At 40.7% G+C, this 115,343-nt stretch carries 109 protein-coding genes and 4 tRNA genes (2 of these 113 cut by a window edge); 63 read left to right on the top strand and 50 right to left on the bottom strand.

The window, feature by feature from the left end; genetic code table 11:
• Positions 1–336, top strand: the 3' end of a protein-coding gene (locus tag B9T30_RS04070; RefSeq protein ID WP_086183885.1) for a 2-hydroxyacid dehydrogenase. It extends 618 nt beyond the left edge of the window; the window shows 336 of its 954 coding nt (coding positions 619–954); its start codon lies beyond the left edge, outside the window; its stop codon occupies positions 334–336.
• 47 nt (positions 337–383) lie between these two features.
• On the opposite strand, the gene B9T30_RS04065 is transcribed toward B9T30_RS04070, so the two are convergent.
• The 5 genes from B9T30_RS04065 to glyQ all read right to left on the bottom strand — a co-directional run bounded on the left by B9T30_RS04065 (position 384) and on the right by glyQ (position 5,847).
• Positions 384–881 (bottom strand): hypothetical protein, encoded by a 498-nt coding sequence (locus B9T30_RS04065; RefSeq protein WP_086183884.1) that lies wholly within the window; start codon positions 879–881, stop codon positions 384–386.
• A gap of 207 nt (positions 882–1,088) precedes the next feature.
• Positions 1,089–1,478, bottom strand: coding sequence for a hypothetical protein (locus B9T30_RS04060; RefSeq protein WP_004649957.1), 390 nt, complete (start codon positions 1,476–1,478; stop codon positions 1,089–1,091).
• A 73-nt stretch (positions 1,479–1,551) separates the two neighbouring features.
• Positions 1,552–2,670, bottom strand: a complete 1,119-nt coding sequence (locus B9T30_RS04055; RefSeq protein ID WP_086183883.1) for an SEC-C metal-binding domain-containing protein — start codon at positions 2,668–2,670, stop codon at positions 1,552–1,554.
• Between the two features lie 67 nt (positions 2,671–2,737).
• Entirely contained in the window at positions 2,738–4,807 is a 2,070-nt protein-coding gene (gene glyS / locus B9T30_RS04050; protein ID WP_086183998.1) for a glycine--tRNA ligase subunit beta, read from the bottom strand.
• Between the two features lie 65 nt (positions 4,808–4,872).
• Complete coding sequence (gene glyQ / locus B9T30_RS04045) at positions 4,873–5,847, bottom strand: glycine--tRNA ligase subunit alpha (protein WP_086183882.1); 975 nt, start codon at positions 5,845–5,847, stop codon at positions 4,873–4,875.
• 315 nt (positions 5,848–6,162) lie between these two features.
• Here glyQ and B9T30_RS04040 point away from each other — a divergent pair, with 315 nt between their 5' ends.
• Together B9T30_RS04040 and B9T30_RS04035 are read left to right on the top strand one after the other, a co-directional pair.
• Positions 6,163–6,969, top strand: coding sequence for a transglutaminase-like domain-containing protein (locus B9T30_RS04040; protein WP_086183881.1), 807 nt, complete (start codon positions 6,163–6,165; stop codon positions 6,967–6,969).
• A gap of 266 nt (positions 6,970–7,235) precedes the next feature.
• The gene (locus B9T30_RS04035) at positions 7,236–8,339 is read left to right on the top strand and encodes an HPP family protein (protein ID WP_086183880.1); all 1,104 of its coding nucleotides are present in this window, start codon (positions 7,236–7,238) and stop codon (positions 8,337–8,339) included.
• Positions 8,340–8,403: 64 nt separating this feature from the next.
• Here the strand turns inward: B9T30_RS04035 and B9T30_RS04030 are convergent, their stop codons facing one another.
• A complete protein-coding gene (locus B9T30_RS04030; RefSeq protein WP_086183879.1) occupies positions 8,404–8,673 on the bottom strand; it encodes a PspC domain-containing protein in 270 nt (89 codons plus the stop codon).
• Positions 8,674–8,987: 314 nt separating this feature from the next.
• On the opposite strand from B9T30_RS04030, the gene B9T30_RS04025 reads away from it, so the two are divergent.
• Positions 8,988–9,617 (top strand): hypothetical protein, encoded by a 630-nt coding sequence (locus B9T30_RS04025; RefSeq protein WP_205666507.1) that lies wholly within the window; start codon positions 8,988–8,990, stop codon positions 9,615–9,617.
• Positions 9,618–10,014: 397 nt separating this feature from the next.
• Here B9T30_RS04025 and B9T30_RS04020 read toward each other — a convergent pair.
• The 7 genes from B9T30_RS04020 to B9T30_RS16465 form a co-directional block, all read right to left on the bottom strand.
• Positions 10,015–10,090, bottom strand: a tRNA-Lys gene (locus B9T30_RS04020).
• A 154-nt stretch (positions 10,091–10,244) separates the two neighbouring features.
• Positions 10,245–10,320 (bottom strand) — tRNA-Lys (locus B9T30_RS04015).
• A gap of 56 nt (positions 10,321–10,376) precedes the next feature.
• Positions 10,377–10,452 (bottom strand) — tRNA-Lys (locus B9T30_RS04010).
• 22 nt (positions 10,453–10,474) lie between these two features.
• A tRNA-Lys gene (locus tag B9T30_RS04005) sits at positions 10,475–10,550 on the bottom strand.
• Between the two features lie 186 nt (positions 10,551–10,736).
• Positions 10,737–12,578, bottom strand: coding sequence for a long-chain-acyl-CoA synthetase (locus tag B9T30_RS04000; protein WP_086183878.1), 1,842 nt, complete (start codon positions 12,576–12,578; stop codon positions 10,737–10,739).
• Positions 12,579–12,749: 171 nt separating this feature from the next.
• On the bottom strand, positions 12,750–16,199 hold the full coding sequence (locus tag B9T30_RS03995; RefSeq protein WP_086183877.1) for an Rne/Rng family ribonuclease: 3,450 nt from the start codon (positions 16,197–16,199) through the stop codon (positions 12,750–12,752).
• 112 nt (positions 16,200–16,311) lie between these two features.
• Positions 16,312–16,473 (bottom strand): hypothetical protein, encoded by a 162-nt coding sequence (locus B9T30_RS16465; RefSeq protein ID WP_171264118.1) that lies wholly within the window; start codon positions 16,471–16,473, stop codon positions 16,312–16,314.
• A gap of 484 nt (positions 16,474–16,957) precedes the next feature.
• Here B9T30_RS16465 and B9T30_RS03985 point away from each other — a divergent pair, with 484 nt between their 5' ends.
• From B9T30_RS03985 to B9T30_RS03945, 9 genes are all read left to right on the top strand, one after another.
• Entirely contained in the window at positions 16,958–17,893 is a 936-nt protein-coding gene (locus B9T30_RS03985; protein ID WP_004649946.1) for an RluA family pseudouridine synthase, read from the top strand.
• 152 nt (positions 17,894–18,045) lie between these two features.
• The gene (locus B9T30_RS03980; RefSeq protein WP_086183876.1) at positions 18,046–18,714 is read left to right on the top strand and encodes an HAD-IA family hydrolase; all 669 of its coding nucleotides are present in this window, start codon (positions 18,046–18,048) and stop codon (positions 18,712–18,714) included.
• Between the two features lie 74 nt (positions 18,715–18,788).
• Positions 18,789–19,502, top strand: coding sequence for a helix-turn-helix transcriptional regulator (locus B9T30_RS03975; RefSeq protein ID WP_086183875.1), 714 nt, complete (start codon positions 18,789–18,791; stop codon positions 19,500–19,502).
• A 49-nt stretch (positions 19,503–19,551) separates the two neighbouring features.
• Positions 19,552–20,157: a glutathione S-transferase family protein gene (locus B9T30_RS03970; protein ID WP_086183874.1), complete on the top strand. Its 606-nt coding sequence runs from the start codon at positions 19,552–19,554 to the stop codon at positions 20,155–20,157.
• A gap of 420 nt (positions 20,158–20,577) precedes the next feature.
• Positions 20,578–21,387, top strand: a complete 810-nt coding sequence (locus tag B9T30_RS03965) for a fumarylacetoacetate hydrolase family protein (RefSeq protein WP_086183873.1) — start codon at positions 20,578–20,580, stop codon at positions 21,385–21,387.
• A gap of 37 nt (positions 21,388–21,424) precedes the next feature.
• A complete protein-coding gene (locus B9T30_RS03960; RefSeq protein ID WP_086183872.1) occupies positions 21,425–22,333 on the top strand; it encodes an acetaldehyde dehydrogenase (acetylating) in 909 nt (302 codons plus the stop codon).
• 11 nt (positions 22,334–22,344) lie between these two features.
• Positions 22,345–23,364 carry a 4-hydroxy-2-oxovalerate aldolase gene (gene dmpG / locus B9T30_RS03955; protein ID WP_086183871.1) on the top strand — a complete coding sequence of 340 codons (1,020 nt, stop codon included), beginning with the start codon at positions 22,345–22,347 and terminating at the stop codon, positions 23,362–23,364.
• Between the two features lie 796 nt (positions 23,365–24,160).
• On the top strand, positions 24,161–25,399 hold the full coding sequence (locus tag B9T30_RS03950; protein ID WP_086183870.1) for an OprD family outer membrane porin: 1,239 nt from the start codon (positions 24,161–24,163) through the stop codon (positions 25,397–25,399).
• 283 nt (positions 25,400–25,682) lie between these two features.
• On the top strand, positions 25,683–26,540 hold the full coding sequence (locus B9T30_RS03945) for an alpha/beta fold hydrolase (protein ID WP_086183869.1): 858 nt from the start codon (positions 25,683–25,685) through the stop codon (positions 26,538–26,540).
• Positions 26,541–26,693: 153 nt separating this feature from the next.
• On the opposite strand, the gene B9T30_RS03940 is transcribed toward B9T30_RS03945, so the two are convergent.
• Complete coding sequence (locus tag B9T30_RS03940; RefSeq protein WP_086183868.1) at positions 26,694–27,371, bottom strand: DUF1345 domain-containing protein; 678 nt, start codon at positions 27,369–27,371, stop codon at positions 26,694–26,696.
• A 276-nt stretch (positions 27,372–27,647) separates the two neighbouring features.
• Positions 27,648–28,547 carry a DNA-binding transcriptional regulator HcaR gene (gene hcaR / locus B9T30_RS03935; protein ID WP_086183867.1) on the bottom strand — a complete coding sequence of 300 codons (900 nt, stop codon included), beginning with the start codon at positions 28,545–28,547 and terminating at the stop codon, positions 27,648–27,650.
• Positions 28,548–28,829: 282 nt separating this feature from the next.
• On the opposite strand from hcaR, the gene hcaE reads away from it, so the two are divergent.
• The 8 genes from hcaE to B9T30_RS03895 all read left to right on the top strand — a co-directional run bounded on the left by hcaE (position 28,830) and on the right by B9T30_RS03895 (position 36,551).
• Positions 28,830–30,197 (top strand): 3-phenylpropionate/cinnamic acid dioxygenase subunit alpha, encoded by a 1,368-nt coding sequence (gene hcaE, locus B9T30_RS03930; protein WP_086183866.1) that lies wholly within the window; start codon positions 28,830–28,832, stop codon positions 30,195–30,197.
• Positions 30,194–30,712, top strand: a complete 519-nt coding sequence (hcaF, locus tag B9T30_RS03925) for a 3-phenylpropionate/cinnamic acid dioxygenase subunit beta (RefSeq protein WP_086183865.1) — start codon at positions 30,194–30,196, stop codon at positions 30,710–30,712. The genes hcaE and hcaF overlap by 4 nt, the downstream gene beginning before the upstream one ends.
• On the top strand, positions 30,712–31,038 hold the full coding sequence (gene hcaC, locus B9T30_RS03920) for a 3-phenylpropionate/cinnamic acid dioxygenase ferredoxin subunit (RefSeq protein WP_067722172.1): 327 nt from the start codon (positions 30,712–30,714) through the stop codon (positions 31,036–31,038). Before hcaF ends, hcaC begins: the two co-directional genes overlap by 1 nt.
• 2 nt (positions 31,039–31,040) lie before the next feature.
• The gene (hcaB, locus tag B9T30_RS03915) at positions 31,041–31,856 is read left to right on the top strand and encodes a 3-phenylpropionate-dihydrodiol/cinnamic acid-dihydrodiol dehydrogenase (RefSeq protein WP_086183864.1); all 816 of its coding nucleotides are present in this window, start codon (positions 31,041–31,043) and stop codon (positions 31,854–31,856) included.
• Between the two features lie 86 nt (positions 31,857–31,942).
• Positions 31,943–32,908, top strand: a complete 966-nt coding sequence (locus B9T30_RS03910; RefSeq protein ID WP_086183863.1) for a 3-carboxyethylcatechol 2,3-dioxygenase — start codon at positions 31,943–31,945, stop codon at positions 32,906–32,908.
• Between the two features lie 12 nt (positions 32,909–32,920).
• Positions 32,921–34,165 (top strand): 3-phenylpropionate/cinnamic acid dioxygenase ferredoxin--NAD(+) reductase subunit, encoded by a 1,245-nt coding sequence (hcaD, locus tag B9T30_RS03905; RefSeq protein ID WP_086183862.1) that lies wholly within the window; start codon positions 32,921–32,923, stop codon positions 34,163–34,165.
• A gap of 314 nt (positions 34,166–34,479) precedes the next feature.
• A complete protein-coding gene (locus tag B9T30_RS03900) occupies positions 34,480–35,418 on the top strand; it encodes a cation diffusion facilitator family transporter (RefSeq protein WP_086183861.1) in 939 nt (312 codons plus the stop codon).
• Positions 35,419–35,495: 77 nt separating this feature from the next.
• Positions 35,496–36,551 (top strand): MBL fold metallo-hydrolase, encoded by a 1,056-nt coding sequence (locus B9T30_RS03895; protein WP_086183860.1) that lies wholly within the window; start codon positions 35,496–35,498, stop codon positions 36,549–36,551.
• A gap of 5 nt (positions 36,552–36,556) precedes the next feature.
• Here the strand turns inward: B9T30_RS03895 and B9T30_RS03890 are convergent, their stop codons facing one another.
• Positions 36,557–36,955: a DoxX-like family protein gene (locus tag B9T30_RS03890; RefSeq protein ID WP_086183859.1), complete on the bottom strand. Its 399-nt coding sequence runs from the start codon at positions 36,953–36,955 to the stop codon at positions 36,557–36,559.
• Positions 36,948–37,391, bottom strand: coding sequence for a thiol-disulfide oxidoreductase DCC family protein (locus B9T30_RS03885; RefSeq protein WP_086183858.1), 444 nt, complete (start codon positions 37,389–37,391; stop codon positions 36,948–36,950). The genes B9T30_RS03890 and B9T30_RS03885 overlap by 8 nt, the downstream gene beginning before the upstream one ends.
• A 308-nt stretch (positions 37,392–37,699) precedes the next feature.
• On the opposite strand from B9T30_RS03885, the gene katG reads away from it, so the two are divergent.
• The gene (katG, locus tag B9T30_RS03880; protein WP_086183857.1) at positions 37,700–39,889 is read left to right on the top strand and encodes a catalase/peroxidase HPI; all 2,190 of its coding nucleotides are present in this window, start codon (positions 37,700–37,702) and stop codon (positions 39,887–39,889) included.
• Between the two features lie 61 nt (positions 39,890–39,950).
• On the opposite strand, the gene B9T30_RS16640 is transcribed toward katG, so the two are convergent.
• From B9T30_RS16640 to B9T30_RS03870, 3 genes are all read right to left on the bottom strand, one after another.
• A complete protein-coding gene (locus B9T30_RS16640; protein ID WP_227518940.1) occupies positions 39,951–40,478 on the bottom strand; it encodes a hypothetical protein in 528 nt (175 codons plus the stop codon).
• A gap of 162 nt (positions 40,479–40,640) precedes the next feature.
• Entirely contained in the window at positions 40,641–40,871 is a 231-nt protein-coding gene (locus tag B9T30_RS16635) for a hypothetical protein (RefSeq protein WP_227518939.1), read from the bottom strand.
• Positions 40,872–40,925: 54 nt separating this feature from the next.
• A complete protein-coding gene (locus B9T30_RS03870; protein WP_086183997.1) occupies positions 40,926–41,558 on the bottom strand; it encodes a TetR/AcrR family transcriptional regulator in 633 nt (210 codons plus the stop codon).
• 78 nt (positions 41,559–41,636) lie between these two features.
• Between B9T30_RS03870 and B9T30_RS03865 the strand changes: the two genes are divergently transcribed.
• Positions 41,637–43,289, top strand: a complete 1,653-nt coding sequence (locus B9T30_RS03865; protein WP_086183856.1) for an acyl-CoA dehydrogenase family protein — start codon at positions 41,637–41,639, stop codon at positions 43,287–43,289.
• Positions 43,290–43,539: 250 nt separating this feature from the next.
• Positions 43,540–43,740 (top strand): hypothetical protein, encoded by a 201-nt coding sequence (locus B9T30_RS03860; protein ID WP_086183855.1) that lies wholly within the window; start codon positions 43,540–43,542, stop codon positions 43,738–43,740.
• Here the strand turns inward: B9T30_RS03860 and ptsP are convergent.
• On the bottom strand, positions 43,737–46,034 hold the full coding sequence (ptsP, locus tag B9T30_RS03855) for a phosphoenolpyruvate--protein phosphotransferase (RefSeq protein WP_086183854.1): 2,298 nt from the start codon (positions 46,032–46,034) through the stop codon (positions 43,737–43,739). The two genes, B9T30_RS03860 and ptsP, sit on opposite strands and share 4 nt — an antisense overlap.
• 88 nt (positions 46,035–46,122) lie before the next feature.
• On the bottom strand, positions 46,123–46,599 hold the full coding sequence (locus B9T30_RS03850; RefSeq protein ID WP_086183853.1) for an RNA pyrophosphohydrolase: 477 nt from the start codon (positions 46,597–46,599) through the stop codon (positions 46,123–46,125).
• Positions 46,600–46,782: 183 nt separating this feature from the next.
• Here B9T30_RS03850 and B9T30_RS03845 point away from each other — a divergent pair, with 183 nt between their 5' ends.
• Together B9T30_RS03845 and B9T30_RS03840 are read left to right on the top strand one after the other, a co-directional pair.
• Positions 46,783–47,433 carry an HAD family hydrolase gene (locus B9T30_RS03845; protein ID WP_086183852.1) on the top strand — a complete coding sequence of 217 codons (651 nt, stop codon included), beginning with the start codon at positions 46,783–46,785 and terminating at the stop codon, positions 47,431–47,433.
• A gap of 153 nt (positions 47,434–47,586) precedes the next feature.
• Complete coding sequence (locus B9T30_RS03840) at positions 47,587–47,832, top strand: DUF2789 family protein (protein WP_086183851.1); 246 nt, start codon at positions 47,587–47,589, stop codon at positions 47,830–47,832.
• Positions 47,833–47,895: 63 nt separating this feature from the next.
• Here B9T30_RS03840 and B9T30_RS03835 read toward each other — a convergent pair whose 3' ends face one another.
• Both B9T30_RS03835 and B9T30_RS03830 read right to left on the bottom strand, forming a co-directional pair.
• On the bottom strand, positions 47,896–48,762 hold the full coding sequence (locus tag B9T30_RS03835) for a LysR family transcriptional regulator (RefSeq protein WP_086183850.1): 867 nt from the start codon (positions 48,760–48,762) through the stop codon (positions 47,896–47,898).
• Between the two features lie 193 nt (positions 48,763–48,955).
• A complete protein-coding gene (locus tag B9T30_RS03830) occupies positions 48,956–49,198 on the bottom strand; it encodes a DUF2061 domain-containing protein (protein WP_086183849.1) in 243 nt (80 codons plus the stop codon).
• Positions 49,199–49,380: 182 nt separating this feature from the next.
• On the opposite strand from B9T30_RS03830, the gene B9T30_RS03825 reads away from it, so the two are divergent.
• The 5 genes from B9T30_RS03825 (at position 49,381) to leuB (ending at position 53,811) form a co-directional block, all read left to right on the top strand.
• The gene (locus tag B9T30_RS03825; protein ID WP_086183848.1) at positions 49,381–49,572 is read left to right on the top strand and encodes a hypothetical protein; all 192 of its coding nucleotides are present in this window, start codon (positions 49,381–49,383) and stop codon (positions 49,570–49,572) included.
• Between the two features lie 344 nt (positions 49,573–49,916).
• Complete coding sequence (leuC, locus tag B9T30_RS03820; RefSeq protein ID WP_086183847.1) at positions 49,917–51,350, top strand: 3-isopropylmalate dehydratase large subunit; 1,434 nt, start codon at positions 49,917–49,919, stop codon at positions 51,348–51,350.
• Positions 51,351–51,369: 19 nt separating this feature from the next.
• Entirely contained in the window at positions 51,370–52,020 is a 651-nt protein-coding gene (gene leuD, locus B9T30_RS03815) for a 3-isopropylmalate dehydratase small subunit (RefSeq protein WP_086183846.1), read from the top strand.
• Between the two features lie 104 nt (positions 52,021–52,124).
• Positions 52,125–52,688, top strand: a complete 564-nt coding sequence (locus B9T30_RS03810) for a hypothetical protein (protein WP_086183845.1) — start codon at positions 52,125–52,127, stop codon at positions 52,686–52,688.
• Between the two features lie 43 nt (positions 52,689–52,731).
• Positions 52,732–53,811 carry a 3-isopropylmalate dehydrogenase gene (gene leuB / locus B9T30_RS03805; RefSeq protein WP_086183844.1) on the top strand — a complete coding sequence of 360 codons (1,080 nt, stop codon included), beginning with the start codon at positions 52,732–52,734 and terminating at the stop codon, positions 53,809–53,811.
• Between the two features lie 91 nt (positions 53,812–53,902).
• Here leuB and B9T30_RS03800 read toward each other — a convergent pair whose 3' ends face one another.
• On the bottom strand, positions 53,903–54,307 hold the full coding sequence (locus tag B9T30_RS03800) for a hypothetical protein (protein ID WP_086183843.1): 405 nt from the start codon (positions 54,305–54,307) through the stop codon (positions 53,903–53,905).
• A 228-nt stretch (positions 54,308–54,535) separates the two neighbouring features.
• On the opposite strand from B9T30_RS03800, the gene B9T30_RS03795 reads away from it, so the two are divergent.
• Complete coding sequence (locus B9T30_RS03795) at positions 54,536–54,898, top strand: lysozyme inhibitor LprI family protein (RefSeq protein WP_086183842.1); 363 nt, start codon at positions 54,536–54,538, stop codon at positions 54,896–54,898.
• Positions 54,899–54,959: 61 nt separating this feature from the next.
• Here B9T30_RS03795 and infA read toward each other — a convergent pair whose 3' ends face one another.
• Positions 54,960–55,181 (bottom strand): translation initiation factor IF-1, encoded by a 222-nt coding sequence (infA, locus tag B9T30_RS03790; RefSeq protein ID WP_001284370.1) that lies wholly within the window; start codon positions 55,179–55,181, stop codon positions 54,960–54,962.
• Between the two features lie 230 nt (positions 55,182–55,411).
• Between infA and B9T30_RS03785 the strand changes: the two genes are divergently transcribed.
• Positions 55,412–56,422, top strand: coding sequence for an AraC family transcriptional regulator (locus tag B9T30_RS03785; RefSeq protein ID WP_086183841.1), 1,011 nt, complete (start codon positions 55,412–55,414; stop codon positions 56,420–56,422).
• 93 nt (positions 56,423–56,515) lie between these two features.
• Here the strand turns inward: B9T30_RS03785 and truA are convergent, their stop codons facing one another.
• From truA to asd, 5 genes are all read right to left on the bottom strand, one after another.
• Positions 56,516–57,313 carry a tRNA pseudouridine(38-40) synthase TruA gene (truA, locus tag B9T30_RS03780; RefSeq protein ID WP_086183840.1) on the bottom strand — a complete coding sequence of 266 codons (798 nt, stop codon included), beginning with the start codon at positions 57,311–57,313 and terminating at the stop codon, positions 56,516–56,518.
• 12 nt (positions 57,314–57,325) lie between these two features.
• Entirely contained in the window at positions 57,326–58,294 is a 969-nt protein-coding gene (locus B9T30_RS03775; RefSeq protein WP_086183839.1) for an asparaginase, read from the bottom strand.
• Between the two features lie 48 nt (positions 58,295–58,342).
• Positions 58,343–59,689: a hypothetical protein gene (locus B9T30_RS03770; protein ID WP_086183838.1), complete on the bottom strand. Its 1,347-nt coding sequence runs from the start codon at positions 59,687–59,689 to the stop codon at positions 58,343–58,345.
• Between the two features lie 70 nt (positions 59,690–59,759).
• Complete coding sequence (locus tag B9T30_RS03765) at positions 59,760–61,199, bottom strand: hypothetical protein (protein WP_086183837.1); 1,440 nt, start codon at positions 61,197–61,199, stop codon at positions 59,760–59,762.
• A 142-nt stretch (positions 61,200–61,341) separates the two neighbouring features.
• On the bottom strand, positions 61,342–62,463 hold the full coding sequence (gene asd, locus B9T30_RS03760; protein ID WP_086183836.1) for an aspartate-semialdehyde dehydrogenase: 1,122 nt from the start codon (positions 62,461–62,463) through the stop codon (positions 61,342–61,344).
• A gap of 184 nt (positions 62,464–62,647) precedes the next feature.
• Between asd and B9T30_RS03755 the strand changes: the two genes are divergently transcribed.
• The gene (locus B9T30_RS03755) at positions 62,648–63,775 is read left to right on the top strand and encodes an endonuclease/exonuclease/phosphatase family protein (RefSeq protein ID WP_086183835.1); all 1,128 of its coding nucleotides are present in this window, start codon (positions 62,648–62,650) and stop codon (positions 63,773–63,775) included.
• Between the two features lie 686 nt (positions 63,776–64,461).
• On the opposite strand, the gene B9T30_RS03750 is transcribed toward B9T30_RS03755, so the two are convergent.
• The 3 genes from B9T30_RS03750 to B9T30_RS03740 all read right to left on the bottom strand — a co-directional run bounded on the left by B9T30_RS03750 (position 64,462) and on the right by B9T30_RS03740 (position 68,544).
• Positions 64,462–65,568, bottom strand: a complete 1,107-nt coding sequence (locus tag B9T30_RS03750) for a glycosyltransferase family 4 protein (RefSeq protein WP_086183834.1) — start codon at positions 65,566–65,568, stop codon at positions 64,462–64,464.
• Between the two features lie 32 nt (positions 65,569–65,600).
• A complete protein-coding gene (locus B9T30_RS03745; RefSeq protein WP_086183833.1) occupies positions 65,601–66,536 on the bottom strand; it encodes a lauroyl acyltransferase in 936 nt (311 codons plus the stop codon).
• Between the two features lie 112 nt (positions 66,537–66,648).
• Positions 66,649–68,544, bottom strand: a complete 1,896-nt coding sequence (locus tag B9T30_RS03740) for an ATP-binding cassette domain-containing protein (protein ID WP_086183832.1) — start codon at positions 68,542–68,544, stop codon at positions 66,649–66,651.
• A 33-nt stretch (positions 68,545–68,577) separates the two neighbouring features.
• Here B9T30_RS03740 and B9T30_RS03735 point away from each other — a divergent pair, with 33 nt between their 5' ends.
• The 13 genes from B9T30_RS03735 to B9T30_RS03675 all read left to right on the top strand — a co-directional run bounded on the left by B9T30_RS03735 (position 68,578) and on the right by B9T30_RS03675 (position 81,667).
• Complete coding sequence (locus tag B9T30_RS03735; protein ID WP_086183831.1) at positions 68,578–68,823, top strand: SlyX family protein; 246 nt, start codon at positions 68,578–68,580, stop codon at positions 68,821–68,823.
• A 98-nt stretch (positions 68,824–68,921) separates the two neighbouring features.
• Positions 68,922–69,920 (top strand): hypothetical protein, encoded by a 999-nt coding sequence (locus tag B9T30_RS03730; RefSeq protein ID WP_086183830.1) that lies wholly within the window; start codon positions 68,922–68,924, stop codon positions 69,918–69,920.
• Between the two features lie 21 nt (positions 69,921–69,941).
• On the top strand, positions 69,942–70,946 hold the full coding sequence (locus B9T30_RS03725; RefSeq protein WP_086183829.1) for a PIN domain-containing protein: 1,005 nt from the start codon (positions 69,942–69,944) through the stop codon (positions 70,944–70,946).
• A gap of 122 nt (positions 70,947–71,068) precedes the next feature.
• On the top strand, positions 71,069–71,518 hold the full coding sequence (locus B9T30_RS03720) for an ammonium transporter (protein WP_086183828.1): 450 nt from the start codon (positions 71,069–71,071) through the stop codon (positions 71,516–71,518).
• Between the two features lie 40 nt (positions 71,519–71,558).
• Positions 71,559–74,198 carry a type I DNA topoisomerase gene (topA, locus tag B9T30_RS03715; protein ID WP_086183827.1) on the top strand — a complete coding sequence of 880 codons (2,640 nt, stop codon included), beginning with the start codon at positions 71,559–71,561 and terminating at the stop codon, positions 74,196–74,198.
• 636 nt (positions 74,199–74,834) lie between these two features.
• Complete coding sequence (locus B9T30_RS03710; RefSeq protein ID WP_086183826.1) at positions 74,835–75,593, top strand: hypothetical protein; 759 nt, start codon at positions 74,835–74,837, stop codon at positions 75,591–75,593.
• A gap of 131 nt (positions 75,594–75,724) precedes the next feature.
• Positions 75,725–76,297, top strand: coding sequence for an HdeD family acid-resistance protein (locus tag B9T30_RS03705; protein ID WP_086183825.1), 573 nt, complete (start codon positions 75,725–75,727; stop codon positions 76,295–76,297).
• Positions 76,298–76,378: 81 nt separating this feature from the next.
• Positions 76,379–77,521 (top strand): glycerate kinase, encoded by a 1,143-nt coding sequence (locus B9T30_RS03700; RefSeq protein WP_086183824.1) that lies wholly within the window; start codon positions 76,379–76,381, stop codon positions 77,519–77,521.
• A 413-nt stretch (positions 77,522–77,934) separates the two neighbouring features.
• Positions 77,935–79,923, top strand: coding sequence for an ATP-dependent helicase (locus B9T30_RS03695; RefSeq protein WP_086183823.1), 1,989 nt, complete (start codon positions 77,935–77,937; stop codon positions 79,921–79,923).
• Between the two features lie 97 nt (positions 79,924–80,020).
• Positions 80,021–80,299, top strand: a complete 279-nt coding sequence (locus tag B9T30_RS03690) for an RNA recognition motif domain-containing protein (protein WP_086183822.1) — start codon at positions 80,021–80,023, stop codon at positions 80,297–80,299.
• A 44-nt stretch (positions 80,300–80,343) separates the two neighbouring features.
• On the top strand, positions 80,344–80,706 hold the full coding sequence (locus tag B9T30_RS03685) for an ASCH domain-containing protein (protein WP_086183996.1): 363 nt from the start codon (positions 80,344–80,346) through the stop codon (positions 80,704–80,706).
• A 74-nt stretch (positions 80,707–80,780) separates the two neighbouring features.
• On the top strand, positions 80,781–81,284 hold the full coding sequence (locus tag B9T30_RS03680) for a DUF6586 family protein (RefSeq protein ID WP_086183821.1): 504 nt from the start codon (positions 80,781–80,783) through the stop codon (positions 81,282–81,284).
• A 104-nt stretch (positions 81,285–81,388) separates the two neighbouring features.
• Positions 81,389–81,667, top strand: a complete 279-nt coding sequence (locus B9T30_RS03675) for a hypothetical protein (protein ID WP_086183820.1) — start codon at positions 81,389–81,391, stop codon at positions 81,665–81,667.
• Positions 81,668–82,032: 365 nt separating this feature from the next.
• On the opposite strand, the gene B9T30_RS03670 is transcribed toward B9T30_RS03675, so the two are convergent.
• From B9T30_RS03670 to B9T30_RS03655, 4 genes are all read right to left on the bottom strand, one after another.
• Complete coding sequence (locus tag B9T30_RS03670) at positions 82,033–83,751, bottom strand: cation:proton antiporter (RefSeq protein ID WP_086183819.1); 1,719 nt, start codon at positions 83,749–83,751, stop codon at positions 82,033–82,035.
• A gap of 140 nt (positions 83,752–83,891) precedes the next feature.
• Positions 83,892–84,047 (bottom strand): 50S ribosomal protein L33, encoded by a 156-nt coding sequence (gene rpmG, locus B9T30_RS03665; protein WP_001205031.1) that lies wholly within the window; start codon positions 84,045–84,047, stop codon positions 83,892–83,894.
• A gap of 12 nt (positions 84,048–84,059) precedes the next feature.
• Positions 84,060–84,296: a 50S ribosomal protein L28 gene (gene rpmB / locus B9T30_RS03660; protein WP_086165042.1), complete on the bottom strand. Its 237-nt coding sequence runs from the start codon at positions 84,294–84,296 to the stop codon at positions 84,060–84,062.
• A 161-nt stretch (positions 84,297–84,457) separates the two neighbouring features.
• Positions 84,458–85,906, bottom strand: coding sequence for a coniferyl aldehyde dehydrogenase (locus tag B9T30_RS03655; RefSeq protein ID WP_086183818.1), 1,449 nt, complete (start codon positions 85,904–85,906; stop codon positions 84,458–84,460).
• Between the two features lie 116 nt (positions 85,907–86,022).
• Here B9T30_RS03655 and B9T30_RS03650 point away from each other — a divergent pair, with 116 nt between their 5' ends.
• The 5 genes from B9T30_RS03650 to B9T30_RS03630 all read left to right on the top strand — a co-directional run bounded on the left by B9T30_RS03650 (position 86,023) and on the right by B9T30_RS03630 (position 89,702).
• A complete protein-coding gene (locus B9T30_RS03650; RefSeq protein ID WP_086165040.1) occupies positions 86,023–86,724 on the top strand; it encodes a TetR/AcrR family transcriptional regulator in 702 nt (233 codons plus the stop codon).
• 78 nt (positions 86,725–86,802) lie between these two features.
• Positions 86,803–87,669, top strand: coding sequence for a formyltetrahydrofolate deformylase (purU, locus tag B9T30_RS03645; protein WP_086183817.1), 867 nt, complete (start codon positions 86,803–86,805; stop codon positions 87,667–87,669).
• A 208-nt stretch (positions 87,670–87,877) separates the two neighbouring features.
• Entirely contained in the window at positions 87,878–88,654 is a 777-nt protein-coding gene (locus B9T30_RS03640) for a TonB family protein (protein WP_086183816.1), read from the top strand.
• A gap of 20 nt (positions 88,655–88,674) precedes the next feature.
• A complete protein-coding gene (locus B9T30_RS03635; protein ID WP_086165038.1) occupies positions 88,675–89,298 on the top strand; it encodes a MotA/TolQ/ExbB proton channel family protein in 624 nt (207 codons plus the stop codon).
• Complete coding sequence (locus B9T30_RS03630; RefSeq protein ID WP_086183815.1) at positions 89,298–89,702, top strand: ExbD/TolR family protein; 405 nt, start codon at positions 89,298–89,300, stop codon at positions 89,700–89,702. The genes B9T30_RS03635 and B9T30_RS03630 overlap by 1 nt, the downstream gene beginning before the upstream one ends.
• 66 nt (positions 89,703–89,768) lie before the next feature.
• Here the strand turns inward: B9T30_RS03630 and msrA are convergent, their stop codons facing one another.
• From msrA to thyA, 5 genes are all read right to left on the bottom strand, one after another.
• The gene (gene msrA / locus B9T30_RS03625; protein WP_086183814.1) at positions 89,769–90,293 is read right to left on the bottom strand and encodes a peptide-methionine (S)-S-oxide reductase MsrA; all 525 of its coding nucleotides are present in this window, start codon (positions 90,291–90,293) and stop codon (positions 89,769–89,771) included.
• A 118-nt stretch (positions 90,294–90,411) separates the two neighbouring features.
• Positions 90,412–90,873: an META domain-containing protein gene (locus B9T30_RS03620; protein WP_086183813.1), complete on the bottom strand. Its 462-nt coding sequence runs from the start codon at positions 90,871–90,873 to the stop codon at positions 90,412–90,414.
• Positions 90,874–90,974: 101 nt separating this feature from the next.
• The gene (locus tag B9T30_RS03615; RefSeq protein ID WP_086183812.1) at positions 90,975–92,036 is read right to left on the bottom strand and encodes a DUF4105 domain-containing protein; all 1,062 of its coding nucleotides are present in this window, start codon (positions 92,034–92,036) and stop codon (positions 90,975–90,977) included.
• Positions 92,037–92,064: 28 nt separating this feature from the next.
• Entirely contained in the window at positions 92,065–92,577 is a 513-nt protein-coding gene (locus B9T30_RS03610) for a dihydrofolate reductase (RefSeq protein ID WP_086183811.1), read from the bottom strand.
• A 110-nt stretch (positions 92,578–92,687) separates the two neighbouring features.
• Positions 92,688–93,530 carry a thymidylate synthase gene (thyA, locus tag B9T30_RS03605; RefSeq protein WP_086183810.1) on the bottom strand — a complete coding sequence of 281 codons (843 nt, stop codon included), beginning with the start codon at positions 93,528–93,530 and terminating at the stop codon, positions 92,688–92,690.
• Between the two features lie 459 nt (positions 93,531–93,989).
• On the opposite strand from thyA, the gene B9T30_RS03600 reads away from it, so the two are divergent.
• Positions 93,990–94,520 (top strand): CHAP domain-containing protein, encoded by a 531-nt coding sequence (locus B9T30_RS03600; protein WP_086183809.1) that lies wholly within the window; start codon positions 93,990–93,992, stop codon positions 94,518–94,520.
• 429 nt (positions 94,521–94,949) lie between these two features.
• Here B9T30_RS03600 and B9T30_RS03595 read toward each other — a convergent pair whose 3' ends face one another.
• Genes B9T30_RS03595 through B9T30_RS03585 form a run of 3 tightly spaced genes read right to left on the bottom strand, consistent with a single transcriptional unit; the run spans position 94,950 to position 99,670 of the window.
• Complete coding sequence (locus tag B9T30_RS03595) at positions 94,950–96,353, bottom strand: efflux transporter outer membrane subunit (protein WP_086183808.1); 1,404 nt, start codon at positions 96,351–96,353, stop codon at positions 94,950–94,952.
• A 12-nt stretch (positions 96,354–96,365) separates the two neighbouring features.
• Positions 96,366–98,345: a MacB family efflux pump subunit gene (locus B9T30_RS03590; protein ID WP_086183807.1), complete on the bottom strand. Its 1,980-nt coding sequence runs from the start codon at positions 98,343–98,345 to the stop codon at positions 96,366–96,368.
• 2 nt (positions 98,346–98,347) lie between these two features.
• Positions 98,348–99,670, bottom strand: a complete 1,323-nt coding sequence (locus B9T30_RS03585; protein WP_086183806.1) for a MacA family efflux pump subunit — start codon at positions 99,668–99,670, stop codon at positions 98,348–98,350.
• Between the two features lie 622 nt (positions 99,671–100,292).
• Here B9T30_RS03585 and B9T30_RS03580 point away from each other — a divergent pair.
• Complete coding sequence (locus tag B9T30_RS03580) at positions 100,293–100,742, top strand: bacteriohemerythrin (RefSeq protein WP_086183805.1); 450 nt, start codon at positions 100,293–100,295, stop codon at positions 100,740–100,742.
• Positions 100,743–100,753: 11 nt separating this feature from the next.
• On the opposite strand, the gene holA is transcribed toward B9T30_RS03580, so the two are convergent.
• From holA to B9T30_RS03560, 4 genes are all read right to left on the bottom strand, one after another.
• On the bottom strand, positions 100,754–101,737 hold the full coding sequence (gene holA, locus B9T30_RS03575; RefSeq protein WP_086183804.1) for a DNA polymerase III subunit delta: 984 nt from the start codon (positions 101,735–101,737) through the stop codon (positions 100,754–100,756).
• Positions 101,738–101,753: 16 nt separating this feature from the next.
• Positions 101,754–102,290: an LPS assembly lipoprotein LptE gene (gene lptE, locus B9T30_RS03570; protein ID WP_086165025.1), complete on the bottom strand. Its 537-nt coding sequence runs from the start codon at positions 102,288–102,290 to the stop codon at positions 101,754–101,756.
• A 215-nt stretch (positions 102,291–102,505) separates the two neighbouring features.
• Positions 102,506–105,130: a leucine--tRNA ligase gene (gene leuS / locus B9T30_RS03565; protein ID WP_086183803.1), complete on the bottom strand. Its 2,625-nt coding sequence runs from the start codon at positions 105,128–105,130 to the stop codon at positions 102,506–102,508.
• 149 nt (positions 105,131–105,279) lie between these two features.
• Positions 105,280–105,642, bottom strand: a complete 363-nt coding sequence (locus B9T30_RS03560) for a DUF4124 domain-containing protein (protein ID WP_086183802.1) — start codon at positions 105,640–105,642, stop codon at positions 105,280–105,282.
• 800 nt (positions 105,643–106,442) lie between these two features.
• Between B9T30_RS03560 and B9T30_RS03555 the strand changes: the two genes are divergently transcribed.
• From B9T30_RS03555 to rlmN, 9 genes are all read left to right on the top strand, one after another.
• A complete protein-coding gene (locus B9T30_RS03555; protein WP_086183801.1) occupies positions 106,443–108,170 on the top strand; it encodes an acetolactate synthase 3 large subunit in 1,728 nt (575 codons plus the stop codon).
• Positions 108,167–108,658: an acetolactate synthase small subunit gene (gene ilvN / locus B9T30_RS03550; RefSeq protein WP_004649846.1), complete on the top strand. Its 492-nt coding sequence runs from the start codon at positions 108,167–108,169 to the stop codon at positions 108,656–108,658. Before B9T30_RS03555 ends, ilvN begins: the two co-directional genes overlap by 4 nt.
• A gap of 120 nt (positions 108,659–108,778) precedes the next feature.
• Entirely contained in the window at positions 108,779–109,795 is a 1,017-nt protein-coding gene (gene ilvC, locus B9T30_RS03545) for a ketol-acid reductoisomerase (RefSeq protein WP_086183800.1), read from the top strand.
• A gap of 257 nt (positions 109,796–110,052) precedes the next feature.
• Positions 110,053–110,859, top strand: a complete 807-nt coding sequence (locus tag B9T30_RS03535; protein WP_086183798.1) for an XAC2610-related protein — start codon at positions 110,053–110,055, stop codon at positions 110,857–110,859.
• Between the two features lie 466 nt (positions 110,860–111,325).
• Positions 111,326–112,609, top strand: a complete 1,284-nt coding sequence (locus tag B9T30_RS03530) for a glycosyltransferase family 4 protein (protein ID WP_086183797.1) — start codon at positions 111,326–111,328, stop codon at positions 112,607–112,609.
• Between the two features lie 31 nt (positions 112,610–112,640).
• Positions 112,641–113,192, top strand: a complete 552-nt coding sequence (locus B9T30_RS03525) for a phosphatase PAP2 family protein (RefSeq protein ID WP_086183796.1) — start codon at positions 112,641–112,643, stop codon at positions 113,190–113,192.
• 87 nt (positions 113,193–113,279) lie between these two features.
• A complete protein-coding gene (gene iscX, locus B9T30_RS03520; RefSeq protein WP_004649840.1) occupies positions 113,280–113,480 on the top strand; it encodes a Fe-S cluster assembly protein IscX in 201 nt (66 codons plus the stop codon).
• 118 nt (positions 113,481–113,598) lie between these two features.
• Positions 113,599–114,030, top strand: a complete 432-nt coding sequence (ndk, locus tag B9T30_RS03515) for a nucleoside-diphosphate kinase (RefSeq protein WP_004649839.1) — start codon at positions 113,599–113,601, stop codon at positions 114,028–114,030.
• Between the two features lie 122 nt (positions 114,031–114,152).
• Positions 114,153–115,343 carry the 5' portion of a 23S rRNA (adenine(2503)-C(2))-methyltransferase RlmN gene (rlmN, locus tag B9T30_RS03510; protein WP_086183795.1) on the top strand. Its footprint extends 45 nt past the window's final position, so 1,191 of the gene's 1,236 nt are visible here — the first part of the coding sequence; it begins with the start codon at positions 114,153–114,155; the stop codon falls past the right edge of the window.

The following is a 115,343-nucleotide window of genomic DNA, read 5'->3' as shown; positions in this document are numbered from 1 at the left end:
TTAACAGAAGATACGCGTGATTTGATTGATGCCAAGGCCTTTGATGCAATGAAACCAAGTGCATTTCTCATTAACTGTGCACGCGGCGGAATTGTCAATGAAGCAGACCTTGCTGATGCCTTAACTCAAGGCAAAATTGCAGGTGCAGCGACTGATGTATTGACGGTTGAACCCCCGAAAGAGAGCAATGTCTTGTTAGATTCTCATCTTCCAAACTTAATTGTTACTCCGCATAGTGCATGGGGCAGTGTAGATGCACGTCAGCGTATAGTGCAGCAGATGGTGGACAATGTTGCGGCTTTTAAAGCAGGTCAGCCGATTCGACAAGTGAATTAACCGACACTCTGCGTATTGCTCTCTCAAAATAAGAGAGGGTATATGTATTATAAATTTATGCTGCCTTTGTTTGGTGTCTGCGGTGCTTCTGTTTTGGCTGTGGGAGCAGGTACAGACTCCACACTGCTAGATGACTGGCTTAAAGGGTGTGAAATAATGGGTGCAGGCTGTGTATTTGGGCTGCCGATGACAGCATCCTTGGTCTCATTTATTTTTTTGTTAACGGTTGCTGCTGCTTGTTGAGATTTTTCTTTTGCAAGCACGGATGTTTCAGTTGCCCGTACTTTGCTTTCTTCCCACGCATTATCCACTTTAGGTTTTACTTTGGCGATGCCTTTTTGCGCTGCATGATCGACTTTATCTGCCGTATTTTGTGCAGCTTGTTGTGCCTTATATCCCAGCACTTTAAAGATATTCGGGTTGTCGCCATAAGCAGGTGCTGTTTTAGTTGCTGGCGCTGTTTCTGCTGCCGATGTGCTTTGGATAAAAAGGCAAGTGGAGGTTAAAATTACGCTGCTCAATAGCGCTGTTTTCATCAGTTTCATATCGGTATTTATTCCTTTTCATTGTCGCAATCATCTACGTTCTGAATTTATTGTAATCGTGAATGAAGCGGTTAAACAAAAATATGCTGAAATTGATACAGCCTTACAACATGCTTATACATTTACTCTTACAGTGTGAATGGCGTAATAAAAAAAGCCCCCATTTTCTATAAAAAAGAGGGCTTTTAGTGCTGCATCAGAAACCGATTATTCACATTGTGCGAGTGCTTCTTTGGCAAAGTAGTTACGTAGTGCAAGGAAGTTCTTTTGTACCGTTGCATCGTGTAGGTCAAAATTGGTTGCGGTACTTGTACCATCTTTTGCAAAGCTGGCAGAACCGCCTGAAATAAGGGTTAAACTTTTAAATGACCATTGTTCTACGGCTTTGCCTGCTTTAAGGTTGCCAGTAAATTCAATCACGCATTTGTCACTGAATTTAGTCAATTTGGCTTTGTTATTGGTGGTGTCTGGGTAAACGTCTAAGTTTTTTACTTCTTGTAGGACGCCAGTTTCAAGTTGTGGGATTTTGGGTGCAGATGTACATGCAGTAAGGGCAACGCTAGCAAGACCAGTCAAAATAAGAGTTTTAAGTTTCATAATATTCTTTCTTGTTGAGTATTGTTAGTTTGAGTATATGAAATTGGTGGAAAAATACCTATAGTTTTTCTAGCTAAAAATAAGTATGTGAATCATATATCATAATTTCTTTTTCTATATTGTTTTTTGGCGGTAATTTATTGTAATCATTATGGTAATTACTTAATTCTTTAAAAGAATCCTGATCTTTAGAATCTAATAATTGAAAGAAATCAGGAGGAAGGAAGAAGTTTTCGCTATAAGCTATAATTAGAGTCAGTAAATTTTTATTAATATAATCTCCTGAAAATAAAGAGTCTAAAATTTTCTTAGCATATAGATGATCCTTTTCTATCCAACTTATTAAAATGTAGCCTCTTTCATTTATGATAAGACTATTTAAAAATATATTATTTAAATCACTAGTAATATTTAAGTCTTGAATTTTATTTATATTAAAATCGTATTCAGGACTAATAAGTGTACTAGCAAGTATAGGCTGTTTCTCTTTTAAAGAAATTAAACAGTGAGATAAGCTATCATATCTAGTATGAATTATTTCTTCATTTAACTTTTGTTTTATTTGCTCTAAAGTTTTCATGGAGTTTTGATTTTTTACAATGACAGTATTTAACTCATACTGTTTATGAAACTGTATTTCAAGTGATTCACCATTATCAATAACATCCTTAAGCGCAAAGTATTTTTTTTCGACTGACTTTTTCTTAAAAATTTCTAAACAAAGTGAACGATAAGCTAATTTAAATAATTGTTCTTTTGAATATATAAACTCTTTTGTTTCGAAACATTCAAAAAGAGTTCTATCATGTAGGTCACAAAATCCAAAAAAGGTTGAAGCTTGATTAATACCAATATTCTTTATTTCTGCCTTATTAGTTTTTAAGCTATATTCAATTGTATGAACATGATTATTTTTTTCAATTTTACTTAAAAAAAGTCTGTTTGAAATAGAGTGAGCATTTTTTATTATTCCTATACAAGGGTCTTTAGGTGAGTTGAATAAACAAAATTTAAAGGATTTATCTATCTTTTGAAATGTTTTTGCAATTGCATATGCGTTAACTAATTTTTTTGATTTTTTGTTTAAATGACAATCCATAAACTTTTTATCAGAACCACACCAACATAGTTTTTCATTATTATTTAATTCATAGTATTTCTTAATTAATTCTAAATCTTGAACCATTTTCATTTTAATTTCTCATCAAAAAAACCCCACTATTTCTAGCAGGGTTCTCATTTTATTTCAAATATTTAACTTAGTGTTGCAACACCGAAATATCCGCCACACTGGTAAACAAGCCACGTAATTGAGCCAATAAACGTAAACGGTTGGCTTTCAATTCTGCATCATCTGCCATGACCATTACGCCTTCAAAGAATGCATCTACAGGCGCACGTAAAGCAGCAAGCTTAGACAATGCAGTGGTGTAATCTTTGGCAGCAAATAGCGGCTCAACTTCAGGTGTAATTTTAGCAAGTACAGCGAATAATGCTTTTTCAGCCTCTTCAACTAAGTTTGCTTCAACCACAGCACCCGTTGGTTCAGCTTCTTTCGCTAGAATATTGGCAACACGCTTATTCGCAGCAGCAAGTGCAGCAGCTTCAGGTAATGCACGGAAGTGATTCACCGCAGTGACACGCTTGTCAAAATCAAGAGGAGATTTTGGCGATAATGCTTGAACCGCTTGAATCACATCAACTGCAACGCCTTGGTCTTCATACTTGGCACGGTAACGACCTTCAAGGAATGCAACAGCATCCGCTAAAGTTTTCGCATGATCAGCAACCACATCGCCATAAGCATTCAATGCAAGCGTAATCAATTCTTCAATCGACACATCGAGATTGTTTTCAGTCACCAAACGTAAAATACCAATGGCAGAACGACGTAAGGCAAACGGGTCTTTTGAACCTGTCGGTGCTTGACCAATACCAAAAATACCCGTCAGTGTGTCTAAACGGTCGGCAAGGGCAATGGTTGTGCCTGTTTGGGTTTGCGGTAAAACATCGCCCGCAAATTTAGGTAAATACTGTTCACCTAAAGCTTCAGCCACTTCATGGTTTTCACCTTCAATGCGTGCGTAATAGGTTCCCGCAATGCCTTGAAGCTCAGGGAATTCACCGACCAGTTCAGAGGTTAAGTCACATTTTGCCAGCAGTGCTGCTTTTTCAGCATCAACCGCTGTTGCACCTGTGATGTTCGATAACGCCACAGCCAATTTTGCAATACGTTGTGATTTATCCCACAGCGTACCCAATTGTGCTTGAAACACCATGTTTGCGAGTTTCTCTTTACGCGATGCTAGTGGTTGCTTTTGATCTTGTAAGAAGAAGAATTCAGCATCAGACAAACGTGGACGAACCACTTTTTCATTGCCTTCAATAATCTGAATCGGATCTTTAGACTCAATATTTGAAACGGTAATGAAGTAAGGTTGAAGTTTATGATCACTATTTACCAAGCAGAAATATTTTTGATTGTCCTGCATGGTGGTAATCAACGCTTCTTGCGGTACAGCAAGGAAGCGTTCTTCAAAGCTGGCACGAAGCGCAACAGGCCATTCCACCAATGCGGTCACTTCATCACGCAGGTCGCTTGGTACAATCGCAATCGCATTGACTTCATCTGCCAATGCTTTGACTTGTTGATCAATGATCGCTTGGCGTTCTGCAAAGTCAGCAACCACATAAGCCGCTTTTAATTTGGCAAGATATTCATCTGCATGAGCCAAAGTAATCGCTTCAGGGGCATGGAAACGATGACCATAAGTCACATTGCCTGCTTTGTGATCCTGAATCGTTGCTTCAATGACATCATTGTCTTTGAGCAACACCACCCATTTTACAGGACGCACGAATTCAGTACGGCTTGCCGCTGAACGCATACGTTTTGCAATTGGCAGGTTATCCAGCGCTGCTTGTAAAATTTGTGGCAGTAAAACCTCAAGGCTTTGACCTTTGATATTTTTTCGGTGAATTAACCATTTACCTTTAGGTGTGTCGATTTCTCTTAAATCGGCTACGGTAATTCCAGAACTCCTCAAGAAGCCTTCTAAAGCTCTAGTTGGTTTTCCTTCTGAATCATAAGCAACAGCTACAGATGGACCTCTTTTTTCCTCTGTAAAATCTGCTTGCTGGTCGGGCATGTCAATAATTTTGAGTGCTAAACGGCGTGGTGCAGCGTAAGCTTCAATATTCGTGAAAAATAGAGAGTTATCCTTTAACCCTTTTGCAACTTCGGATTTTAGTGAGTCTCTTAGTTTTTTAAGGCTTTTAGGGGGAAGTTCTTCACAGCCAAGTTCAAACAAAATAGTATGACGTTTAATTGATGTTGTATCAATTTCAGCCATATAGTCAAAATCATCTTCTAAAATAGTATGTTGATTAGACATTATTTGCTCTCCTTTACTTCAGCTTTTTCAACTTGTGCTTTTAACTGTGCCAAAACTTCATCACGAAGTTCAGGTTCAGCCATTGGGAAGCCAAGCTTGGCACGTGCAGCCACATAACTTTGTGCAATTGAGCGCGCCAAAGTACGCACCCGTAAAATATAGCGTTGACGTTCAGTGACTGAAATCGCACCACGCGCATCAAGCAAGTTAAAACTATGCGATGCTTTAATTACTTGTTCATAGGCAGGCAGTGGAAGTTCAGCTTCAATTAAGCGTGTTGCTTCAGCTTCGTAAAAATCGAATAATTCAAACATTTTTTCGACGTTGGCATATTCAAAGTTATAGGTCGATTGTTCGACTTCATTTTGATGGAATACATCGCCATAGGTCACAGTACCGAATTGACCTTTAGTCCAAACCAAATCGTAAACTGAGTCGACACCTTGCAAGTACATGGCAAGACGTTCAAGACCGTAAGTGATTTCGCCTGTCACTGGGTAGCATTCAACACCACCCACTTGTTGGAAGTAAGTGAACTGAGTCACTTCCATACCGTTGAGCCAAACTTCCCAACCCAAGCCCCAAGCCCCAAGCGTTGGGGATTCCCAGTTGTCTTCAACAAAACGAATGTCGTGAACGAGGGTATCAATACCAATGGCTTTTAAAGAGTCAAGGTAAAGCTGTTGGATGTTGTCTGGGTTTGGCTTAAGCACCACTTGGAATTGGTAGTAATGCTGTAAACGGTTCGGGTTTTCACCATAGCGACCATCTTTAGGGCGACGTGACGGTTGGACGTATGCCGCGTTCCACGTTTCAGGGCCAAGTGCTCGAAGGAAGGTTGCAGTGTGGAATGTGCCTGCGCCCATTTCCATATCGTAAGGTTGTAAAATGACACAACCTTGTTCAGCCCAGTAATTTTGTAAGGCAAGAATTAAGCCTTGGAAGGTATCAATATGCGATATGGCGCGACTCATGGTCATCCACTTAAAATTAGAGAAAATTGTGCTCAATTATAAGGAGTTTCAGGAAGAGTGGCAAAGGGTTAATGCGTCGATACTTTTTTGAAAAAAATCAAAATACCGTTAAAAGAGATCAGGTCTCTATTTCCAGTCGTACGATTTGCTGTTTTAGTAACTGCTTTATGCTGAATTGAAAAGCAAGAATAAATCAGATGCATGTTATGATTGACCTAAAATTGTGATAAAGATAAAGCAATCTTATTCATTTATTTGCATGAAATTGGTTTAATCTGCATGCAGTGAAATAATGCTTAAAAAATAAGGACGATCATGACAACTTGTAAAATTCAGTGCCATTTAACATACAAGATTGTCCAAGCTACAGAATTTGTTTTTCTGATTCAAGTTGCTGATCATCCCGATCAAACCATCCTTACAGAACAGCTTAGCTTTTCTCCGCCTGTGATATGGCGTGAATTTCACGACTCAAGTCAGCAAAACCGTTATATCAGATTGCATATTGAAGCTTGTGACGCTTTTGAAGTGAACTATAGTGCTACGGTTGAACGTCATCCTGTGATCAATGCCGATGTTCAGCACAATCTCAAAGAAGTTGCGATTCCAAATTTACCCGATGAAGTGCTGCCTTATTTATTGGCCAGCCGATATTGTAATTCAGACCTTTTGGTGGATATGGCAAATCGATCATTTGGATGGATGGCACAAGGGTATACACGAGTTAAAGCCATTGAACAGTGGGTTTGTAACAACATTTTTTATGTTTCTGGTAGCTCTAACCAATTTACAACGGCGACCGATGTATTAATACATCGGGCTGGAGTGTGTCGTGACTTTGCTCATTTAGGGATTGCACTCTGTCGTGCTTTGGGGATTCCAGCACGTATGGTGGTGGGTTATGTCGAAATTGAAAAATTTCTACCCGATTTTCATGCCATTTTTGAAGCCTATTTAGAGGGCGGATGGGTGTTGTTTGATCCAACCCGATTAGCACCTGTAGAAAATTTAATTCGAATTGCTACAGGAATAGATGCAGGCGATGTTGCTTTTTCTACTTTCTATGGCGAGATCGAGATGCTCAAAATTGAGCCAATCATTACCGATAAACTAGATGATTAGTCAGTATAAAAGAGCAGTAAAAGTATTGCGAAGGACGATGAATTTAAAAGAAATGTATGAGGTTCACTGTGTGTCGCTCTCTGGTTTAAAACACGATAGAGAATGAATGACAAAGGAAACTCATCCTGATCGCTGTAAAGAGCAGGGCATTTTTTATTTCAAACATGCTGAATTTATTGATCATGAAAAAATATAAAATAAATACACCTTATTGTTGCATCATTCTATAATTCGTAAATCAATTCCAACATAACCAAAGGCGTGCTGTGTTTCATTCACAACTTAGATGGCTCAATATCTTAAAACCCAATTTCAAAGTTCTTCCGTTAAAAGAGCGCTTATTGTGTGGCATAGGTGCACTGTTAGGGCTACTACTCTCATCGTTGATTAGTTGGTGGGTGTTGGGTGACATTAATGCATGGTATATCGCGCCTATGGGGGCATCATCGGTGTTGTTGTTTGCAGTACCTGCCAGTCCATTGGCACAACCGTGGAATATGGTGGTGGGTAATACCCTTGCTGGGATTATTGGTGTGACTTGCGCCATGTATATTCCAAATTTAACGGAAGCTTTTAGTGTTGCTGTTGGGCTGTCTATTGTATTAATGATGACCACAGATTCATTGCATCCACCCAGTGGTGCAATCGCCATTACTGCTGTATTGGGTGGGGATGCGGTACATCAACTGGGCTATCACTTTATTTTTTATCCTGTTTTATTGAATTCTATTTTATTGTTAGTGATTGCAATTGTATTTAATCGCATGTTGGGAAAACAATATCCGCAAATTGCACAAGTCAATCAACGCTCTAAAGACCCAACGCCTACCCAAAAAGTCACGATTCAGCCGCAAGATATTCAAGCCACTTTGGATCAACAAACTGAACTTTTAGATATTAGTGAATATGATTTACAGAAAATTATTTTAGCGGCACAGGAAAAAGCCAATGCACGAGGGCAGAGCCAGTTTAAGTGTCAGGATATTATGAGTAAACATGTCGTAAGTTTAAATGAGCAGGAGGATATTCATTCGGCTTTGGATAAATTTAAACAGATGAATTTAATGAGCTTACCTGTGTCCAATGCTAAGCAGCAGTTGGTGGGAACATTGGCTTTATATGAAGTGGTGGAATGGTTTAAACGTGCAAATGATATGAGAACGACATGGGAGCATCAAGTAAAACATATTATGGTGCGTCAAGTGGTTACCGTAAAACCAGAGCAACCGATACAGGATTTGGTGCCTTATTTTGTCGAACGCTCATTTAATTATATTCCTGTGGTTGAAGATCAAAAAATAGTGGGAATGATTAGTCGTGCAGACATGATTGCGGCATTGAATCAACAGCTGAATCAGATCAATGCATAGCGAAATACAGACAAAAAAAAGCTACGACTCTTGGGGAAAAGTCGTAGCCGAAAACTAAAAATGATTAACGGTATGGATCATTAGAATCTTGATGTACCGTACGAACGGGATTTTGATAGCCTTGAGCAGGAGTTATTTGAAACTGTTTTTTAGGCATAATAAGCCATAAAACCAAATAAACTAAAATTCCTGGGAATGCAGCGCTCATTAGAGAAACAATGACAAATATAATGCGAAGCAAATTTGCATTCCAACCAAATCGTTCAGCAATACCGCCTATTACACCTGCGATCATATTTTGGCGGTTAGAGCGATACAAGCCAACATTGGCCATCTAAGTCTCCTTAAAATTAAAAATAGCTGAGTTAAAACAATTTACTCATACTGATAAAATGGTGATGTAAATCAGTTTTTAAAGGGTTATCGGCTAGAAAAATAGTTAAGTTATGTAACTGGACACTTATTCTTGTGAATTGAGCACATAAAATGGATTGACCTGAAAAAAAAGATGGCTTGTTGTTAATAATAATCCATTAAATATCAAGTATCTTATTCCTATAAAACGGAGATTTGACTTTAGTATCTATTGTAATTAATTGAGTATTTGCAAAGAATAAAGCAATGGACGTGCTGAGACAGGAGGGATACGTGTTTCGAAATGCTAATTATGGTTACTGTGTTCTTGTGGTTATGTTTACTGCTCTTGTCGGCTGTAATAAGTCATTAGAAGATTCTGTCGCTGAACAAATACAACCAGCAACCGAAGCGACTGATCTGGCAGTGAGCAATATTGAAGGTAAAAAACTGACGGAAGTCGCTGGGCAGGCGACATTACCTGTAGCCACTAAAGCTATAGAAGAAACCCCGCATACGATTCCTCAAAGTGCTGAACCATATGTGGGACGTTACCAGACGGTGATTCGTTGTGATGATCCCTTTGTGGCGTGTGAAAAGGGGACAGCCGATTTTATTGTTAATTTATTAGCCGATGGTACAGCACACCGTAGCATTATCCATTTGGGACAAATAACTTTTGCTTCGGATGTTCAATATCATCAAGATCATTGGTCTTATGATTTAGAGCATCATCAAATTATTTTGCATCGTGGCAATGGGGTAGAGTTTTTTTATCACATTGATCAAGATCAAAACTTGGTAATGGATTTAGCTAAAATTTCCAATCAGACTAAGCGCAATAGACAATATTTTGCGCAGGGCAATGCTTTTCCTAAATATGCCTATCGTTTAGTTAAAGAACCCGTTAAACCAAGCCTATGATGAAATTCAGATGACAAAAAATCTCCGAATAAGTAATGCCAGTTAGTTAAGAAACTGATTGGTATTTTTTTGTAAAATTCATAATGTTATTCGATACACGGAAACGTCATCCGCAACTGTTCGAGGCAAAACTACTTTGAAAAATTAAGGTTTCTGCGATTAATTGATCAATAAAAGGTATTTGACGAGTTTTGTGGATGACAAATGCTTTTGGTTCTTTTGGCAAAACAAAAGAACAAACGAGCTCCAAAAATTTGATTTGACAGGATAAGACTCCGTCGTGAATAACTAAAAAGCTAAGGAGTTAATTATAAAACCCCTTAACTGATCAGCATTACTCGAAATGCGGAGATTTTTTATGGCATAGAGATTAATGTGCACTGATTTTGATTAAATTTGGTGGGTTGTGAGGGGCTTGAACCCTCGACCAATAGATTAAGAGTCTACTGCTCTACCCACTGAGCTAACAACCCTGAACCTATTTAAAACATGCTTTTAAATAAAGTACAAGATAAAGCAAAATTTCGAGCGAGATGAAGCGGCCGAAAGGGCGGAATTTATTGTGTTTGAAAGACTTGGAAATTTTATTTCTGCTTAGGAGAACAGAACGCAATCTTAAGGAATAAATGGTGGGTCGTCCGCGATTCGAACGCGGGACCAACGGATTAAAAGTCCGCTGCTCTACCAGCTGAGCTAACGACCCATTTAGAAAGAGTGCTTTTAAAGCAAAAAAACTTCATGGCAGAAGTTTTTAGAAGATGGTGGGTCGTCCGCGATTCGAACGCGGGACCAACGGATTAAAAGTCCGCTGCTCTACCAGCTGAGCTAACGACCCATCTCTAGGTGATCAAAATAAGTGGTGGGTCGTCCGCGATTCGAACGCGGGACCAACGGATTAAAAGTCCGCTGCTCTACCAGCTGAGCTAACGACCCTGAACCAACATTCAAGTAAGACTTGAATGAGCAGTGCAAGAAAATTTTTCTAAACACCACTTCGTTTTGATGGGCGTATTGTAGCAAGTTATGAAACGAGCGCAAGTAAAAAATAGCAAACTTGTTGATGTTTGATTATAAATGCAACAAATTTGCTAGATCTAGTCAAAAAATATACTTTTTGAATTAGAAACGGTATTGATAAGCTTGAATATTGTTGAATATTTCAGCGGTTAAATCACAGTATCCTGTTGCGTTTGGCAGTAAAACCAACAAGCGTTCGTCTGTTTTATTGGGATCAAAGGCTTGTTCTTTTAACGTGTTTTTTTGGTATTTAAAAGTACCTGTCGTTTCAACGTGGACTTGAATGCGTAAAAACACAGGAACCGCATAGGCTGGCAAGCATTTTTTAAATTCGGTGGTCATTTGCTGTAAATCGTGTTCGGTAAATTCCGCATGATCTGCCAGTGTAATGGCTGCCATGCCAGCACGACCATTGGTATTGGGAATTTCTACCCCATAAACCACGGCTTCAGCAATTTTTTCATATTCACTGACGACATTTTCAACTTCGGTCGTCGATACATTTTCACCTTTCCAGCGGTAGGTATCGCCTAAACGGTCAACAAATTGAGCATGACGGAAACCAATATCACGCACCAGATCACCCGTGTTAAAGAAAGAGTCACCCTGAGTAAAGACATCTTTCATAATGACCGATTTATTTTTTTCAGGATCGGTATAGCCATCAAATGGTGAGCGACGGGTAATTTTGCCCACGAGTAAGCCGACTTCACCTTTTTTGACTTTTTTACACCAGCCTTGAGCATCTTTTACAGGGCTGTTGCTTTCTTTATCAAATTCAATAATCGCATAAGGGGTTGGGGAAAAGCCGACGGTATTGTCAAAATTAAAGATGTTGCTGAAACCAACATTGCCTTCGCTTGATGCATATAGCTCAAGAATTTCTTCTACACCAAAGCGTTGTTTGAATTTATCCCAGATATTTGGACGCATGCCATTACCGATCATTTTCTTGACTCGATGACCATGTTCAAGTTCAGAGCTTGGTGCATCCATGAGGTAACGGCATAACTCACCAACATAGCCAATGGCAGAGGCATCAAATTTTTTGACATCTTTCCAAAAAGCAGAGGTTGAGTATTTACGTCGCAAGGCTAGTGTTGCACTGCCTGCAATCACACCGCACCAACAAACCACAATACCTGTTGCATGGTAAAGCGGTAGGGTGCAGTACATCACATCATCGCTGTTTAACGCTAAGATATGACCATAGGTGCCGTATGCCAATGTCCAGCGGCTATGGGTGAAAATGACGGCTTTGGGTAAACCTGTCGTGCCTGAGGTATAGATGTAAAATAGACCATCTTTGCCTTGAATGCTCTGCGTGGTAGGGGTGTTGAATTTAGGGAAGTGAATGATTTTTTCTGCTAAATTTGTCCATCCTTTCGGCGATTTACCAGCATCAACTAAGGTTTCCTGATCTGCAAACCAGTGAAAGCGATCTTCTTTAAGGAGCAAGTCTTGACGGACTTCATCCACTGCGGCACGACATTCTTCACCAATAATAATGGCAATCGGTTTGACTAGGTTAATGCTATGGGTTAATGCTTTACTGTTTTGTGAAGTATTGACTAAAGCTGCGGTGACCCCAATTTTGGCTAAAGCAATCACGGTTGCCACCAGTTCAGGGCGATTTTCCACCATGACGGCAATCACATCACCTTTACGTGCGCCAATAGACAAATAAAAGTGCCCAATTTGGTTTGCCCATTCATTGAGTGCTTGATAAGTGAATTTTTGCTCTTCGAATAATAAGGCATTCCCTTGCGGATTGCGCTTGACTGCTTTCTCAAATGCAATACCTAAGCCCGCAGGTGTGTTGGGGGTGCGTAAATAGGCTTGTTTCAGTCCACTCAATAAATGGGGGACTTTACTGATAAATTTGGGTAACTTTGCTGCGACATCCGTGATGCTAATCAAGTCATTTTGTGTGCTGTGGTTCATAAGAATCCTATTTATTTTTCATAATCCAGTATGTCTATTTGTTCGTGCTTATATTGCAGCTTCTTTTTAGTGGTTTAGTCCTAGAGCAATCAACCTAATTTGGTCAAAATAACAAAAAAAACCTAGTCACCGAAATGACTAGGTTTTTTTATTTTGCTGCATTAGAGCGAATTATGACTCATTTGCAGGCGTTACTTTCTTTGGTGGACGACCACGAGGACGACGAGGGCGGATCGGTTTGTCCTCATCATCTTCCGTTTCGTCTTTGTTCGCATCCGTTTTTGGCTCTGCTAGTGCTGCCTGTATATCTTGCGCAACCTCTACAGCTATTTCAGCTTGTGCAGGCTTTGCTTCAACAGTCTTAGGCTCTATTACTTTTGCCACAGGCGCTGGTTTCTCAGCTTTAGGCGCAGGTTCAGCAGCGACTTTAGGTTCATCCACGACTGCGACGTCTTCGACTACTATGACTTGTTCTGTCACAGGCTCGATTTCAACAGGAGCAGTTTCAACCACCTCAGGTGCGATTGTCGCCGCGTCTTTGTTGGTTGCTTCAGGTTCGCTATGTGCTTGCTTCGCTTGCTCTAAAGCTTGTTCCGCTGCAAGTTTTGCTAAACGACGACGTTCACGTGGATCATTGGCAACACGCTTATCTGAAATAGCCGTAGGCGGTGTTAAGTCCAATACCGGTGCTGGTTCAGCTTCTGGAGCTGCTTTTGTTACCGCAACATCACGTGTAACAGGCTGTGCTGTTTCTGCTTCAGTTGCCTGATGCACGATAGTCGCAGCATATTGCTCAGTGAATTTCACCAATGCACGATTGAAGGTTGGGATTAAACCAAACTGCTCGATCAGTACTGAACAATCTTCACCATACACATGGCGAATTAAACTGCCCACGGTATATTGGCTCAAGGTTGGAACCTGTGATGGATTCAACTTTGCTGCAGGAGCTTGTTGTTTCGCTTGATTTTCACGTTTTTGGCGACTACGCATGCGTGGGTCGTTACTTGCACGTCGATCAGCAGAACGTGGTTTATGTGACTCTTGCGGTTTAGTCGCTGTTACAGGCTTCTCTTCCTTCACAACCACTGGTTTTTCTGTTACCGCGGCTTTGGTTTCTGCCACAGCGACAGGTGCCGTTGGTGCAACAGGCGTTTCAACCACAACAGGCGCCGAGTTTAATGCAATGATTTCGCTTTTCGCTTGATCGACATTAATGACTAATGCTGTTGGCATAACCTCTTGACGTGGTGTATCAATCACTTCGACTTTTGGTTGTTGCTCATTTACAACAGGAGCAGCAGCAACCGCTGGTTGAGGTGTTTGCTCGTTCAATACGCTTTGATCGCGGTGACGATTTGGGCGGTTTGGACGTTGTTGATTATTACGGTCACGGCGTGGAACAGCATTTTGCTCGAGTTGAACTTCAGCATTTTGTTGTTCTGGATGTTGACGTCGAGTCGGGCGTTTATTTTCACGCGGATCTTGACGTTGTTCCTGACGCTGTTCTTGGCGTTGTTCCTGACGAGAGACTTGAACAATTTCTTCATGCACTTGGTTTTGTGGATTGTCATGCTGAACTTGTTCGCGTTGCTCTTTTGGCTTGTTAACGCGTTTTTTATTGTGACGTTGCGTTTTTTCTTCTTTATCAGAATACTTATCGGCAACTTCACGCTGTTCCTGTTTATGTGCCACAGGTGTATTTGGCGTTAAGTAAGCATTGCTGTTTGCAGTTGCAACAGGTGTGCTTTGAACAGGTGCAGCCGTTGTAACTTGACTCACTTGACCAAATTGACCACGACTCACAGCACCACCATTGACCATTTGTTCAATGGCTGCGGCAGCATTGTTTGCCGAACGGGCTTGATCAACAGTTTTCGCTTGCTTTTGCACAAACAAGTTTTCTAACCATGCACATGGGCTTGCTGAAGCTTGAGCAACAGGCGCAACTTGAGTTGGCTGTTGTTGCTGTGTTTCTTGAGCAGCTTGTTGTGGACGACGTTGTTGCTTGTTGTTCTGGTTTTTGTCTTGCTGCTGAGCTTGCGGTGCAGCTTGAGCTTGTTGCCCATCTTCTAAATGCCATTCAGACGATTCGTAACCCAACTCTTTTTCACTTGAACGTGTCGCTTCGGTACGTTCATAGCTGGTTGGTGCAAAACCTTCAGCATTATACGTAATTTCATAATGCGGCGTTTCTAAATGTGGGTGTGGTAAAACAGTCACACGGACATTTGAGGTTTGTTCTAGGTAAACGAGGCTGTGACGCTTTTCATTCAATAAGAATGCTGCAATTTCAACAGGCACTTCAACTTGAACTTCACCATGACGTTCACGTAGCGCAATTTCTTCTACTTTACGCATAATCGAAAGGGAAAGAGAACGTAAGTCACGCACCATACCTGTGCCATGACAGCGTGGGCAAACGTAACCCGTTGCTTCTTCTAACGAAGGACGTAGGCGTTGGCGACTCATTTCCATTAAGCCAAAACGAGACAATTGACCGAATTGGATACGGGCACGGTCGCTTTGCGTTGCTTCACGAAGTTTGGCTTCAACCATACGTTGGTTACGGTCTTTGGTCATGTCGATAAAATCGATCACCACTAAACCACCGATATCACGTAAACGCAGTTGACGCGCAATTTCTTCGGCTGCTTCTAAATTGGTATTTAAAGCTGTATCTTCAACATCGTGACCACGTGTCGATTTTGCCGAGTTAATGTCGATAGACACTAAAGCTTCGGTTTGGTCGATGACGATTGAACCACCAGAAGGAAGTTTGACTTCACGTTCATAGGCAGTCTGAATTTGACTTTCGATACCGAAGTGAGCAAATAAAGGCTCATTTAAAGTATAAGTTTTTAACTTTTCTAACTGACGCGGCATCACGGCTTTAACAAAGTTATACGCTTCGTTATAGGCTTGTTCAGAGTCAATTAAAATTTCAGCAACATCGTCACGTAAATAGTCACGAATCGCACGTGTGACCACACCCGCTTCTTGATGCACCAACATTGGTGATGGACCAGAGCTTGCAGTGCTTTGGATTTGCGCCCAAAGGTCAAGCAAGTGCTGTAAATCAAGTTGTAATTCTTCTTGAGAGCGACCAATACCAGCGGTACGAACAATCACGCTCATGCCACGCGGTGTATTAAGTGACGCCAACATTTCTTTCAATTCTTCACGAACTGAACCCGAAATTTGACGACTAATACCGCCACCTTTTGGATTGTTTGGCATAAGTACCAAATAACGTCCAGCCAGTGAAATAAAGGTAGAAAGGGCAGCCCCTTTATTACCACGTTCTTCTTTTTCCACTTGAACCAAAAGCTCAGTGCCTTCAGTGATCAATTCACGGATATTTGAAGTTTGACGTGGATCTGCTTGGTAGTATGAGTTTGCGATTTCACGCATAGAGAGGAAGCCTTGACGACCTGCACCATACTCAACAAAAACAGCTTCTAATGAAGGCTCGACGCGAGTCACGTGACCTTTATAGATATTGGATTTTTTTTGTTCACGGGTACGATTTTCTAAATCAAAATCGTAAAGACGCTGACCCGTGACAAGTGCAACGCGAATCTCTTCGGCATGTGTTGCATTAATCAACATACGTTTCATGGGTATACACCTAATAGTGATACACAACAAAACATCGCTATTCACGTAGCGAACATCACATATTACGGATCAACACTCAGATCTCAAAATAACACCTGTGGTCTGAGCTTTTTTACCGGCCTTTTTTGTTCGGCTTCGGTTTTTGATTCACGTATTGATGATGGCAATACGGCTTCAATCTTTCAACGATTAAAGTCACCTGAACGGATTCACTGGCGGATAAACGGTGCATTGGATGTGAGTAACTTTCACTGTCACGTAGCTTGAAGATCATCCCTTCGTTTAAGATAGAGCGTCTTGATACGGAATTATCATCGTATCTTTGCTTTATGTGCAGATCCAATGCATCAACGTTGTAGCCTGAATGCGACTTCAGGTTGCGACTCATTTGATGTGTATCAGTTTACGTTTAAAAACCAACTCAAAGTTGGCGACATATTTTTGGGGCAAACTGATTTATGTACATTAAGTACAATTAAACGCAACAGTTTGCTTTTTTGCCGATATAATAAGCCTTCGGCGTCGGCATATTCTTTAGGGACCTTTCCGTATTTAGTATGAGTTGTGAAATTTAATGTTTAGCTTCAAAAATATTGAAGTAATTAAATTTTTTCACACTAACGGTGGTATCCGTGCGCTGACTATATCAAACCTTGCATCATCTGCCTATGGGCTAAGCTTAAATTTCTTGTGTAAAGCATAGCCTAAGTGATCAGTTTTTAATCAATTTTAGTATTTTTTTGGGTCATCGTAACTGTATGAATTCTACGCAAGAATGGCAAAGTGTCACTTGGTTTGAAGTGGACGAGCATCAATCGGGTCAACGTATCGATAATTTTCTATTTTCTAGGCTCAAAGGTGTGCCTAAAAGTCGGATTTATCGCTTGATGCGTGAAGGGCAAGTTCGGGTCAATAAAAAGCGCATTAAAGCTGAAACCAAACTGGCAATTGGCGATCAAATTCGTGTGGCACCGATTCGTTATGAACCTAAAGACGAAACGGCTGCACCTGTGTCAGATAAAGTTGCACAGAGCTTACTCAGCCGTGTGATTTATGAAGATGAAGGCTTGATGATTGTGAATAAACCTTCGGGCATTGCCGTGCATGGTGGCAGTGGTGTGGCCTATGGTCTGATTGAAGGTTTACGTGCAGCCACAGGTAAAAAATATTTAGAGCTGATTCATCGTATTGACCGTGATACGTCTGGTTTAGTGATGATTAGTAAAAAACGTAGTACGCTTAAAACTTTGCAAGATTTACTGCGTGAACATAAAATTAAAAAAACCTATGCCGCTATTGTGAAAGGTCAGGTCAGTTTGGATAAACAACTGATTGATGCGCCTTTACACCGTTATGAATTGGCCAATGGCGAGCGTCGCGTACGCGTATCTAAAGAAGGTAAGCCAAGTCAAACGCAGTGGAATGTCGCAGAGCGTTTCCGTCATGGTACTTTGGTTTATGCTTCACCGCTTTCGGGACGCACACATCAAATTCGTGTGCACGGTTTAAGTATTGGTCATCCTTTAATTGGTGATGATAAATACGGCCATGAAACTGAATATAAAGGCCCTGCGGCACGTCGTTTGTGTTTGCATGCCTTGCGTTTAGAAATTCCGGGTTATCCTACAATTGAAGCCCCTTTGCCTGAAGATATGCAGAATTTGGTGGCACAGCTCCGCGCGCAGTCTAAATAATACTTGCTCACTTTTGAAAGAGTAAAAGTAACAAAAATCTTTTATTGAGCAAGCAGCACATCCTTGTACTGCTTGCTCAATGGCGGCATTCATGCCACCGAACGAGTAGCAACTGTTTTGATTCATGAAAAAATTGAAATAATGAGAGCGAAATGAATAAACCTGTAGAACTGATTGTCTTTGATTGGGATGGCACTTTGTTTGATTCAGTGGGGCAGATTGTGGCAAGCCTACTGTTTGCAGCGCAGCAATTTGAGCAACCCCTGACCCCTGAAGCGGCAAAAAGTATTATCGGTTTAGGTTTGCCTGAAGTGGCTCAAGTTTTATTTCCTACAGTTCCTGAATTGCATACCGACCTTTTGAAGTGTTATGGCGATCATTATGTTGCCCATTCAACAGGGGATGCTTGGTTTGCTGGCATTGCTGAAATGTTGTATGGACTCAAAAATCAGGATGTTCGGCTTGCAGTTGCAACGGGTAAAAGCCGTAAAGGTTTGGATCGTGTTTTGAAGCAAACCAATAGTCATGATTTGTTTGAGATTACGCGTGCGGCAAGTGAAACCAAGTCTAAACCTGATCCGCTGATGTTGGCTGAAATTTTAGCTTTCACAGGGGTAAAAGCTGAACATGCGATTATGGTTGGAGATACCTCTTATGATTTGGAAATGGCGCGGAATATTGCCATGCCCAGAGTAGGGGTGAGTTATGGCGTACATACGCCAGCTGTATTGCAAACGTTTAATCCTTTAACCATTGCAGATGATGTCGCAAGTTTAGATCAATTTTTAAATCAGCAAGTGAATGCTTCCGATGTGGCTTAAGCAAAGTTGATCATTTTTTTAGGCGTATAAGGATATGCGCCTAAAATTACTTTTGAATAACAAGAAAATACGCTATGAGTCGTTCCATTCGATTACTTCATTTATTACAGCATCTGCGTGAACAGCGTTATCCTGTCACTGCACAACGTTTGGCTGAACATTTGCAAATTAGTGTGCGAAGTGTTTATCGAGATATTGAAAGTTTACGTGATCAAGGGGTCAATATTGAGGGCAGTACCGGTTTAGGATTTCAATTGAAAGAAAACTTTCTCCTTCCGCCAATGAGTTTGGATGAATCAGAAATTGAAGCGATGTATCTTGCATTACAATGGGCTAAATCTATTCCTGATCAAGCATTACAGCAGGCCTCACATTCGGTATTAAGCAAATTTAAAGCAGTCTTGCCACAAAGAAAACAAGAATTTTTAAATGATACTTATCTAAAATCAATTCATTCATGGATTGAGGTTAATCAAACCATTGTTGAACAAGTTCGTATCGCAATTCGTTTACAAACTAAAATTCAGATTAATTATGTTGATGAGCAGAAACAGATTTCACACAGGCAATTATGGCCTTTTGCATTGGGATATTTTAACGACAAAATGTTGTTGGCTGCATGGTGTGAACTTCGTGCAGATTTTAGAAATTTCCGTTTAGATCGAATTCAAACGCTAACCCTCACTGAGCAAATCTACCCCGAATTTAAACGTCATTTATTTCACCAATGGTGTCAAAAAGAATTTTCAAATTCAGAAGCTTCACAAAGCACTACTGACAAAAACTGACACAGCCAAGTTCTATGCTCAAAAAACAATAAACACAGAGGATAGAACAATGGCTTTAACTTTATATACCAATACGCAATCTCGTGGTGTTGTCGTGGATTGGCTCATTCTTGATTTGGGGATTGAGGTCGAGCGCATAGAAGTTGCATATGGTACAGAAATGAAATCAGCAGAATTTCTAAAATTAAACCCTTTTGGCAAAGTGCCTGTTTTAGTCGATGGCGATGTGGTGATTTATGAGCTAGATGCCATTTGTGCGTATTTGGCAGATAAATTCTCTGAAAAAGGGTTAGCTCCTGCACTTGATGATCCGAAAAGAGGTTTATATTACCGTTGGTTGTTCTTTGGTGCAGGACCTTTTGCAGCAGCCTCTGACAATGAACATTTAAAAGTTCAAGTGGCACCTGAACAAAAAATGTTTATGGGTTATGGTGATTATCGAGATACCTATCAGGCATTGATTCAAGGTTTGGAACAAGCAAGCCCGTATTTATGTGGTTCACAGTTTACGGCAGCCGATATCAGTTTAGGGGCAATGATCATGTGGCAATTAAAAATGAATCTATTACAGCCCCATCCTGCGATTGAGCGCTATGTTTTAGCTATACAACAACGTGAAAGTTTAAAGAATAATCCTGCTTTATTTGCCGCATAAAATCATTTTACTTAAATAAGCCTCTTATGAAAGAGGCTTATTTTTTGTTGTAGATTTATACAAATAAACTTCACGCTTATTATCTTTTAGTCGTAGATGAAAAGTTTAATCAAAATATACAAAACTAAATTCTGAATGATTGGATCATTTTTCGCTTTGATTTTTCTACGCTGTTTATTTTGATTGATAAAACAAAAAAAAGATTTATAGGTTCTAACTATTGTAAAAAATAAAATAAGTATTGGCGTAAAGTCGCCATTTTTCCGATGCTTAAACTGTTTATACATATACGCGTTTTATAGATGATCAGATACAGCTCGTCTGTCGCAATTGATCTAATCGATCCGAGTTTTAAATCTTACTCAATCATTTTTTATCTAAAACAGTATAAGTCCATTTTTGCAGTTTAAGGAAACATTGATGTCGAATTCTGCTGTTGTTGAAACGAGCGTTGAATCCGTTGCTTTAGCGCTTAGAGAAGCTGAACTGTCAAAAGTTGCGGTTGCACCTATTCGTCCACAATTGGGGGGTGAAAGTGCCGATGTCGATATCGCCTATGCCGCTCAAGAAGTGAATACCCAGCGTGCGCTTACTGAGGGGCGTCGTTTGGTTGGACGCAAGATTGGTTTGACTTCAAAAGTTGTACAAGCGCAACTTGGGGTAAATCAACCTGATTTTGGGATGTTGTTTGCCGATATGGCCTATGGCGATGGTGAAGCCATTCCTGCTGGGTTACTCATTCAACCGAAAGTTGAAGCTGAAATTGCACTCATCATTCATCAAGATTTAATCCAAGAAAAACACACTTACGCAGACATTATCAGTGCGACTGACTATGCATTGCCCGCTATAGAAGTGGTCGATAGTCGTATCGAAAATTGGAAAATTTCCCTGATTGATACGGTTGCAGATAACGCTTCATCTGCGGCTTATGTTTTAGGTTCACGTCCAGTGAAACTGGAAAACCTAGACCTTGTGAACTGCAAAATGGTGATGACGCGTGGTGACGAAGTTGTCTCTCAAGGTGTGGGCAAAGCATGTTTGGCAAACCCTTTAAACGCGGCAGTGTGGTTGGCTGACGAAATGGTGCGTCGTGGTCGTCCACTCTTGGCAGGTGACATCATTCTTACAGGTGCGCTTGGCCCAATGGTTATTGCAAACCCAGGTGATGAATTCAAAGTTGAGATTGAAGGCTTTGGTTCAGTGGTTGCCGCTTTCGCTGCTGAATAGCGTTTTTGTATAAATCGGAATTTTAGAGAGTACATTCATGAAAAAGATTAAATGTGCATTGATTGGTCCGGGTAATATCGGCACAGATTTGCTTTACAAACTGCAACGTAGCGAATGGTTAGAACCTGTCTGGATGGTGGGAATTGACCCAACGTCTGAAGGCTTGGCACGTGCTGCGAGCATGGGTCTAAAAACTACAGCAGAAGGCGTTGATGGTTTATTGCCACATGTATTGGCAGACAACATTCAAATTGCATTTGATGCAACCTCTGCCTATGTGCATGCTGAAAACAGCCGCAAGTTAAATGAACTTGGCGTACAGATGATTGATTTAACACCGGCAGCGGTTGGACCATTTTGCGTACCACCAGTAAATCTTACCGCGTTGCTTGAACAAGGTGAATTGCCAAACGTCAACATGGTGACATGTGGTGGTCAAGCCACGATCCCGATGGTAGCTGCCGTTTCACGTGTTCAGCCTGTAAGCTATGGCGAAATCATTGCAACTGTATCGACTAAATCTGTGGGTCCGGGCACACGTAAAAATATTGATGAATTTACTCGTACCACTGCGGGTGCGATTGAGAAAGTTGGCGGTGCGAAAGCGGGTAAAGCAATCATCATTATCAATCCTGCTGAGCCACCACTCATGATGCGTGATACGGTTCATTGCCTCGTTGAAGGTGAACCAGATCAAGCGGCAATTACTGCATCAGTGCATGCCATGATTTCCGAGGTTCAAAAATATGTACCGGGTTATAAACTGGTCAATGGTCCAGTCTTTGATGACAACCGCGTTTCTATGTATTTAGAAGTTGAAGGTTTAGGCGATTACTTACCTAAATATGCTGGTAACCTCGACATTATGACAGCGGCAGCTGCACGCACTGCGGAAATGTTTGCAGAGCGTTTAATTGCACAACAAGCAACCACTGAAGCGGTATAAGGAGCAACCACATGTCTAAGATTATTGTTCATGATATGACTTTGCGTGATGGTATGCACCCACAGCGCCATCAAACAACTGTTGAGCAAATGATTGCAATTTCAACCGCCCTTGATGATGCAGGCGTACCTTTAATTGAAGTGACACACGGTGATGGCCTTGGTGGTTCATCGGTGAACTACGGTTTTGCTGCGGCAACAGATGAGGAATATTTGTCTGCGGTTGTGCCACGGATGAAGAATGCGAAAGTCTCTGCACTTCTTTTACCTGGGATTGGTACGGTTGACCATTTGAAAATGGCACATGAAATTGGTGTTTCAACCATTCGTGTGGCAACGCATTGTACAGAAGCGGACTGTTCCGAACAGCACATCACGGCTGCACGTCAGTTAGAGATGGATACAGTCGGTTTCTTAATGTTGGCTCATATGGCAACACCGGCTCAATTGCTTGAAGAAGCGAAAAAAATGGTGTCTTACGGTGCGAACTGTATTTATGTGACTGACTCTGCGGGTTATATGTTGCCACAAGATGTAACGGATCGTGTTGCTTGTTTGCGTGACAGTCTTGACCCGAGTATTGAACTGGGCTTCCATGGTCATCATAACTTAGGTATGGGTGTTGCCAATACTGTAGCTGCTGTTCAAGCGGGTGCGATACGGGTTGACTTGGCTTCTGCTGGTTTAGGTGCGGGTGCAGGCAATACCCCACTGGAGTTATTCATTGCCGTTGCGAATCGCATGGGAATGGATACAGGTGTTGATTTGTTTAAAGTTCAAGATGTTGCTGAAGATCTTGTGATTCCTATGATGTTGAACCCGATTCGTGCTGATCGTGATGCAGCAACTTTAGGTTATGCAGGCGTTTACTCATCATTCTTGTTATTTGCGAAACGTGCGGAAGCCAAATATGGTGTGTCTGCACGTGAAATCTTAATGGAATTGGGTCGCCGCGGTACAGTGGGTGGTCAAGAAGACATGATTGAAGATTTGGCATTGACCATGTCGAAAGCCAAAGCACTGCAAGCTTAGTCGTCGTACTGATTTTTCAGTTAGAAAAGCACCTTTTATAGGTAATGCCAGTCCGTTTAGAAATTGACTGGCATTTTATTTTTTAACTTCATGATGTTATTCGATACGCGGAAACGTCATCCGCAACTGTTCGAGGCAAGACTACTTTGGAAAAGTACAGTTTCTGCGATTTATTAATCAATAAAAGGTATTTGGCGAGTTTTGCGGATGACAATGCCTTTGATTACTTTGGGCTTATCCAAAGTAATAGATGAGCTCCAAGTATTTGATTTAAAAATATAAGACTCCGTCATGAACAACTAAAAACTAAGGACTTTATTTCTAAAACCCTTAACTGACTGGCATTACCTTTAATAGGTGCTTTTTATTAGGTGATATGAAGGGTGGGTGGTCATCTGCTTTTTTTAATGCAAAAAGTGTTTCATTGTTTAGAAAAATACAAAAAATTAATAGATAAAAAATATCATGCCATACGCCAGTGATATTAGTTTTCTCAAATATTTAGCGGGTGGAAAACCGCAGTTAAACTTAAAAGCGATCAGTTGTTTTGGTTTGGCGTAAATATCTTTGTTTTTTTATAAAAATAAGCCTGTGAACAATAGCTTATAGGACGTTGCATCAAATATCTGCAAAATATCTTATTGCTTTAAGTTCTAAACCAGCTTGGCATATAGATTCAGAAAGTCGTAAGCATGCGTTCAACGCATTAAAGCTTAATACTGTAGTCGGATTTCGCAACTCAGAATTGTTCAGCATGATGGTGTTATAGCTTAATTTGATCACTGGGAATTTAGCCATGCATCGTCAAACACTATGGATAGCAATCTGTGCTGCTGCGGCAACACTAGGTACAACTGCAACGAATGCAGAATTTATCGACGATAGCCAAGTCCAATTAAAATTTAAAAACTTCTATCTAGATCGTCAGTATGCCGATCTTCCACAAAATAACTGGGGCAGTTGGTCTCAAGCCATGACTTTAGATGCTAAGTCTGGTTATGCCGATTTAGGTGCTATAAAAGTGGGCGCTGACATCTTGGTTCAACATGCTGTACGTTTGAATGGTCGGGATAAAAATCCAGATTGGGTTTTACCGCATGACGGAAAAAAGCAAGCGCGTGATTTTGGTAAAGTAGGGGCAACTTTAAAAGCCAAAGTGTCGCAAACTGAATTGAAAGTCGGTGAAATTTTACCTGTTTCACCTGTCTTGGTTTTTGACCCATCGCGTCAGTTGCTGACCACATATAGCGGTGCATGGTTAGAATCGAAAGAAATCAAAGATACCAAGTTAACCTTGGCCTATATTGATGGTATTAACAACCGTTATGACAACCAATTCCGCGAATTAACGAAATTTGCACCGCCTGCCTATGATCATGGTGCAGAAGCGGATGGGATGTACATTGCCGGTATTGATCATCAATTTAATCAAAATATTGGTGCAAGCTATTGGTATGCCGATGTGCAAGATATTTACCAACAGCACTATGTCGGTGTGAATTACAAAACCACATTAGGTGCAAAGGCAAAATTAGACAGCCATATTCGTTATTTCGATAACTCAGAATCTGGTGATCAATTGTATGGAAATATTGATAATCAGGCGCTATCTGTAGGCGCTAAAATTAATCATGGCGCACATACCTTTGCTTTGGGCTATCAACAAATGTTTGGTCAAAATGCATTCCCAACCATTGGCGGTTGGGTGCCACAACCTTATTTAGTGAACTGGGGCGTAGCGACATTTACCAATGTGAATGAAAAATCATGGGGCTTTACTTATGCTTATGATTTCTCTGCATTGGGTGCAAAAGGCTTAAATGCTACAGCGGTTTATTTCACGGGTTCTGATGCCGATGTAGCGGGTAAACAAGCGCAAAAATCGGATGAAATTAATCTGATTGTGAATTACACCATTCCAGAGGGTAAGTTCAAAGGTTTAGGCGTTCAAGGGATGTATATTGATGCTGATTTTGACTGGAAAACGGACTTAAAAGAGTATCGTGTTGCGACAACCTATACCTATAAATTCTAATCATTTGATGGAAAAAGAGCGGCTGTTGATCAGTCGCTCTTTTTTTTGAGTTTCAGCATATTGAGCTTGAAATACTTAAGCTGAATTGTGGCGATGAATTTATTTTAAATATATTAAAAACAAATGCTTAAATTATCGTTTTTTTGTAGTTTATCATCGTTATTAAGTATCAGTTTGTGCTTGATGAACATGTAATATTAGGCTGTAAAATTGTCGAATTTATTATCATTCAGCGTGTCATTGAGTCAATCAAACACGTATCAATGCTGCATGAGGAGTATGTATGAGCACTGTCCAAATCCCTGAATATACAACAGATTCATTTTTTGGTTTAGAAGATAAGTGGATTGAAACTGCGGAAGGTGAGTTAACGCATTATCATGAAATGGGTGAAGGTACACCTATTCTTTTCTTGCATGGTTCGGGTACAGGCGTCTCTGCTGCGGCAAACTGGTGGTTGAACTTGCCACAAATTGCTGAACAAGCCCGTTGTATCGCAATCGACACCATTGGTTATGGTCAATCCGTTGTTGCGCCAAATACGGCTTATGGTATTCGTGCTTGGGTCGATCATGCCATTCGTACTTTAGATGCTTTAGGCATTGAAAAAACTTGGGTGGTGGGTAACTCATTGGGCGGTTGGTTAGCATTCCAAATGGTTTTGGATTATCCAGAGCGTGTTTTAGGGATCGTATCTATGGGTACGGGTGGTGCGAAACAAACAGCGGCACTAAAAGCCCATGCAAATCCCGTTTTAACAGAAGAAGGCATCAAGCAAACCCTGTCGATGTTTGTGGTGAACAAAGATTTGATTACGGATGAATTGGTTAAAGTCCGTTTTGATTCTGCCAAAAATGACTATGCATCGGATCGTTTAATGGACGTTGTTGGCGCGCGTGATCGTGACCGTTTTGAGTTCCCACTCGACTTTGACAAAATGAAAGACATTACTGTTCCAGTTTTACTGATTCATGGTGTACAAGACGTGGTGATTCCGGTGTCTCGTTCATGGGATATCTTAAACATTGTTCCACATGCAGATGCACATATTTTCAGTCAATGTGGGCATTGGTCTCAAGTTGAAAAAGCGGAAGAATTTAATACCGTGATTAAAGATTATTTAACGGCGCGTGGCGTGTAATCTGCTTTAATTCAGTGATAAAAAGAGGGTGGCTTTTGCCATCCTTTTTTATTTTGTGAAATTTGTATAGATCAGCGATTTGTACAACTCCTTTTGTTGAGCAGACAACATGTCCTGATGCGAGCGATTTGGGGTAAGCAGATGAATTTGGCTTTAAGCCATAATAAAACTGGCTGCGACATTAATACTGATGGCCAAAATAGTGGTGTTAAATCCATATGCCAAAATCAGGTGTAAAGTGTTCAATACACGCATCGATTGGCTGGTCACCGAGACATCCGCCGTTTGAGCCGACGTGCCAATCACATAACTAAAATATAAAAAGTCGGGATAGGTCGGTTGCGGCGATTTGGGGAAATCTAAGCCACCCTCTTGATGTTTTTCCAATGCCAAATAAAAGTCATGTGCATAATGAATTGCAAAGATGGTATGCATAAAGAACCAAGCCGAAATAATGGTCAGAATAGATAAAATTAAGTGCCCTGTTCGAATGGCGGGGTCTGCGGGTAAATGATTAATTTCAATAATAATGGCAATAAAGCACATAATTAAGGTCATGATCACCAGCAGTAAAATGATCCATTTACTGGCATCTTGTTGTAGTGCGCGCTGTAAGATATGGGCATGATCTGTGTGCCATAATTTTTTTATGGTTAAGAATAAATAGTGATAAATTGAAATATTCCAACTGATTAAAAGACAGCTCGACCAATGCCACGGGGTCAGCCATTGTAAAAAATAATACAGCACTGCGATGGATGGAAAGATGATAAAAAAATAAGGATGGTATTGAACGCCTATTTTGATTCGATGCAATGAGTGTATTTTCATAATGCTCTCTAGATCTATGTCTATTTTTATCAATACCGCAGTGTGTTTATTAGACTTAAGTTGTAATTTTTTGATTATGAGATATTTTTATGGATGAGCGAAGAAAAAGTTATGCGTTATTTCCCATAGAAACAGACTTTATCATCAATAAATAGTCTAAGACTTAAGTCTTCGCGGTACAAAATCAATAGAAAAATAGGCAAAAAAAGACACCATTATTTATCAAAAAAATAATAGTGTGCTCAATTTAAAAAAGAAAGTGGGGAAATGGTTTGTTTAATCACGATTGATATTGAGATAAAACACGTGGGTGAGTAATTCAACAAATTTATGAACGGCGACTGAACTACTGTTTTTGTGGTAACTGACATACAAGTCCAAATACGGCAGTTCAATATCTAAGGCACGAATGACTGTGTTTTTCATGGTCAATGGTGCAACGTAGCCGGGTAAGATGGTGCAACCTAAGCCCATGCCAATCGAGTTGATATTAAACAAGATATTATCGGCTTTTTGTACAATATTAAATTCAATACCATTGCTTTTGGCAAACTCTAGAATGGTATTATGTAGCGTCAAAGACTGTTCCGCAGCAGGAATAATAAAATCAACACCATGCAATGCTTTCACTGGAATTCGTTCATATTTTGCTAAAGGATGATTTTCCGGCAAAATAAAAATCAGCGGTTCTCGAAGTACAAATAAGCTTTCGATTTCATCACTGTTTAAATTCTGACGGGTAAAAGTGACATCCAGATCGCCTTTCTTTAACAGCTTCATTTGCTCAGTATTATTGAGACTGAGTAATTCAATTTTTAAATCTGAATTTTGTACCCGTAAATTGGGTAATACATAAGGAAAGATTTTCATCTCGGCTACGGGCACAAAACCAATCCGCAACATTTGCTGTTTGGCTTGTAAGACTTGGCGTGCCATAGCAATGGCTTTGTCTGCTTGAGCCAATGTAAGGCGAGCTTGTTCTAGAAATACGGCACCTTCTTCCGTCAGTTCAACTTTACGCTTGGTGCGATATAATAGCTTTACACCGACATCTTCTTCGAGGTCTTTAATTTGCTGACTTAAAGAGGGTTGGGCGGTATAAAGCTTTAACGCAGCTTTACTAAAATTCAGTTCTTCTGCAACGGTGATAAAATATCTTAGGTGTCGTAATTCCATATAACTAGTCCAATGAGTAATCCAAAAAATGTCTTACTATAATTTGGGGTGAGTATAATCTATAAACAACTATGCCGTGAAGATGATTCTGCTATTTAGAAAATAAATGGTTTTTAGTTTTTCATGACCATTTCAATATAAGAAAAAAACGCTACGAATAATCCATAAAATATCTTAATTGAAACAAAAAAAATATTTCACTAAACGCTGTGAAAAAACCATCATCCACTAAAAGTTGAGTCTATTTACTTTGTGACTGAGTACGTCACAGGAGAGCTTTTCATGAGTGGAAAAATTGATGTGCGCGAAATTGACGCTTTGGTCGATGCACAAAATGGACGTATCTCGCCATATATTTATACCGATCCAGATTTATATGAATTAGAGCTTGAACGCGTTTTTGGTCGTACTTGGTTATTCCTTTGTCATGAAAGCCAAATTCCTAAAGCGGGCGACTTTTTCAATACCTATATGGGTGAAGACCCGATTATTGTGGCACGTCAAAAAGACGGCTCAATCAAAGCATTTTTAAACCAATGCCGTCACCGCTCTATGCGTGTGAGCTTTGCAGACTGTGGCAATACACGTGCATTTACTTGCCCATACCACGGCTGGTCTTACGGTGTTGATGGTTCACTCAAAGACATTCCATTAGAAGATCGTGCATTCCCACAAGGTGCATGCAAAGAGAAATGGGGGCTGGTTGAAGTGAATCGTGTTGAGTCTTACAAAGGCTTAATCTTTGGCTGCTGGGATGAAACCACACCTGATTTAATCGAATATATGGGCGACATTGCTTGGTATCTTGATGGTGTCGTTGATCGTCGTCCGGGCGGGACTGAGATCATTGGTGGTGTGCATAAGTGGGAAATTGAATGTAACTGGAAATTTGCAGCGGAACAGTTTGCATCTGACCAATATCATGCCTTGTTCTCTCATGCATCAGCCATCCAAGTGTTGGGTGCAAAACCAGATGATGAGTCTTCTAAAAAATTAGGTGCTGCACAAACAGCGCGTCCAGTATGGGAAACGGCGAAAGATGCGATCCAGTACGGTTCACGTGGCCATGGTTCAGGTTTCTTCTTTACTGAAAAGCCCGATGCAAACGTCTGGGTGGATGGTGAAGTGGCGAACTACTTCCGTGAAACTTATGACGAAGTAAAAGAACGTTTGGGTGAAACGCGTGCATTGCGTCTTGCGGGTCACAACAACATGTTCCCCACCATGTCATGGTTAAATGGTACGGCAACACTTCGCGTATGGCACCCACGTGGGCCAAATAAAACGGAAGTCTGGGCATTCTGTATTGCCGATGCTGAAGCATCGCAAGAAGTGAAAGAAGCGTTTGAGCGTTCTGCAACACGTGCCTTTGGCCCTGCTGGTTTCTTGGAGCAAGATGACTCTGAAAACTGGATTGAGATTCAAAAAGTATTACGCGGTTATAAAGCGCGGAATAACAAGCTGATTATGGAAATGGGCTTGGGTAACGAGAAGAAACGTGAAGATGGTATCCCCGGGATTACCAACTACATTTTCTCTGAAACTGCGGCACGTAGTTTATACCGCCGTTGGGCAGATCTATTGATTCATGAAACATGGGAAGATGTCGAAAAAGCCGCTGAGCAATATGAGAAGGAGCTAATGAAATGAGTCAGATCAGTTTAGAACTTCATCATCAAATTAGTCAGTTCCTCTATCGTGAAGGCAAAGCGCTGGACGATTGGAAATTCCGTGATTGGCTGGATCTATTGGCAGAAGATATTTCTTATACGCTGCGCACGACGCCAAATGCACAAACCCGTGACCGCCGCCGTTCAGTTGAACCGCCAACCACGTGGGTATTTAACGATAGCAAAGATCTTTTAGAGCGTCGTGTTGCACGTCTTGAAACGGGCATGGCGTGGGCTGAAGAGCCGCCATCACGTACTACACATATGGTGTCGAACGTGATTGTAGAGCCGACAGAAGTGGACGGTGAATACGATGTGTACGTCACGTACTTGTTGTACCGTACCCAAAAAGAGAAAGACGTCACCATCTACTGCGGTAAGCGTCACGACAAATTACGTCAAGTTGAAGGTGGCCTCGGCTTCCAAATCTTCAACCGTAAAATTACCTTAGATCAAGTGACCTATAACTCACATAACCTGAGTGTGTTCTTCTAATGAATAAGATTTTTGTTTGCCAAGTTGATGAATTAGACGAAGGCGAAGCGCTAAAAGTAGATTGCGGCGTAAACGGTATTGAAGCACTGGCAGTGTTCAACAATGGCGGAGAATTCTTCGCTATGAATGACCGTTGTTCACATGGTAATGCATCGATGTCTGAAGGTTATCTGGAAGATGACGGTACAGTTGAATGCCCATTGCATTCAGCACGTTTTTGCTTAAAAACAGGTGAGGCATTGTGCCTACCAGCAACTGATCCAATCAAAACCTTCCCTGTGATTGTTGAAGATGGTCAATTGTTCGTAGAGATGGCAGGAGAGTAATCATGGGGTGGCTACAAGGTGAAGTTGCACTCATTACCGGTGGTGGTTCAGGCTTAGGCTGGGCTTTGGTTGAGCGTTTCTTGCAAGAGGGCGCACAGGTTGCGGTTCTTCAGCGTTCACAAGCTAAAGTGGATGCTTTGCAAGAACACTTTGGTGACCGTATTCTTGCAATTGCGGGTGATGTGGCCAACTATGCAGACAATGTCCGTGCTGTTCAAGCGACTGTAGAGCGTTTTGGTAAGCTGGATTGCTTCGTTGGTAATGCGGGTATTTGGGATCATTACGCAGATATCGTCAATACCTCTGGCGAGCAGTTGGAAACAGCCTTTGATGAAATCATGGGCATTAATACCAAATCACTCATTTTGGGTGCCAAAGCTGCGCTGGACGAATTAGTGAAATCTGAAGGTTCAATCATCTTCACCTTGTCTAACTCTGCGCTGTATTCCGCTGGTGGTGGTCCAATCTATACCGCATCTAAACATGCTGGTGTGGGCATCATGAAAGAATTGGCCTATGAGCTTGCACCAAAAGTACGCGTCAATGCGGTTGCACCATCAGGTATGAACGTCAATATCAAAGGCGCTGCATCATTGGGTCAGGAAAACTTGGGTCTACTTGATGCACGTGATCCTGAGAAAATTGGCCGCGGCATGCCATTGGGCTTCTTACCTGAACCTGAAGATATGACTGGTTCTTATGTACTGCTTGCTTCACGTGCCAATAACCGTACGCTGACTGGTGTTTTAATTAATGCTGATTGTGGTCTGGGAATTCGTGGTTTACGTCAGCCACGTGCAGGTTTTTTTGAAGACTAAGTCTTAAATCTTCAGCAAACCTTATTCTGAAAAATTCAGAACCACACTCTGGCAGCCATTTGGCTGCCTTCGTTTAGGAGCGACTTATGCCCGTTAAACTGATTTGTGCGTCACATAGTCCACTCATGGAATTTGCTTCGCCACAGCGTGTAGAACAGGAAACCAATGTTCGTGCTGCATTTGAAAAAATGGCGGCTGAAGTTAAAGCCTTTGATCCAACTTTAATTATTACTTTCGGCCCCGACCATTTTAACGGTTTTTTTTATGACCTCATGCCAAGTTTCTGCGTCGGTATTCGCGCCACAGCCGCAGGCGATTGGAATTATGGTGCAGAGAACAACAAGATTAATGTGCCAGAAGAAACAGCCCTTAATTTAGTGCGTCGTGTCTTGGATGAAGGGGTCGATGTTGCCTATTCTTACCGCATGCAGGCCGACCATGGTGTGACTCAACCTTTGCATTTCCTATGCGATGGTCAATTGGATCGTTATCCAACCATTCCAATTTTTATTAATGGTGCAGCAGCACCAATGCCAACCACTAAACGCACGGTGGCTTTAGGTCGTGCCATTGGTCAGTTCATCAAATCACTGAACCTTGAAAATGAACGGGTGCTGATTTTAGGCACAGGGGGATTGTCACATGATCCGCCTACACCGCAAATGGGTTCAGTTCCGCCTGAAGTAGAAGAATTTCTAATTGCAGGGCGCAATCCATCTACTGAAGCACGTCATGCACGTCAAGCCAAAATTATTGCAGTCGGTCAAAAGCTTGCAGCAGGGGATACTTCTGTTGCCGTGCCTTTAAATGCTGAATGGGATATTGCCTTACTTGAAACTTTCAAGAATGGCGATTTCGCAGCGATTGAGGCGATGACTGAAGCCGAAATTCGTCGCGATGGTGGTCGTGGTGGTCAAGAGGTTCGTTCATGGATTGCCGCATTTGCTGCATTGTCTGAATTGGGCGAATACCACATGACCACGCAAGTCTATGAAGCAATTAGTGAATGGATTGCTGGCTTTGGCATTGTATCGGCAGAATTGAAAAACTAAGGAATGACGGACATGAGCCAAACGAATATTGCAAGCATCGTTATTGTCGGTGCTGGTCAAGCTGGCGCAAGCGCTATTTTAGAACTTCGTGCCAATAAGTATGCAGGTAAAATCATTTTGGTCGGTGACGAAACACATTTGCCTTATGAGCGTCCACCATTGTCTAAAGATGTGATCCTCAACCCTTCCGATACCAAAATTGAAATCTTGTCAGAGCAAAAACTAGTAGATCTCAATGTTGAGGTAATCCGCGGCAATGGCGTGGTGAAAATCAATAGCGATGCGCACAGTATTGAGCTTAAAAATGGTGAGGTTATTGCTTACGATAAACTATTGCTTGCCACAGGTGGTGCTGCACGTCGTTTGCCAAACTTTGACGCTTTGGGTAAACATGTTTATACCTTGCGAAATCTGGAAGACTCACAAGCCTTAGTCCCTGTACTGCAAGCAGGTCGCCGTATTATCTTGATTGGTGGTGGGGTGATTGGTTTGGAACTTGCTTCATCTGCACGTTTTAAAGATTGTGTTGTGACGGTCATTGAAATGAGTCCAATGGTGATGGGGCGTTCATCACCACGCATTTTGAGTGAATTTTTATTGGCTCAACAACGTCTTGCGGGTGTCGATGTTCGTCTTGGAACCCAAATTGCAGATTGCCGACTGGAACAAAATCAGGATGGCGAAGACGTGGTGATCACGCTTGAAAATGGTGAAGAACTGCGTGCTGATGCTGTGGTTTACGGTATTGGGATTGTACCCAATGCACAATTGGCAACAGATGCAGGCTTGACCGTTGATTGTGCAATTTTAGTGAATGAAAACTGCCAAACTTCAAATGCTGATATTTATGCCGCAGGTGATGTTGCCACTCAATTACGTGACTGTGGTCATCACCGTCGTGTTGAAACTTGGGAAAATGCCAACCTGCAAGCAGGGATTTTTGCACGTCATGTGATGGGTGCGGAACATCCCAAAGCCAATCCAGCATGGTTCTGGACTGATCAACTGGAGATTAATTATCAATTTGTCGGTGATATGAATGCGGCTGAATGGCATATCCGTGGTGAAATGGATGCCTCGAAAGGTGCAGACAATTCATTTGTGATGTACGGTGTGACTGACGGTCAAATCGTTGCCGCTATTACGGTGAATGCTGCGAAAGAAATGCGCCATTTGAAAAAAATGATCAGTAAAAACAGTACATTTGACATGGAAAAACATTTGGACATTGCACAAGACTTACGCAAAATTGCTTAAAGTTTGTAATGCTATCTTTGAACAGACCTGTGTTTAGCACAGGTCTGTTTTTTTATGCGTGTTTAATGTTGCCTTGATCGTTAATTGCACGTTTGTTGGCTGTGCTATTCGATATACGCTATTTTGAAAATAACAGATTGAGCATGTTTTGACTGCATTAAGCTGACGTATCAATTTCTCATTTTCACTGATGGGCATGCGCTTTTAAAAACAACAAAAAGATAAACCAGATGAGCCATGCTTTCGTTACTATAAAGAGCTGGGGACAATCATGCTCGCTGTATTGGATAACAATAAATTCAGGACAACTTTAAATGTCTGACTCAAATAAAATGGTGGTGTATGCGGCTTTACTGGGTAATTTAGCCATAGCCTTGGTCAAGTTTATCGCGGCCTATATCACCAATAGTTCAGCCATGCTGAGTGAAGCAATTCATTCCGTCGTGGATACGCTAAATGAAATTTTACTGCTCTACGGCATCAAAAAATCGCAGCAGCCTGCCAATGTGAAGCATCCATTTGGTTATGGGCGTGAACTGTATTTTTGGGCCTTTATTGTTTCCCTAATGGTTTTTGCATTGGGTGCCATTGTGTCGATTTATCAGGGCATACAACATGTGCGGCACCCTGAGGAAATGCTTAATCCGAGTTTGAATTATATTGTTTTAGCGATTGCGATTTTATGTGAAGGAGCATCATGGCTGGTGGCGTTAAAAGCGTTTCGTCAGGTCAAAGGTCAGCAAGGTTATTTTGAAGCTTTCCGTCGCAGTAAAGATCCAACCACTTTTACGGTATTATTTGAAGACACCGCGGCTTTATGTGGTCTATTTATTGCGTTGATCGGGATTTATTTGGCGCATCAGTTAAATATTCCTGAGTTGGATGGTGTTGCCTCGATATTGATTGGTATTGTGTTGGCTGTTTCTGCTATTTTATTGGCGCGGGAAACCAAAGGTTTATTGCTGGGTGAAACTGCAGATCCAGAATTACGCAATAACATTTTACTGATTGCGCAAGAAGACAGTGCAGTCTTGTCTGCGAATGGTGTTTTGACTGAACAGATGGGTGCACATCAAGTGCTTGCCTCTTTAAGTTTAGAGTTTGAAGACCATTTGCAATCGGATGAAATTGAAGCATGCGTCAACAGAATTGAAGCGAAAATTAAACAGATTCATCCTGAAATTGTGGCATTGTTTATTAAACCACAAACGAAAAAAGTGTGGTTGGAACGTATGAAAGGACGTTTGGAATAAAAAACGTGATATACATGAGGGAACATTCAAAATATCGGATTTTGAATGTTTAAGTCACACTAAGAAATTGAATGTACATGAAGCAAAAGCCCGAAAAATTACACTTTCAACTGCCTACACAAGAATGTTGGTCACATAGTTGGCGTCAGCCTGCATTGCAATTTATGCATTCGAGCCAGCATGATGGTCAACGATTTTGCAATGTTTTACCTCGTCCACAAGGGCGTGGACGTGCAGACCTATTAAAATGGTTATTAAAACGCAAGTCATCGACATGGAATATCGATGTTGCCAAAGAATATGCAGAATTTCATGCCACTAAACGGGCAATGCCGCAAGACCGTCCACAGGCCAGCATTGATGATTGGCAAGTCTGGTTTATTGGACATGCGACAGTACTTTTACAAATTGGTCCGTATAACTTATTAACCGACCCTGTATGGTGTGAGCATGTTGGGCCGAAGCAAGGCAAAGGGCCAAAACGGGTCATGCCTGCGGGCATTGCTTTACAGGAATTACCGACCATTCATGCGGTATTACTGAGTCATAATCATTATGACCATATGGATTTAGCCAGCTTACAGTGGTTGCATCATCAATTTGCCATGCCGATTTATACTGGCTTAGGCAACTCATGGTATTTGCCAAAAAGTTTTCATGTCTTGGAAATGGACTGGTGGCAATCGGCTTTATTACATGATTTAAAAATTGTTTATACGCCTGCGCAGCATGGTTCGGGACGCGGCATACGTGACCAAAATCGTGCACTGTGGGGTGGTTTTTCTATTTTAGCAGGTAAAGATCATTGCTTCTTTGCAGGGGATACGGGTTACTCGCCACATTTCAAAGAGATCCAAAGTCGTTTAGGCGCACCACGTGTTTCACTTTTGCCAATTGGTGCGTATGAGCCACGTGAGTTGATGCGTTATATGCATATGAATCCACAAGATGCGTTTCAAGCGCATCAAGATTTACACTCGAAATGTTCACTGGCGATTCATTACCGAACCTTTCAATTGACTGATGAAAGTCGTGAACAACCTGAGTTAGATTTAAAAGTGGCGATGAAAAATACGTCTAAATTGATGACCCCTTTTTACTGCGTGCGAGAAGGGCGACGTTTGGTGGTTTGATGCTTTTAAAGCTGACTGTTTCTGAGCTTTAAAAGTTGAATGGCAACGATTGACAGAACCATCATGGCAATATTCATGACCATAGGATTAAATGCTGTAGTGAGTTGTAACGGATCTGTGATCATGATCAGGAGTAATAATCCAGTTAAGCCCAAAATGTTGAGCTGATGGATCAAGCCTGTTCTTTGCCAAATGAGAAAAGTACAGCCAAACATGATTTCAACCAGACCTGATAGGGCAACACATATTTTTGCCATATCAAGTTCAAATCCCATCGCTTGCCAAATATTAATTTCAGCATTGGATTGAAATAAAATTTTCGGTATCACGCCTTGATAGATCCAGAGCACAGCCAGTGTCATCTGAATGAGTTGAAGTGGTTTTTCCAAGCATTGTTTATACATCACGAAGCGCATGTTCCAAAAAGTGCTGTTTATTATCGGCAGATGGCAGCAAGCAATCATTGGTTTGACCAAAGAGTTGATAACGATTGAGTGCTACACAGCGGTAGAGAAAATCTCGGATTGGGCGAGGGACCATATAGCCTGCATTCATCAGCGAAAAAGGCAGCCCCAAATGCTGCATGACTTTAAGTAAAGCTGTCGATTCGGTATACAGCTGTCCATTTAGAATGACGACCATGGTGGTATAGTCAGTGGTGGACATCCCATAATGTTTTAAAATTTCTTCTCCCAAAGCCGATTGAGCGGAAGCAAGTGTGAATTTTGAGTATTGATCATTTTTGATCAAAAATTTTGCCCAACCATTACAAATCACACAAATGGCATCAAACAAAATAATGTCATGTTTTTGAATGATTGCGGTAATGCGATGTGCCATGACTGGATTTATTCTGAGTGGCTATGTCATAACTATAGCAAATTTATTTTCGATAAAAAATAGCGTCAAAAAATGCAAGCATGATTGTTTTTTAAATGTTGCGAAAACAGAGCCTTAAAACTTTTAATTCAGCTTTTTAAAATTGAATATTTTTAATTTTTTTGCATCTCTTAAATAGGCTTTTTCGATTGTTTCTATTCGTAAAATCCACTTTTGATTGTGAGCTAAAACAGCTATGTTGGTAGGGTAAATAATTTTATACACGGTTCTTCACAATAATCAATTGAACGTAGCTTTGGAGTTCAAAAATGACAAATGATACGCAAGCTGCATCGGGTTGTCCTTTCCATAAGGAAGGTGCAAATACCAATATAGCCAGCTCAAATACGGCTTGGTGGCCAAATGCTTTAAATCTCGATATTCTCTCTCAACATGATCAAAAAACCAATCCAATGGACCCAGACTTTGACTATGTCAAAGCTTTTAATTCATTGGATTTGGAAGCAGTAAAACAAGATCTTCGCACGTTAATTAATACCAGCCAAGACTGGTGGCCAGCCGATTATGGCAGTTATATTGGGATGTTTGTGCGTACGGCTTGGCACTTAGCAGGTTCATACCGTAAGCAAGATGGCCGTGGCGGCGCCAATACGGGTAACCAACGCTTTGCTCCTTTAAACAGTTGGCCAGATAACGTCAATACCGATAAAGGCCGTCGCTTACTTTGGCCGATTAAACGTAAATACGGCAACAAACTTTCTTGGGGCGATTTGATTGTCCTTGCGGGTACAGTCGCATATGAAGAAGCAGGTCTGAAAACCTATGGTTTTGGTGGCGGTCGTTTAGACATTTGGCATCCAGAAAAAGACATTTATTGGGGTTCTGAAAATAAATGGCTAGATGCAACCAAAAACCGTTATGAAGATGACCAAGACCGTAAATCATTAGAAAATCCATTAGCCGCGGTGCAAATGGGCTTAATTTACGTCAATCCTGAAGGTGTCGATGGTCATCCCGATCCATTAAAAACAGCTCAAGATATGCGTACCACGTTTGACCGTATGGCGATGAATGATGAAGAAACAGTCGCATTAACAGCGGGCGGTCACACGGTGGGTAAAGCACACGGTAATGGGAAAGCCGAATTGCTAGGTAAAGACGTTGAAGGCGCAGATGTCGAATTCCAAGGTCTGGGTTGGCATAACCCTGAAGGCACAGGGAATGCAGGCAATACCATGGTCAGCGGTTTGGAAGGGGCTTGGACCACGCATCCAACCGAATGGGACAATGAATTCTTCTACTTATTGTTTACCTATGACTGGCAGCTGACAAAAAGCCCAGCAGGTGCAAATCAATGGGAACCTGTGAACATTAAAGAAGAAGATAAACCCGTTGATGCACACAATCCGAATATACGCCGTAACCCCATGATGACTGATGCCGATATGGCGCTGAAAGTTGATCCTGAATACCGCAAAATCGCAGAGCGTTTCTACCAAGACCCAGCCTACTTTGCAGAAGTATTTGCACGTGCATGGTTTAAATTGACGCACCGTGACTTAGGGCCGAAATCACGTTATTTAGGTGCAGATGTTCCTGCGGAAGATTTAATTTGGCAAGATCCAATACCTAGTGTGGATTACATTTTATCTGAAGCAGAAATTGATGATCTGAAAGTCAAACTGTTGAATAGCGGTTTAAGCGCTGCTGAATTGATTAATACCGCTTGGGATAGTGCACGTACTTTCCGTAGTTCAGACTTCCGTGGTGGTGCGAATGGCGCACGTATTCGCTTAGCACCACAAAAAGACTGGCAAGCGAATGAGCCTGCTCGTTTAGCAAAAGTCTTGGCAAAATTGGAAGAAATTCAATTGGGTCTTGCGAAGAAAGTCAGCATTGCCGACCTCATCGTGTTAGGGGGGAGCGCAGCCGTTGAAAAAGCAGCGCAAGCTGCGGGTGTGAATGTAAAAGTTCCCTTTACCTCAGGCCGTGGTGATGCGACTCAAGAAAAAACGGATGTGTATTCATTTGAAGATCTTGAACCCGTCAGTGATGGTTATCGTAACTTCCAGAAAGCTGAGTTTGCAGCACAACCTGAAGAACTGCTGTTAGATCATACCCAATTGTTGGGTTTGACTGCGCCTGAAATGACCGTGCTGGTTGGTGGTTTGCGGGTGTTGGGTACAAACTATGGCGGTATTCAGGAGGGCGTGTTGACCAATCGTGAAGGTGTATTGAGCAATGACTTCTTTGTAAACCTGACAGACATGGCAAATACATGGACGCCAGTCGGTAAAAACCGTTATGAAATTCGTGATCGTGCCACAGGTGTGACTAAGTGGACAGCGACACGTGTTGACTTAGTCTTCGGTTCAAATTCAATTCTTCGTGCATATGCAGAAGTGTATGCGCAAGATGACAACAAAGAGAAGTTTGTTCACGATTTTATTGCCGCATGGAACAAAGTGATGAATGCAGACCGTTTTGATGTGAAGTAGTTTTCACTGAAATAAAAAACCGCTCGAAAGAGCGGTTTTTTATTTTGCTTAGTAACGATTATTATCTAAGAATTTGATCAATCGACATATCCCAACTTTGATCATGGATAATTCGTCGAAGAGCTAAACCGCCATTAATTATTTCGATTTTAGTTTTCTTTGAAAGCTCAGTCCAGTTTGAAAAATTGAAAACATAGGTCGCATTATTTGGACTATCGGATTCTAATACTGAAATTCCTTTGTCTATAAAACTATATATAACATAGCCTTTATAGCCACCAATACCGATAGCGATTTCTTGGTGATTATACGAAGCAATTTTATTCAAACGTTTCTCAATTATAGGCTTGACCGTTTTTCGGAGTTTAGGTGAGATAGTTGTTTTAATTTTTTCTCTTAACTCTTCTTTCGTGTAAGTTCCTGAAGGTAAAATTAACCAATTTACGACTTTAAATTTTGGAGGTAGTTGAACAAAACCATCTTGTGCAGGTATTTGTACTTCTAATTCAGCACCAAATAATTCTAAAGCTAGATTTAATTTGTGGAGGTATAAAGAGTGATCTTCATTACTATCACATTCAATTAGCAAAAATTTTTCATTTTGGATTTCTATACATTTAATATGAACCTCTTGCGGTTGAATGATGTCACGTGGAAAACGCTCATATGTTCTCCAAGTACTATCTTCTACTTCAACTCTGTCCCGTCCATGAAGCTCATAACGGGTATAGTAATATTCTCGGCTTATAGTTTATTTGAGTTTATCTCTTCGAATTACTTCTTTCCCATCAGCATTGACTCTTGAAAACCTACCAACTCTATTTGGTAAAAAAGAATCCCCATTATCCCATGTGCTTCTATCTGAGATTTTTTCAATTTGAACGGATGAAAGTTGAGTTATTTGGATGCCTAGTAAAAATTGACCCTTTAGATGGGCTAAGATGTCAGGGATTTTTCGAAAAGATTTCTGCTTAAATTTCATATGTTTCTCTTAAAAAATATTAATCAGACTTATATCTGTTCGATTATTTTTTATTCAAGAAGTTTGTACGCATTTTTTAATCAAATTTATGTTCTGGATTATATCTCTTTCTAATTTTTCCCACTCCCCAAACTCTGGCTCGACCAATAAAGTCTGCGACACAAATCCATAACACACGCGTTGCACATTTAAACTCATTTGCTGGAGTTGCACTTTATCATCAACATAAGGCTCAAGGATGTTGTGCCACATTTGCACCATCATGGCATAACTCTTTTGATAACTTTCAATGTTTGAAACCTGTCGTTCGAGTAAAAAAGTCTGTGCCCATAAAAACTGCTGAGCTTGAATTTGCTCAAGCTGAAAGTGAATAATCTGCTGTAAATAGTCCTCAAAACTTAATTTTGTGGATAAATCTATCAGGCTTTGTGCATAACTTTTTAGCATTTCCGCATTACTTTTCACATGCTGATGAATGGTCAATGCAACCAAATCTTCCTTTTTAGAAAAATATTCATAAAACGTCCCTAAACCGACACCCGCTACATCGGTAATTTCCCGAATGGTAATTTTATGCGCATGGCGCTCATGCAAAAGCTGAACAAAACTTTCTTGTAAGGCTTCTTGTGTCAACTTAGCTCTGGATTGGCGGGGTTTACGGCGGACTTGAACCTTCGGATTCTTCATTGCATAAGCTGAACATGTAACTGTGAAATTTTCTTTATACTGATATGAAAATGGAATAAGAACAAGAGTGAAGTTTGTATGATCAATGCATGGATGAGCCATCAAATTAGCAACCAGTTTGATGAACTGGAAAATTACAACCTATTTGAAACCGATACGGTTTTACAAGAAATTTTGTTGCGTTACGGCAGTCAAGATCAAACAACTTTGGCTGAATTTGGGCAGCAGGTGGGTTCAAGTGAATATTACCAATATGCGGATTTAGCCAATAAACATACCCCCATTTTACATGCCTTTGATGCGCGAGGACGCCGTAAAGACTTTATCGAATTTCATCCTGCTTGGCATAAATGGATGGCATTAAATCGGCAGTTTGATACCCATGCTCATCCGTTTAATCATCCCAATTCATCTTCAAAATGGGTCGAGTGGGCAGCCCGTTTTTATTTGGCAGGGCAGGTCGAATGCGGCAACTTGTGCCCAAACTCGATGACTTTGGGCAGTATTCCGCTGATTCAGCGAGAACCTGAACTGTGGGCAAAAATAGGCGATCAATTACTTTCGACTGAATACGATGAACGTGATGTGCCAATCAGCCAGAAAAAATCGATTTGGCTCGGTATGGGCATGACCGAAAAGCAGGGCGGTTCTGATGTTCGGGCCAATGAAACCCTTGCTGTGCCAGTCGCAGAGTCAGGACGTGGCAAAGCTTATTTACTCACAGGGCATAAATGGTTTTTCTCTGCACCGATGTCGGATGCCCATTTGGTGGTGGCTAAAACGGAACAAGATGGCTTGGCCTGTTTCTATGTGCCACGTTGGTTGGATGATGGAATGAAGAACAATATTTATATTCAACGTCTTAAAGATAAAGTCGGGAATCGAAGCAACTCCAGTTCTGAAGTTGAATTTCAGGATGCTTGGGGCATCATGATTGGAGAAGCAGGACGCGGCATTCCGACCATCATTGAAATGGCAAATTACACCCGTTTGACTTGCTCTGTGGGCAGTACTGCAATGCTGCGGCAAGCTTTAGTACAATGTATTGCTTATACCCGTCAGCGCAAAGCTTTTGGTAAACATTTAGCGCAACAGCCTTTGATGCAAGCGGTACTGGCCGATTTAGCCTTAGAAACCGAAGCCGCCATGCAATTAAGTTTCTATTTGGCGCAGTGTTATGAGTCCGATGATGAGGTTTCTCAAGCATGGAAACGTGTGATGACACCAGCCGCTAAATTTTGGATTTGTAAACGTACCGTGGAACTCAGTGGTGAGGCGATGGAGATTTTTGGCGGCAATGGCTATGTCGACAATGGCATCATGGCGCGTATTTTTAAAGAAGCGCCAGTCAATACCATTTGGGAAGGTTCAGGCAATGTTATGTGTCTTGATGTACTGCGTGCGATTGGGCGTGATCCTGAATCGCTAGAAGTCTTGTTTAAAAATCTAGCTTCGACAGCCATGCAGGATGAAACATTGAAAGATGAATTGCAGTCGCTGTTTAAATTGCTCCAGCAATCACCTGAGGACTTACAGTTTATGGCGCGAAGCTTGGTCAGTCGTTTAGTGATTTTGGCTCAGGCGGTGCTATTAAAAAAATATGCACCAGATTTTGTATCCACTGCTTTTATTCAGTCGCGTTATAGTGGCTTTCATGGGCGTGTGGTGGGCATGTTAAATCCTCAGCATGTAGATGTAGAACGCTTGCTGGCGAGGGCTTTTGCCGCTTGAATATAGTCATCTCTGTAGATTTCCTCTCCCACAGAGAGGAATTCGGGAGCTTTTTAAATGAGTAAAATATATCACGTCTTTCTCTTGCGGAGTCGGGGTGTTTTTCTATTCAAAACAGATGAAGAAAAGGCTTAAAACGAGCCATCCATCGGTATAATTTGCTTGTAAAATGTACAAGAAAGCGTATCATCACTTTGCCACATCTCATGTGGCAAAGTACCAGAACATCTTAGCCAAATAGGTGAATGAAATGGCGAAACAAAAGAAAAAGCTAGAAATTGTGATTCACAACTTTGTAGCAAAACACATGCATGAAGTCAATCAAAGCCAAGTGTTTACAGACCGAAAGAAAAATGCAAAACGTGGCTATAGCAAGCACAAAAAAGGGAGATATTCGAATGATTATCTCCCTTTTTCTTTCTGTGCTGTTTTCGGATTTAACGTGGCTTAAGCACTGACAATACGTGTTGCAGATTTCACCATATCACCCAAACCATGCGTCTTAAAATAATATTCCATCCAACTTTTCACGATTAATGGGTTATCCATTTTTAATACATGTTCGAGTTGAACCAGTGCATCTGTCATCGGGACATGGCAAATCGCTTTGCGTACCCGTAAAATATTACTGGAACTCATTGAAAGGGTATTAAATCCCATTGCCATCAATAAGATTGCAGCCAAAGGATCTCCTGCCATTTCACCACAAATACTGATGGGTTTATCGTACTTATGACATTCTTTGACCAAACGGGTTAAAGCACGCAGCACCGCTGGGTGAAAGTGTGAATACACATTGGCGACACGAGGATTGTTACGGTCAACTGCCAGCAAATATTGGGTTAAGTCGTTCGAACCAACCGAGAAAAAATCAACCAATTCAGAAAATTCTTCAATTTGTAATAATACACTCGGGACTTCGACCATGATCCCTATTTTCGGTTTGGTGATTTTGACTTGTTCTTCTTCTTGAACCGCCATCCAATCACGCTCAAGCAAATACAAGGCTTCTTCAACTTCGCTGACACTGGTGACCATCGGCAACAAGATATGCAAGTTATTTAAGCCAATACTGGCTTTGAGCATGGCACGAATTTGCGATGAGAAAATTTCAGGATGATCCAGTGTAAATCGAATCCCACGCCAGCCTAAAGCGGAATTATCTTCTTCAATCGAAAAATAGGGCAGATCTTTATCTGCACCAATATCAAGGGTGCGCATTACCACAGGTTTATTGGCAAAGTGGCTGAGCTGTTGACGATAAATGGCGCGTTGTTCTTCTTCACCAGGGAAACGATCACGCAGCATAAAGGGAATTTCAGAGCGATATAAACCGACGCCTTTAGCCCCCCGTTGTACGCCACGTACCACATCAATCATCAGACCCGTATTGACGTATAATTTGACGGTAACGCCATCGGGGGTAATGGAATCCTTGGTTTCATATTGCTTTAAATCTTTGGCAATTTGTTCTTCTTCTTTTTGAATTTCTTTATAGCGGGTACGCAAGCGACGTGGTGGATTAATAAAGATCCGACCTTGATGTGCATCGACAATCATCTCGACATCATCAAGCGTATTGATGGGCAGTTCCGTTACACCGACCACGGTTGGAATACCGAGTGCACGTGCCACAATCACCATATGTGAATTCATGGCACCTTCAGTGGTGACAATCGCGGCAATTTTATCGACAGGTAATTCAACCAAAGCGGCAGTGGAAATTTCCTCACCAATCAAAATACTTTCATCGGTCAGTTCGCGGTGACTGGCATCCGCTTCTTGTAAGAACGCTAAAATACGACGACCCAAATCTTTCAGATCTGAGACACGTTCACGCAAATAGTCATCTTCCATTTGTGCAAATAGCGCAATATGGGTGTCAATCACAATACGAACAGCACCTTGTGCCCAATTGCCGTCGCGAATTTCAGCTTTAATTTCAGCAGGTAGCGCATTTGCATCAAGCATGCGTAAGAACACACTAAACAATGCACGTTCTTCTGCCATTAAGGCATCTTGCATTTTGTCATCAAGCGATTGAATTTCTTGACGCACGGAATCAATAGCATGATCGAGCAGCTCAAGCTCTTCACTAATGTCATCGGCTTCACGGTCAGGAACTGAGGCTAAATCGGCAGGTGGATATAAAATGACAGCACGACCCAAAGCAATCCCGCCAGAACCTGAAATCCCTTGGAAGGTTTTATACGCAGGTAGGCTGTTGGGTTTACGGAATACATCAATATTGCCGACGGCATGTGCATGTGCAATTACACCCGAAAGCTGTGCGCATAAGGTCACGAGAAAAGATTCGGCTGCTTCACTAAAGTCATGCGGTTCTTTATTTTGAACAACTAAAACACCCATCACCTTACGGCGATACATGACGGGAACACCGAGAAAAGAGTTATAAATCTCTTCACCTGTTTCAGGCAGATATAAAAAGCGTTCATGTTTAGGCGCATTGTCTAAATTGACAATTTCTTCACGCTGTCCCACCAACCCGACTAAGCCTTCACCCGTATGCAGTGAAACGTGTCCGACAGCTTCAGGGTTTAAACCTTTAGAAGCCATCAGTAAATAGCGTTGATTACGTTCATCGAGTAGGTAAATGGAGCAAACATCGACATGCATGGCTTCGGCCACTTGGTTGACCATAATGTCGAGTGATTCATGCAAACTGGTGGACGCATTGATTTCTTGTACAATACGTCTTAAGGTGTCCAGCTGCATATTCGACATAAAATCTGCTCCAAAAAAAAGTTTAAATCTATTTTATTTATAACAATATGTTGCTAAAAAATCTGCATTTCCATACGATTTTTTATGTTTATATTGATGGCAACTGATCACACAGTTCCACCATCGCTTTTCGGTATACATCGCGTTTAAAATTCACGACTTGTCCTAATGGATACCAATAACTTACCCATTGCCATTGGTCAAACTCTGGTGGGTCAGACAAATTCAGCTGAATGTTCTTGGCTGAAGCTGTCAGTTTAAGTAAAAACCACTTTTGTTTTTGCCCAATACACACGGGGTCTGAATCCGAGCGTATATACCGTTGAGGCAAACGATACCGTAGCCAACCTTTTGTTTGCGCTACAATTTGAACATGTTCGGGCAAGAGGCCAATTTCTTCTCTCAGTTCACGATAAAGTGCCTGTTCAGGGGTTTCTCCATACTGGATCCCTCCTTGTGGAAATTGCCAAGCATTGTGTCCAATGCGTTTTGCCCATAAAACTTGTCCAATGTCGTTTGCCAAAATGATCCCGACATTCGGTCGGAAACCTTCTGAGTCGATCATTTGGCTACCTAAATCTGCTTTTAATGTGTGGCTTTAGTTTCGGGGATTGTTATTTCTACATCCATCTCGAAAAAAAGCACAGCTTAAATGTTAAAAATTGCTATGATCTTAACGAATTTCTATCGACTAGCGGAGATAGATTTACAAAATTTTTCTTAAATTTCAGTTTTTACGAGTATTTTCATGAAATTGGCTTTATTTGACCTCGATCACACCTTGTTAAACACCGATTCAGATTATTCATGGGGTGAGTTTTTAGTGAATGAAGGTTTGGTTGATCCAACTCGACATCGTCAAATGAATGACCAGTTTTATGAAGACTATAAAGCCGGTCAACTGGATCCGATTGCGTATAACGAATTTGTGTTCGAGTTTTTAACCCAACATGACCATGATTATTTGCATGACTTACATGAGTTATTCATGAAAAAAGTGATTCGTCCACAAATGCGTCCTGAAGGTTTTGCTGCCATTGAAAAACATCGTGATGCTGGACATGAATTGGTGGGCATCACCGCAACCTCCGATTTTATTACCACACCGATTTTTCATGAGTTTGGCATTACTGAAACGATTGCCACCAATGCAGAAGTGATTGATGGTCAATATACAGGTAAAGTCATTAATATCGCCTGTTATCAGAAAGGCAAATTAGCACGTTTAGAACAATGGCTACAAGGCAGAAATGTTGAGGAATCATGGGCATATTCAGATTCAATCAATGACCGTTTTCTGTTGGACTATGCCGATCATGCCATTGCAGTAAATCCTGATGATCGCTTGGTTGTACTGGCGAAAGAACAAGGTTGGGATATTCAAGATTGGTCGATATGATGTATGCATAGCATTTTTAAAATGATATTGAAAATACAGCACTTTTAAGTGCTGTATTTTTATTTATGTGTATAAAATCCTTACATTTTTGTCCTTCATTTTTAACATGAAGCTGCTATGTTATGCATAAGAATTAAAATGGATGGAGAAAAAATGAGCGCTGTACGCCCAAGAATGACTCATTTATTTGAACAATTAGGCTTAGAGGCCACTGAGGACGCGATTGAACTTTTTATTGCGACCCATCAATTAAGTGCACATACCAAAATTACTGAAGCGGATTATTGGTCAGATGCGCAGCACCAGTTTTTAGCTGAAAAATTAAAGTCCGATGGTGAATGGGCGATTGTTGTTGATCAGCTCAATGAATCCTTACATGAAGAATCAACCAATCGTTAAGATAGATTAAATAGATGCAGATGCGGGATTGAAAGAGATGAAACTTTTCTCTCCCGCTAGGCTTTAACCCTTGATTTTCATCATTTCAATTAGCTCTAAAACGGCCTTAGATTGGCTGCGTCCAGGGTGCCAAACCATACCCAATTGACGGTGCATTTCAAAATTAATATCCAGTTGTTGTAAATCTTGATTGATTAAAGTCTTTGGCAAAACGGACCAACCCAGACCAATCGAGGCTAACATGCGAATCGATTCGAGTGGGTTGTTACTCATGCTGACTTTCGGTTTTAAACCACGTTTTTCAAATTCAGCCAAAGTGATTTGACTGGTATACGTCTGTGCAGCAGGTAATAAACTTGGATATCGAATTAAATCTTCAAGTTGTAAATTTTTTTGATTGGCTAGAGGATGAAAGGATGCAGCGACAAAAACCAAAGGATCATCCCAAATGTTCACATAACTCAGACGAGCGTCGCCTTGAGGCGGTAGGGTCAAAAATGCCAACTCTAAGTCACCCGCAAGTACTTTTTCATGGGCTTGCTCAGAATCAACAAAATGCACATCTAAAGTGACCTCTGGAAAGGCTTGAACATAATTGCGTAGGTGATTGGGTAAATGATGTAAACCAATATGATGGCTGGTGCCTATTTTAAGCTTACCTTGAACTTGCCCTTGTTCATGACTGAGGGTGTGATGAATATCCCCCAGTTCATTGAGCCAGTTTTTTACTTTGGGCAGTAGGGAGTGGGCGGCATGAGTGGCTTGAACACCGCGACCCGCAGACTCAAACAGCTTTACACCAAAATATTCTTCTAAACTATGAATTCGTTTAGTGACTGCAGGTTGGGTAATAAACAACAGATCGGCAGCCATAGAAATAGAGCCTGTTTCCATAACTTTAACAAAAGCTTCAAAAGCAGCAAGATTCATATGAGTAGTCTGGTTATGAAATATCAAAATAAGTATAAAATATTTTTATACCAAAAGTGAATGCCAGAATAAAAATCAAAGCTAAAAAATGTATGAAGATGTGAATGCACGAGGTAAAAATCACAAATCACTTCATAGTAGTAAAGTGATTTGTGGAAAGAATTAAGCTTGAACCTACAATATGTTTAATATTCTAGACCGTCATGTTCTGGCTTTTTTGCAAGTTTGAGGCATTTTTTTCCCAAACTTTTTCATGAAAGAAAAATGCAATCGCCTGAATGGTCGGTTCAAGTAAACTCAGCGTTAATGCCATCCAGATACTGCCCGTGACAAAATAGCCAACCAACAGTGCAATGCCTATGTGCATAATGTAATAACTACAGGTCTTCTTTAAGGTTTTCTGGTTGTAAGTAACAAATTTTTGAATATGTGCCATAGGGGGATTTCTCAAGCTTTATCTTCGGGATATGATTAAAGGATAATCAGTCTTATTTGATTTGTAAAAGCGAACATTTTGTATATTTAAATCGGTTTTTTGAATTAAAAGCCAGTTAATCTAAAAATCAATCAATCTAAAAAAAGTATCAACTCTTGATCTATTCTTAAAGGATGTAAGTTATGCATATTAAACATATAAAATATCTCCTCGATTTGTTTGAGGAAGCCGTAGAAAAACGTACTGCGGTTTATGAGCTTGCCGATGATGAAAATGATGAAAATCGAGCTGCGGCTGAATGTAGTGCAGCAAAAGCGGAATTAATTAAGGCGATTGAGGAACTGCTCGAGAGTAAAGCAGACCCATCTACATAATTTTATTTCTAACCATCGACAAGCGTGGCAAGAGACAGCTGAAAAATTATCCAGCCTTTTGAATACAAATAAGAAGGTTGAGATGTTGCTGTGCTTTATTCAATCTGGATTGTTGGCTCAAGCGATAAATTGATTTGGATTACTCCAATCAGATGGTCTGGAAATAAAGGGTTGGTTTAAACCTGCCGATATGAAATATGGTCAGCATAAGTGGTTTTGATCTGTTAAAAAATTAATTCCAAAAAGTTTTCAAACTAATAAAAATGATAAATTAGATTTATGTAAATACGTGGTTATAATCGAAGTTAATAAAAGCATTACCCAGTTCTATGGAGCACGTCGACATGGCAGGCAATACCCAAAAAGCAAAGACTTTGTATGACAAATTGTGGGATGACCATTTAGTAAAACAACGAGATGATGGTTCAGCCTTACTTTACATCGACCGTCATTTATTACATGAAGTTACTTCACCGCAAGCTTTTGAGGGTTTACAGCTTGCAGGTCGTAAACCTTGGCGTTTAAGTGCCAATGTTGCGACTCCTGACCATAATGTACCGACTTCAAAAGCTGAACGTGATCAAGGGATTGCAGGGATTGAAGATGAAACTTCACGTATCCAAGTGCAAACTTTAGATGACAACTGCGATGCTTTTAATATTGTTGAATTTAAGATCAATGATATTCGCCAAGGGATTGCCCATGTGGTTGGCCCTGAACAAGGCTTAACTTTGCCGGGCATGACCGTGGTTTGTGGCGACTCGCACACTGCAACACATGGTGCATTTGGCTGTTTGGCACATGGTATCGGCACATCTGAAGTTGAACATGTTTTAGCAACTCAGTGCTTAGTGCAAAAGAAAATGAAAAACATGTTGGTTCGTGTTGATGGTGTTTTAGGTCAAGGCGTAACATCAAAAGACGTGGTTTTAGCCATTATTGGTAAAATCGGCACTGCGGGCGGTACAGGTCATGCGATTGAATTCGGTGGTCAAGTGTTCCGTGATATGTCAATTGAAGGTCGTATGACCGTATGTAACATGGCGATTGAAGCGGGTGCGCGTGTTGGTATGGTCGCTGTCGATGACAAAACCATTGAATATGTGCAAGGTCGTAACTACGCACCAAAAGGTGAACAATGGGATGCCGCGGTTGAATATTGGAATACTTTACATTCTGATGAAGATGCGTATTTTGATACCGTTGTAGTGTTGCAAGGTGAAGAAATTGAGCCGCAAGTGTCTTGGGGAACCTCACCTGAAATGGTCATTCCTGTTTCACAAGCCGTACCGACTTTAGAACAAGCCAAAGATGATGTACAACGTAATGATTGGACACGTGCTTATCAATATATGGGTTTAAATGCCGGTCAAGCGTTGGCTGACATTCAATTAGACCGTGTATTTATTGGTTCATGTACCAACTCGCGTATTGAAGATATTCGTGCTGCCGCTGAAGTGATTCAAGGGCGTAAAGTTGCAGGTTCAATTAAACAGGCAATGGTGGTTCCGGGTTCAGGCTTAGTGAAGCAACAAGCAGAAGCAGAAGGTTTAGATAAAATCTTTGTTGAAGCAGGTTTTGAATGGCGTGAGCCGGGCTGTTCAATGTGTTTGGCGATGAATGCAGACAAATTACAACCGGGGGAGCATTGTGCATCGACCTCTAACCGTAACTTTGAAGGTCGTCAGGGCAATGGAGGTCGTACCCATTTGGTCAGTCCAGCTATGGCAGCAGCGGCAGCGATAGCCGGTCATTTCGTCGATGTTCGTTCATTCTAATTGGGACTAGGAGCAAATTATGAAAAAATATACCGTTGAACAAGGTATTGTTGCACCTTTAGACCGTGCCAATGTTGATACAGATTTAATTATTCCAAAACAGTTTTTGAAGTCCATCAAACGCACTGGTTTTGGGGATAACTTATTTGATGAATTACGCTATTTAGATGAAGGTTATCCGGGTCAAGATAATTCAATTCGTCCAAAAAATCCTGAATTTGTTTTGAACCAACCACGTTATCAAGGTGCATCCGTTTTGATTACACGTGCCAACTTTGGCTGTGGTTCAAGTCGTGAACATGCACCTTGGGCTTTAGAAGAGTACGGCTTTCGTACCGTGATTGCCCCAAGCTATGCTGATATTTTCTTTAATAACAGCTTTAAAAACGGTATGTTGCCTGTGATTTTAGCAGAAGACATTGTGGATCAACTCTTTAAAGAATGTGCTGCAAGTGAGGGTTATCAATTAACCATCGATCTTGAAACACAGGAAGTTCGTACACCTCAAGGCGAAGTTTTCAAATTTGAAGTGGATCCATTTCGTAAGCATTGTTTATTGAATGGCTTGGATGATATTGGCTTAACCCTTCAAGTTGCGGATGATATTCGTGCATTTGAAGAAAAAACCAAGCAATCACGCCCTTGGGTCTTTGCGGAAATTCGTGGTTAATTGTTTGAAATTTCGGACATAGTAGTATCGGAGCTTAACTCTTGTTAATATCGAATCTATAAAAATATCTCGTTGGTTTTAATTGGTGAGGTTGGGCTCGAATAATGACAAAAGTTTACGGTCAGCTTGCTGTGCTGGGGCTTGTGCTTGCATCTTTAAGTGCATGCCAAAGCTGGGATAAAAAACGTATTAATAATGTGAAAGAGACAGAGTCGACAAAATTAAATGCGTTGATTTTTTGTGCTGGAACAGAACAATGTGAGTTTGAGCGTTTCGATCAAATGCCGATTGTGGATGCTCAAAGTCACCGTGTGAGTCGTGAAGCGATTGATCAAGGGATTGTTCGTTTACAACCCAAATTGTTGGCAGAACCGAATTCTTTGTTCTTGTCCGTGCCAGCAGGGCAGCATGAGGTGGTGATTCGTTTTTATCCGATATCGAAAGATCGTGCTGAGACACTACATGTATTTCACCAATTTAATGCTCAAAAAAACTATACCTTTAAGATGTATCGTGACCGAACGAGGCATCAAGGAAGTCTGTTGAATGTTTCTGCACCTGATCCACTCTGTGTTGAGCTTCAACAAGACCAAAAAACCATTCGACGTTTCTGCAAACCTTATAATGCCTTAAATGGCTTAGGTGAGTTTGTGGAACAAAAAATTTAATATTGCATCAGTCCAATGACTGACTTTGAAAATGGAAAATCTCATGTCAAAACATATTTTGATTTTAGCTGGTGATGGCATCGGTCCTGAAATTGTTAACGCCGCAGAACAAGTACTCACACGCGTAAATGAAAAATTCAATTTAGGTTTGACTTGGGAACAAGGTTTATTGGGTGGTGCAGCGATTGATGTTCATGGTGCACCATATCCTGAACAAACAGCTGAACAAGCAAAAAAAGCAGATGCCATTTTACTCGGTGCTGTCGGTGGGCCGAAATGGGACAGCATTGAGCGCTCAATTCGTCCAGAACGTGGTTTGTTAAAAATTCGTAGTGAACTCAACCTTTTTGCTAACTTGCGTCCAGCGATTCTTTACCCACAATTGGCAGATGCTTCGAGCTTAAAACCAGAAATCGTCTCTGGCTTAGACATTCTGATTGTACGTGAATTGACAGGTGGTATTTACTTTGGTCAACCACGTGGTATTCGTGAGTTAGAAAATGGTGAGAAACAAGGTTATAACACTGATATTTATTCAGAATCTGAAATTAGACGTATTGCGAAAGTAGCATTTGAATTGGCAGGTCTGCGTGGTGGTAAAGTGTGTTCGGTAGATAAAGCCAATGTTCTAGAAGTGACTGAGCTTTGGAAACAAACGGTCACTGCAATGAAAGAAGCCGAATATCCAAAGATTAACTTGTCGCATATGTATGTGGATAATGCCGCAATGCAATTGGTACGTGCACCGAAACAATTTGATGTGATTGTGACTTCTAACTTGTTCGGTGACATTTTATCTGATGAAGCTGCAATGTTGACAGGTTCAATTGGCATGTTGCCATCGGCATCTTTGGATGAAAATGGTAAAGGTATGTATGAACCTTGTCATGGTTCTGCACCAGACATCGCAGGTCAAAATATTGCAAATCCACTCGCAACGATTCTTTCTGTTGCAATGATGCTACGTTACACATTCCGTGAAGAAGCGGCTGCACAAGCGATTGAAGATGCTGTAGGTCATGTACTGGATCAAGGCTTACGTACGGCAGATATTATGTCTGAAGGTATGGGCAAAGTGGGTACTGTTGAAATGGGTCAAGCTGTGGTTGCTGCATTGAACTAAGTTTATTCACCATAGATTTGAAATGAAAAACGCAGCCAAAGAGCTGCGTTTTTTATATTTAGTTTGCCAAAAGTGCATCAAGAGCGTGTTTTTAACAGGTGCGTCCTGACATGTGTAGCGCTTTGGCAATATTTTGTTCCAAGAGAAAGCTGATACGGCAGTTCAAATTGACATCGTAGCTTTGTGCAGCCGTACTTGGGATGGGAACGCTTGTTCCTGCACCAATGCCCATGGCAGGATTTTGCGCCATAGGGACAGGAATGCTGATGGATCGAGCTGCAATATAAGTTAAGGTATTTGCTTTTAAGATAGGTGGACTGACTTGCTGGTAGCCTATGCTGCTTAAATCAAGTTGTGCACGAATTTGATCACTGGATTGCCCGATAAATTGTTGCAAATAAGCTTCTCGCTGCATGGTATTCGTTGTCGGGGACGATACACAACCATATAGCATGCAATAGGCAGCAAAGAGTCCAACAGAAAGTATAAACTTCATAAGCTGTACTCACATCAAATAAAACCAGTGTAGGCAGATCTACTGAATCATATTGTTGTGATTCGATATACGGTCATTATTTCAATAAAATAGCCAAACATCATGTTGACTAGCCGTTTTAGATGATCAACAGCATGATAATTTTTAATATCCTATCGCAGGTATTTCGCATAAACTATTTATGAAAATTAATTTTTATAAAATACAAAAAAGTGGAAAGGAATAAAGATGAAAAAAATCATTTTGCTGCTAAGTGGCATCTTGTTGTCTGGCGTTGCATTTGCAGATAACTGTGAAAATGCACGCAATACCTATGATGATGTCTATTGCACCAACAAACTGTATGCCAGTGCAGATGCAGAATTAAATAAAAATTATCAGGCTTTGCGCGGAAAATTATCGGACAACCAAAAAAATATTCTGAAAAAGTCTCAGCTGGCGTGGATTCGTGAACGCGATGCGCAGTGCACCACAGATACAGGGATTGATGTGCAATGCCGTTTAAGTACCACGCAAGAGCGTAATAACTGGCTTAGAGAGCGTCTGCGTGAATGCAAAACTATTGGCTGTAAAACCAATGCTCTGAATTGATTTTTAGTGTTGAATATTATAAAAAAAGCCACTTTAAAGTGGCTTTTGCTTGCGCTAAAACTTAGCGTGCACGATAAGTAATACGACCCTTGGTCAAATCATAAGGAGTCATTTCTACTTTAACACTGTCGCCAGTCAAAATACGAATATAGTGTTTGCGCATTTTACCAGAGATGTGAGCAATGACTTCGTGACCGTTTTCTAAACGCACACGGAACATAGTATTAGGAAGCGTTTCGGTGACAACGCCTTCGAACTCGATGAGTTCCTCTTTATTGGCCATAGCCTACCTGATGATCAAATTGGGAAGGCGCAAATTATAGTCAATTTTTTTGCATAAAACAAGGCGGAATGGGGCGTTGCCCGATCATCTGTCAGTTAAATAAGCGAACCATACATTTAAATATTTTCTACAAAAAACAGCATTGTTCTGTTGTCAGTTCGGTCAATCACAGTTAATCTAAAATTAATCTTTTTAAGTATAAATGAAGAACATACAAGGAAGGTCTTGGCGTGGGTCAGCTAACTGATGCATCGGTTGTTTTACGATTGGGTTACCAAGCGATTCGTCGTTCGGGTTTACCAACCGAAGAAATTTTAACAAAAGCTGGTGTCGCCTTAAATCAGGTCGAAACCAATGATCGTACTCCGCTCAGTGCCCAATATGCCTTTTGGGTGGCAGCAGAGGAGGTGAGTCGTGATCCTGATATTGGTTTGCACTTAGGTGAACACTTGCCTTTATATCGTGGACAGGTGATCGAACATCTATTCATCTCAAGTGAAAACTTTGGTGAGGGACTAAAGCGAGCATTGGCCTATCAACGGCTGATCAGTGATGCATTTCATGCCAAACTGGTGCTTGAGGATGGTCGTTGCTATCTGACCAATGGTGAACAAGGGGCTTGGGTAGACCATTTGGTCAATCGTCATTTTTCTGAATGTGCCATGTCAGGAATCTTACGTTTCTTTAAATTTATTACCGAAGGTCGTTTCAACCCGATTTACATCGATTTTAATTTTAGTCAGGGGGCTTTTGATGACGAATATTTTCGGGTTTATGAGTGTCCTGTCAGTTTGGGGCAAAAAGAAACCCGTTTGTATTTTGACCCAGCCATTTTAGAGTACCAATTGTGGCAGGCAGAACCTGAGTTATTACAACTACATGAGCAATTGGCGCTGGAAAAGCTACAAGAGCTTGCACGCTATGATTTGGTCGGTGAGGTTCGCCGTGCCATTGGTTCGACTTTGGAAAGCGGTGAAACGACTTTAGAAACAGTTGCCACCCATTTAAATATTACGCCACGTCGTTTACGCACGCAGCTCAGTGAGGCGCATACTAGTTTTCAGCAAATTCTTTCGGATTATCGTTGTCGTTTGGCGAAAAAATTATTGGCCAATACCGCTGAAAGTGTGGAGCGAATTGTGTATTTAACTGGTTTTTCAGAACCGAGTACGTTCTATCGTGCGTTTAAGCGTTGGACCAATGAAACGCCAGTAGAGTATCGAAAGCGTAAGCAGCGTTAATTAAATCCCTCCCTCTTGCGAAATAGTGTTCCTTATCTTTAAAAAAGTAGAGGAAACTCCTCCCTTAAAAAAGGGAGGTTGGGAGGGATTGTATTATTCAGGCATATTTAACCAATGTGGGCCTAAGGGTACTTGAGGTAAATCAAATTGTTCTGGGTAATGTGCTTGAATAAAATATAAGCCATCGGGTGGGGCCGTAATCCCTGCTGCTTTACGGTTTTCAGCGGCAAAAATTGTGTCAATATGGTCAGTTTCATACATGCCTTGTCCAACTTCGAGCAAGCATCCCACGATGTTACGCACCATATGATGTAAAAAACCATCGGCTTGAATATCGAGCACTAAATAACAACCATGACGAATTAAACGGCAATGGCTCACATGACGTATAGGTTGCTTAGATTGACAAGAGCTGGCACGAAAGCTTTCAAAGTTATGGGTTCCTTCAAATTTTTTCGCAGCTTCAATCATTTTATCCACATCAAGTGGGTAATAGGCATGGGTGACTTGTTGATAAAGCAGTGCAGGTCGGCTAGCTGAATTGTAGATGACATAACGGTAACGTCTTGATTGTGCTTTAAAACGAGCATGAAAATCCGTATCCACCGCTTTAATCCATTGGATGGCAATGTCTTTGGGTAAAGTGCTATTTGCCCCCATGAGCCAGCCCCGCAGTGGACGAGTCGCAGAAGTATCAAAATGTGCAACCATATTGGTGGCATGTACACCAGCATCGGTTCGTCCAGCACCCTGAATAATGATTGGTTCATTGGCAATTTTACTCAGCACAGTTTCAATGGTTTCTTGCACACTGCGGACACCCGCTTGCTGGGTTTGCCAACCTCGATACTCAACCCCAGAAAACTCAATACCGACCGCAAAACGCTGCATATTTACCTCTATTTATATTGAATCATGCCAGTGGGCATGCCACTGGTCTACGCGGTCATATTGTAAATACATTTTCAGTGTTTTTGCATAAAGATCTGCATGGCTTAAGCAATCACTGACAATGATATTGGCATGTTGTGTCCACTCACTGATGGCATAGCGTTGATCAATCGTGCCAAAAGGTACTTGCGTGGTGAGAATGATGGCACAACCTTGCGTTTGAATGGCCTGAAGTGTAGAGATGAACTCTGCATTGACGGCTAAATTACCTGTACCAAAGCCCTGTAAGATCAGCGCATGAGGGGCGTGTTGCTGTAAATTTTTTAAGTTCGTGATGTGTTGTTCGATTGCTAGCGGTTGCAGCATTAAACTTAGGCAGTTGAATTCTGCTGCCTTCTCAATATCATGTTCATGCACGATATAGCTATGCTGAATCGTTGCCAAATTTACTTGGACATTTTGACCTGCAAAAGCATTTAATTCCGTTGTATGTTGTTTTAGCGCAGTTTGTGCATGAAGCAGTTGGTGCTGAAAGGCCAAATAGACACCCACTGGCGTGGTCACTACCGCATCCAGAGCAAAATTCAGGTTATCCATAGCATCGGTAAATTTGCGGGTCTGTGTACCAGAGACATTTAATAACGGATATTGGCTACCAGTTAATACCACATGAGCAGATTGACTGATAAAGTGTGCCAGCGTTGCGCTGGCATAGCTTAGAGTGTCTGTGCCGTGAATCACGACAAAATGCTGATAATGTTTAAGTTGTAGGCTTTGAATCAGCTGAATGAGTTTAAGCCAGTCCGTTGCAGTACAGGCGCTACTGTCTTTAATGCTGGGTGCAACAAAACATTCAATCTCAAGCTGTAACGGAAGAATGCGTTGTAGCTGGGGAATAAAATCTTTAGCAGGCATTGGGCTGAGTGGCTCGCCAATACAGCCAAAGGTTCCCCCCATATAAATTAAGGCTATTTTTTTCATAATAAAAAAGCAGTCAATGATGACTGCTTTATAGTAGAGCGAAATAACTTAAGATGCTATCTGATTGCGTAACTGATCTGCTTGTTGGCGTTGTTCAGTGGTATATTCAGCTTCATGCTCTATTAATAACTCATGTGCCGACTCAAAGGCCCCTAATTGAATATATTGCGCTGCAAGCTCTAAATTCAGGCTAATTTCATTCACATCAATCAGTTCAGGGAAGGAGAGCATGAGCGGATCATTTTGGTCTGCTTGAGATGCAGATGAACTGATATTGCTAATATCAAAACTTACACCAGAGCTTTTCGCTGGCGCTGTTTCTATAGATAGTGGCTCGTTTGGCGTTGCAGGTTCTAGATTAAATTCTAAATCTAAACTCGGCGTAGTTTCTTCAGCAACAGTTTTTGCTTCAACAGCTGCAACGGTTTCTGTATGAGAGAAATTAAAATCAAATTCAGCTTTTTCTTCAACTGCTGCTACTTCAAACGGAATAGTCACTTCAGCAGGTTGAGCAGACTGTTCTATTGCTGGCGTATCTAGACTAAAAGAGAAATCTAAAGGCTGGATTTCTTCTACTACAGGAGTTGGTTCTGGTTTTGCTGTAATGGTTGGCGTAGGGTCTAAAGATAAACTGCTAAAGTCTAAAGGTTTAATTTCTTCAACTATTGAGATCGGTGCTTCGATTTTTGCGGTTGTGATAGGCGCTTGATCAAGAGAAAAAGTATTGAAATCTAAAGGTTTAATTTCTTCAACGTGATCTTTTTGGCTTGGGCGTGTTTCTTGCTGTAGCTGATCAAAAGATACGTCATTTGCCGTTACCGATGGCGCAGCAGAATTATTACTCATAAGCGCATCGAAATCGGCAGTATTTTTTTGTTCAACTGCCGGTTGTTCAATTGCCGTTTGAGACGATGATTCCATTTTGAAATCAATCGTGTCTCTAGAGCTTGCCACTTTGTGGTCATGGGCCGCTTTTTTAGCCAGTGCTTGCTCTAAAAAATCGTCTAGTTCTAATGAACGTAAATGATTAATCAGTTGGTTAATTGCAAATTCATCTTTTTGTAAGATGTGAATATCAAGTAATAATAAATACAGCTCATGCTGTGAGTTGTCTTTATTTAATGCTTGATTAATTTGTGCTTCAGCAGCAAAAAAATTGTGTGCGCTGATTAATGTACCAATTTTATTGCGCACATCCTCAGCTAAAGCAGTGGTCTTTTTCTTTTCCACCACAGGATCTGACACAATTTGAGTTTTTTGAGGTGTCTTTTTGGTTGAGCTTACTTTTTTCGCTTTCGCTGTTGAAGTTTGTTCCGCTTGTTTACCCGTTTCACGCTTTTTTAGGACAACTGCGATCACTAATAACAATATAAACGGAATCACATAAATCAGCATGTTGTTACCCCTTACAGGATTGAGTTGTTATCAATGAAACTCATCCAAAAAAATCAAATTGTATAACACTTTAGTGTGTTGGCTTTTTCTCTACTTGTTGTGCTTTCAATTGTTGTTGCAATTGGGCAAGACGAGTATTCAATAATTGAATTCTGTGATCCTTGTGACGCAATGCCAATTCTAACTGTGTTACGTTTCTCTGTAATTTAACGGTTTTTTTACGAGATGTCATAACTTTTAATGATAACTCGTTTGAAGTTTGATTTCTTTCTGTGTTCTTCTTAGCAGAACCGCTGGCTGAATCTTGTTCTTTCTCTGCGACTAAGCTCATTTCCGCTTGATTTAAGCGATATTTGGCTTTACCCGATTGTTTAGAAGATGCATTCATTACATTAGTGACACTGACTTTTTGCTCTTCTTTTTGAGGATTTCCTGTGTTGAGGTTTAAGGCAACACCACGACGCAAACGGTTGATATCACCTTGAATAAAAGCATGTTCATTATTGCTTTTGATTTGTTTCATCACTTCGCCAATCGGGCGATTTTGCTCAGTGGCTACACGTGAAGCGATTGCCCATAGAGACTCATTGGATTGCACCACATGCTTTGTGCTTTGCGCTGTTATTGCTGGGGCATTTTGATGTGGGACAGGTTTTTGTGTGGCAGGAGATGATTCTGCTTTAACTTTGGTGGCAGCTTGTTCCACAGGACTATTTATTTTTTTCGCCTCGGCACCTTTTGGAGTTGGGGATGCTGCATATTTTTTCGCTAATGGGTCTGCGGAGAGCATTGTGTTAGGTGCTTTTGGCTGATTTTTTACCGTATTTTGCTGTGCTGTTACTGTATTGGGTTTAACCGATACGACATCCTTTGAGGTTACAGCTTGAGGGGCAAGCATGGTCATCGAGGAGATCGGCATGGGTGCAGAACTCGCTGCATTGAGGCTAGGCGGAGCTGTCTTGCGCACCATTAATGGTGCTTCAAATGATTGTTGTGCGATGACTGCTACTTTTTTAGTTTGATATTGCGTGCTTTCAGGGAGTTGCAAAGCAATTTCTTTTTCACTGACGATGCTGATTGGTGTTAAAGGCTTTTCATTGCCTTGAGTGCGTGCTTGAGTATTGGCCGTGCTACGTTGTAGTGGCGTTTTGATATGTTGTAATCGCGTTGCATTGCCTTCTTTAATTTTAATAATAACATTAAGTTCAGCTTCGGTCAGTGGACGTGAAGAGGTAATGGTAATCACGCCATTACCCGAACCATCGCGACGGGTAAAAAAATTAAGATGTCCAGGTGGTTGATGTGTTACGCCTAAAGAAAGAAGTTCGTCGACTGTCGCCAAGCTGGCTTGTATTTGTGCATTTGGATCAGCTTGACGGAAATTCATTTCAGCATAGAGTAATTCACCTGGTGCAGATTGAATTTGAATAGGATCAATCGTAATCGCATGAATATTCTGCGAAGCAATAATGGCTAAAATGGCGATCTTTAATTTTTTATATGCGGTCATCTTAATCTTTAGCTCGGTTTTGTATCGCATTGCGAAGTTGTAGATTAACGAGATGTTGAAGAGTTGTAAAATATTAACATAAAGAATACATAAAAAAAGCCGATCACAATAGATCGGCTTTTGATTTTTGAATCTTTAGCAATTACGCATTTTTATATTCAATTAAGATGCGCAGCATACGGCGTAAAGGTTCCGCAGCCCCCCAAAGCAATTGATCGCCAACAGTGAACGCACCAAGGTATTCTTTACCCATATTGAGTTTACGTAAACGACCGACTGGAACAGTTAAAGTACCAGTGACTGCAACAGGTGTAAGATCCGTCATCGATGCTTCACGGGTATTTGGAACCACTTTTGCCCATGGGTTGGATTGACGAATCATGTCTTCAATTTCATCCAATGGTACATCTTTCTTTAACTTCAATGTTAAAGCTTGAGAGTGGCAACGCATGGCACCAATACGTACACAGTGACCATCAATTGGTACGATAATTTGTTGATTGCCTAAAATTTTGTTGGTTTCAACTTGTGCTTTCCATTCTTCTTTCGACTGACCGTTGTCTAACTGTTTGTCGATATAAGGAATGAGCGAACCCGCTAAAGGTACGCCAAAGTTTGCAGAAGGGAAGCCTTCACCACGTTGTAAGTCTGCGATTTTAGAGTCAATATCTAAGATTGGTGAACGTGGATCATCTAACAAATCTTTAGTATTGTTATATAAATAACCCATACCTGAAATCAATTCACGCATGTTTTGTGCACCAGCACCTGATGCTGCTTGATACGTCATGGCAGTCATCCACTCGACCAAATTGTTTTGGTAAAGCGCGCCCATGCTCATTAGCATCAATGAAACGGTACAGTTACCGCCGACGAAGGTTTTGGTGCCTTTGACTAAGCCGTCTTTGATTACGTGCATGTTGACAGGATCAAGCACAATGATCGCTTCATCATCCATACGCAATGTAGATGCAGCATCAATCCAGTAACCGTTCCAGTTTTCCGCTTTTAATTTCGGAAAAACCTCAGAGGTATAATCACCACCTTGGCAGGTAATAATGACATCCATTTGCTTCAGACTATTAATGTCTGATGCATCCATAAGTGCTGGGGCAGTCTTACCACCAAAAGCAGGGGCTTCACCACCTGCATTACTGGTAGAAAAATAGAATGGCTCAAAATGAGCAAAATCATTCTCTTCAACCATACGTTGCATAAGGACGGAACCAACCATCCCGCGCCAACCGACCAGACCTACTTTCATGTCACTTCGCCTCGGTGCGTTAAAATAAAAAGGAGATTCGAGTGTATCAAAAGAGCGCACAACTGCAAGCGCTACACAATGAAAACAGCAATATTATTGTGTAATATATCTTGTTTATGTTACATGCAAAACTGATATAAATTTATGAATCATGAAAGAATTAAGAATATAAGAGAAGTACATCATGATCTGGGTAGAAGCGTTAGCTGTTGTGGTGATTTGGTTGAGCTTTTGGTCACTCATTCCACGTGATGAATGGTGGTTTCGCGGTGCAGATTTTCCACGCTTACAAATTTTAGTTTTGGGGTTAATTGCCTTTGTCCTGTTGTTAGTCTGGGATCAGCCGTGGGATATCTGGCGGGAACTTATTTTTATTGCCTTAATTGCAGCACTGGCTTATCAACTGAAAATGGTGCTGCCTTATACCTTTATTTGGAAAAAGCAGGTCAAGCAGGTTCGTCAAAATCAGTTGAATTCAAAGCAGCAAATCTCGGTGATTGTGTCCAATGTACTGACGCCAAATCAGCAATATCACTTGTTGATTGAACAGATTCGGCAACACCAACCCGATTTAGTCCTGACTTTAGAGTCAGATCAAACTTGGCAAAATGAACTGGCAGTGATTGAAAAAGATTATCCGTATCGTGTCCCTGTGCCCTTGGATAATTTGTATGGCATGCATTTATATAGTCGTCTTGAATTAAAAGACGCTGAAATTAAGTTTATTTTAAGTGATGAAATCCCTTCAATTCATACCACGGTAATTTTGCGTTCAGGTCAACCCGTGCAGCTCTATTGTTTGCATCCGAAACCGCCCAGTCCAACTGAAGCCAAAGATTCAACCTTACGTGATGCAGAACTGCTGATTGTGGGGGATCAAGTTAAAGATTTGGATCAAAGCTGTATTGTGATGGGCGATTTGAATGATGTGGCATGGTCACGGACAACACGGCTTTTTCAACGCATTAGTGGCTTACTCGATCCGCGTGTGGGTCGACATTATGTCAATACTTTTCATGCCGATTACCCGCTGCTCAGATGGTCTTTAGATCATGTGTTTCATAGTACTGATTTTGCTCTAGTTGAAATGAAGCGCTTGCCCCATATCGGGTCAGATCATTTTCCAGTACATGTTGTTTTACAAACAGGGCGTATTTTTGATCAGATTCAAGAAGAGCTTGAACAAACCGATGAAGATGAACAAGAGGCACAGCAAGCTATTCAAGAAGGAATTGAACAAGCAGAAAAGGAAGAAAAAATAGTCACCGATGAAATTGCACAGGATTATAAAAATGAGACTAAAGTGCCTTAAAGTGATGATCGGGGGATTAGGGGAATAGTGTACGAAATGGCTTACATTGATTTAGGTCTATGGCGAATAGTCCTTTTTTAAAATTTTACTTAGTATGCACACATCAGCCAAGGAGTTGGGAACGGAACATCCCATTATGGAAGATGATGCTGGTGGATAGTCATCATGGATATGATGCAGCAATGGATAGCCACAACAGAATAAAAACAAATTTTGAAAGCACAACCTTATGAACCCGAGTTTTGCAGGAAGCAGAACTCGGGTTATGCTTTTATAGCCAATGCTAAAAATAAAATGTCAGCGATGTACTGAGTAAAAATTGAAAAATCTAACCTCTCTTTTGTTTATTTTACCGATTTAGTTCGTGATACTTTGCAGATCTATACAGGATTATTACTGTTGTTTAAGGTTAATTTTTTCATCACGATCAGCTGAAATCATATCTTGCGATTTAGGTCGTGCTGATTGTTGCTGTTTGGGTGAAGGGCATAGTTTAGGCTTTGGAAAGACTGCTTTTTATGACTCGTGAATGATCTCAGTGTACTTTGCTTGATTAGCCCTCATTTTAAAAGTTAGTGCAAGCTATTGCAGCATTGACAAAATATTGAGTGTTTTGCAACCAGTCTACTTTTATAGATCATAGAGAGATAAAAGTAGACTGATTTGAGCCAGTACATGTTTTAAATTTAATCTAAATTTAAAACATGTTTATATAAATCAATGGTTCGATCACACATCTCTTTTAAACTAAACATCGTGACGGGTTCAACGCCTTGAGGTTCATCTATATGCTGCTGAACGGCATGCAATAATGCAGCTTGATCACCTACATCGATTAAACCTTGCGGATAAAGATGAGATAAAATTTCTGCCACACCACCACGATTCCAGCCAATTACAGGTGTTCCCACCGATAGCGCTTCTAAAGCGGTACGTCCAAAAGTTTCTGCTTGATTGGACAAAGACAGCACCACGTCGCTAAATGCAAGCCATTCACGTATATCTGAACGATGCCCAACAAAAGTTATTTGATCTCGCAAACCTTTAGCTTGAATGTTGTTTTCCAGTTCTTCTAAATAGGCCTGCTTTTTAGCATCAGCGCCACCGACCACGACTGCATGCAAATTTGGATATTGGTTTTGTAATTGTTGCATGAGTTCAATTAACGTTTCATGTCCTTTTAAACGGGTAATACGTCCTGGCAAACAAACTAAAAATTTATTTTCCAGTTGCGGGAAATCTTTAAAAGTTTGATTGATCCAGAGTGCAGAAGGTTGATAACCGTGAGGAAATTCTTGCGGTGAAATGCCACGATAAATTCGGACAATATGTTCAGGCGGGCAGTTTTGATAATGTTCGGTAATATATTTCACCACACTATCAGACACGGCAATCACTTTTTCTGCTTGCGTCATAATGGCACTATAACGATTGGTCGAATAAAAACCATGCACGGTAGAGATCAGATGTGGACGTTGCTGTGCAGGAATGCCTTTGAGTGCAAAATGCGTCAGCCAAGCAGGTACGCGTGAACGGACATGGACAATATCAGGTTGATGTTGCTGAATGAGTTTACGCAATGGTCGTATTTGCCACAGACTGGATAAAGATTTTTTATGAATGGCTAAACTGAGGTGTTGCGATCCTTCAGCTTCAAGTTGAGCAACCAGACGTCCACCATTTGAAACAACAATCGATTCGTGACCTGCTGCAATCAGTGCACGTGCAATTTCCAATGTGCCACGTTCAACGCCACCACTGTTTAATTCTGGAAGAAGTTGCATAATTTTCATTGGTATTCTCTTCAACTTTTTTAAAGGTGGTGTTAGTAAATTTCTTCGTAGCCTTCAGGGCGAGTTTTAAAGCGGCGATGGAACCACATATATTGGGTGGGTGCGATGCGCAGCTGATTTTCAATAATTTTATTCACCAGCGTGGCATCTTCAAGTTCATTGTCACTCGGTATGCTAGCGACCATAGGCTCAAGCAGTACATGGTAACGAGGGTCTTTAATGTCACCATCGCGATAGAAATACAAAGGCACTGCAACTGATTTTGACATTTTAAGTAAACGACGATGTGCCGTGACTGTAGCGGCAGGTACGTCAAAGAAGGGTGCCATGATACCTTGTTTTAAACCATAATCTTGGTCGGGACTATACCAAATGGCATGACCATTTTTCAGATCTCTGATTAAGCGCCGCATATCATCATGGTCAATTTGGTGGTCATAAATGGTGGCACGGCAGCGGTAGATCAGCATGTCGAGGAGGGGGTTATTCTGCGGACGATATACGACGCCCAGCTCAAAGTACTGTGAGCACAAATAACCGCCTGCATCTAATAAAGTCGAATGTGTACCCAGCAGTAATACGCCCTTGCCATCAGCTTGTGCATGGTGCAGATGTTCTAAACCTTCAATACTGACCCGATCTTTAAACCATTGCGGGCAATACCATGCATTTAAGGTTTCAAAAATCCCCAACATTTGATCGACAAAAACCTGTTTGGCATGCTCTTGAAGCTGTTCAGCTGTCCATTCGGGAAAACACACTTCTAAATTTCGAAGTGTAGTGTGACGACGTGATTTCAGGTTGTTGAATGCGATCTGGCCTAAAAAAGTCGCTAAACGATGTTGAATCGCCCACGGTAAAATCGCCAAAATCATGAGAAAAATAATACCCATCCAAATGCCCCAATACTGTGGCAACAGAAATGACCATTGAAATGTACCCGGTTGATAGTTGGTTTTTTTACTCATTGTTTCGTGCGATGATCTGAATTAGACAGGAATGTAGTGTAGCACGAACATAATTCTGAAATAAAAAGGCATCTGTAGATATCTCTACAGATGCCGATTGACACAGGGTGAATTAATTGCCTTTCGACATGTTGTCTAATTCTTCCCAACGTTCTAACTTTTCAAGCAATAGTTCATCAATTTCAGCTAAACGTGCAGAAATTTTTGCCGCAGCATCAGCATCAGAGACAAACAATGAACCATCAGCCAATTTTTCATTCAAGCTGGCTTGCTCTGTTTCTAAAGCTTCCATTTCAGCAGGCAATTGCTCCAAAGCACGTTGATCTTTATAGCTCAACTTTGCTTTTTTTGGCACAGCTGCTTCGGCTTTCGCCAGAGCTTTTTTTACATCACTTTTTTGATCCACCGCAGTTTGATCAGGGCGTTGTTCTAAATAGTCCTGATAACCACCGATGTATTCATCGATATGACCTTTACCATCAAAGACCCAAGTCGAGGTCACAACATTGTCCATGAATGCACGGTCATGCGAGATCAGCAGTAATGTGCCTTTATAACCACCGAGCATTTCTTCTAATAGCTCTAAAGTCACCATATCCAAGTCATTGGTTGGCTCATCCATAACGATTAAATTTGATGGTTTAAGCAGGAGCTTCGCTAACAGAATACGGTTGCGTTCACCACCAGACAAGGCTTTTACCGGAGTACGAGCGCGTTCAGGTGAGAACAAGAAATCTTGCAAGTAGCTGTAAATATGACGACGACCGCCATTTACATCGACAAAATCCGAACCTTCAGACACGTTATCTTTAACCGATTTTTCAAGATCTAGTGCATTACGCAGTTGGTCGAAATAAGCGACTTCAAGCTGTGTACCTGTTTTTACAGTTCCCGTATGTTCCAGCTCACCTAAAATGGCTTTGATTAGGGTAGTTTTACCCACACCATTGTCACCGACTAAACCAATACGGTCACCACGTAGCACCAATGCAGAGAAATCTTTGATAATGGGTTCTTGGTCGCCAAAAGCAACACTAAGATGTTCAATATCGAAGACCAACTTACCTGAACGATTAGCATCTTGAGTCGCCATGCTCACTTTGCCTTGTTGTGAGCGACGTGCTTTTGATTCTTCACGTAAATCTTTCAGCGCACGAACACGACCTTCGTTACGGGTACGACGCGCTTTAATGCCCTGACGAATCCAGACTTCTTCTTCAGCTAAGCGTTTATCAAATAACGCATTTTGCTTTTCTTCAGCTTCCATTTGCTGCGCTTTAAGATCAAGGTAACGTGTGTAGTTACCTTCATAGCTACGCAAAGTACCACGGTCAAGTTCAACAATGCGTGTCGCAATGCTATCGACAAATGAACGGTCATGCGAAATGAAGAGTAGTGTTAAGTTGTTTTGATCGAGTAGGAATTTTTCTAACCACTCAATACTTTCAACGTCCAAATGGTTGGTTGGTTCGTCAAGAAGTAATACGTCAGGTTGTGTTAAAAGCGCACGAGCCAAAAGAACACGACGTTTACGACCACCCGATAAATCGGCTAAATCAGCATCTGGGTCAAGACCCATCTTGCTCAAAATCGAGTTGACTTTAGTTTCTAAAGCCCAACCATCCACTTGATCAAGTTTGTGCTGGAGTTCGCCCATACGGTCACAGGCATCCATATCACCCAATACACACGCATCACTGGCTTCATGATAAGCTCTGAGTACTGTAGCGGCTTCACCTGCGCCATCTGCAACAATATCCGCAACTTTACCAGAGTCCATGGGTACATCTTGAGCCAGCATGGAAATGGTAATGCCATTTTGTATAGAAACTTCACCACGATCTGGTAGTAAACTTCCCTCAATGAGTTTAAGTAAAGTAGACTTACCTTCACCGTTACGGCCAATCAAACAAACTCGTTCACCGCGTTCCAAATTAAAGTTCGCGCCGTCGAGCAGGGAAGGTCCGCCAAACGCAAGTTGGACATCCCTTAATGTAATATAGGCCATACTGTTTCCTGAAATCCAAAGTGAGGACTTAAAATGACTAAACAAAAAAATCTTAATGATCAGGCGTCATTGTCCGCACCCTTAGAAGATTTGCAAGTGCGAATTACATTTTTAGATGATTTAGTTGAACAATTGAATGAACAAGTCACTCGTCAAAATGCCGAAATAGTTGATTTGAAAAAACAAATGCAGTTTTTGTATCAACGCATTGAATGTGCAGATTTATCTGATGGGATTGCCGCTTTTGATCCCATGAGTGATCGACCACCGCATTACTGAGTCAATCTTTATCGGTCTTTTTGCTGAATTGATTTGACCTTTTAAGCCAAGCTCGCTCTAATGCGTGCTCAAAGTTTGCTTACTTGTCTATTGAGATTATGTCCAACAAAGTCGTTCTTCTTGATCTTGAAAATAATATGCCAACGGCACAGCTGTTGCGCGACATTATTCAACACTATGCAGTAATTTACCTATTTAACTGCACTGGAAAATTTGAATATTCACTGGAAGATTTAACCGAGTTTTCAAGTTGGATCAGCAGTGGTCAAGTGGTGATTTTAGAAACCGCAGAGGTTGATCAAAAAGAATTTGAATATGCGGTGGTGGTTGGACAGCTGATTGCCTTGTTAGAACCTGACACGTGTATTGAAGTTATTTCTGCCATGCCTAGCAGTGAAATGTTACTTGAAATGATGCAGTCATCGAATATGAATTGTAGCCTTATTCACGTTCAGGCTGAGCAATCTTCTTTTAATTCAAAATATAAAATTCCAACTGTCGAGACGATTAAGCAAAAACCGAATCTACTGTTGGTTAAAAAATATTGTGATGTTTTGGGGGGGATGAAAGGAAAACCCAACTCGATTGAGAAACTTAACAACTCGATCAGTAATATTTTGCAAGTGGCAAGTGAGCAAGCACAACAGTTGATTGGTTTACTGATCAATCTAAAAATTGTGAAACGTTATGATGAGCAAATTAGCTTTCGTAAAAAAGTGTTGAAACAATGGATGCAGCTTGATTTAGATGCAGTGACTCCTTTAGAAGACGTGCAAAATACGAGCGAAATACTGGCCCAGCGGCAACGAGAATCTGGTTCAGATGAAGGGTTAGAACAGTCAAATACCATTCATCATGCACAAAAAGATTTGTTTAAAAACTTTTCGAAAATTGATCCTGTTCAGGTGGTGGTTGCACGTAAATTACGTGAATTAAAATCAGATAAGCCGAAAGATATTTATGCTTTACGGGATTTATTAGAACAAATTTTCCCCAAATCGGATGTACGATTATTGCTTAAAGAATTGATTGAGAAAGGATATATTTATTGGGATGGCAGTGAAGTGCTGTATAGCCATGAAATGTTCCTAAATTAATTTCATCGCATGAGAGGAAGCATGAAAAAAATATTATTATTGGATATAGAAAATTTACATAAAACAGAAAATGAACTATTTCAGTTGCTTAAAAGTTATGCGTTTGTGTACATGGTGTATGCTAAATCACCAATGACTTTAAGTCTTGATGGATTACAGAGTCTTGCAGATTTTATTAGTAAAAAAAAATTAGTACTTATAAAAATGCCGAAAACAGGACCAGATGCAGCAGATTTTGGTTTAGCTTTTTTAGCAGGACAATTATCGATTCAAATGGATAAGACAAATACAGAATTTGATGTCATGTCAAATGATAAAAAATTTGAATATATTGTCGATTTACTAAAAATAATGGGTTTTAAAGCACAGCAGGTTAAGCGTGAAAATATTTCTAATAATAATGGGAATAAGTTAGAGATAGCGAATATTAATTTGCAAAAAATTGAATATAAAAATCTATTAAATGCAATTCAATTATTACTGAAAAATCAGCCTAAACAATTTAATTCCTTAAATAATGCATTGAAATCCTGGATGAAAAATAGTGGTGCAAATGTAAAACAAACTATTGAATTATTAAAAAAATATCAGTTTATTCAAATTGAAAATCAAAATGTTACTTATGAACTTGTTCGTATGAAGGAGGTACTATTAGTGCAAGCGAATGAGACAGTCAAAACTTTAGTTATCCAATTACCAACTGTAGAGGAAATTCAGCAAAAACCTCATTTACAAAGAATAAAGCAATATTGTGATTATTTGATAAAAATTCAGAAAGTGAGACCCACTAAAGTTGAGAGCTTAATTAACTCAATTCAAGCCGTTTTACGGCTGGATCGAGAACAACTCCTTCAAGATTTTCTAAATATATTAATAAAACAAAAAATTTTATTTCAAATAAATAATAAAGTGACTTATAACGATTCATTGATCGAAGCTTGGTCAAGTATTGATATTATTTGCTTAGCTGAGCCTGAGAATATAATTAATGTACTTGAACAGTCAGACTCAGAAATTGCATCATGATATGAATAAAAACAGATAAATAAGTTTGCTTATTTAATTTCCTAGTTATTAATTTTGATGTGAATACTTGCGTTTTATATTCAGCTTATGCAACTCTAATAAAGGAATAACAAGGTTGTACTATGGAAAATACGGGTATTTGGGTTATTGGCTTCATTATTCTTTTTGTTTTGGGCTCGATTTTGGGTCTTCGCGTCAGTCCGCGAGAAAAAGCATTGGGAATGATGCGTGAGAAAGCGCGCAAGATGGGGTTGCATCCACGTTTAGTTGCGGCTCCTGATTGGACTAAAATTCCAATGGCCTCCTCAAGCCGTGCCAGTATGGTTGCTTATTACAGTGTTTTAATTCCGGATGTTCGCTTGCCCCTAATGCGTGCACGTGTTGAAGATCAGAAGCTCAAAGTGGTGCAGGGGAATGATAAGTTTAACGCTTTACCCATTGCATTAAAGGGCATTTATGCTATTGATATGCAGGCAAACTGTGTAGGACTCTATTGGGATGAAGAATCTGACCTTCGAGCAACACAGTTAGATGACATTAAAACGTATTTACAGTCTTTGGCTGAATTTTAATTTATATACCTATTTAATTAAACAGGAATGACGGTTGACTATGGCGAACGCTCCTCGGTCCACATCCAAAAGCACCACAGCAAAATCACCGAGTGCTGCGAAAAAACGTGCCTTAGTGATTGTGGAGTCGCCTGCAAAAGCGAAAACAATCAATAAATATCTCGGCCCAGATTACATTGTAAAATCATCAGTTGGGCATGTCCGTGACTTACCTACAGGTGGTTCTAAAAGTACAGAAAAAAAACCTGTATCACGCGCTAAACTGACCGATGAACAAAAAGCTGAAAAATCACAAATGGCCTTGGTCAATCGAATGGGCGTAGACCCTGAACACGATTGGAAAGCGCATTATGAAGTGCTTCCGGGTAAGGAACATGTGGTTGCCGAACTGAAAAAACTGGCATCGCAAGTTGATGAAATCTATCTCGCAACGGATATGGACCGTGAAGGGGAAGCCATTGCTTGGCATTTAAAAGAAGTGATTGGTGGTGATGATTCACGTTACCAACGTGTGGTCTTTAACGAAATCACCAAAAATGCCATTCAAGAAGCCTTTAAGCATCCTTCACGTTTAGATATCGACAAAGTCAATGCCCAACAAGCACGTCGCTTCTTAGACCGTATTGTGGGCTTTATGATTTCGCCATTGCTGTGGGAAAAAATTGCCCGTGGTTTATCGGCAGGTCGTGTACAGTCGGTTGCGGTTAAATTGGTGGTTGAACGTGAACGTGAAATTCGTGCCTTTATTCCTGAAGAATATTGGCAGGTTTTTGCAGACACTAAATCAGCAAAGCATGACATCCGTTTAGAAGCAGTGAAACAAGGTGGCAAAACCTTAAAACTGCAAAATAAAGCACAAACCGATGCTTTATTAAAAATTCTAAATGATGCGGAATATAAAGTTTCTGTTCGTGAAGATAAACCTACCAAGGTGAATCCAAGCGCGCCATATATCACTTCGACTTTGCAACAAGCGGCAAGCACGCGTTTAGGTTTTTCTGTCAAGAAAACCATGACCATGGCACAGCGTTTGTATGAAGCGGGTTTTATCACTTACATGCGTACTGACTCGATATTCTTAAGTGATGATGCAGTCAGCATGGTACGCGATCATATTGAATCTGAGTTTGGGGCAAAATATTTGCCAGCTAAACCCAATAAATATGGCAATAAAGCCGGTGCACAAGAAGCCCATGAAGCGATTCGCCCATCCAATGTTGCGCTAAAAGGCGATAGCTTGGTGGGGGTAGATCGTGATGCCCAGCGTTTGTATGATCTTATTTGGCGTCAGTTTGTGGCGTGTCAAATGACATCTGCGGAATATTTATCTTCTACGATTTTAGTCGATGCCAATGGCGTAGAACTCAAAGCCAAAGGTCGTACCTTGGTGTTTGATGGTTTTACCAAAGTTCGTGGCGCCAACAAAGCCGATGATGATGTGTTATTGCCTGCGGTTAAAGTCGGTGAAGTTCTTAAACTTGAGAAGCTAGATCCCTCTCAGCACTTCACTAAGCCACCTGCACGTTTTACTGAAGCATCATTGGTCAAAGAACTTGAGAAAAAAGGGATTGGTCGTCCTTCAACCTATGCGGCTATTATTTCCACCATTCAAGATCGTGGTTATGTGAAGTTGGATAACCGTCGTCTCTTTGCCGAGAAGATGGGCGAAATCGTGACCGATCGTCTTGATGAAAACTTCAATAACTTAATGAATTATGCTTTTACCGCTGATCTTGAAGGTCAGCTGGATAAAGTCGCGGATGGTGAACGTAATTGGAAAGAGTTACTGGATAATTTTTACGGTGACTTTAAAAAACGCTTAACCACTGCACAAGGTGAAAATGGCATGCGCCGTAATCAGCCTGTGGAAGTGGATGCGGTGCATTGTAAAGAATGCGACCGTCCGATGCAGATTCGTACGGGAACGACGGGTGTATTTTTGGGCTGTTCAGGCTACAACTTGCCACCGAAAGAACGTTGCAAAGGCACATTGAATTTGACTCCTGTTGAGTCGCTCGCAGTGTTGTCTGATGATGACAGTGCAGAAACAGCCGATTTGATGTCGAAAAAACGCTGCCCAATTTGCGAAACGGCAATGGACAGTTATGTAATTGATGGTGGTCGTAAATTGCATATCTGTGGTAATAACCCAGACTGTGAAGGTTTTGAACTTGAAGAAGGTGAGTTCAAAATTAAAGGTTACGATGGTCCAAGTATTCCATGCGACAAATGTGACGGTGAAATGCAATTGAAGACCGGTCGTTTTGGACCATACTTTGCCTGTACTAGCTGTGATAACACCCGTAAAGTTTTGAAAAGTGGTCAACCTGCACCACCGCGTGTCGATCCTATTAAAATGGAACACTTGCGTTCAACCAAACATGATGACTTTTTTGTGCTTCGTGATGGTGCGGCAGGTTTGTTCTTAGCAGCAAGCAAATTCCCGAAAGTACGTGAAACACGTGCACCGAAAGTAGCAGAATTGCGCTCAGTGGCAGATCAACTTGATCCAAAATATCAGTTTATTTTGCAAGCACCTGATGTTGATCCTGAAGGGAATCCAACCTTGGTGAAATTCAGCCGTAAAAACCAAGTGCAATATATTGGTTCTGAAAATGCTGAGGGTAAACAGACCAAATGGAGTCTGGTTTACCAAGATGGAAAATGGGTTGAAGCTTAAATATTGAAAGATGTAAGAATGCCGACGAAAGTCGGCATTTTTTTTGTCATTCCATTTTGGAAATAACTGATCAAAGTTAAATTACGAGACCTCGTTATCCACCGTTGTTAGAGTCAAGACTACTTAAAAATAAAGTTTTTGCGCTGGAATTGATAAAAGACAGAAGTTGAAAAATTCTGTATATGACAATTTTTTGGTATTTTTTATGAACTGATATTATGCAGGAGCTTAAATCTGCCAAACTAAATTATAGAAAAAATTAATTCCGCGGATGGGTGGTATGGATGCCGCCCGTTGGGCTCGCGTACAAGGGTGTTCTCTCGGCTCAACAAAGGGGGGCTTGCAAAGCAATACTTTTTATTTGCTCTGTTAAAGTAACGAAATGCCTATGCAAAGGTCATTTAAACTTTGCAATACATCCAAGCCAATGCAACAAATTCTTTATTACATCACGTTAGTTAATGTCATTTATATATTGCCTGAATAATTAAGCTTTTTAAAATGAGTGAGTAACATTCATTATTAAGAAAGTCTCGAATGTACTGCAAGAATTTGTGCTGGAAGGGAAAGACTCCCTCATGCGCATGTGTTTTAATCATATTTGAAAATAATACAAAATATTGAGATGTTGGGGATATGTGGAAAAATATTCGAATTCTGTGTTTATTGATGGTTTTACTCATTGTCGCAATCAATGCGTATCGTGATCAGAACCAAGATTGGAATAAACCGATCATTGTTTTATTACATCCTGTGAATGCCGATGGGCAAGGGGCGACGCAACACTATATTCAGCAATTGTCAGTAAATGACCTGAGTGATGCACAAGAATATTTGAAACAAATGTCGACTCAGTACCGTGGGCAACCGATTTCAATTTATTTTCAAATGGGACGTGAACTTAAACAGCGACCTCCTAAAGTTCCTGAAAATGCCACGATGTTCGATAGCATTTTATGGAGTTTGAAATTCCGTTTTTATGCATGGAAACAGCATGAAAGTAGCGATGGTTCGCCAAGTGTAACGCTATTTTTAAATTATTATGATCCCAAACACAGCAAAGAATTAAAGCATTCCACCGCTTTGCAAAATGGACGAATTGGTTCAGTCAATTTATTTGCTTCAAAAAAACAAGCAGAACAAAACAAAGTCGTATTGGTACATGAGTTATTACATGCCTTTGGTGCGACCGATAAATATGATTTAGCAACAGGAGTACCGCTGTATCCAATTGGCTATGCATATCCAAATCAGCAGCCATTATTTCCACAAGCCAAAGCTGAATTGATGGCAGGGCATATTCCTGTGTCTGTAGACAAAAGCAAAATGCCAGATCATTTAGGACAGACGTTGGTTAATGAAATTACAGCAATAGAATTGGGTTGGAAAAAATAATCTAGATAACGCTGAATTTATCCACAGTTTTGAAAAAGTGCTGTGGATAAAAGATGCAGATTTTAAACAGACAAATGCTTGAAAATAGTCAACAATAAATTTATTCCTAAACAAAAGACTTGAGAATAAGCATGAAAACAGTAGGAAATGATTTAGTTCGACATCAGTTGCATGAAAACCGAAAGTGGTATTTGGGTTTGGGGATTTTACTGACCTTATTTGGCATTGTATTGTTGGCATCTTTGCCTTTTGCAACGCTCTCAGCGGTATTTTTATTTGGTACGCTGATGATGATAGGAGGAATGATTCATTTCATTGCAGCGTTCAAAATTTTTGATGGTGGTTTTCGTTGGTTGTGGGCATTGTTTGGTATCTTGTATTTAGTTGCAGGTTATTATGCGTTTACTACACCAGTCAAAACTGCCATTGTTCTGACCCATATTTTAGCCATTATTTTGATTGTTGCAGGTGTGATTCGTCTCTTTAATGCTTTTATTTTTCGTGCATTTCAGGGTTGGGGTTGGACTTTATTTTCAGGCATTTTAACCTTAGCGACAGGGGTTATTATTTTGATGTCACCAGAGGCTCCTTTCTGGGTACTGGGTTTATTCCTTGCTGTGGATATTTTATTCCAAGGTATTAATTATCTGACTTTGGCTTCATATATTAAAAGAGAAGTTCCGAAAAGTTCCGCAGATGTTTAACTCAAATTCGACCAAAGAGCGCTATATGCGCTCTTTTTTATTGCTTATGATAGCTATAAATCAAACTGTACAATTTATCTTATGTCTAAAACCTTTGTGCTTGCACCAGATTCGTTTAAAGAAAGCCTGAGCGCTGAACAGGCTTGTCAGGCGATGCAGCACGGTATTGAAAAAGTATTTACTGATGCAACCTTTATTCATGTGCCGATGGCAGATGGAGGTGAGGGAACCGTGGATGCTTTAGTGGCAGCATTGGCTGGACAACAGCTTTTCTGTGAAGTCACAGGGCCGTTGCCAACACAAAAAGTTCAAACGTATTTTGGTTTGCTGGATGATGCTGAAACGGCTGTGATTGAAATGGCAAAAGCCAATGGGATTCATCTACTGGAAAAATCTCAGCGCAATCCTTTGCTGACGACCACTTTGGGAACGGGGGAGATGATTAAAGTGGCTTTAGATCATGGCGTTGCTAAAATCATCATTGGTTTAGGTGGTAGTGTCACCAATGACGCAGGTGCTGGCATGGCACAAGCCTTGGGGGCAAAGTTTTATGATATCGATGGTTGTGAAGTTGCGGTGGGTGGTGGACAACTGAAGCAAATTCATCAGATTGATCTTTCTGCTTTAGATGTACGTTTAAAGCAGGTTGAAATCATGATTGCCAGTGATGTGAATAATCCTTTATGTGGTGAACAGGGCGCATCATTTGTGTTTGGCGCACAGAAAGGCGCAACACCTGACATGGTGAAACAGTTGGATTTGAACTTAAGTCATTTTGCAGATTTGGTTGAGCAGCAATGTGGGCTTAAGCTTCGAGATGTGGCAGGCGCGGGTGCAGCCGGTGGTTTGGGTTTTGGTCTCATGGCATTTGCAGGTGCAAAGATACGTTCAGGTGTGGAACTGATGGTTGAGCAAACCCAATTGGCTGAGAAAATTGCTCAAGCAGATTATGTCTTTACCGGTGAAGGCGGCATTGATTTTCAAACCAAATTTGGTAAAACACCGTTTGGTGTGGCACAAGTGGCAAAGCGACTGAATAAACCTGTGATTGCTTGTGCAGGCTATGTCGGTGAGGGCATAGAGGAACTCTACGCAGAAGGTTTTACTGCGATTTTTGGCATTATGGATGGGGCTTGTGATTTGCAAACAGCTTTAGACAATGCTGAGAAGAATTTGCAACGAACCTGTCAGAATGTTGCTAGAATATTAGCCCTAATTTCGTAACAATTATGATCACATTACTCTCAATAAACTTAAATAGTTTTGCGTAGGTTACGCCTTACTTTTCAAGGATGAAAAGTAACAAAAATCCTTTGTTGGATTGACGGTATATTCCTATACCCCAATCCAATGGATGGCATTCATGCCATCTTGTCTAGTATCAATTTTTTTGAAATTAAAAATCGGCATATAAGTTTGGATAGATTGTACGAATTAAATCCAGACATTCTTGTTGATTTAAATTGCTTTGATTTAAAAAATTCTCACTCCATCGTCGTTGTAATTATTGATCTGTAATTTTCATTTTGATCGGCTCATTTGTTATAGATTAAACTATGCCATGATCATAAGGCTAAAATTCATAATTTATCTATAGCTCTGTTAAACTACTCATCTCCCTAACACGATGAGACACCATGAGTTTAGCCACCCTGATTAATGAATTAAACCCTCAACAAAAGCAAGCAGCAACCACTGAAACAAAACATAGCTTGGTACTTGCAGGGGCAGGCTGTGGTAAGACCAAAACGATAGTGGCACGTGCAGCATATCTGATTGATCAAGGTGTGCCGGCCAATCAAATTCAAATTTTGACATTTACTCGTCGTTCAGCCAGTGAAATTGTCGCACGTGTAGAATTGGCTTTGGGCGAGCAAGCCAAAGGTTTACGTGCATCGACGTTTCATACGTTTTGTATGTATTTATTGCGCCGTATTCCTCAAGCATTTGGTCTGGAACAATTTACGATTATCGACCGTGATGACCAGATCATGATGTTTCGTCTCATTCGCGGCAAAGATGATAAAAACAACCCGAATCAACTGCCGAAACCGAAAGAACTTTGTGATCTGTATTCTTTTGCCCGTAATACCCGTCAAAAACTGAGTGTGGCTTTAGAAAAACAGCATCCTGAACATATCGTGTTTAAAGATCAAATTGCCGCAATCATGCAAGAGTACGAAGCACGAAAACGTGCACGTAGCTTCTTGGATTATGATGATATTTTGGCGATTGTGGCTTCGGCTCTAGAACAATCCGAAGGCTTAGTTGACTATGTATCATCCATTTGCCAACACATGTTGGTCGATGAAATGCAGGACACCAATCCACTGCAATGGGCTTTGCTTGAGCCGCTCAAAGACAAAGTGAGCCTCTTTTGTGTGGGTGATGATGCGCAATCGATTTACGGTTTCCGTGGTGCGGATTTTGAAAATATTCATCATTTTAAAGAGCGTGTACCTGATGCGCAGATTTTTAAATTGGAACAGAATTATCGCTCGACGCAAGAAATTTTAGACTTGTCGAATTGGTTACTGGATCAAAGTGAAATCAAATATGACAAACGCTTAGATGCGCATCGGGGTGAAGGTGTTAAGCCGAAAATGCACATTTTCCCCAATGAATTTGATGAAGCAAAATGGATTGCGATTGACATTAAAGAGCGTCATTATTTGGCTGGAAATGCATGGCGTGACCATATGGTGTTGGTGCGTTCAAGTTTTGCCGCACGTCATATCGAAGCCGCCTGTATTCAAGCCAATGTGCCCTACCGTTTTATTGGTGGCATGAAACTCCTTGAAACTGCACATGTGAAAGATTTATTAAGTTTGTTGCGTGTGATTGCCAATCCTTTGGATGATATTGCGTGGATGCGCTTTTTGACGTTGTGGAATGGCGTGGGTGATGTGGGCGCGAGTCGTTTGGCACAACAACTTCTGCAACAAGCCGATATGGATGGTATTTTTGAAAAGTTGGAAAAGTTCGCTCGCATTCCTGCACAGACGTTATTGCTGATGAAGCAAATGACAGTGCTCAAACAAGAAGTCCAAGCTTGTGTCAGTCTCGCTATTCAAGCCATTGAAACACAGCTTGCCGAAAATTATAAAAAAGACTGGAATCGCCGTCAGGGTGATTTTGAGTTGGTGAAACAATTGGCATCGAAACATTCACAGCTGAGTGAATTTTTAGAAGAGTATGTGCTCGATCCCGTGTCAATTTCTGAAATTGAACGCCAATCAGACGATGATGTGGTCACGCTGATCACCATTCACTCTGCCAAAGGGACAGAGCAGAAAATTTGTTATGTGGCCAATGTGACTGCGGGGCAGTATCCACATGCACGTGCGCAAGGCAGTTTTGATGATGTGGAAGAAGAGCGTCGTGTGCTTTATGTGGCATTAACCCGTGCACAAAATGAATTGATTTTGACCAAGCAAAATTTAAGCCTTTGGGCACGTGATCAGGTCGATGAACAAGGGCGTAAAGTGGAAAGTTATTTTCTCAATGATTTGACCCGCAATTTGTGTACCATGGAAACCCATCACAAAACCCGTCAACAAACGGTAAAAAGCGCTTTAATTGAACGTCAATCGATTAATTTAGATTTTGGCATTGATCTCGATTAAACTATAGCAATTGCGTTATTTTGTTTTTTATTGCGAAGTTCAAAAAGTCGAGTAGGCGAGTGCTTTTTGATGATTTTGCCTATTTAAAGGTTGTGAGATGAAAATTTTAGTTCGTAATTTAGAACGTACAGTAACAGAAGCTGAATTACTGAAGCTATTTCAAGAATTTGGTACTGTGAATGCGTGTAATTTGATTTTAGACCCTGCAACAGGTAAATCTAAAGGTTTTGCCTTTGTCGATATGCCACATGGTCGTGAAGCTGTGAGAGCGATTAAAGGTTTAAATACGCTTCGTTTGCACGGACATGGTATCCGTGTAAAACAGGCCGAAAATAAGCCTGAAGCGAAAGCTGACGTTAAGTCAGAAGCAAAATAAAGATAAAAAAGGAGCTATGGCTCCTTTTTTATGGGTAAATGAAAATGAAAAGAAAATTTTCAGCACTTTCTATTGTGGCACCAAGTGGACAACGCATTGCCCAAGGCATGAAAACTTTAGAGGTTCGCTCATGGCAACCTGAGCAACTCCCTTTAAAAAATTTATTGATTGTCGAAAATAAATTTTTTTTAAACCATGATGCTGATGAGGAACTGGGGGTAGCAGTGGCTTTAGTCGATGTCGAGTCAGTCCATGTTTGGCAGCCCAATGAGGTTGAAGCTGCATGTGCAAGTTATTGGGCAGAAGGTTATTTTGCTTGGCAGCTCAGTAATATTCGACCCATTAAGGACAAAATTGAAGTCCCTGCAAAGCGGAAAATTTATTTAATTGAAATGGATCATGCATAATTCTTATTGTGAATTGCTTCAAATAAAGTTTAATCTTAGCTGTGTAAAAAACGCCAAAATTTAGGAATATCATTATGTCCCGTGTTGCTCGCTTCCATGCTGACCGTACCAATCAAAAACTGTATTTTGCACGTCTTTCATGTCAACAAGCAGAGCAAATCGAACATCTTCAACAGATGCAGGCACATCGTGAAGCTGCCGTATTTCACTTGCATGGTGCAGTATTGGCTTTTTTACAAGAATTGGTTCGTTATTATCGTTTAAATGACGTTGCACCGACCCTGAAATCGATTGAAGAGCATATGGCTGCAAAAGGACAAGTCTCTCCAGAAGTCACGGTAATGCAGCAATTGGCAAAACATGGTTTTATTGCAGAATTGAAACGCGCTTATCGTATGTGTCAATACGCACCTGAACCAAGCGCGCCAGAACCAGAAAATGAAACATCATCAAATTTAATTATTAAAGTGACGCAAACCCCACAAGCATGGTTGCCTGATACCAAAATTTTGCGTGAATGGCACCGTGATTTAACCCAGCTGATTGATGGTTTTCGTAACGAAATGGTCGAGTTTTAATCTTTATGATCTGCTCTTGAAGTTTTTAGCATTGACCTTATATAAATAGTCTACGTAATGCAAAGTGCAACAGCCTTTGCCACCATGTTAAACATGGAGGATATATGTCTATAGAACAGTTGAAAGAATTATTTGGTAATCAAGAAGCGATTTTAGAATTGGTTCAACTTGAAGGTGGCGAGTTGGCATTGCGAAATGCAGGCTCTGAAAAAGAACCCTTAGTTAAAATTCAGTTTAATGATGAAGTGAAGATGCTGTTGGGCGATCAGATGCCAGTGATTGCACAACATATGGTGCAAGCTGCTTTATATGCTTTGATGGAAAAGCAAGTCAATGAATTACATGCAGAAATAGTGGATGAGCAACCTCAGCATTTGAGTTGATTTTTCCCATAAAAAAACGCACTAAAGAGTTAATGCTAGTCAGTTAAGAAGTTGACTGGCATTTTCTTTTTTAATTCATCATGTTATTCGATACGCGGAAACGTCATCCGCAACTGTTCGAGGCAAAATTACTTTGAAAAAGTAAAGTTTCTGCGATGAATTGATCAATAAAAGGTATTCGACGAGTTTTGCGGATGACAAATGTTTTTGGTTCTTTTGGCTAAACAAAAGAACAAACGAGCTCCAAAAATTTGATTTAAAATAGTAAGACTCTGTTGTGAATAACTAAAAAGCTAAGGGGTTAATTGTAAAACCCCTTAACTGGTCAGCATTACACTAAAGAGTGCATTTTTTATCACAAAAACCTAATGCGTCGGATCTTGATGATGCGCAATCTGAATTTGATTGAGAATATGATTGGTCATATTTTTTGCCATTTCCTCTTTGGCAAAATACACTTCACCAATCGCCTCACGACGAATCACTTCCGCTTCTTCCTTGCTTTCGGCACAGACCAATACCTGAATTTGCGGATTCAATGTTTTGGCAATATCGACAATTTTATGAATATCTAAAATATCCATCGGTGAGAGCACCAGTAAACGCGCATGTTGAATATGTGCTTGAATCAGTACACCAGCTTCGGTGGCATGACCCGAAACTGCGGCAATCCCTTTCTCACGTAAATTTTCGACAATTTCTCGGTTTTCTTCAGCAATCACCACTTTAATGCCATCTTGCATCAGTGTATGTGTAATACGACGACCCACTTCACCGTGACCGACAATCACCACTTGATCACGTAAATATTCTTGAGAGACTTCATCTGGCAGCATAGAGAGCGGGTCACCACTACGTTCGAGTAAACGCGCCAAATGCGAGCGCTCTCGAATCCAGTTTTGAATAGGTTCAATTGCAGAAAATACAAAAGAATTTAAGGTGATTGAAATTAGGGCACCAGCAAGAATCAGGTTTTGACCTTCAATGGATAAGAGTTGTAGAGATACACCCAAGGTCGCCAGAATAAAGGAGAACTCGCCAATTTGTGCCAAACTTGCACCTACGCTTAAGGCGGTGTTAATTGGGTAGCGGAAGAACAGCACCAGTGCCATAGCAGCAATGGTTTTACCAATCATAATAATACCCACCACAGCAAGGACATGCAGCGGTTGCTCAATTAAAATTCTTGGGTCGAATAACATGCCGACAGAAACAAAGAACAGAATGGAGAAAATTTCACGTAGGGGTAAAGTTTCTTCTTCAGCGCGGTGACTAAAGTCTGATTCTTTGACCACCATACCTGCAAAGAATGCACCGAGTGCCATGGATACGCCAAAAACTTTATAGGCGCCAAAAGCAATGGAAACCGCAGCAGCAACAACGGTGAGGGTGAAAAGTTCACGCGAACCTAAGCGCGCGACAATTTGCATAATAAAGGGAACTAAGCGTTTGCCAATAATCAACATAAAGGCAATAAAGCCCGCGACTTTAAGCAGGGTGACTGCTAAGGTCATCCAAATATTTGCAGCAGGATCTGATCCTGCAATAGGGGTTCCACCCAGTAAAACGGCTGTGGCAGGCAGGAGAACCAAAACCAGAACCATCACCAAGTCTTCAACCAATAACCAGCCTACGGCAATTTTCCCGTTGACCGAGTTGAGTAAACCCCGATCCCCTAAGGCTTTGAGTAAAACAACAGTACTGGCACAGGAAAGGCTTAAGCCAAAGACCAAGGCAGAACCAAAACTCCAGCCCCACATCATGGAAATACCGATTCCCAGTAAGGTTGCCACAGCAATTTGTAAAATTGCTCCGGGTAAAGCAATGCGACGGACTTGCATTAAATCATTTAAGGAAAAGTGCATCCCAACACCAAACATGAGGAACATGACCCCAAGTTCAGCCAATTGGTTGGCAAGATGCATGTCTGCGACTATACCGGGTGTATTCGGACTAATAATAATACCGGCAATGAGATAACCAATTAGGGGAGGGAGACGTATACGAGCGGCAATATAGCCAAAAACAAGCGCAAGTCCAAAGCCAACGGCCAATAATATAATCAGATCTATGTCATGAGGCACTAAAAACTCCTTAAGCCTAGGTTAAGGGTAAAAAGGATAAGCACAAAAAATGCCAAAAGATTGTTTTAAAGTTTATCAAGTCGGGCAAAAAAAATGCAAAAAAAACGACCCAAAAGGTCGTTTTTTTAAAAAAGCAAAAATTATTTAATTTTAGCTTCTTTGAAAATTACGTGTTGACGGATTTTTGGATCAAATTTTTTGATTTCCATTTTTTCCGGCATAGTACGTTTGTTCTTAGTAGTGGTATAGAAATAACCTGTACCAGCTGAAGAAACTAGACGAATTTTATCACGCATGGTTCAGACTCCTTAGATCTTTTGACCTTGAGCACGAAGGTCAGTAACAACCTTTTCGATACCCAATTTGTCGATAATACGCATACCTTTAGTGGTTAAACGAAGACGTACAAAACGTTTTTCGCTTTCTAACCAGAAACGGTGGTGATGCAGGTTCGGCTCGAACCGGCGTTTGGTTTTGTTGTTTGCGTGCGATACGTTGTTACCAACGATTGGACGCTTGCCGGTAACTTGGCAAACCTTAGACATGGTGAACTCCATTGCTAGACAGCACCGATTGTGCGCTAGTCATTAAAAGTAAACGGATGAAATCATTCAAGGGGCGTTTTATACCAAAAATACGCTTAAAAGACAAGCGAATTTAATAAAAACACAGCATGATTATGTGTGATAGATCATGCCTTGATCAGTTATCGAAGAAGGGTCTTTGAAATTAGTCGATGAATCGGCTTGTTAAACGGTGGAAGAATAAATTTTAAGCTATACAGCTTAGGATTAGACATCACTGACCGTTCATGTGACAAACTGAAGAAACCTTCTGGACCATGATATTTCCCCATACCTGAAGCACCGACCCCACCAAAAGGTAAGTCATCTTGTGCAACATGGGTCAAAACCGTGTTTTGTCCGAAATGCCCTGAATGAGTACGCTGTGCGACATAATCAGCACGCGCTTGATCAAAGTCGAAGTAGTATAATGCAAGTGGACGAGGACGGCTATTAATAAACTCAATAACATCGTCAATTTGATCATATTCTAGAATGGGCAGAATAGGACCAAAAATTTCCTCTTTCATAATCTGCATCTCTGTGGTTACGCCCGTTAGTAATGTTGGCGCAATTTTCCGAACTAAACTTAAATTTTCATGTGCAGGATTAACCTCAATAATTTTAGCACCCTGATTGCGTGCATCTTCTAAATAGCCTTGGAGGCGATTGTATTGTTTGTCATTAATAATTGAGGTGTAGTCTTGATTATATTCAATATTCGGATACATCTCTGTGACACAGGCACTATAGTGTTCAATAAATTCAGCCGTTTTGCCTTTCGGTAGGAACATATAGTCGGGTGCAACACAGGTTTGCCCCGAATTCCATAATTTACCTGCCGCCAGACGTTGCGCGACATCTTGTAAATCGATAGAAGGGTGAACCAATACTGGTGATTTTCCACCAAGTTCTAAAATGACAGGCACTAAATTTTGCGCTGCTGCGGCCATGACCGTTTTGCCAATTTCGGTAGAACCTGTGAAAATAATTTTATCGAAGGCTAAATGGCTAAAGGCATCGGAGATTTTCCCACCGCCATTGATGACTGCGACTAATTCGATTGGAAATGCTTCATTGAGCGCTTTTTCAAGCACCTGACCAAACTCGCTCGATGCACTTGAGATTTTGATCATGGCATGGTTACCCGCCGCAATCGCGCAAATGAGAGGGCCAATCGACAACAATAAAGGATAGTTCCAAGGGGTAATAATGCCGACAACGCCTAAAGGTTGGTATTGCACCCAAGCTTTTGCCGGTTGATGGATAATTCCAACATGGCGTTTCGAAGGTTTCATCCAATGGGTCAAATGCTTGCTATAATATTTGATATGTTCAAGACAAGTGAGCAGTTCCCCAATTTTGGTTTCGCCAATGGAACGGTTACCATAGTCTTGATTAATTGCTTCAGCAAATTGATCTTGATACTTAACTAAGATACGCTTTAGACGTGCTAAACGATCAATGCGTTCCTTTGCTGTTGGTAAAGGATGGCGTTGATAGGCATATTTTTGTTGTTCTAGCACATCATGTAAGTGCTGAATATCAGAAGAATGTGGTGTCATTGAAGTTGTTTTTGTTTGACTGTTCATGACCGATTACCATTAAATAAAAAGCGATTAATTTATTTTTTAGAGTAAAAGCTCTAAATAGTCAAGTTACTTTATGTGTTAGCTAGCTAACCTATTGAATGAATGGTTACTTTAGGATGTCTCACTCCAAAACGGTGAAAACCAAAGAACGTATTTTACAGCTCAGCTTACAGTTGTTTAATGAGCGCGGTGAACGTTCTGTGACAACAAATCATATTGCAGCTGAACTGAATATGAGTCCGGGTAATTTGTATTACCACTTTCGTAATAAAAATGAAATTATCAAAGAGTTAATGGAGCAGTACCAAAAAGAAACTTTGGAAATGCTTGCATTACCAGATGATCGCTTGCTCGATGCCAATGATAAGATTCGCTATTTTCAAGTGCTGAGCAGTCAGCTTTGGGCTTATCGTTTTCTGCATCGTGATGTTTATCATTTGGTTGAAAATAATGAAGATTTTCGAAAAATGTATCCACGTTTTGCGGGTCAGGTGATGCAGCAGGGGCAGAAAATTTATAAAGCCTTTGTCAATGCAGGGTTAATGCAAATGACGGACTCGGAAATTGAGGCTCTCATTATTAACTTGTGGATTGTTTTGACCAACTGGACCAACTTCTTATATATGTCGGGTCATATTACCGATTCAAATACTTTAGAAGAAAAGTGGGTTTGGCAGGCATTACGTCAAATGGTGTTCCTAGAAGGGGCATATTTACGGGGTGAAAGTCGTCAAACTTATGAACATTTGCTTGAAACGTTAGGCCCTTCAGAACTTTTTGAGAGCTTATCCTCAAGTAAAAATCACGATGCTACATAGCCTATTTAGAAAGCCTTAAAAAAGCGTTAGAATGCTCGGCTTGTTTTTCAATTTAACTGATTAGTGATATAAACCAACATGAATATGACCACTGCTAACACAGCACGTTTACTGATTACTTGCGAGGATAAACCAGGGATCGTGCAAGCTGTATCGAGCTTTTTGTATCATCAAGGAGCAAATATTACCGCACTTGATCAATACGCGACTGAAGCTCAGGGCGGGCGTTATTTCATGCGTGTTGAGTTTGAACTGGATAATTTGCAAAGCCGTAAAGAAAGTTTAACCCACACTTTTGCCAGCAATGTTGCAGAGCGCTATAACATGCATTGGCGTTTGGCATTGGTGAGTGATGTTAAAAAAGTTGGTGTTTTAGTCTCTAGAGTTGATCATGCTTTGCTTGAGCTGTTGTGGCGTCATGCGCGTGGTGGTTTGCCATGTGAAATTACAACAGTAGTGTCAAATCATGAAGATTTACGTGAATCAGTTGAAAATTTTGGTATTCCTTTTGTTGTTGTCCCTGTGAATAAAGACAATAAAGAAGAAGCTTACGCAAAAATTGATGAGATCATGCAGGGCAACGACTTACTTGTACTTGCACGTTATATGCAAATCTTAAGTGAAAGCTTTGTTTCTAAATGGGAAATGAAGATTATTAATATCCATCATTCATTTTTACCTGCCTTTGTCGGTGCTAATCCGTATAAGCAAGCCTATGAAAAAGGGGTGAAACTGATTGGTGCAACAGCGCATTATGTAACGGCTGATCTCGATCAAGGTCCAATCATTGAACAAGATGTAGAGCGAGTAAATCACGATTTTACCGTTGATCAATTACGTGAACTTGGACAGGATGTCGAGCGCAATGTTTTGGCGCGTGCGGTGAAATGGCATCTAGAAGACCGTATTATTGTCGATGGTAATAAGACGGTTGTTTTCCAATAGTTTTTTAAAATGATCGATTCAAAAGGTATGCTTTAGGCATGCCTTTTTTGTTTTTGATTTAAAAAACTCATTAAAACTTTCGAATTAATAGTTGCAAATGAAAACACTTCTCATTTATTATTAGGCTACTTTAATTGTACTAACCGATGAGTTTGATTGTTTAAATCTTTATTGATCAACAATCGCTTGAATTAGGTAACTGATTTTAATGAGTCAATCTTCTGCTCTACATATGCAAACTCCCAATCCGATGAAAAAGAAAATTATCACCGCACTTATTGCAGTGGTGGTCGGTCATATGGGCGTGTTATGGGCGGTGGGGCAAATGAAGACCCCTGAACTCAAACCGATTGAAAAGGAACCTTTACAAGTTCGTTTTGTTAAAATTCAAGAGCCACCAAAGGCGTTACCTCCAAAGCCTAAAGCTGAACCGAAAAAAGAAAAGCCGAAGCCTAAAGAAGTAAAACAAGTTAAAATTGTAGAAAAGCAGCTTCCTCCACCGCCGAAAAAGGTCGAGAAAGTTCAACAAGTTAAAAAAGCAGAAACGGCAAAACCGGTTGTGAAACCTGTTGAGGCGAAACCTACGCCATCTCCTGTTGTAACGACTACTGTTTCTGAAACGAAAGTGATTAAATCTGCACCAGCGCCTGCACCTGTTTCACCCCCAGCACCATCAACACCACCTTCCCCGAAAAGTGTATCGATTGGTGGTTCGGGAGTGCAATGGAGTCGTTCGCCTAAACCGTCATATAACAATAAAGATTTAGATGGTCAAACGCGTACGGTGGTGGTGCATATTGAAGCAAATGAAAAAGGGGTGATTACTTCTGCGCGTATTGCACGTTCAAGTGGTGTTGCTGCTTTAGATGAAAAGATTTTACGCTCAGTGCGTAGTTCCAAATTCAAACCGTACAAAGAAAATGGCGTGGCTTATCCAATTAGTGCTGACCAACCATTTGAATTGACATTGAACCCTAACGGCTAACTTTTATCAGGAGTTCGAGTATGAACTTTTCAGTTTATTGGCAACATGCAGATGCGGTGAGTAAAACCCTGTATTTCGTGTTATTGGCAATGTCGATTACAACATGGACGATCTTCGTTTTACGTTTAATCGGGACTCGCCAACTGAAGCAACAAGCTTATGCTCAACTTTCTCAAGCGTTAAGCAAGTTAAAAGCAAAATTTTCGCCTTTGAATTTTGAACAACGTAAAGCGGTTGCAGAACAAGCTTTATTGCGTCAAATTTCTGCGGAAAAAGCAAATGCGGAAAAAGGTGTTGCTGTTTTAGGTACGATTGCTTCACTAGCACCTTTTGTCGGCTTATTTGGTACAGTTTGGGGTATTTTTCATGCCTTGGTTGCTGTCGGTAAAAGTGGTCAAGCTGGTTTAGCACAAGTGGCAACCCCAGTGGGCGAAGCGTTGATTATGACTGGTTTAGGTTTGGCGGTCGCTATTCCTGCGGTACTGGCTTATAACATTTGTGCACGTGCGAACCGTAGCTTTGCACATGAGTTACAAGACCAAGCACACGGTTTGTTAATTGACACCATGTTGCAACAAGATTCTGCTGCACAAAAAGTAGAAGCCAAAGCAACACAACAAGGTTTAGTTGGAGGTCAAGCTTAATGGGCTTTCAATTGGGTGAAGACAACGATGCAGGCATGAATGAGATGAATCTCATTCCACTCATCGATATTATGTTGGTATTGATGATCATCTTCTTGGTGACAGCAACCGTTGCTAACCCATCAATTCCATTAACTTTACCAAAAACCACAGCGGAAATTACTCAGCCGCCACCTAAAGCAATCACCGTAAGTATTAATGCCAATGGTGAAGTGGCTTGGAATGCCGAAGTGATTAGTTTAGATGAGTTACAAACTCGTTTGAATGAAGCGGGTCAAGCTGAACGTAAGCCAACGGTTCAATTACGTGCAGATAAAGAAGCACGTTATGATACTGTTGCACAAGTCATGTCACGTGCGAGCGAAGCCGGGCTCAGTGATATTGCTTTCCTTAGTGATAACTAATCCGATCATTTAAAAAGCGACCTTAAGGTCGCTTTTTTATTTCTGAAATTTGCTCCAAAATAGAGATTATTCAGACTTAAGTAAGTGTTGAAACTTACTGCGTAATTTCATTAATTTGGGTGGAATCGCAAAGTTACAGTAGCCTTGTGATGGATTACGGGCAAAAAAGTTTTGGTGATATTCTTCAGCAGGGTAAAATTTTGGTGCAGGGCTCAGTTCAGTCACCATATTTAAACCATCAGCTTTGAGTTGATCAATGCTTTGTTGCGCTTGCTGTTGCTGTTCATCATTGAGGTAATAAATCACAGAACGATATTGCGTCCCGATGTCATTGCCTTGACGATTTAACGTGGTTGGATCATGGGTGGTGAAAAATACATCTAAAAGTTGTTCGAAGCTAATTTGTGTCTCATCATAATCAATCAAAATGACTTCTGCATGGTTGCTGTCACCACGACAAATATCGTCATAATTAGGGTTGTCAGTATGACCGCCTGCATAACCGCTGACCACTTTCTGCACACCTTTAAGCTGTAAAAATATGGCTTCGACACACCAAAAACATCCACCACCAAATAATGCTTGTTGCATGGTTTTATCCTGTATTTGTTTATTGTTTTTAATATAGGGGCTTTTTATGAAGCTACAATGTCTTTATTGATGGTTGAAAGTAAAAAGTCTGACTGAACAGACTTTTTATCGTTGCAATTTAGCGCGGTTGAACTGAGCTTTTAAACTGAATCAGGACATTGCCATGACGATCAAGCAATTTGAGTGTTTTACCAAATACTTGATAGTTTGCCACTTGATCTAATGCTTGGTTAAATTTTTGAGAGACATTGTTGTTGTCTAAACATGCCATTTTTGTTCCTGCCATTTGACTCAAGACTAAGCTATCTCGTCCAGCTTCATAGCTGCCCATAATACGGTTGCAGCCATCCGCGCCACTTACGCGCTTTGTTGCTGCATCAAATTGTAAGCTTGGAATGTTGTGTGCGCTGGGTGCGGTTTTAATTTCGCTATTACCAATATGTGTTGCAATCCAAGTTTTGTTTTGCAATTGAATTAAGTTTGCAGTTTCAATGGTCGAAGAGGCGTTTGGCACCGTTTCACAACCTGTAAAAGCAAGCGCTGCACCAATGATACTGATCGTTAATAATTTTTTTAACATCTTCATGTCTCATTTTTTAATTTAACTTATAGGCTATATAAGCAAAAAAAAATGTATTTAACTAGCTTTAAATGTATGTTTTTTATTTTAAAGTTGCAGTTTTATTGTGGGTTCTCGATTTTTCTTTGCGGTAAATTTTGCCGAATAAGCGCTGAATATTGTGTGCTAGAAAGATCATTTAACTCACTGACCCGTGGGTTGATATGCGCTTTTTCATACCATTGTTTCATGCTAAGGTCATGTGAAATAGCATTTAAGTCATACAGATAATTGGGTAAATAACCTGAAGCCAGTAGACGATAATCGATTGGTAAATGTTGTTTAGATACCGCTTGCACCATATCAAAGACTAGCGTGGTGCAGTTACTGGTCAGCGTGTTATACCATTTGGGCTGTTTTTTTAAGTCATTGGATTTGCGTAGATATTGTTCAAATAAAGCGCGGCTTTCTGCTTTCGACATGTTGATGGGAAAGAAATAGACCTGTTCACCACGGCTATTACTACGCGTATAAATTAAATCTTTTTCATCCGCAGCCACAAGACTGAGTTCATATTTTCTAAAAAAACCACCAATGGTCGAAAATTCTTCATTTTTTTCTTTGCGAATTTCAATCGAGAAGGTGAGTGGTCGGCTATTGGCAAAATCAAAACTCACCAAAGTATGGGCAATACGTGGTCCCATCCAGTAGGAGGTAATAATATTGACCCCTGTGATTTGCTTTAAATCAAACTGGCGAGATTCCCAGCGTTCATCATAATGACCATCTGCATGCCAATTAAAATTACGGACATTGTGTAAGGTGACAAGATCGCCTTGTTGTTCATAAGCAAGCACTTGCGCAACTTCGCGATTCCAGTCACGATCTTGTTTGGCTTCTAAGCCAAAATACCAGCATAAGCCGCAGAGCAAGCCAAGTATATACAGCAAGATATCGGTGTGACGGCTAAAGAAAGCTTGGGTAGTATAAATTCCAATAATACTGAGTGCAAAAGCAATCCAGATGCCAATCAGTATACGGGTCATCAACCCACCTAACGGTTCTTGGAACCATAAAGCAAGACACAGCCAAATAGAGGACAAAATAACAAACAGACTGAATATGGAGTGCAGTAGCCCCATACCCAAAGCAGTAAAAAATTCTGTTTTTCCAATATTATGCATATTTGACTGTGATAAATAATTCTTTGCTTTATTTTCGATATGTTGCGAACTCGAAAGCAATCCCTGTTTTGTCGTCAATATGTTGTTCCGCTGCGACCTTTTTAAATTCAGTGGGAATTTCTGGATAATAGGCATCGCCTTGAACATCAAGTTCGACATGAGTCAGTTCTAGGCGATCAGTAATATTCATGGTTTGTTTGAAAATTTCACCACCGCCAATAATAAAAATGCTGGTCGGTTTTTCAGAAGCCTGTACATCGGCAACAGCTTGAGTTAAAGCATCTTCAATTGAATACGCGACTTTTGTCCCTTCAAATGACCAGTTGTGGTCACGAGTAATGACCCAATTGACCCGTTTTGGCAGGGTACGTCCCATAGACTCTAGTGTTTTACGTCCCATGATTACGACACTACCTTGGGTGATGGCTTTAAAGTGTTTGAGATCAGCAGAAATATGCCAAGGTAAATCATTTGCTTTACCAATGCAGCGTTGTTGATCCATTGCTACAACGTGAACAACTTCTAAATTTTGAAATGTCATAAAGCTCGCCTTAATTTTGATATCCCCCAAACTTAAATTTGAAAGTCCGCCTTGATAAAGGCGGATTTCGAGGAATTATGATTTGGGGGTATAAATATGAAAAGAACCAATTAAACCGCAACAGGGGCTTTAATACCCGGATGTGATTGGTAATCGACAATTTCGAAATCTTCAAATTTAAATGCGAAGATGTCTTTGATTTCTGGATTTAATTTCAGTTGGCACAGTGGCATTGGCTCACGGCTTAATTGCAATTGTGCTTGTTCAAAATGGTTCACATATAAATGTGTATCACCACCCGTCCAAACGAACTCACCCACGTCTAAACCGCAGACTTGGGCAATCATATGAGTAAGGAGTGCATAGCTGGCAATGTTAAATGGAACACCTAAGAACACGTCTGCGCTACGTTGATACAATTGGCAAGAGAGTTTGCCGTTCTGCACAAAGAACTGGAACAGGGTGTGACAAGGTGGAAGGGCAACATTGCCCGCTTCATTTGGATTCCAACCCGAGACAATTAAACGACGTGAATTTGGATTGGTTTTAATTTCGTTGATTAACCATTGAATTTGGTCAAAACCATCTTGCTCATATAAGCCATCCGCTTTTTTCGTCGCACCAAAATTACGCCATTGATGACCGTAAACGGGACCAAGCTCGCCTTCAGGACGACCAAAACGCGCCGTTTGTTCTGCGGTTGACCATTCATCCCAAATTGAAACTTTGTTGTCTTGGAGGTATTTCACGTTGGTGTCGCCTTTGAGGAACCATAATAATTCAATCGCGATAGAGCGAAAATGAACTTTTTTGGTGGTCAATAACGGAAAACCTTGAGCAAGATTAAAGCGCATTTGATGACCAAATACAGAACGTGTACCTGTTCCAGTACGATCGCCTTTGTCGCCACCGTTGTCGAGGATGTGTTGTAAAAGGTCTAAATACGCTTTCATAAAAATTCCAAAAAGTTGAGTTCCCCTAAGCACAAACCTCATCATTGAAGGCTTGTTGCGAAAGGATCATCTAAGTCGAGTTAACCTAGCAGTCTATACTAAAATGAGGGCTTTTTTAAGCGTTAAGCATGGGCAATTGGGCTGAGGCGTGGGGCCAGAAATACCGAATTTGAATGTAATATTGCTGGGTCATGGGCTGGAATATTGAGAAAAAAGACCTATTACTGCGCTATTTGCGGAGTGAATTTTTTTGCAGATGAATTTTATTTTACTTTTACAGTACTAAAAATAAATTAAAAAATAGCCAGTTAGTGCTTCTGTGTTAACAAAGACAAAATATCTTACATATTTTATATGAAAAATTAACATTCTGGCATTACCATTCACAGCTGATAAATAATCAAGTATGTGTATTGCAAACGGTAAGTGCAGTGCTTAAAGAGAAATTAGAGGTTTGGAATGGTTTATGATCAACATGTGGATATGCACGATATTCATGCACCTACAGCAACAGAAATCATTATTCGTTCAAAAGCAGGTCAAAGCTATAAATCTACAGTAAATCCAGATGCGATCATCAGACCAGAAAAATCAAAAAATAAAAACTATACCTCTGGCAGTGCGCAGCGAATTGATATTGATAAATTCACCCAAAGATTGCAAAGTATTACCCGTCAAACCAGTTCAAAAAAATGTGCAAAAAGTATCAGGGTGGCTTTGGAGTCAGCTGGTGCGCAGTTCAAAAGCCATCCTATTGCTGCCTCGGATTGGGGCAACACCCTGATGAAAATTGGGTATAGACAAATTAACCCTAAGTTTGATGCACCTAAACAAGGGGATATTTATATTATTCGTCGAACCAATAAGCATACCTATGGTCATATTGCTGGGTTTACGGGTACGCAATGGGTGTCTGATTTTAGACAAAAAAGTTATGATGTGTATAAAGAAAGTGGTTTGACTTACCAATATTATCGCCCTGATTTTTAAGTGCTTAAATATGAGCAAATTGCTTAAAGAATAAAAGCTCCGACTGGGGCTTTTATTCTTTAAGCTGACCAAGAAATGTGTCACAAGGGTAATACCAGTCAGTTAAGGATTTTAGAAATAAAGTCCTTAGTTTTTAGTTATTCATGACGGAGTCTTATATTTTTAAATTAACTACTTGGAGCTCATCTATTACTTTGGATAAGCCCAAAGTAATCAAAGGCATTTGTCATCCGCAAAACTCGCCAAATCCCTTTTATTGATTAATAAATCGCAAAAACCTTACTTTTTTAAAATAGTTTTGCCTCGAACAGTTGCGGATGACGTTTCCGCGTGTCCAATAACATCATGAGTTTAAAAAATAAAATGCCAGTCAATTTTTTAACTGACTGGCATTAGTTACAAGGGCACTTGTTATTGGGGGCTTTTAGCTTAAGGTAACGGTTTGATTGGACTACCGCCTAAAGCCTGCATCAAGGTGACATAGGCATTGTATTGGCTTTGCTTAGTTTGTACTAAAGACAGTTGTGCATTACGCGTGGTGGCTTGTGCATCTAATAGATTTTTAAGTGCAATGGCACCGTTACGATAACGCACTTCAGTTAAACGCTCAGTTTTTTCAGCAAGTAGGACATTGCGTTCTTGCAGCGCCACTTGTTTATTCAATTCAGTCCGTGCCGACAACGCATTTTCAACATCAGCAAATGCTTGATACAAGGTTTGACGATATTGAAGAATCGATTTTTCATAATCCAAATCACTGATTGCCAAATCTTTTTTCATATCGTTGTATTGCAAAAACGGTAAACTCAGGCTTGCGCCCAAAGTTAAAGCCGGATTTTGCAATAGATTGCTTAACGATGTACTGGATGAACCTAAATTGCCAGTCAAGCTGATTGACGGGTAATAACTGGCTTTGGTGGCATCTTTGCTGGCTAAGGTTTTACGTAAACGTAATTCGGCAGCCTGTAAGTCTGGACGACGCGCAAGCAAGTCCGCAGGTAAGCCTGCTGCAATGTTGGGCAGCCCAATACGCGGTAAGCGAGTGGGTTCTTGAATATTGAGTTGCTGTACGGGCATGTGCAGTAAAACGGCCAAAGCAGTACGTGCTTCTACGCGCTGCTGTTCAATTTGACTTAACGTGGCTTTTTGGCTTTGTACGGCTTGTTCCGCAGAGGTCAGGTCTAAACCTGACACTGCACCCGCACGATATTGGGTACGCACCAGTTCATAAGTTTTCTGTGTGCTGGCTAGGTTTTGCTGCGCAATTTGATAACGCTCATTGAGATAACCCAATTGCCAATATAAGTTGGCAGTGGTCGCAATTAAGCTTTGCGCGGTACTTTGCAAGTCTTGTTCAGTTGCCAGTGCTTCCCAACGTGTTGCTTCTGTTTGGTTCGCAAGTTTTCCAAACAAGTCCAATTCATAGCTGACACCACCGCTCAGTGACAAGCCACGTGAAGAGTCATCACCTGAATTTAGTTCAATATTGTGCCCCGCAGAGATACTTGAGCTGACACGTGGGCCTTGTTTATTTTGCGCTAAGCCTGCTTGTAATCGTGCTTGCTGTAAATTAATCCCTGCAACGGCTAAATCAGTATTGCTGCTGAGGACTTGATTGACCAATTGATTGAGCTGAGTATCACCAAATAAAGTCCACCATTGATCTGCATAAACATTGGCATGCACTTGTTGGCTTATGACTTTACTGTTTTGAAAATGATTTGGGATGTTTACACTCGGTTGTTGATACGGTGTTTTCACCACCGCAGCGCAACCGACCAGCGAACTACTCAATATGAGGGCCGTGGCAAGTTTGCTAAAATTCATCTGCATTTTTGAGTATCCTTATTCGCGAGAAAGTGCATCTACAGGATTTAACTGTGCTGCATTACGGGCAGGGATAAAGCCAAAGATAATCCCAATCATGCTTGAACAAACGAAGGCTGCAATAATAGAGGTGGTTGAATAGGCCATTTGGAAAGTATCACTGGCAAAATGACCAATCAACTGTCCAATACCTAAAGATAAAAGTACGCCTAAGATACCGCCTAAAATACACACCAATACTGCTTCAATCAGGAACTGTTGCAAGATGTCACTTTGCCGTGCCCCAACCGCCATACGTACGCCAATTTCTTGAGTTCGTTCCGTTACTGAAACCAGCATAATATTCATTACACCAATTCCTCCAACAATCAATGAAATGACCGCGATTGCAGAGACGAGCAGGGTCATGGTTTGTGTGGTCTGCTGAATGGTTTCTCGAATACTGTCCGAATTTTGGGTAAAGACATCTTGCGCACCATGACGTTGCACCAATAAATTTAGAATGGCATTTTCAGCGGCAGCACTTGGATATTCATCCTTCACACGGACAATGATGCTGCGGACATTCGACTGTCCCAGCATACGGCTCATGACGGTCGAGTAGGGGAGGTAAACATTTAAGCTGTCAGAATTTCCCATCATTGATTTTTGCGCTTCAATCACGCCAATAATACGACTCGGCACACTGCCCAAAAGGATGACTTGACCTACAGGATTCGTCCCATCGCTAAAGAAGGTTTTTTGGGTGTTGTCATCAATCACCACATCTTGAGCACGTTCAGTCACGCCTTCTTTGTCAAAAGGTTGTCCAGATTGAAAAGTCATGCCTCTGACATAGAAAAAGTCTTCACTTACTCCATTTACCGTGGCAGATGCCTCAGTATCTTTAAATCGGGCCGTAACGCTGCTGGTGACGGAAGGGCTGACCCCATCGACATAAGGCTGCTCAGCTAAAGCTTCACCATCGGCAGGAACCAAGGTTTTGACTTGGGCTGTTTTAGAGTTGTCGCCAAAACCACGACCTTGGAATACGGTAATGGTGTTGGTGCCTAAGCTACTAATATTTTCTAAAATTTGTTTTTGCGAGCCATTTCCAAGTGCCACCACTGAAACGACCGATGCAATGCCAATAATAATCCCAAGCATGGTCAGGAAGGTCCGCATACGGTGCGCATTCATGGCCAATAATGCCATGCGAAAGGCTTCAGCCAGTCGATCTGCTGCTGAACGCCAAGAAGGCGTTTTCTTTTGTGGTGTGCGATCGAGTTGCTGCTTTTCAAGTACTTCGCCATCCGACTCAGGCACATTGACACGATCGGAAATAATATTACCGTCACTAATTTCAATAATGCGTGAGGCATTTTTTGCCACGTTCATGTCGTGGGTAACGAGGATGATGGTATGACCTTTGGCATTGAGTTCACGTAAAATACGTATTACTTCAATACCACTGTTTTTATCCAATGCACCTGTGGGTTCATCGGCTAAGATCACATCACCGCCGTTCATTAATGCACGCGCAATCGAAACACGTTGTTGCTGACCGCCTGAAAGTTGACTGGGGCGGTTTTGGGTTTTTTCAGCTAGACCTAAATCAGAAAGCAGTTGGGTTGAGCGTTGTTGTCGTGCAGAGGCATCGACCCCTGCATAAATGGCTGGAACTTCGACGTTGCCTGCGGCAGTCAAATCGCCCAATAAGTGATAACGCTGAAAAATAAAACCAAAATATTCACGACGTAGTTGTGCGAGTTCATCAGCTTCTAATTTGCGTGTTTCACGCCCTTTGACCTGATAACTGCCCGCTGTGGGTTGATCTAAACATCCGAGAATGTTCATTAGGGTGGATTTACCCGAACCCGATTGCCCAACAATGGCGACCAGTTCTCCAGCATAAATCTCTAAATTGATGCCCTTTAGAATCTGAATGGTGTTTTCCCCAGCAGGGAATTCACGAGTCAGATCGGTGACCTTGAGCAAAGGTGCTTGATTTTGACTCATGATTACATTCTCATTGGACCAGCGCCTGCGCGGTTACTACGTTTTGCAGCATCATTTGAGGTGTCTGAAGCATCTGCAATCACCACTTTGTCACCTTGTTTTAAGCCTTTGATGATTTGGGCAGTGACGCGATTATTTAAGCCCACCAATACCGCTTGAGGTTTTGCTGTGCCATCGGCTTGAACCACGCGAACCATAGATAAAGACGCTTTACCTTGTTCGATGAGTGATTTTTCTTCCGCAGATAGCTCGAGACGTTTCGGACGATTTGTCTGAGTTTGATCGGTTGAACTTTTCGCTGTTGGTTCTTTTGCTGTATCGCTACGTTTCGCTTGAGAACGGTTTGAGCCTTGTATTGCTGCTGCAGGAATGGTTAAGACATTTTTGGCTTCATTGAGAATGATATAAACTTGTGCCGTCATATCAATGCGTAATTTGCCATCTTCATTCGGTACATCAAATAATGCGTTGTAATAAATCGCAGTACTAGACGATGATGTACTACTGGTTTCAGTATTAATTGAATCCGGTGCAGGTTCTACTTGGCGTAATTTTGCATAATGTTTTTTATCGCTATTGCCCAAAGTGGTGAAATAAACGATCTGACCTTGTTCAACTTTCATGACATCGGCTTCAGAAATTTCAGCCTTAATGGTCATGGTGTCAAGTTTTGCTAATTTAACAATGGTGGGTGCACTTTGGTTGGCATTTACGGTTTGACCTTCTTCAGTCACAATCGCAACAATCGTGCCGTCCATTGGCGCAATAATTTGGGTATAGCCCAAATCTTCTTTGGCTGTTGCAAGCGTTAAGCGAGATTGTTCGATTTGTGCATTAATGGCCAAAATATCCGCTTGTGCCGTTTTATAGCTGGCCAATGCTGACTCTAATTCTGCACGAGATGTTGCATCTTGTGCATACATGGCTTGTTGACGCTGATATTCAGATTGTACTTTGGCCAGATTGGCTTGTTTGACTGCCAATTGAGCTTGTTGGTTTTTAATACTGGCTTCAGCGGTTTTTAAATCATTTTCCTGACGAATCGAATCAATTTGAGCAATCAGCTGACCTTGTTTCACTGGGTCACCTAATTTGACATACATTTTTTTTACCTGACCTGAAACCTGAGCACCAACACTGACCATTTTGGTCGCTTCAAGTACGCCTGTGGCAAGCACAGAATCTTCAATATCACCACGTACAACTTCAGAGCTAATATATTGGGGCTGCTGCTGCTGAGGTTTAAAGAAAAACCATGCAGTAACTGCAATAGCCAGAATACAGACCACAGCAACGATTATTTTGGATGGTTTTATTTTTGGCATAGTGATCGTAAGAATTCAAAAAATTAAATAGAGTATAAAAGTTAAATAAGGATAAAACGTGAACTTTTTAAAAACAAATGAGAATTGTTTTCTCTTGGGATGAATTTGCTCAAGATAGAATAGATCAATTTCTAGATGATCCGTTTCGATGATTATCAGCAGGCTCATGCCGATATACTCAGTAAAATAGACAGTGACCTAACTGAGGTTTAAATGTGATATTAAAATATTTTTTTACATAATTTCTATAAAATTTCATTCATATTTTTTAAAGCCATAATTCAGAATATTGTTTGTGAATTTGATGCACTCTTATTTTTAGCTTGTTTGTAAATATGCTCAAAAGTCTTGCTGTGAGAAGAGATATTTGAAAAACCAGCTGAACTGTCGGTGCTGTAATGGTTTTATATTGCCAATTATTGCTGATTTTTGAATCTGAAAATTTAGCGGGTTATTTTCTATAAATACCTAAAAAATCTATATTTTATCTGTAGATTTAAATAAAAAAAACTTGTAAGATTAAAACCATAAAATAATTATGGGATTAATGGTAAAAACATTAAGCATCATAATTGTGCGAAAAATCATTACTTTAATACGGACATTTGTGAGGGGATAAAGCATGGAGTGGAATGAAAGTTATAATATTGGAATCGATGTGATTGATAATCAGCATCGCCAAATTTTAGATTATATTAATAGATTAGAACAAATCAGAATCTGTGGGCAGCGCGATAAAATTAAAGAAGTTTTAGATGATTTAATTGATTATACCCAGTCACATTTTAGCTTCGAAGAAAACTTACTTGAACAAGTGCGTTATCAGTATTTACCTTCCCATAGAGGTATACATGAATTATTTGTTAAACGACTGAATGATTATCGGCATAAATTTGATCAGGGGGAATCTGTTGAAAATGATTTGTATCGATTGCTGTCAAAGTGGTTGATTAATCATATTCAACATGATGATCAAGATTATGTCGATGCGGTGCGTGATAATATGCTGCATTATTTACGCGCACAAGAACAGAAAAAGGGTAAAAGTTGGTTTTCACGTTTTTTCAACTAAGTAGTCGATGATCAAAATAAGCTTTTACCACACATGCTGCTAATGGCTTGTAGTATTAGATGTTCAGAGTTTTCTTTGGACATCCCTTTAATAGCAGCATCAATTCTCATCAATAGTTGGGGCCAAGTCAGAAAACAGTTTGGGTTGAGCCGTCTAAGAGCTTGTTGATATTGACTGACTTTATTTTTCCAAATACCCAGTTGTAGGGCATTTTGTGGTTGCTCAAACAATTGCATCAGTAAGCGCATTTCTTTGCTAATGCTCCATAAAATCAGACTCATGGGTTCGCCTGAGGCAACCAAATATTGAAAAATTTTAATTGCTTGGGCTAAGTTTCCAGCAAGAAGTGCATCATTTAAGTCGTAGGTGGTATAGCGCGATTGATCCTGTAAACAGGAGTACAAATGGTCAATCTGAATGATATCTACATCGGCAAAAGTATCACTGACGCGCATGAGACTGTTTTTTGCCGCCAGTAAATTGTGCTCATGGTGCTGCTCAAGCCATTGCCAAGCATCGCTGGCCAATTTAATCCCGAGCTTTTCTGCCTCAATGCTTAAAATCCGTTGTCGATCTTGTGGATAGTTGGCAGTCAGAGGCACAGTGACGCCATTGGCATCCACGACTTGGAAAAAACTGGATTTTAAACTGCTGCTGTCTTGTTTGGGCATCACCACCAGCAACAGGTTTTGCTCATTGTGTTGAATATAGTTTTTCAGCAGTTTAAGACTACTGGCATCTGGCTTAATATTGCCATGTACTTCAATTGCCAATTGAGTGGAAAAGAGCGATAAGCTATTTAAAGCATTAAAAACATTTTTCCAATCACTGACATTGTTAATGTCATAGCGCTGCCGTTCAATTTCTTGTTTGTGCCAACTTTGACGAAAAGCATCCAGTAAATTTTGTTCAAGTAATGGCTCTTGACCATACATAATCCAAGCGCCGCGAGCTTCGTCAACACGTTTCAGTGCTTGTGGATAGTCAAGTTTCATAACTACAAGTCTATATTTAAGGTTGTGTTGCTGGAAGGGTCGGTTTGGTCACAACTTTCGGTAAACGATTGGATGAAATTTGACGCACAATTTGCTGTGCTACATCATCCACAATCACTTGGTTTAAAAACTTTTGTTCTTGGTCATCTGTGTTTACTGTTGCCACATCATATTGATAGCTACGTGAAGCGGTAATGGTTCGAGCTTCAGTCACAGGATGACCTTGTGCATCTTCAATACGGAAAGTCACAGTTAAACGCAGTAAAGTTTCTACCAATTTACCGTTAAGCTCTTGACGTTGTGGAGTGTATTCCAGTACGCGTAACACATAAGCATCGGAATTATTGCTCAGCTGAATACCCGTTGCACCCAAATAAATCGCCAGTTTTTCGTGTAATTCTTCGGTGTTATTTGGCAGTGCTAAACTCATTTTAGAGTACGCGGCAGGGGCAGTCGTTGGGTTCATGCCTTTTAAATGGAAACCACAACCGACTAAGCTGGCACTTAGCCCCAAAGTTAATACAACCGCTGCAACACGTTGAACTAAGTGCATGCTTTTTCCTCTGTTTTATCCCAAAGATGGGTAAATGAATTTCTGAGTTGATTGTAAAGTCAAAGCCCGTTGATTGACAACGGGCTTTGTTTGGCTTTTGTTTTATTTCCTTTTAGTTCCCTCTCCTTTGTTAAAGGAGAGGGCTAGGGAGAGGATTTATTCTCTACTCCCTCATCCTAAACCTTCTCCCTCAGGAAGAAGGAACTCTAAAGGCTTTAAACTACCAAGTTGACTAATTTATTCGGCACCACAATTTCTTTCTTGGTTGGACCTGTTAAGAATTGTTGTACTTCAGGCAATGCTTTGGCTTGCGCTAAAATATCTTCTTTAGAGAGATCAACAGACACTTCCAACTTACCACGAAGTTTACCATTTACCTGTACCACAATGGTTTGCGTATTACGGGTTAAGGCAGACTCATCTACAGCAGGGAATAGGGTTTCAGTTAACTCAATACCGAACTGTGCCAATAAGGTCTGACTTAAGTGCGGTGCAAAGGGTGCAAGTAAAGTGAGCAAGCTAATAATGGCATCGCGTTCAACCGCAACGTCATGATCATCTTTGGCTTCAAACTTGTTGCATGCATTTAATAATTCCATTTGCGCTGCAATGGCGGTATTAAATGCATGACGACGTTCAATGTCATCACCGACTTTTTGGATGGTTTCGTGTGTTTTGCGACGTAAGTCTTGTGCCGCTGATGACAAGTTAGCTGTGTCAATGACAGCAGCATGGTTGCCTTTTTCTAAGAAACCTGTGGTTAAACGCCATACACGTTTCAAGAAGCGGTTTGCACCTTCCACACCGGCATCAGACCATTCAAGCGATTGATCAGGAGGGGCCGCAAACATCATAAATACACGTGCCGTATCTGCGCCGTATTGGTCAATAATGGCTTGCGGGTCGATGCCATTATTTTTCGATTTCGACATTTTTTCTTGACCGCCAACCACAACTGGCTCGCCATCACCCATGTATTTTGCAGAAAGAATACGACCTTTTTCGTCTTTTTCTAATTCAATGTCCGCAGGGTTAAACCACGTTTTTTTGCCAGATTCGGCTTCACGATAGAAGGTATCGGCTAAAACCATACCTTGCGTCAGCAAGTTGGTAAAAGGTTCGTTGCCTTGAACGACGCCTTCATCACGCATCAATTTATGGAAGAAGCGGGCATACAATAAATGTAAGATCGCATGTTCTACACCACCAATATATTGGTTCACAGGTAACCAAGATTGCGCAGCTTCTGGTTTAACCAAACCACCCGTAAAATCTGGAGATGCATAACGTGCATAATACCAAGATGATTCTACAAAGGTATCTAAAGTATCTGTTTCACGACGTGCATCTGCACCACAACATGGGCAACTTGTCTCATAGAATTCGGGCATTTTATTGAGCGGATTGCCTGAACCATCTGGAACCACGTCAGTTGGTAAAATGACTGGAAGCTGTTCTTCAGGTACAGGTACTTGACCACAAGTGTTACAGTTAATCATTGGAATTGGACAACCCCAATAACGCTGACGAGAAACACCCCAATCACGTAAACGGAATTGAACTTTAGTATTTGCCAGTTTTTGTGGTTCTAATTTGGCAATAAGCGCATCAAACGCAGCTTGGAAAGCTAAGCCATCAAATTCGCCAGAATTAACCAAAGTCCCTTCTTTAGAGCCGTACCATTCTTGCCATTCGGTTGCAGAGAAATCTTGATCTTCTGCACCTTTTGCATCAATGACTTGTTTGATGTTTAGACCAAATTTATTGGCAAACTCAAAGTCACGTTCGTCATGGGCAGGAACAGCCATCACTGCACCTGAACCGTATGACATCAACACATAGTTGGCAATCCAAACAGGAACGGCTTCGCCCGTTACTGGATGCTTCACAGACAAGCCCGTTGCCATGCCTTTTTTCTCGGCAACAGCAAGATCGGCTTCGGCAACTGAACCCATACGGCATTCTTCAATAAATGCTTTGAGTTCAGGGTTGTTTTCAGCAGCTTTCATGGCTAGTGGATGTTCAGCAGCAACCGCCACGTACGTGACACCCATTAAGGTATCGCCACGCGTGGTATACACCGTTAAATCATCGGCATACATGTCAGGATTGGCTGAAGGGAAGGTGATTTCCATACCCTGTGAACGACCAATCCAGTTACGTTGCATGGTCAAGACTTGTTGTGGCCAACCGTCTTTTAATGTATCTAAATCATCTAATAATTCTTGTGCATAATCGGTAATGCGGAAGTAATACATTGGGATATCACGTTTTTCAACCAATGCGCCCGAACGCCAACCCCGACCATTTTCAACTTGCTCATTGGCAAGCACGGTCTGATCTACAGGATCCCAGTTTACGGTTGAAAGTTTGCGATAAATCAAACCTTTCTTATACAGCTGTACAAATAACCATTGTTCCCAGTGATAATACTCTGGGGTACACGTTGCAAATTCACGATCCCAATCGACTGAAAGACCTAATTTTTTCAATTGATCACGCATATAAGCGATGTTTTCAAACGTCCATTTTGCAGGTGCAACTTGGTGTGCAATGGCTGCATTTTCAGCAGGTAGACCAAAAGCATCCCAACCCATCGGTTGCAGGACAGTTTCACCTTTGAGACGGTGGAAACGGCTAATCACGTCGCCAATGGTATAGTTACGCACATGACCCATATGCAGCTTGCCACTTGGATAGGGGAACATCGAGAGGATATAACGATGTTTACCTTCTACAGTGTCGGCAACTTTAAAGGCTTTGCGAGTTTCCCAGTCTTGTTGGACAGTGGATTCAATCGCGCTCGCTTGATATTCAGGGTCAATGTGAGAAGTAGTCATATACGTATATTAAGAACAATGGTTAAAAAGTTTGTTGCACAGCATAGCGCAAAATGCACTAAAAAGTGAATTTTGCGCCTGACATAAAGCAGAAAATATTGAAGTTTTTTAGCCAGCAAAATCATTTCATGGGTGAAACCCGAAATTGATTACTCTCTCACAATTGATGCCTTAGTTGGATTGGATGGACGCTCTACCTCTTGTCCCACATTTAATCCAGCATTTGCAGTAGCGACTCCAGTATTTACATGATTTTTAATTTCTTTTGAGGCATGATTTTCTTCAGCTGTTTCTGTCGCAGAATTTTTAGCCTGTTGAGTATGATTGTTTGAACCGTATGTCGCTATTTTCCCTTTTTTCTGTGCAGATTTGGGTGGTGGGGTTGCGGTGTAATGGGTCGAACCTTTTGCATCCACCCATTTGTAATATTCTTTCGCAAAGCTGCTGGTCGAACTTAGGCTGAAGCTCAAGCATAGCGCCATGAATCCAAACTTGATAAAAGGTAATGACATGAAAAAGAAGTCCTTGTTGTAATAATGCGTGCGGATTGAGTCTAAAATTTAATCAGAATTTCAGTTCTATATTTTATATGGTTTTTATTAATTTGTAGAAAAAAAGATAAGCTGAGCAATGTAATTGATGTTTGAACTAGGCATAAATCATCATTCAGTGAGCACGCATTTTTAAAGCATAAATCATTAATTTTTAATTCATTTTTGATCTGGTCATTGATATTTTTACATGAAAATAATAGCTCTCTTTTGAGTGACAGCAGATGTTGTTTAACTTTGCAGCAAATGCATTCGGCTCAAAACCAATAAAACATTAAATTTATTTATTTAATTTATAATATTTTTTTATTAATAGGTCTTTAAGCTTAATGGGGTTATTGGTTGTTCAAATAAAATTGCAGATGAAAACATTAAACCTGAAAAGGGGTGTTTAGCTTAAAAAATAAACGGTCTGTAAATAAACAGAAAAAAGCCAATTTTTAAACTTGACTTTAATAGGGGAAACCACAAAAATGCGGACTGTAGTTTTATATGTGTTTATTTGATCACCCTTCGAATAAATGTCATGTCATGCAATGGGCATTCTCTCTAGCCGAGAAAATGAACAAAGTAAGCCACGAAATGTGTTTATCCCAACACGTTTTAGATCTCATATTGCTTAAACAGCAAACAGATCAGAATTTTTTCCTATTGCTGCGAAAACTATGAAATATGTGTGCTATAACAGAGCTCACAATCAATGAATGAAACACTGTTTATGTCTCTCATAATACAGTGAAAAAAGATTAGGGTGAATCACGTTGGAACTTTTATCTGGTGGTGAAATGCTTGTTCGCGCATTGGCGGACGAAGGCGTTGAGCATGTTTTTGGATACCCAGGCGGCGCAGTATTACATATTTATGATGCGCTCTTTCAACAAGACAAAATCAATCATTACCTTGTGCGTCATGAGCAAGCTGCTGGTCATATGGCAGATGCTTATTCACGTGTAACAGGTAAAACTGGTGTTGTTCTCGTCACATCAGGCCCAGGCGCAACCAATACTGTAACGCCAATTGCAACGGCATATATGGACTCAATCCCAATGGTGATTTTGTCTGGTCAGGTTGCAACACATTTAATTGGCGAAGATGCATTCCAAGAAACAGACATGGTGGGCGTTTCTCGTCCGATTGTGAAACATAGTTTCCAAGTACGTCATGCGAGTGAAATTCCCGCAATTATTAAAAAAGCATTTTATATTGCATCTTCAGGTCGTCCAGGCCCTGTGGTTGTTGATATTCCTAAAGATGCAACCAATCCTGTCGATAAGTTCGCTTACGAATATCCTGAAAAAGTAAAGATGCGTTCTTATCAGCCACCCCATCGTGGTCATTCAGGTCAAATTCGTAAAGCCATTGAAGAATTAATTGGTTCCGAACGTCCAATCATTTATACCGGTGGTGGTGTTGTTCAAGGCAATGCATCTGCGTTATTGACTGAGCTTGCACATCTTCTAAATTACCCAGTAACCAATACCCTTATGGGCTTGGGTGGCTTCCCTGGTGATGATGAACAGTTTGTTGGTATGTTGGGCATGCATGGTACGTATGAAGCCAATATGACCATGCATAATGCAGACGTTATTTTGTGTATCGGTGCTCGTTTCGATGACCGTGTCACCAACAATCCTGCAAAATTCTGTCCAAATGCGAAAGTAATTCATATTGATATCGATCCAGCGACGATTTCAAAAACCATCATGGCACATATCCCAATCGTGGGCGCAGTAGAACCTGTACTTCAAGAGATGTTGGTTCAATTGAAGCAAATGAATGTTTCTAAACCAAATCCTGAAGCGATTTCGGCTTGGTGGTCTCAAATCAATGAATGGCGCAAAGTTCATGGCTTGCGTTATGAAGCGGGTACAAATGGTGTAATGAAGCCACAACAAGTGGTTGAAGCAATGTATAAAGTGACAAACGGTGAAGCGATTATTACTTCAGACGTTGGTCAGCATCAAATGTTCGGTGCAAACTACTACAAATACAAACGCCCACGTCAATGGATTAACTCTGGTGGTTTAGGGACAATGGGTGTGGGCTTGCCTTATGCAATGGCGGCAAAACTTGCCTTCCCAGATCAACAAGTAGTATGTGTTACTGGTGAAGCATCGATTCAGATGTGTATCCAAGAATTATCTACCTGTAAGCAGTATGGCTTAAATGTAAAAATTCTTTGCTTGAATAACCAAGCTTTGGGCATGGTTAAACAATGGCAAGATATGAATTACGAAGGTCGTCATTCAAGCTCTTATGTTGATTCACTGCCTGATTTTGCCAAACTCATGGAAGCGTATGGTCACGTGGGTATTCAAATTGACCATGCAGATGAGCTTGAATCTAAGCTTGAAGAAGCGATGGCAATTAATGATAAATGCGTGTTCATTAATGTCATGGTTGATCGTACCGAACATGTTTACCCGATGTTGATCGCGGGTCAATCGATGCAGGATATGTGGTTAGGAAAAGGAGAGCGTACGTCATGAGACATATTATATCGGTACTCGTTGAAAACGAAGCTGGTGCGCTTTCTCGTTTAGTGGGTTTATTTTCTCAACGTGGTTATAACATTGAGACTTTAAATGTCGCACCGACTGAAGATCCAACCATGTCGCGTTTAACCCTAACCACCTATGGTGATGACCATAAAATTGAGCAAATCACCAAGCAACTGAATAAATTGGTTGAAGTGGTGAAAGTGGTTGATTTGTCTGAAGGCGCGCACATTGAACGTGAACTCATGTTGATTAAAGTAAAATCACTTGGGGCGGCACGTGCAGAGATTAAACGTACTGCGGATATTTTCCGTGCGCAAATTGTGGATGTTACGCCGACGACCTATACCATCCAAATTGCGGGTACAACTGAAAAACTCGATGGTTTTATTGATGCGCTTGCAGAAAATACTATTCTTGAAGTGGTGCGTTCAGGTGTTTCAGGCATCGCACGTGGCGAAAAAGTTTTAACTATTTAATCAATTTTAATTTTATTCACACATTCTACTCATCTTGTAGATGAGGTTCCAAGCCAATGAATACCAATAAGATCATTGGCTTGGGAAACAGGAAACAAAAGCATTTAAGCGGAGACAGCAATGCAAATTTTTTATGATAAAGACTGTGACTTATCGATCATTCAAGGTAAAAAAGTAGCGATCATTGGTTACGGTTCACAAGGTCATGCGCATGCGCTTAACCTTAAAGATTCTGGCGTTGACGTAACTGTTGGTTTACGTGCTGGTTCTACTTCTTGGAAGAAAGCTGAAAATTCAGGTCTTAAAGTATCTGAAGTTCCTGCTGCTGTTGCTCAAGCTGACGTAGTCATGATCTTGACTCCAGATGAGTTTCAATCACAACTTTATCGTGACGTGATTGAACCAAACATCAAGCAAGGTGCAACTTTAGCATTTGCGCATGGTTTCTCGATTCTTTATAACCAAGTTGTACCACGTGCTGACTTAGACGTAATTATGGTTGCTCCAAAAGCACCAGGTCACACTGTACGTTCTGAATATCAACGTGGTTCAGGTGTACCTGATTTAATCGCGATTCACCAAGATGCCTCTGGTAATGCACGTAATGTTGCACTTTCTTATGCTTCAGGCGTGGGTGGTGGTCGTACAGGTATCATCGAAACTTCATTCCGTGAAGAAACTGAAACTGACCTTTTTGGTGAGCAAGCAGTGCTTTGTGGTGGTGCGGTTGAATTGGTTAAAATGGGTTATGAAACGCTTGTTGAAGCGGGTTATGCTCCAGAAATGGCGTATTTCGAATGCTTGCACGAACTTAAATTGATCGTTGACTTGATGTTCGAAGGCGGTATCGCGGACATGAACTATTCAGTGTCGAACAATGCTGAATATGGCGAATATGTAACGGGTACTGAAGTAATTAACGAACAGTCTCGTGAAGCAATGCGTAATGCATTGAAACGTATCCAATCTGGTGAATATGCGAAAATGTTCATTAACGAAGGTGCGATGAACTACCCATCTATGACTGCACGTCGCCGTCAAAATGCTGCACATGGTATTGAAGTAACAGGTAACAAGTTACGTGCGATGATGCCTTGGATTCAAGCGAACAAAATCGTAGACAAAGAAAAGAACTAAGTTCTAATTTCTAAGTTAAAAAGCCCTTGTTTTATAATAGGGGCTTTTTTTATACAAAGTTGTACCTTTCCTCCTTGCGCTTCATTCAAAGCAGTGCTTTGAATTCGCTCATACCTTGGATTTAAGCAAAAAAAATCGTAGACAAAGAGAAAAACTAAGTTTTTTATTGTGTATCGATTAAAAAAAGGCCGCTCATTTGAGCGGTTTTTTTGTGATACATTAGGCATAACAGTTTGCATTGTTGAGTGTATTGAATCATGAAAACGAAATTGTTACTTTGTCTTGCTACGCTGGTTTTTTCTAACATCAGTCATACTGAAATAGTGAATGCGACGGAATTAAAGCCATTCAGTAATGTCCGTGTTTCTATGCAACGCATGTTACATTCGAAAGAAGGGCGCCATTTCCTTAGTTTATATGCTGGCATTTGGAATCCGCATGCGACTTTATACGACTTTGTTTATCAGCAGGAGATTAATTTAAAAGGGTTGCAAAAAGGCGATCAGCTGACGTTGAAATCGGTTGACTCAGATCAGATTGAAAATGGGCAATATCAATTCACAGGGCTACTGGATTCAAATACGGGCGACCTGAAGGCACAACTTTTGAAATCTGATCATAGTTTTGAGCAATCCATTCAGTTTGAGCCTGCAATCAAAATATTAAATAAACCCAATTTTGTTTTTAAATTTTATGGTCTAGACAACCTGAGTGAGCCTTATAGTACGGTACTAAAACAGCTGGATATCGTGAATAAAAATAACAATGCGGTTGTGCAAAGTTTGACAGGCTTTACTGCATATCCAAAAAGTATCGGTTATATGGATATTAATTTTGATGGGTATTATGACATTGTATTGTCAGATATTTCACAAGCTCGATTGATTAAAGACAGGCGTTATATTTACTGGATGTATAACCCAAAAACACAACAATTTCAACGTTCCCCTCAACTTGAAAAGATCGTAGGATTTCCTAATTTGCACGGGGAAAAGCAGCAAATTGATTTTGGAAGTGGGCAATTATATCAAGTTGAAAATGGCTTGTTAAATCGGATTGAATAGCCAATTTTATCTAGATCAGGGTGTGGTTAAGGCATAGTTTTATAGATATTCATATGTCTTGGATTGATTTTATGTACTGCAAATAAGCTGGATAATTCATTTTTGATTAAAAATACTTTTATGATTCGGGTTCATGTTTGGTTGGGTGGTATAGATAAAAATGTGGAAACACTTGTACTTGAAGAAGATAAGAAAATATACAGAGTGTCTGACTTTAAATAGCTTGGAATTAAAAAATAGGACTTTTTGCTCAGCATCTGGTCAAGCAAGATTTTTGTTTGGTGTCTATGAACCCGTTCAGGCTGAGAAGCACAAAAAGCCTTAGAAACGCAGCGGTGAATAACTGTGTTTGGATTTGTCTTGAATGTTGAAGTCATCAGACATGTCAATAAAGTGTCATCTAAAAATCATCAAACTGAAAGAAACAACATCTAAACTCATTTTAAAATAACGATATAGGTGTTGTATGACAAATTTGTATGCGACCAGCCTGCTCAAACAACAAGATTTTCCTGAAAGTTTTCAATTTTATTTTAAAAAAAGTAAGCAAGATCATGTACGTGAGGAAATACAAGTTTTACAAGACTTGGTTCGACCACGCTTAAAAATAGCCATCGTCACAGAAACCTGGTCGCCAGAAATTAATGGTGTCGCACTCTCTTTGTTACAACTCTGTAAAGGCCTGCAAAAACAAGGTCATAAAATCTTATTGATCCGACCCGAGCAAAAGCAGTCGTGTCAGGAATTTTTGCCCAATAAAGAATGTTTAGTCAAAGCACAATCTATTCCTAAATATCCATCTTTACAGTTTGGTTGGCCGCAATTTTTAAAGGTCTCGAATGCACTGGACGCTTTTGCACCGAATGTGGTGCATATTGTGACAGAGGGTCCCTTGGGTTTAAGTGTTTTACAGGCAGCAAAAGCAAAAGGAATTCCTGTTTCAAGTGGTTTCCATTCACCATTTCAAGAGTTTAGTCGCTTCTTTGATTTGGCCTTTCTGGTTAAGCCAATTCAGCATTATTTACGTTGGTTTCATAACAATACACAAATGACCTGTATTCCAAGTAAAGAGACAGAATATATTTTAAGACAGTTTGGAGTGTGTTGTCCGTTGGTGGTTGTGGGACGTGGTGTAGATATTGCATGTTTTTCTCCAGAACATTATTCGAATGTGCTGCGTCAACAATGGAAGGTCACTTCAGAAACCAAGGTCATGCTGTATGTGGGGAGGTTATCTCCTGAAAAGGAAATTGATGTTTTGGTGAATGCTTATCGGGCAATGAAGCAAAGAGTGGAACAGGATATAAAATTGGTCATTGTGGGTGATGGGCCAGATCGTGGTCGTTTAGAAATGCTATGCCAAGGTAGTGATGTTATTTTTACGGGCGTTTTAACTGGTTTGAATTTGGCGCAAGCGTATGCAAGTGCAAATATTTTTGTCTTTGCCAGTCAGGTTGAAACTTTTGGCAATGTGGTGCTTGAGGCAATGGCAAGCGGTTTACCCATTATTGCATATGATTATGCGAGTGCACATTTACATGTCAAACAGGGTGAAACAGGTTGGTTAAGTCCCTTAAGTGATGTGACAAGTTTGATTCAGTCAATCTATACCTTACCTAATAATCAGCAGTTGAAATGTATGGGACTTCAAGCGCGAAAAACGGTACAGCATATTGGTTGGCAATACCCAGTACATCAGTTTGAAGAAGCATTGTATGGGGTGGTGAAGGAGATACAAATGACATCCTAAATTTTAAGCCAAAGCTTAAAGGAGAATCATGATGAATTTAAAAAAAGTAAAAATAACGGTGCTGGATCTCGATTTAAAAGGGTGTTTATATTTAAATCATTTTTCACACTCACAAACGGTCGCTTATTTTTTTAAAATCATTAGCCGTTTGGGTGATGGTTTGTTTTGGTTGACCATGTTGGCTGGTCTTTGGATGTTGGAAGGGCTATTTTATCTGGTGCAGCTGCTTTATCTCATTATTGGTGGGTCTGTCGGAACGGCTATTTATAAAATTTTAAAACAAAAAACCACCCGTCCTCGACCTTATCAAGTGCATCAAGTGATTCGGTTACAAGAGCAACCACTAGATCACTTTAGTTTTCCATCAGGTCACACTTTACATGCAGTCATGGCAAGCACGGTGCTGGGATATATTCAGCCAGTACTGCTGATTCTGATGTTACCTTTTACCATTTTGGTTGCGATATCACGGATGGTATTGGGTTTACATTATCCAAGTGATGTCTTGGTGGGTGCATTGATTGGTGTGGTCATCGCCAGTGGAATTATTTGCGCTGCACCCTTTTTAAATATCATCTTATAAAAATGTGCTTTTAAAAACCGAAAAACTATTTTTCAATTTTAGGAATTTGTTAAAGTAGCACGATTCATTTAGCGCTAAGGAATACCCATGGGTTTACGTTGGACTGACACCATTGATCTTGCCATTGAACTTTCAGAAGCACATCCAGATGTAGATCCGCAATGGATTCGCTTTACTGACTTACATGCGTGGGTCTGTGCCTTGCCAGATTTTAGTGATGATCCGACCAAATCGACAGAAGGTCTGTTGGAAGGGATTCAAATGGCATGGATTGACGAAGCAAACTAATCCTCAGCTTTCTGCATGTCGAAAAAAGCATTTTTTTTACATATCAAAAGCAGAAAATTGCCCATTATTCGGTATAATGCGCAAAATTTTAACGTCAAATTGACCTAAGGAGCCAATCATGGCTATTGAACGCGCTTTATCTATCGTAAAACCTGATGCTGTTGCTAAAAACAATGTTGGCGAAATTTTTGCTCGTTTTGAAAAAGCGGGTCTTAAAATTGTTGCAACTAAAATGAAACATTTGACTCAAGCTGAAGCTGAAGGCTTCTATGCTGAGCATAAAGAGCGTGGTTTCTTTGCTGACCTTGTTGCATTCATGACTTCTGGTCCTGTTGTAGTATCTGTTCTTGAAGGCGAAAACGCTATTCTTGCACACCGTGAAATCCTTGGCGCAACTAATCCTAAAGAAGCTGCTCCTGGTACAATTCGTGCAGACTTCGCAGTAAGCATCGACGAAAACGCTGCGCATGGTTCTGACTCAGTTGCATCTGCTGATCGTGAAGTTAACTACTTCTTCGCTCAAACTGAGATCTGCCCACGTACTCGTTAATTCGAAGTATTCAAACCAGATAAGTGTTATTATACTTATCTGGTTTTTTTATTCTCTGAATAAAGCTTTGCTCACATATTGAGCTTCTCCTTTCATCTTTAGACATGGTTTAGGTAATACACATGAGTACTGAAGTAGTCGCTACAGCAGCAATTTCTGCTGAACAGCCACAATCTCCATCCGCTCCGACGCAGCAAAATACTGTTACGAAAGTGAACTTACTTGGCATGTCACGTCCGCAATTGGAACAATTCTTCGAAGATATCGGGGAAAAGAAATTCCGTGCGGGTCAGGTGATGAAATGGATTCACCAATTTTTTGTCACTGATTTTGCCGAGATGACCAATATCTCAGGCAAGTTACGTGAAAAACTCGAAAAACTTTGTGAAATTAAAGCACCAGAAGTCGTGCATAAAAATTATTCTAAAGATGGTACGCGTAAGTGGGTCTTTCGTGTTGGAGAAGGCGACGGCTCATTGGTTGAAACCGTTCTGATTCCTGCCGAACATCGCAGTGGTTTACGTCGGACGTTATGTATTTCTTCACAAGTCGGTTGTGCACTCGATTGTTCATTTTGTTCAACGGGTAAACAAGGTTTTCAGCGTGATTTAACCCCTGATGAAATTATTGGCCAATTATGGGTAGCAAACTATTCCTATATGGAAGATATACCCGTTGCTGACCGTGAGCGTTCGGTGACCAATGTAGTGATGATGGGTATGGGTGAGCCTCTACTTAATTATGATGCAGTCCTCAGCTCAATGCGCATTATGCTCGACGACTTTGCTTATGGCATGTCTAAACGCCGTGTGACTTTGTCAACTTCAGGTGTGGTGCCGAAAATTGATCAGTTGGTCAAAGATATTGATGTTGCTTTGGCAATTTCATTGCATGCGCCAAATGATGAATTGCGTAATGAATTGGTGCCTATTAATAAAAAATATCCGTTAGCGCAATTGATTGCTGCGTGTCAGCGTTATATTGCAAAAGACGGTAATGAAAGTTCACGTAAACACGTGACCATTGAATATGTCATGTTGGATGGGGTGAATGATCATCCTGAGCATGCACAGCAAATGATTAAGTTGTTAAAGAACTTACCGAGTAAAATTAATTTAATTCCATTTAATCCATTCCCGCATGCCCCATATGGTCGCTCAAGTCGTAACCGTATTCTTTCTTTCCAAAAAACTTTGTCTGATGCTGGTTTTGTGTGTACGATTCGTCAGACACGCGGTGATGATATTGATGCTGCATGTGGACAGTTAGTGGGTCAAGTGGCCGATCGTACACGTCGTGCGGAACAGTGGAAA

Source organism: Acinetobacter sp. ANC 4973, assembly GCF_002135275.1.
GTDB lineage: Bacteria > Pseudomonadota > Gammaproteobacteria > Pseudomonadales > Moraxellaceae > Acinetobacter > Acinetobacter kyonggiensis.
Note: the sequence above shows the minus strand (reverse complement) of the source record. Positions and strands in the feature narration are given on the sequence as shown.

Excerpts from the sequence above, each read along its gene's own strand:
- B9T30_RS04065 (WP_086183884.1), bottom strand. The coding sequence starts at position 881 with ATGAAACTGATGAAAACAGCGCTATTGAGCAGCGTAATTTTAACCTCC.
- B9T30_RS04060 (WP_004649957.1), bottom strand. The coding sequence starts at position 1,478 with ATGAAACTTAAAACTCTTATTTTGACTGGTCTTGCTAGCGTTGCCCTT.
- B9T30_RS04055 (WP_086183883.1), bottom strand. The coding sequence starts at position 2,670 with ATGAAAATGGTTCAAGATTTAGAATTAATTAAGAAATACTATGAATTA.
- glyQ (WP_086183882.1), bottom strand. The coding sequence starts at position 5,847 with ATGAGTCGCGCCATATCGCATATTGATACCTTCCAAGGCTTAATTCTT.
- B9T30_RS04040 (WP_086183881.1), top strand. The coding sequence starts at position 6,163 with ATGACAACTTGTAAAATTCAGTGCCATTTAACATACAAGATTGTCCAA.
- B9T30_RS04030 (WP_086183879.1), bottom strand. The coding sequence starts at position 8,673 with ATGGCCAATGTTGGCTTGTATCGCTCTAACCGCCAAAATATGATCGCA.
- B9T30_RS04000 (WP_086183878.1), bottom strand. The coding sequence starts at position 12,578 with ATGAACCACAGCACACAAAATGACTTGATTAGCATCACGGATGTCGCA.
- B9T30_RS03995 (WP_086183877.1), bottom strand. The coding sequence starts at position 16,199 with ATGAAACGTATGTTGATTAATGCAACACATGCCGAAGAGATTCGCGTT.
- B9T30_RS16465 (WP_171264118.1), bottom strand. The coding sequence starts at position 16,473 with ATGATCTTCAAGCTACGTGACAGTGAAAGTTACTCACATCCAATGCAC.
- B9T30_RS03985 (WP_004649946.1), top strand. The coding sequence starts at position 16,958 with ATGAATTCTACGCAAGAATGGCAAAGTGTCACTTGGTTTGAAGTGGAC.
- B9T30_RS03980 (WP_086183876.1), top strand. The coding sequence starts at position 18,046 with ATGAATAAACCTGTAGAACTGATTGTCTTTGATTGGGATGGCACTTTG.
- B9T30_RS03975 (WP_086183875.1), top strand. The coding sequence starts at position 18,789 with ATGAGTCGTTCCATTCGATTACTTCATTTATTACAGCATCTGCGTGAA.
- B9T30_RS03970 (WP_086183874.1), top strand. The coding sequence starts at position 19,552 with ATGGCTTTAACTTTATATACCAATACGCAATCTCGTGGTGTTGTCGTG.
- B9T30_RS03965 (WP_086183873.1), top strand. The coding sequence starts at position 20,578 with ATGTCGAATTCTGCTGTTGTTGAAACGAGCGTTGAATCCGTTGCTTTA.
- B9T30_RS03960 (WP_086183872.1), top strand. The coding sequence starts at position 21,425 with ATGAAAAAGATTAAATGTGCATTGATTGGTCCGGGTAATATCGGCACA.
- dmpG (WP_086183871.1), top strand. The coding sequence starts at position 22,345 with ATGTCTAAGATTATTGTTCATGATATGACTTTGCGTGATGGTATGCAC.
- B9T30_RS03950 (WP_086183870.1), top strand. The coding sequence starts at position 24,161 with ATGCATCGTCAAACACTATGGATAGCAATCTGTGCTGCTGCGGCAACA.
- B9T30_RS03945 (WP_086183869.1), top strand. The coding sequence starts at position 25,683 with ATGAGCACTGTCCAAATCCCTGAATATACAACAGATTCATTTTTTGGT.
- B9T30_RS03940 (WP_086183868.1), bottom strand. The coding sequence starts at position 27,371 with ATGAAAATACACTCATTGCATCGAATCAAAATAGGCGTTCAATACCAT.
- hcaR (WP_086183867.1), bottom strand. The coding sequence starts at position 28,547 with ATGGAATTACGACACCTAAGATATTTTATCACCGTTGCAGAAGAACTG.
- hcaE (WP_086183866.1), top strand. The coding sequence starts at position 28,830 with ATGAGTGGAAAAATTGATGTGCGCGAAATTGACGCTTTGGTCGATGCA.
- hcaF (WP_086183865.1), top strand. The coding sequence starts at position 30,194 with ATGAGTCAGATCAGTTTAGAACTTCATCATCAAATTAGTCAGTTCCTC.
- hcaC (WP_067722172.1), top strand. The coding sequence starts at position 30,712 with ATGAATAAGATTTTTGTTTGCCAAGTTGATGAATTAGACGAAGGCGAA.
- hcaB (WP_086183864.1), top strand. The coding sequence starts at position 31,041 with ATGGGGTGGCTACAAGGTGAAGTTGCACTCATTACCGGTGGTGGTTCA.
- B9T30_RS03910 (WP_086183863.1), top strand. The coding sequence starts at position 31,943 with ATGCCCGTTAAACTGATTTGTGCGTCACATAGTCCACTCATGGAATTT.
- hcaD (WP_086183862.1), top strand. The coding sequence starts at position 32,921 with ATGAGCCAAACGAATATTGCAAGCATCGTTATTGTCGGTGCTGGTCAA.
- B9T30_RS03900 (WP_086183861.1), top strand. The coding sequence starts at position 34,480 with ATGTCTGACTCAAATAAAATGGTGGTGTATGCGGCTTTACTGGGTAAT.
- B9T30_RS03895 (WP_086183860.1), top strand. The coding sequence starts at position 35,496 with ATGAAGCAAAAGCCCGAAAAATTACACTTTCAACTGCCTACACAAGAA.
- B9T30_RS03890 (WP_086183859.1), bottom strand. The coding sequence starts at position 36,955 with ATGTATAAACAATGCTTGGAAAAACCACTTCAACTCATTCAGATGACA.
- B9T30_RS03885 (WP_086183858.1), bottom strand. The coding sequence starts at position 37,391 with ATGGCACATCGCATTACCGCAATCATTCAAAAACATGACATTATTTTG.
- katG (WP_086183857.1), top strand. The coding sequence starts at position 37,700 with ATGACAAATGATACGCAAGCTGCATCGGGTTGTCCTTTCCATAAGGAA.
- B9T30_RS16635 (WP_227518939.1), bottom strand. The coding sequence starts at position 40,871 with ATGAAATTTAAGCAGAAATCTTTTCGAAAAATCCCTGACATCTTAGCC.
- B9T30_RS03870 (WP_086183997.1), bottom strand. The coding sequence starts at position 41,558 with ATGAAGAATCCGAAGGTTCAAGTCCGCCGTAAACCCCGCCAATCCAGA.
- B9T30_RS03865 (WP_086183856.1), top strand. The coding sequence starts at position 41,637 with ATGATCAATGCATGGATGAGCCATCAAATTAGCAACCAGTTTGATGAA.
- B9T30_RS03860 (WP_086183855.1), top strand. The coding sequence starts at position 43,540 with ATGGCGAAACAAAAGAAAAAGCTAGAAATTGTGATTCACAACTTTGTA.
- ptsP (WP_086183854.1), bottom strand. The coding sequence starts at position 46,034 with ATGTCGAATATGCAGCTGGACACCTTAAGACGTATTGTACAAGAAATC.
- B9T30_RS03850 (WP_086183853.1), bottom strand. The coding sequence starts at position 46,599 with ATGATCGACTCAGAAGGTTTCCGACCGAATGTCGGGATCATTTTGGCA.
- B9T30_RS03845 (WP_086183852.1), top strand. The coding sequence starts at position 46,783 with ATGAAATTGGCTTTATTTGACCTCGATCACACCTTGTTAAACACCGAT.
- B9T30_RS03840 (WP_086183851.1), top strand. The coding sequence starts at position 47,587 with ATGAGCGCTGTACGCCCAAGAATGACTCATTTATTTGAACAATTAGGC.
- B9T30_RS03835 (WP_086183850.1), bottom strand. The coding sequence starts at position 48,762 with ATGAATCTTGCTGCTTTTGAAGCTTTTGTTAAAGTTATGGAAACAGGC.
- B9T30_RS03830 (WP_086183849.1), bottom strand. The coding sequence starts at position 49,198 with ATGGCACATATTCAAAAATTTGTTACTTACAACCAGAAAACCTTAAAG.
- B9T30_RS03825 (WP_086183848.1), top strand. The coding sequence starts at position 49,381 with ATGCATATTAAACATATAAAATATCTCCTCGATTTGTTTGAGGAAGCC.
- leuC (WP_086183847.1), top strand. The coding sequence starts at position 49,917 with ATGGCAGGCAATACCCAAAAAGCAAAGACTTTGTATGACAAATTGTGG.
- leuD (WP_086183846.1), top strand. The coding sequence starts at position 51,370 with ATGAAAAAATATACCGTTGAACAAGGTATTGTTGCACCTTTAGACCGT.
- B9T30_RS03810 (WP_086183845.1), top strand. The coding sequence starts at position 52,125 with ATGACAAAAGTTTACGGTCAGCTTGCTGTGCTGGGGCTTGTGCTTGCA.
- leuB (WP_086183844.1), top strand. The coding sequence starts at position 52,732 with ATGTCAAAACATATTTTGATTTTAGCTGGTGATGGCATCGGTCCTGAA.
- B9T30_RS03800 (WP_086183843.1), bottom strand. The coding sequence starts at position 54,307 with ATGAAGTTTATACTTTCTGTTGGACTCTTTGCTGCCTATTGCATGCTA.
- B9T30_RS03795 (WP_086183842.1), top strand. The coding sequence starts at position 54,536 with ATGAAAAAAATCATTTTGCTGCTAAGTGGCATCTTGTTGTCTGGCGTT.
- infA (WP_001284370.1), bottom strand. The coding sequence starts at position 55,181 with ATGGCCAATAAAGAGGAACTCATCGAGTTCGAAGGCGTTGTCACCGAA.
- truA (WP_086183840.1), bottom strand. The coding sequence starts at position 57,313 with ATGCAGCGTTTTGCGGTCGGTATTGAGTTTTCTGGGGTTGAGTATCGA.
- B9T30_RS03775 (WP_086183839.1), bottom strand. The coding sequence starts at position 58,294 with ATGAAAAAAATAGCCTTAATTTATATGGGGGGAACCTTTGGCTGTATT.
- B9T30_RS03770 (WP_086183838.1), bottom strand. The coding sequence starts at position 59,689 with ATGCTGATTTATGTGATTCCGTTTATATTGTTATTAGTGATCGCAGTT.
- B9T30_RS03765 (WP_086183837.1), bottom strand. The coding sequence starts at position 61,199 with ATGACCGCATATAAAAAATTAAAGATCGCCATTTTAGCCATTATTGCT.
- asd (WP_086183836.1), bottom strand. The coding sequence starts at position 62,463 with ATGAAAGTAGGTCTGGTCGGTTGGCGCGGGATGGTTGGTTCCGTCCTT.
- B9T30_RS03755 (WP_086183835.1), top strand. The coding sequence starts at position 62,648 with ATGATCTGGGTAGAAGCGTTAGCTGTTGTGGTGATTTGGTTGAGCTTT.
- B9T30_RS03750 (WP_086183834.1), bottom strand. The coding sequence starts at position 65,568 with ATGAAAATTATGCAACTTCTTCCAGAATTAAACAGTGGTGGCGTTGAA.
- B9T30_RS03745 (WP_086183833.1), bottom strand. The coding sequence starts at position 66,536 with ATGAGTAAAAAAACCAACTATCAACCGGGTACATTTCAATGGTCATTT.
- B9T30_RS03740 (WP_086183832.1), bottom strand. The coding sequence starts at position 68,544 with ATGGCCTATATTACATTAAGGGATGTCCAACTTGCGTTTGGCGGACCT.
- B9T30_RS03735 (WP_086183831.1), top strand. The coding sequence starts at position 68,578 with ATGACTAAACAAAAAAATCTTAATGATCAGGCGTCATTGTCCGCACCC.
- B9T30_RS03730 (WP_086183830.1), top strand. The coding sequence starts at position 68,922 with ATGTCCAACAAAGTCGTTCTTCTTGATCTTGAAAATAATATGCCAACG.
- B9T30_RS03725 (WP_086183829.1), top strand. The coding sequence starts at position 69,942 with ATGAAAAAAATATTATTATTGGATATAGAAAATTTACATAAAACAGAA.
- B9T30_RS03720 (WP_086183828.1), top strand. The coding sequence starts at position 71,069 with ATGGAAAATACGGGTATTTGGGTTATTGGCTTCATTATTCTTTTTGTT.
- topA (WP_086183827.1), top strand. The coding sequence starts at position 71,559 with ATGGCGAACGCTCCTCGGTCCACATCCAAAAGCACCACAGCAAAATCA.
- B9T30_RS03710 (WP_086183826.1), top strand. The coding sequence starts at position 74,835 with ATGTGGAAAAATATTCGAATTCTGTGTTTATTGATGGTTTTACTCATT.
- B9T30_RS03705 (WP_086183825.1), top strand. The coding sequence starts at position 75,725 with ATGAAAACAGTAGGAAATGATTTAGTTCGACATCAGTTGCATGAAAAC.
- B9T30_RS03700 (WP_086183824.1), top strand. The coding sequence starts at position 76,379 with ATGTCTAAAACCTTTGTGCTTGCACCAGATTCGTTTAAAGAAAGCCTG.
- B9T30_RS03695 (WP_086183823.1), top strand. The coding sequence starts at position 77,935 with ATGAGTTTAGCCACCCTGATTAATGAATTAAACCCTCAACAAAAGCAA.
- B9T30_RS03690 (WP_086183822.1), top strand. The coding sequence starts at position 80,021 with ATGAAAATTTTAGTTCGTAATTTAGAACGTACAGTAACAGAAGCTGAA.
- B9T30_RS03685 (WP_086183996.1), top strand. The coding sequence starts at position 80,344 with ATGAAAAGAAAATTTTCAGCACTTTCTATTGTGGCACCAAGTGGACAA.
- B9T30_RS03680 (WP_086183821.1), top strand. The coding sequence starts at position 80,781 with ATGTCCCGTGTTGCTCGCTTCCATGCTGACCGTACCAATCAAAAACTG.
- B9T30_RS03675 (WP_086183820.1), top strand. The coding sequence starts at position 81,389 with ATGTCTATAGAACAGTTGAAAGAATTATTTGGTAATCAAGAAGCGATT.
- rpmG (WP_001205031.1), bottom strand. The coding sequence starts at position 84,047 with ATGCGTGATAAAATTCGTCTAGTTTCTTCAGCTGGTACAGGTTATTTC.
- rpmB (WP_086165042.1), bottom strand. The coding sequence starts at position 84,296 with ATGTCTAAGGTTTGCCAAGTTACCGGCAAGCGTCCAATCGTTGGTAAC.
- B9T30_RS03655 (WP_086183818.1), bottom strand. The coding sequence starts at position 85,906 with ATGAACAGTCAAACAAAAACAACTTCAATGACACCACATTCTTCTGAT.
- B9T30_RS03650 (WP_086165040.1), top strand. The coding sequence starts at position 86,023 with ATGTCTCACTCCAAAACGGTGAAAACCAAAGAACGTATTTTACAGCTC.
- purU (WP_086183817.1), top strand. The coding sequence starts at position 86,803 with ATGAATATGACCACTGCTAACACAGCACGTTTACTGATTACTTGCGAG.
- B9T30_RS03640 (WP_086183816.1), top strand. The coding sequence starts at position 87,878 with ATGAGTCAATCTTCTGCTCTACATATGCAAACTCCCAATCCGATGAAA.
- B9T30_RS03635 (WP_086165038.1), top strand. The coding sequence starts at position 88,675 with ATGAACTTTTCAGTTTATTGGCAACATGCAGATGCGGTGAGTAAAACC.
- B9T30_RS03630 (WP_086183815.1), top strand. The coding sequence starts at position 89,298 with ATGGGCTTTCAATTGGGTGAAGACAACGATGCAGGCATGAATGAGATG.
- msrA (WP_086183814.1), bottom strand. The coding sequence starts at position 90,293 with ATGCAACAAGCATTATTTGGTGGTGGATGTTTTTGGTGTGTCGAAGCC.
- B9T30_RS03620 (WP_086183813.1), bottom strand. The coding sequence starts at position 90,873 with ATGTTAAAAAAATTATTAACGATCAGTATCATTGGTGCAGCGCTTGCT.
- B9T30_RS03615 (WP_086183812.1), bottom strand. The coding sequence starts at position 92,036 with ATGCATAATATTGGAAAAACAGAATTTTTTACTGCTTTGGGTATGGGG.
- B9T30_RS03610 (WP_086183811.1), bottom strand. The coding sequence starts at position 92,577 with ATGACATTTCAAAATTTAGAAGTTGTTCACGTTGTAGCAATGGATCAA.
- thyA (WP_086183810.1), bottom strand. The coding sequence starts at position 93,530 with ATGAAAGCGTATTTAGACCTTTTACAACACATCCTCGACAACGGTGGC.
- B9T30_RS03600 (WP_086183809.1), top strand. The coding sequence starts at position 93,990 with ATGGTTTATGATCAACATGTGGATATGCACGATATTCATGCACCTACA.
- B9T30_RS03595 (WP_086183808.1), bottom strand. The coding sequence starts at position 96,353 with ATGCAGATGAATTTTAGCAAACTTGCCACGGCCCTCATATTGAGTAGT.
- B9T30_RS03590 (WP_086183807.1), bottom strand. The coding sequence starts at position 98,345 with ATGAGTCAAAATCAAGCACCTTTGCTCAAGGTCACCGATCTGACTCGT.
- B9T30_RS03585 (WP_086183806.1), bottom strand. The coding sequence starts at position 99,670 with ATGCCAAAAATAAAACCATCCAAAATAATCGTTGCTGTGGTCTGTATT.
- B9T30_RS03580 (WP_086183805.1), top strand. The coding sequence starts at position 100,293 with ATGGAGTGGAATGAAAGTTATAATATTGGAATCGATGTGATTGATAAT.
- holA (WP_086183804.1), bottom strand. The coding sequence starts at position 101,737 with ATGAAACTTGACTATCCACAAGCACTGAAACGTGTTGACGAAGCTCGC.
- lptE (WP_086165025.1), bottom strand. The coding sequence starts at position 102,290 with ATGCACTTAGTTCAACGTGTTGCAGCGGTTGTATTAACTTTGGGGCTA.
- leuS (WP_086183803.1), bottom strand. The coding sequence starts at position 105,130 with ATGACTACTTCTCACATTGACCCTGAATATCAAGCGAGCGCGATTGAA.
- B9T30_RS03560 (WP_086183802.1), bottom strand. The coding sequence starts at position 105,642 with ATGTCATTACCTTTTATCAAGTTTGGATTCATGGCGCTATGCTTGAGC.
- ilvN (WP_004649846.1), top strand. The coding sequence starts at position 108,167 with ATGAGACATATTATATCGGTACTCGTTGAAAACGAAGCTGGTGCGCTT.
- ilvC (WP_086183800.1), top strand. The coding sequence starts at position 108,779 with ATGCAAATTTTTTATGATAAAGACTGTGACTTATCGATCATTCAAGGT.
- B9T30_RS03535 (WP_086183798.1), top strand. The coding sequence starts at position 110,053 with ATGAAAACGAAATTGTTACTTTGTCTTGCTACGCTGGTTTTTTCTAAC.
- B9T30_RS03530 (WP_086183797.1), top strand. The coding sequence starts at position 111,326 with ATGACAAATTTGTATGCGACCAGCCTGCTCAAACAACAAGATTTTCCT.
- B9T30_RS03525 (WP_086183796.1), top strand. The coding sequence starts at position 112,641 with ATGAATTTAAAAAAAGTAAAAATAACGGTGCTGGATCTCGATTTAAAA.
- iscX (WP_004649840.1), top strand. The coding sequence starts at position 113,280 with ATGGGTTTACGTTGGACTGACACCATTGATCTTGCCATTGAACTTTCA.
- ndk (WP_004649839.1), top strand. The coding sequence starts at position 113,599 with ATGGCTATTGAACGCGCTTTATCTATCGTAAAACCTGATGCTGTTGCT.